At 71.8% G+C, this 115,343-nt stretch carries 98 protein-coding genes, 2 tRNA genes, 1 pseudogene and 1 riboswitch (1 of these 102 cut by a window edge); of the genes and pseudogenes, 62 read left to right on the top strand and 39 right to left on the bottom strand.

Translation table 11 applies throughout. The annotated features are described in order from the left end of the window. From ddaH to AB0F88_RS04435, 4 genes are all read right to left on the bottom strand, one after another. Positions 1-296, bottom strand: the beginning of a protein-coding gene (ddaH, locus tag AB0F88_RS04450) for a dimethylargininase (RefSeq protein WP_362677259.1). It extends 511 nt beyond the left edge of the window; only the first 296 of its 807 coding nucleotides appear in the window; it begins with the start codon at positions 294-296; the stop codon falls past the left edge of the window. A 133-nt stretch (positions 297-429) separates the two neighbouring features. Then, the gene (locus AB0F88_RS04445) at positions 430-927 is read right to left on the bottom strand and encodes an Lrp/AsnC family transcriptional regulator (RefSeq protein ID WP_362677257.1); all 498 of its coding nucleotides are present in this window, start codon (positions 925-927) and stop codon (positions 430-432) included. A gap of 145 nt (positions 928-1,072) precedes the next feature. After that, positions 1,073-1,783, bottom strand: coding sequence for a DUF5941 domain-containing protein (locus tag AB0F88_RS04440; RefSeq protein ID WP_362677255.1), 711 nt, complete (start codon positions 1,781-1,783; stop codon positions 1,073-1,075). Then, on the bottom strand, positions 1,780-3,354 hold the full coding sequence (locus AB0F88_RS04435; RefSeq protein ID WP_362677253.1) for a CDP-alcohol phosphatidyltransferase family protein: 1,575 nt from the start codon (positions 3,352-3,354) through the stop codon (positions 1,780-1,782). The genes AB0F88_RS04440 and AB0F88_RS04435 overlap by 4 nt, the downstream gene beginning before the upstream one ends. Positions 3,355-3,525: 171 nt before the next feature. Here AB0F88_RS04435 and recO point away from each other — a divergent pair, with 171 nt between their 5' ends. The 3 genes from recO to AB0F88_RS04420 are packed head-to-tail and all read left to right on the top strand — an operon-like array spanning position 3,526 to position 5,887. Next, positions 3,526-4,263: a DNA repair protein RecO gene (recO, locus tag AB0F88_RS04430; protein ID WP_362677251.1), complete on the top strand. Its 738-nt coding sequence runs from the start codon at positions 3,526-3,528 to the stop codon at positions 4,261-4,263. Next, on the top strand, positions 4,260-5,078 hold the full coding sequence (locus tag AB0F88_RS04425; protein WP_362677249.1) for an isoprenyl transferase: 819 nt from the start codon (positions 4,260-4,262) through the stop codon (positions 5,076-5,078). The genes recO and AB0F88_RS04425 overlap by 4 nt, the downstream gene beginning before the upstream one ends. 44 nt (positions 5,079-5,122) lie before the next feature. After that, positions 5,123-5,887, top strand: coding sequence for a crotonase/enoyl-CoA hydratase family protein (locus AB0F88_RS04420; protein WP_362677247.1), 765 nt, complete (start codon positions 5,123-5,125; stop codon positions 5,885-5,887). Between the two features lie 52 nt (positions 5,888-5,939). Here AB0F88_RS04420 and AB0F88_RS04415 read toward each other — a convergent pair whose 3' ends face one another. From AB0F88_RS04415 to AB0F88_RS04365, 11 genes and pseudogenes are all read right to left on the bottom strand, one after another. Next, positions 5,940-6,434, bottom strand: a complete 495-nt coding sequence (locus AB0F88_RS04415; protein ID WP_362677245.1) for a carbonic anhydrase — start codon at positions 6,432-6,434, stop codon at positions 5,940-5,942. An 84-nt stretch (positions 6,435-6,518) separates the two neighbouring features. Next, positions 6,519-7,067 (bottom strand): CGNR zinc finger domain-containing protein, encoded by a 549-nt coding sequence (locus tag AB0F88_RS04410; protein ID WP_362677243.1) that lies wholly within the window; start codon positions 7,065-7,067, stop codon positions 6,519-6,521. Between the two features lie 255 nt (positions 7,068-7,322). Next, complete coding sequence (locus AB0F88_RS04405) at positions 7,323-7,730, bottom strand: transcriptional repressor (protein WP_362677241.1); 408 nt, start codon at positions 7,728-7,730, stop codon at positions 7,323-7,325. Further along, the gene (locus tag AB0F88_RS04400; RefSeq protein WP_362677239.1) at positions 7,727-8,560 is read right to left on the bottom strand and encodes a metal ABC transporter permease; all 834 of its coding nucleotides are present in this window, start codon (positions 8,558-8,560) and stop codon (positions 7,727-7,729) included. The genes AB0F88_RS04405 and AB0F88_RS04400 overlap by 4 nt, the downstream gene beginning before the upstream one ends. Next, positions 8,557-9,309, bottom strand: a complete 753-nt coding sequence (locus tag AB0F88_RS04395; protein ID WP_362677946.1) for a metal ABC transporter ATP-binding protein — start codon at positions 9,307-9,309, stop codon at positions 8,557-8,559. Before AB0F88_RS04395 ends, AB0F88_RS04400 begins: the two co-directional genes overlap by 4 nt. A gap of 36 nt (positions 9,310-9,345) precedes the next feature. Next, the gene (locus AB0F88_RS04390) at positions 9,346-10,272 is read right to left on the bottom strand and encodes a metal ABC transporter substrate-binding protein (RefSeq protein WP_362677237.1); all 927 of its coding nucleotides are present in this window, start codon (positions 10,270-10,272) and stop codon (positions 9,346-9,348) included. A 442-nt stretch (positions 10,273-10,714) separates the two neighbouring features. Next, positions 10,715-11,548, bottom strand: coding sequence for a formate dehydrogenase accessory sulfurtransferase FdhD (gene fdhD / locus AB0F88_RS04385; protein WP_362677235.1), 834 nt, complete (start codon positions 11,546-11,548; stop codon positions 10,715-10,717). 166 nt (positions 11,549-11,714) lie between these two features. Continuing rightward, positions 11,715-12,560 (bottom strand): annotated as a pseudogene (locus AB0F88_RS04380) (2Fe-2S iron-sulfur cluster-binding protein); the annotation flags it as partial. Further along, positions 12,557-14,500, bottom strand: coding sequence for an NAD(P)H-dependent oxidoreductase subunit E (locus AB0F88_RS04375; RefSeq protein ID WP_362677233.1), 1,944 nt, complete (start codon positions 14,498-14,500; stop codon positions 12,557-12,559). The pseudogene AB0F88_RS04380 and the gene AB0F88_RS04375, both read right to left, overlap by 4 nt. A 7-nt stretch (positions 14,501-14,507) precedes the next feature. After that, a complete protein-coding gene (locus AB0F88_RS04370; RefSeq protein WP_362677231.1) occupies positions 14,508-16,442 on the bottom strand; it encodes a molybdopterin-dependent oxidoreductase in 1,935 nt (644 codons plus the stop codon). 46 nt (positions 16,443-16,488) lie between these two features. Continuing rightward, complete coding sequence (locus tag AB0F88_RS04365; RefSeq protein ID WP_362677229.1) at positions 16,489-17,478, bottom strand: 2-dehydropantoate 2-reductase; 990 nt, start codon at positions 17,476-17,478, stop codon at positions 16,489-16,491. A gap of 72 nt (positions 17,479-17,550) precedes the next feature. On the opposite strand from AB0F88_RS04365, the gene AB0F88_RS04360 reads away from it, so the two are divergent. The 7 genes from AB0F88_RS04360 to AB0F88_RS04330 all read left to right on the top strand — a co-directional run bounded on the left by AB0F88_RS04360 (position 17,551) and on the right by AB0F88_RS04330 (position 27,327). Next, a complete protein-coding gene (locus AB0F88_RS04360; RefSeq protein WP_362677227.1) occupies positions 17,551-19,002 on the top strand; it encodes a molybdopterin molybdotransferase MoeA in 1,452 nt (483 codons plus the stop codon). Positions 19,003-19,079: 77 nt separating this feature from the next. Continuing rightward, a complete protein-coding gene (locus tag AB0F88_RS04355) occupies positions 19,080-20,771 on the top strand; it encodes a thiamine pyrophosphate-binding protein (RefSeq protein WP_362677225.1) in 1,692 nt (563 codons plus the stop codon). Between the two features lie 10 nt (positions 20,772-20,781). Then, the gene (gene frc, locus AB0F88_RS04350) at positions 20,782-22,005 is read left to right on the top strand and encodes a formyl-CoA transferase (RefSeq protein WP_362677223.1); all 1,224 of its coding nucleotides are present in this window, start codon (positions 20,782-20,784) and stop codon (positions 22,003-22,005) included. Further along, positions 22,005-24,140, top strand: coding sequence for an acetate--CoA ligase family protein (locus tag AB0F88_RS04345; RefSeq protein ID WP_362677221.1), 2,136 nt, complete (start codon positions 22,005-22,007; stop codon positions 24,138-24,140). The genes frc and AB0F88_RS04345 overlap by 1 nt, the downstream gene beginning before the upstream one ends. Positions 24,141-24,310: 170 nt before the next feature. Further along, positions 24,311-25,714: an Nramp family divalent metal transporter gene (locus AB0F88_RS04340; RefSeq protein WP_362677219.1), complete on the top strand. Its 1,404-nt coding sequence runs from the start codon at positions 24,311-24,313 to the stop codon at positions 25,712-25,714. Positions 25,715-25,729: 15 nt separating this feature from the next. Next, positions 25,730-26,245, top strand: a complete 516-nt coding sequence (locus AB0F88_RS04335; RefSeq protein ID WP_362677217.1) for a hypothetical protein — start codon at positions 25,730-25,732, stop codon at positions 26,243-26,245. Continuing rightward, a complete protein-coding gene (locus AB0F88_RS04330; protein ID WP_362677215.1) occupies positions 26,242-27,327 on the top strand; it encodes a TerC family protein in 1,086 nt (361 codons plus the stop codon). The genes AB0F88_RS04335 and AB0F88_RS04330 overlap by 4 nt, the downstream gene beginning before the upstream one ends. 55 nt (positions 27,328-27,382) lie before the next feature. On the opposite strand, the gene AB0F88_RS04325 is transcribed toward AB0F88_RS04330, so the two are convergent. The 3 genes from AB0F88_RS04325 to AB0F88_RS04315 all read right to left on the bottom strand — a co-directional run bounded on the left by AB0F88_RS04325 (position 27,383) and on the right by AB0F88_RS04315 (position 30,479). Beyond that, positions 27,383-27,571: a hypothetical protein gene (locus tag AB0F88_RS04325; protein ID WP_362677213.1), complete on the bottom strand. Its 189-nt coding sequence runs from the start codon at positions 27,569-27,571 to the stop codon at positions 27,383-27,385. 708 nt (positions 27,572-28,279) lie between these two features. Beyond that, positions 28,280-29,029 carry a GntR family transcriptional regulator gene (locus AB0F88_RS04320; RefSeq protein WP_362677211.1) on the bottom strand — a complete coding sequence of 250 codons (750 nt, stop codon included), beginning with the start codon at positions 29,027-29,029 and terminating at the stop codon, positions 28,280-28,282. Positions 29,030-29,156: 127 nt separating this feature from the next. Continuing rightward, positions 29,157-30,479: an MFS transporter gene (locus tag AB0F88_RS04315; protein WP_362677209.1), complete on the bottom strand. Its 1,323-nt coding sequence runs from the start codon at positions 30,477-30,479 to the stop codon at positions 29,157-29,159. 99 nt (positions 30,480-30,578) lie between these two features. On the opposite strand from AB0F88_RS04315, the gene sucC reads away from it, so the two are divergent. The 6 genes from sucC (at position 30,579) to AB0F88_RS04285 (ending at position 37,974) form a co-directional block, all read left to right on the top strand. Further along, on the top strand, positions 30,579-31,742 hold the full coding sequence (gene sucC, locus AB0F88_RS04310) for an ADP-forming succinate--CoA ligase subunit beta (RefSeq protein WP_362677207.1): 1,164 nt from the start codon (positions 30,579-30,581) through the stop codon (positions 31,740-31,742). Positions 31,743-31,911: 169 nt separating this feature from the next. Then, positions 31,912-32,880 carry a succinate--CoA ligase subunit alpha gene (gene sucD, locus AB0F88_RS04305; RefSeq protein ID WP_362677205.1) on the top strand — a complete coding sequence of 323 codons (969 nt, stop codon included), beginning with the start codon at positions 31,912-31,914 and terminating at the stop codon, positions 32,878-32,880. Beyond that, positions 32,877-33,662, top strand: coding sequence for a TIM barrel protein (locus tag AB0F88_RS04300; protein WP_362677203.1), 786 nt, complete (start codon positions 32,877-32,879; stop codon positions 33,660-33,662). Before sucD ends, AB0F88_RS04300 begins: the two co-directional genes overlap by 4 nt. A gap of 141 nt (positions 33,663-33,803) precedes the next feature. Continuing rightward, a complete protein-coding gene (locus AB0F88_RS04295; protein ID WP_362677201.1) occupies positions 33,804-34,673 on the top strand; it encodes a 2-hydroxy-3-oxopropionate reductase in 870 nt (289 codons plus the stop codon). Further along, positions 34,670-36,400, top strand: coding sequence for a glyoxylate carboligase (gcl, locus tag AB0F88_RS04290; protein WP_362677199.1), 1,731 nt, complete (start codon positions 34,670-34,672; stop codon positions 36,398-36,400). The genes AB0F88_RS04295 and gcl overlap by 4 nt, the downstream gene beginning before the upstream one ends. A gap of 29 nt (positions 36,401-36,429) precedes the next feature. After that, positions 36,430-37,974 (top strand): aldehyde dehydrogenase family protein, encoded by a 1,545-nt coding sequence (locus tag AB0F88_RS04285; RefSeq protein WP_362677197.1) that lies wholly within the window; start codon positions 36,430-36,432, stop codon positions 37,972-37,974. A gap of 63 nt (positions 37,975-38,037) precedes the next feature. Here the strand turns inward: AB0F88_RS04285 and AB0F88_RS04280 are convergent, their stop codons facing one another. Continuing rightward, positions 38,038-38,427 (bottom strand): DUF6703 family protein, encoded by a 390-nt coding sequence (locus tag AB0F88_RS04280; protein ID WP_362677195.1) that lies wholly within the window; start codon positions 38,425-38,427, stop codon positions 38,038-38,040. Between the two features lie 246 nt (positions 38,428-38,673). Between AB0F88_RS04280 and AB0F88_RS04275 the strand changes: the two genes are divergently transcribed. The 11 genes from AB0F88_RS04275 (at position 38,674) to AB0F88_RS04225 (ending at position 51,381) form a co-directional block, all read left to right on the top strand. Then, entirely contained in the window at positions 38,674-38,952 is a 279-nt protein-coding gene (locus AB0F88_RS04275; protein ID WP_344748919.1) for an antibiotic biosynthesis monooxygenase family protein, read from the top strand. Positions 38,953-39,129: 177 nt separating this feature from the next. Continuing rightward, on the top strand, positions 39,130-40,515 hold the full coding sequence (locus AB0F88_RS04270; protein ID WP_362677192.1) for a glycine--tRNA ligase: 1,386 nt from the start codon (positions 39,130-39,132) through the stop codon (positions 40,513-40,515). Between the two features lie 337 nt (positions 40,516-40,852). After that, positions 40,853-41,026: a hypothetical protein gene (locus AB0F88_RS04265; RefSeq protein WP_362677190.1), complete on the top strand. Its 174-nt coding sequence runs from the start codon at positions 40,853-40,855 to the stop codon at positions 41,024-41,026. Positions 41,027-41,061: 35 nt separating this feature from the next. Beyond that, on the top strand, positions 41,062-42,084 hold the full coding sequence (locus AB0F88_RS04260) for an AAA family ATPase (RefSeq protein ID WP_362677944.1): 1,023 nt from the start codon (positions 41,062-41,064) through the stop codon (positions 42,082-42,084). Then, on the top strand, positions 42,084-43,013 hold the full coding sequence (locus AB0F88_RS04255; protein ID WP_362677188.1) for a DUF58 domain-containing protein: 930 nt from the start codon (positions 42,084-42,086) through the stop codon (positions 43,011-43,013). The genes AB0F88_RS04260 and AB0F88_RS04255 overlap by 1 nt, the downstream gene beginning before the upstream one ends. After that, on the top strand, positions 43,010-43,957 hold the full coding sequence (locus tag AB0F88_RS04250) for a VWA domain-containing protein (protein ID WP_362677186.1): 948 nt from the start codon (positions 43,010-43,012) through the stop codon (positions 43,955-43,957). Before AB0F88_RS04255 ends, AB0F88_RS04250 begins: the two co-directional genes overlap by 4 nt. Positions 43,958-43,967: 10 nt before the next feature. Further along, the gene (locus AB0F88_RS04245) at positions 43,968-44,858 is read left to right on the top strand and encodes a trypsin-like peptidase domain-containing protein (RefSeq protein WP_362677184.1); all 891 of its coding nucleotides are present in this window, start codon (positions 43,968-43,970) and stop codon (positions 44,856-44,858) included. A gap of 267 nt (positions 44,859-45,125) precedes the next feature. Continuing rightward, the gene (locus tag AB0F88_RS04240) at positions 45,126-45,797 is read left to right on the top strand and encodes a response regulator transcription factor (protein ID WP_362677182.1); all 672 of its coding nucleotides are present in this window, start codon (positions 45,126-45,128) and stop codon (positions 45,795-45,797) included. Next, the gene (locus AB0F88_RS04235) at positions 45,794-47,005 is read left to right on the top strand and encodes a HAMP domain-containing sensor histidine kinase (protein WP_362677180.1); all 1,212 of its coding nucleotides are present in this window, start codon (positions 45,794-45,796) and stop codon (positions 47,003-47,005) included. Before AB0F88_RS04240 ends, AB0F88_RS04235 begins: the two co-directional genes overlap by 4 nt. A gap of 245 nt (positions 47,006-47,250) precedes the next feature. Continuing rightward, on the top strand, positions 47,251-49,893 hold the full coding sequence (gene ppdK / locus AB0F88_RS04230; protein ID WP_362677178.1) for a pyruvate, phosphate dikinase: 2,643 nt from the start codon (positions 47,251-47,253) through the stop codon (positions 49,891-49,893). 255 nt (positions 49,894-50,148) lie between these two features. After that, positions 50,149-51,381, top strand: a complete 1,233-nt coding sequence (locus tag AB0F88_RS04225; RefSeq protein ID WP_362677176.1) for a deoxyguanosinetriphosphate triphosphohydrolase — start codon at positions 50,149-50,151, stop codon at positions 51,379-51,381. Positions 51,382-51,510: 129 nt separating this feature from the next. On the opposite strand, the gene AB0F88_RS04220 is transcribed toward AB0F88_RS04225, so the two are convergent. Further along, on the bottom strand, positions 51,511-52,359 hold the full coding sequence (locus tag AB0F88_RS04220; RefSeq protein WP_362677174.1) for a M23 family metallopeptidase: 849 nt from the start codon (positions 52,357-52,359) through the stop codon (positions 51,511-51,513). A gap of 235 nt (positions 52,360-52,594) precedes the next feature. On the opposite strand from AB0F88_RS04220, the gene dnaG reads away from it, so the two are divergent. The 4 genes from dnaG to AB0F88_RS04200 all read left to right on the top strand — a co-directional run bounded on the left by dnaG (position 52,595) and on the right by AB0F88_RS04200 (position 57,743). Beyond that, on the top strand, positions 52,595-54,448 hold the full coding sequence (dnaG, locus tag AB0F88_RS04215) for a DNA primase (protein ID WP_362677173.1): 1,854 nt from the start codon (positions 52,595-52,597) through the stop codon (positions 54,446-54,448). 152 nt (positions 54,449-54,600) lie between these two features. Continuing rightward, positions 54,601-55,737 carry an RNA polymerase sigma factor RpoD gene (rpoD, locus tag AB0F88_RS04210; protein ID WP_362677942.1) on the top strand — a complete coding sequence of 379 codons (1,137 nt, stop codon included), beginning with the start codon at positions 54,601-54,603 and terminating at the stop codon, positions 55,735-55,737. Between the two features lie 246 nt (positions 55,738-55,983). After that, positions 55,984-57,285 carry a hypothetical protein gene (locus AB0F88_RS04205; RefSeq protein ID WP_362677171.1) on the top strand — a complete coding sequence of 434 codons (1,302 nt, stop codon included), beginning with the start codon at positions 55,984-55,986 and terminating at the stop codon, positions 57,283-57,285. Next, positions 57,282-57,743 carry a hypothetical protein gene (locus AB0F88_RS04200; protein ID WP_362677169.1) on the top strand — a complete coding sequence of 154 codons (462 nt, stop codon included), beginning with the start codon at positions 57,282-57,284 and terminating at the stop codon, positions 57,741-57,743. The genes AB0F88_RS04205 and AB0F88_RS04200 overlap by 4 nt, the downstream gene beginning before the upstream one ends. A 213-nt stretch (positions 57,744-57,956) precedes the next feature. On the opposite strand, the gene AB0F88_RS04195 is transcribed toward AB0F88_RS04200, so the two are convergent. Beyond that, on the bottom strand, positions 57,957-58,268 hold the full coding sequence (locus AB0F88_RS04195) for a YtxH domain-containing protein (RefSeq protein WP_362677167.1): 312 nt from the start codon (positions 58,266-58,268) through the stop codon (positions 57,957-57,959). A gap of 170 nt (positions 58,269-58,438) precedes the next feature. Here AB0F88_RS04195 and AB0F88_RS04190 point away from each other — a divergent pair. The 7 genes from AB0F88_RS04190 to AB0F88_RS04160 all read left to right on the top strand — a co-directional run bounded on the left by AB0F88_RS04190 (position 58,439) and on the right by AB0F88_RS04160 (position 65,287). After that, positions 58,439-58,514 (top strand) — tRNA-Asn (locus tag AB0F88_RS04190). Positions 58,515-58,873: 359 nt separating this feature from the next. Continuing rightward, the gene (locus AB0F88_RS04185) at positions 58,874-60,034 is read left to right on the top strand and encodes a nitric oxide synthase oxygenase (protein ID WP_362677165.1); all 1,161 of its coding nucleotides are present in this window, start codon (positions 58,874-58,876) and stop codon (positions 60,032-60,034) included. 235 nt (positions 60,035-60,269) lie between these two features. Next, entirely contained in the window at positions 60,270-61,445 is a 1,176-nt protein-coding gene (locus AB0F88_RS04180) for an agmatinase family protein (RefSeq protein ID WP_362677163.1), read from the top strand. Beyond that, positions 61,445-62,539 carry an ABC transporter substrate-binding protein gene (locus tag AB0F88_RS04175; protein WP_362677161.1) on the top strand — a complete coding sequence of 365 codons (1,095 nt, stop codon included), beginning with the start codon at positions 61,445-61,447 and terminating at the stop codon, positions 62,537-62,539. The genes AB0F88_RS04180 and AB0F88_RS04175 overlap by 1 nt, the downstream gene beginning before the upstream one ends. A gap of 49 nt (positions 62,540-62,588) precedes the next feature. Beyond that, positions 62,589-63,638, top strand: coding sequence for an ABC transporter permease (locus AB0F88_RS04170; protein WP_362677159.1), 1,050 nt, complete (start codon positions 62,589-62,591; stop codon positions 63,636-63,638). Positions 63,639-63,684: 46 nt separating this feature from the next. Further along, positions 63,685-64,452: an ABC transporter ATP-binding protein gene (locus tag AB0F88_RS04165; protein WP_362677157.1), complete on the top strand. Its 768-nt coding sequence runs from the start codon at positions 63,685-63,687 to the stop codon at positions 64,450-64,452. Between the two features lie 61 nt (positions 64,453-64,513). Further along, entirely contained in the window at positions 64,514-65,287 is a 774-nt protein-coding gene (locus AB0F88_RS04160) for an enoyl-CoA hydratase-related protein (protein WP_362677155.1), read from the top strand. Positions 65,288-65,429: 142 nt separating this feature from the next. Here the strand turns inward: AB0F88_RS04160 and AB0F88_RS04155 are convergent, their stop codons facing one another. Next, the gene (locus tag AB0F88_RS04155) at positions 65,430-66,167 is read right to left on the bottom strand and encodes a TetR/AcrR family transcriptional regulator (RefSeq protein ID WP_362677153.1); all 738 of its coding nucleotides are present in this window, start codon (positions 66,165-66,167) and stop codon (positions 65,430-65,432) included. Positions 66,168-66,267: 100 nt separating this feature from the next. Here AB0F88_RS04155 and AB0F88_RS04150 point away from each other — a divergent pair, with 100 nt between their 5' ends. Together AB0F88_RS04150 and AB0F88_RS04145 are read left to right on the top strand one after the other, a co-directional pair. Next, positions 66,268-67,206, top strand: a complete 939-nt coding sequence (locus AB0F88_RS04150; protein WP_362677151.1) for an ATP-binding cassette domain-containing protein — start codon at positions 66,268-66,270, stop codon at positions 67,204-67,206. Further along, a complete protein-coding gene (locus AB0F88_RS04145) occupies positions 67,199-67,951 on the top strand; it encodes an ABC transporter permease (RefSeq protein ID WP_362677149.1) in 753 nt (250 codons plus the stop codon). The genes AB0F88_RS04150 and AB0F88_RS04145 overlap by 8 nt, the downstream gene beginning before the upstream one ends. 91 nt (positions 67,952-68,042) lie before the next feature. Here AB0F88_RS04145 and AB0F88_RS04140 read toward each other — a convergent pair whose 3' ends face one another. Further along, complete coding sequence (locus AB0F88_RS04140; RefSeq protein WP_362677147.1) at positions 68,043-68,564, bottom strand: DUF402 domain-containing protein; 522 nt, start codon at positions 68,562-68,564, stop codon at positions 68,043-68,045. 52 nt (positions 68,565-68,616) lie between these two features. Continuing rightward, a riboswitch (SAM riboswitch) is annotated at positions 68,617-68,729 on the top strand. Between the two features lie 39 nt (positions 68,730-68,768). Here AB0F88_RS04140 and AB0F88_RS04135 point away from each other — a divergent pair. The 6 genes from AB0F88_RS04135 to AB0F88_RS04110 all read left to right on the top strand — a co-directional run bounded on the left by AB0F88_RS04135 (position 68,769) and on the right by AB0F88_RS04110 (position 76,997). Then, a complete protein-coding gene (locus tag AB0F88_RS04135; protein WP_362677145.1) occupies positions 68,769-69,704 on the top strand; it encodes a glutathione S-transferase C-terminal domain-containing protein in 936 nt (311 codons plus the stop codon). Continuing rightward, positions 69,701-71,458: an FAD/NAD(P)-binding protein gene (locus AB0F88_RS04130; protein WP_362677143.1), complete on the top strand. Its 1,758-nt coding sequence runs from the start codon at positions 69,701-69,703 to the stop codon at positions 71,456-71,458. Before AB0F88_RS04135 ends, AB0F88_RS04130 begins: the two co-directional genes overlap by 4 nt. Positions 71,459-71,655: 197 nt before the next feature. Beyond that, positions 71,656-73,296 (top strand): ABC transporter substrate-binding protein, encoded by a 1,641-nt coding sequence (locus AB0F88_RS04125; protein WP_362677141.1) that lies wholly within the window; start codon positions 71,656-71,658, stop codon positions 73,294-73,296. Continuing rightward, on the top strand, positions 73,293-74,264 hold the full coding sequence (locus AB0F88_RS04120) for an ABC transporter permease (protein ID WP_362677139.1): 972 nt from the start codon (positions 73,293-73,295) through the stop codon (positions 74,262-74,264). The genes AB0F88_RS04125 and AB0F88_RS04120 overlap by 4 nt, the downstream gene beginning before the upstream one ends. Positions 74,265-74,340: 76 nt before the next feature. After that, positions 74,341-75,210, top strand: coding sequence for an ABC transporter permease (locus tag AB0F88_RS04115; protein ID WP_362677137.1), 870 nt, complete (start codon positions 74,341-74,343; stop codon positions 75,208-75,210). Further along, positions 75,207-76,997 carry an ABC transporter ATP-binding protein gene (locus AB0F88_RS04110; protein ID WP_362677135.1) on the top strand — a complete coding sequence of 597 codons (1,791 nt, stop codon included), beginning with the start codon at positions 75,207-75,209 and terminating at the stop codon, positions 76,995-76,997. Before AB0F88_RS04115 ends, AB0F88_RS04110 begins: the two co-directional genes overlap by 4 nt. Here AB0F88_RS04110 and AB0F88_RS04105 read toward each other — a convergent pair. Then, positions 76,943-78,199 (bottom strand): MFS transporter, encoded by a 1,257-nt coding sequence (locus tag AB0F88_RS04105; RefSeq protein WP_362677133.1) that lies wholly within the window; start codon positions 78,197-78,199, stop codon positions 76,943-76,945. The two genes, AB0F88_RS04110 and AB0F88_RS04105, sit on opposite strands and share 55 nt — an antisense overlap. A gap of 98 nt (positions 78,200-78,297) precedes the next feature. On the opposite strand from AB0F88_RS04105, the gene AB0F88_RS04100 reads away from it, so the two are divergent. Then, positions 78,298-78,900 (top strand): MarR family winged helix-turn-helix transcriptional regulator, encoded by a 603-nt coding sequence (locus AB0F88_RS04100; protein ID WP_362677131.1) that lies wholly within the window; start codon positions 78,298-78,300, stop codon positions 78,898-78,900. Between the two features lie 99 nt (positions 78,901-78,999). Here AB0F88_RS04100 and galK read toward each other — a convergent pair whose 3' ends face one another. Then, positions 79,000-80,118, bottom strand: a complete 1,119-nt coding sequence (gene galK, locus AB0F88_RS04095) for a galactokinase (protein WP_362677129.1) — start codon at positions 80,116-80,118, stop codon at positions 79,000-79,002. Between the two features lie 162 nt (positions 80,119-80,280). Between galK and AB0F88_RS04090 the strand changes: the two genes are divergently transcribed. Further along, positions 80,281-80,354 (top strand) — tRNA-Ile (locus AB0F88_RS04090). A gap of 177 nt (positions 80,355-80,531) precedes the next feature. On the opposite strand, the gene AB0F88_RS04085 is transcribed toward AB0F88_RS04090, so the two are convergent. Continuing rightward, positions 80,532-81,299, bottom strand: a complete 768-nt coding sequence (locus AB0F88_RS04085; protein WP_362677127.1) for a sulfite exporter TauE/SafE family protein — start codon at positions 81,297-81,299, stop codon at positions 80,532-80,534. 156 nt (positions 81,300-81,455) lie between these two features. Continuing rightward, entirely contained in the window at positions 81,456-82,028 is a 573-nt protein-coding gene (locus tag AB0F88_RS04080; protein WP_362677125.1) for an NADAR family protein, read from the bottom strand. A gap of 203 nt (positions 82,029-82,231) precedes the next feature. Between AB0F88_RS04080 and AB0F88_RS04075 the strand changes: the two genes are divergently transcribed. The 5 genes from AB0F88_RS04075 to AB0F88_RS04055 all read left to right on the top strand — a co-directional run bounded on the left by AB0F88_RS04075 (position 82,232) and on the right by AB0F88_RS04055 (position 86,435). Continuing rightward, positions 82,232-83,008, top strand: coding sequence for a DUF4184 family protein (locus AB0F88_RS04075; RefSeq protein ID WP_362677123.1), 777 nt, complete (start codon positions 82,232-82,234; stop codon positions 83,006-83,008). Positions 83,009-83,262: 254 nt separating this feature from the next. Continuing rightward, the gene (locus AB0F88_RS04070; protein WP_362677121.1) at positions 83,263-84,693 is read left to right on the top strand and encodes a glutamate decarboxylase; all 1,431 of its coding nucleotides are present in this window, start codon (positions 83,263-83,265) and stop codon (positions 84,691-84,693) included. A gap of 85 nt (positions 84,694-84,778) precedes the next feature. Further along, positions 84,779-85,645 (top strand): class II glutamine amidotransferase, encoded by an 867-nt coding sequence (locus AB0F88_RS04065; protein WP_362677119.1) that lies wholly within the window; start codon positions 84,779-84,781, stop codon positions 85,643-85,645. 64 nt (positions 85,646-85,709) lie between these two features. Next, the gene (locus AB0F88_RS04060) at positions 85,710-86,027 is read left to right on the top strand and encodes a calcium-binding protein (protein ID WP_362677117.1); all 318 of its coding nucleotides are present in this window, start codon (positions 85,710-85,712) and stop codon (positions 86,025-86,027) included. A 36-nt stretch (positions 86,028-86,063) separates the two neighbouring features. After that, positions 86,064-86,435 (top strand): hypothetical protein, encoded by a 372-nt coding sequence (locus AB0F88_RS04055; protein WP_362677115.1) that lies wholly within the window; start codon positions 86,064-86,066, stop codon positions 86,433-86,435. A gap of 86 nt (positions 86,436-86,521) precedes the next feature. Here AB0F88_RS04055 and AB0F88_RS04050 read toward each other — a convergent pair whose 3' ends face one another. The 5 genes from AB0F88_RS04050 to AB0F88_RS04030 all read right to left on the bottom strand — a co-directional run bounded on the left by AB0F88_RS04050 (position 86,522) and on the right by AB0F88_RS04030 (position 95,085). After that, a complete protein-coding gene (locus AB0F88_RS04050; protein WP_362677113.1) occupies positions 86,522-87,763 on the bottom strand; it encodes a TIGR02679 family protein in 1,242 nt (413 codons plus the stop codon). A 103-nt stretch (positions 87,764-87,866) separates the two neighbouring features. After that, positions 87,867-91,946: a TIGR02680 family protein gene (locus tag AB0F88_RS04045; protein ID WP_362677111.1), complete on the bottom strand. Its 4,080-nt coding sequence runs from the start codon at positions 91,944-91,946 to the stop codon at positions 87,867-87,869. After that, complete coding sequence (locus AB0F88_RS04040) at positions 91,943-93,109, bottom strand: TIGR02678 family protein (RefSeq protein WP_362677109.1); 1,167 nt, start codon at positions 93,107-93,109, stop codon at positions 91,943-91,945. The genes AB0F88_RS04045 and AB0F88_RS04040 overlap by 4 nt, the downstream gene beginning before the upstream one ends. Next, positions 93,106-94,656: a TIGR02677 family protein gene (locus AB0F88_RS04035; protein ID WP_362677107.1), complete on the bottom strand. Its 1,551-nt coding sequence runs from the start codon at positions 94,654-94,656 to the stop codon at positions 93,106-93,108. Before AB0F88_RS04035 ends, AB0F88_RS04040 begins: the two co-directional genes overlap by 4 nt. A 168-nt stretch (positions 94,657-94,824) precedes the next feature. Continuing rightward, positions 94,825-95,085, bottom strand: a complete 261-nt coding sequence (locus tag AB0F88_RS04030) for an SAV_915 family protein (protein ID WP_362677105.1) — start codon at positions 95,083-95,085, stop codon at positions 94,825-94,827. Positions 95,086-95,770: 685 nt separating this feature from the next. Here AB0F88_RS04030 and AB0F88_RS04025 point away from each other — a divergent pair. The 4 genes from AB0F88_RS04025 to AB0F88_RS04010 are packed head-to-tail and all read left to right on the top strand — an operon-like array spanning position 95,771 to position 101,715. Continuing rightward, entirely contained in the window at positions 95,771-96,538 is a 768-nt protein-coding gene (locus tag AB0F88_RS04025) for a class I SAM-dependent methyltransferase (protein WP_362677103.1), read from the top strand. A 1-nt stretch (position 96,539) separates the two neighbouring features. Next, positions 96,540-97,424, top strand: a complete 885-nt coding sequence (locus AB0F88_RS04020) for an NAD(P)-binding domain-containing protein (protein ID WP_362677101.1) — start codon at positions 96,540-96,542, stop codon at positions 97,422-97,424. A gap of 8 nt (positions 97,425-97,432) precedes the next feature. After that, complete coding sequence (locus tag AB0F88_RS04015) at positions 97,433-100,912, top strand: SDR family NAD(P)-dependent oxidoreductase (protein ID WP_362677099.1); 3,480 nt, start codon at positions 97,433-97,435, stop codon at positions 100,910-100,912. Beyond that, on the top strand, positions 100,909-101,715 hold the full coding sequence (locus tag AB0F88_RS04010) for an alpha/beta fold hydrolase (protein WP_362677097.1): 807 nt from the start codon (positions 100,909-100,911) through the stop codon (positions 101,713-101,715). Before AB0F88_RS04015 ends, AB0F88_RS04010 begins: the two co-directional genes overlap by 4 nt. Positions 101,716-101,981: 266 nt before the next feature. On the opposite strand, the gene AB0F88_RS04005 is transcribed toward AB0F88_RS04010, so the two are convergent. Next, a complete protein-coding gene (locus AB0F88_RS04005) occupies positions 101,982-102,980 on the bottom strand; it encodes an SDR family NAD(P)-dependent oxidoreductase (RefSeq protein WP_362677095.1) in 999 nt (332 codons plus the stop codon). 83 nt (positions 102,981-103,063) lie between these two features. Here AB0F88_RS04005 and AB0F88_RS04000 point away from each other — a divergent pair, with 83 nt between their 5' ends. Both AB0F88_RS04000 and AB0F88_RS03995 read left to right on the top strand, forming a co-directional pair. Continuing rightward, positions 103,064-103,675: a helix-turn-helix domain-containing protein gene (locus AB0F88_RS04000; RefSeq protein ID WP_362677093.1), complete on the top strand. Its 612-nt coding sequence runs from the start codon at positions 103,064-103,066 to the stop codon at positions 103,673-103,675. Positions 103,676-103,918: 243 nt separating this feature from the next. Beyond that, a complete protein-coding gene (locus AB0F88_RS03995; protein ID WP_362677091.1) occupies positions 103,919-104,566 on the top strand; it encodes a restriction endonuclease in 648 nt (215 codons plus the stop codon). A 146-nt stretch (positions 104,567-104,712) separates the two neighbouring features. On the opposite strand, the gene AB0F88_RS03990 is transcribed toward AB0F88_RS03995, so the two are convergent. The 5 genes from AB0F88_RS03990 to AB0F88_RS03970 all read right to left on the bottom strand — a co-directional run bounded on the left by AB0F88_RS03990 (position 104,713) and on the right by AB0F88_RS03970 (position 110,966). Then, the gene (locus AB0F88_RS03990) at positions 104,713-105,231 is read right to left on the bottom strand and encodes an O-acetyl-ADP-ribose deacetylase (protein WP_362677089.1); all 519 of its coding nucleotides are present in this window, start codon (positions 105,229-105,231) and stop codon (positions 104,713-104,715) included. A gap of 355 nt (positions 105,232-105,586) precedes the next feature. After that, positions 105,587-106,369, bottom strand: a complete 783-nt coding sequence (locus AB0F88_RS03985) for a class I SAM-dependent methyltransferase (protein WP_362677088.1) — start codon at positions 106,367-106,369, stop codon at positions 105,587-105,589. 427 nt (positions 106,370-106,796) lie between these two features. Then, positions 106,797-109,367, bottom strand: a complete 2,571-nt coding sequence (locus AB0F88_RS03980) for a PEP/pyruvate-binding domain-containing protein (protein ID WP_362677086.1) — start codon at positions 109,365-109,367, stop codon at positions 106,797-106,799. Next, entirely contained in the window at positions 109,364-110,182 is an 819-nt protein-coding gene (locus tag AB0F88_RS03975) for a TetR/AcrR family transcriptional regulator (RefSeq protein ID WP_362677084.1), read from the bottom strand. The genes AB0F88_RS03980 and AB0F88_RS03975 overlap by 4 nt, the downstream gene beginning before the upstream one ends. 205 nt (positions 110,183-110,387) lie before the next feature. Further along, positions 110,388-110,966, bottom strand: a complete 579-nt coding sequence (locus tag AB0F88_RS03970) for an ATP-binding protein (RefSeq protein ID WP_362677082.1) — start codon at positions 110,964-110,966, stop codon at positions 110,388-110,390. 198 nt (positions 110,967-111,164) lie between these two features. Here AB0F88_RS03970 and AB0F88_RS03965 point away from each other — a divergent pair, with 198 nt between their 5' ends. The 3 genes from AB0F88_RS03965 (at position 111,165) to AB0F88_RS03955 (ending at position 114,103) form a co-directional block, all read left to right on the top strand. Next, positions 111,165-112,535, top strand: a complete 1,371-nt coding sequence (locus AB0F88_RS03965) for a helix-turn-helix transcriptional regulator (protein WP_362677080.1) — start codon at positions 111,165-111,167, stop codon at positions 112,533-112,535. After that, a complete protein-coding gene (locus AB0F88_RS03960) occupies positions 112,532-113,440 on the top strand; it encodes an aminoglycoside phosphotransferase family protein (protein WP_362677078.1) in 909 nt (302 codons plus the stop codon). Before AB0F88_RS03965 ends, AB0F88_RS03960 begins: the two co-directional genes overlap by 4 nt. A 228-nt stretch (positions 113,441-113,668) precedes the next feature. After that, the gene (locus AB0F88_RS03955; RefSeq protein ID WP_362677076.1) at positions 113,669-114,103 is read left to right on the top strand and encodes a GNAT family N-acetyltransferase; all 435 of its coding nucleotides are present in this window, start codon (positions 113,669-113,671) and stop codon (positions 114,101-114,103) included. 237 nt (positions 114,104-114,340) lie between these two features. On the opposite strand, the gene AB0F88_RS03950 is transcribed toward AB0F88_RS03955, so the two are convergent. Next, positions 114,341-114,634 (bottom strand): MerR family transcriptional regulator, encoded by a 294-nt coding sequence (locus AB0F88_RS03950; protein WP_362677940.1) that lies wholly within the window; start codon positions 114,632-114,634, stop codon positions 114,341-114,343. Positions 114,635-115,343 lie beyond the last annotated feature (709 nt).

The following is a 115,343-nucleotide window of genomic DNA, read 5'->3' as shown; positions in this document are numbered from 1 at the left end:
AACCACCTCAGGTACGCGGGTCCCTCGGCCGCGCGCTGCGGGTGGGTGAACCGCGCGCCGTACACGCGGCCGTCCACGACCAGCGCGCCGTTGGCGGCGAAGACCATGTCCGGCAGGCCCTCCACCGGGTCGATGAGGCTGACGCGGTGCCCGAGCTCCTCGTAGGCGCTCCTGAGGGTCTCCCACTGCCTGATCGCCACCTCGCGGTCGGCGCCGGACTCGGGATGCATCCACGGGTTGATCGCGTACTCGACCGCGAAGTGGTCGGGCCGACACATCAGGTAGTGCCTCGTCATGGATAACCCCGCAGGTAAAGGTCGTGGTGACAGCCGCCGTCACGGTCTCGACGGCGGTGCCATCAGCCTAGGAACAGCGTTCTCGCAGGCCAAGGGGCTGTGTTTGCGTGCTGACGCGGGTTTCTTGCGTGTTTCACGTCAGAAACGTCGATTCGTTGTGCGGGGCGATGAACGGCTCGCTGCGCGAGGTGACCAGGGGGGCCTCGATCAGGCGGGAGAGCACGATGGAGCTCTTGGTCCGCACCACGAACGGCTCCGCGGCGATGCGCTCGATCACCCTCTCCACGTGCCGCACGTCGGTGGCCCTGATGTGCAGCAGGGCGTCGGCCTCGCCGGTGATGGTGCACGCCGAGACGACCTCGGGATGGCGGCCGACGGCCACCCCGATCTCCGACGGCGAGGTCTTGCCCGCGCAGAACAGCTCCACGTAGGCCTCGGTGGTCCAGCCGAGCGCCGCGGGCTCCACCCGGGCGGTGAACCCGGTGATGGCGCCGGTCTCGCGCAGCCGGTCCACCCGGCGTTTCACCGCCGACGCCGACAGGCCCACCCGCTGCCCGATCTCCGCGTACGTGGCGCGGGCGTCCTCGACGAGCGCCTCGATGATGTCGCGATCCAGCCTGTCCAGTTCCACGCAGACCTGTATACCGCCTGGATCGGCGCGGGTTCGCGGTGGGCGGCGGTGGCGTGGCCCGGATACCCCGGATACACGGCCCGGACACACGAATGCCGCCGGGCAGATCATCTGCCCGGCGGCATTCGCCGTTCGCGAGGTTCGGTCAGGTCTGGTCGGCTTCGCCGGTGGCCTGTTCCTGGGCCTCCTCGGGGGAGGTCTCCAGGTCGTCGCTCGCCTGGGCGGCGTTCGCCGTCTGCTTGTCCAGGCCGACCCAGCTCGTCACGCTCTCGACCGCGAACAGCACGCCGAGGTAGAGCGTGAGGGCGGCCAGCACCCACGTCAGCACGCCCAGCGCGGCACCGGCGCCGACCAGCAGCAGCCGGAGCTCCCAGCCCAGCCCGGCCTGGAACACCCAGGGAGCCGGCCAGATGCTCTGCCGCGTCCGGTACACCGTGTCGTAGGTGTGGTAGCCGATCACGTAGATCAGCACGTACAGCAGCCACTTGGGCGCGTCGGCCGCCAGGCCGATCAGGATGATCGTGAGGAACTCGGCCGCCCGGATCAGCGGCGGCGCCAGCCAGTCGAGCTTGCCGAGGTGGTCGCGGGCCGCGGTGGGCAGCACCAGGACGATCATGACCAGCACCGGGACGAGCAGGATCGGCCCGTCCGTCAGCATCCCGGTCACGGCCATCGCGATGATCGCCAGCAGCGCGGCGAGCGAGGCGGGCACCGGGGGCAGGCCCGGTCCGACCTTGCCGCGCAGCAGCGTGACCAGCGGGCCGTCGTCGCGGTAGGCGAGCAGCCGGGCGGTCTGCACGCGCAGCCGCTCCTCGTACGGGTCCGGAGCGGGGACGGTCTGCGGCTGGGTGATCATGCGAGAGACCTCATCAGGCGTCCGGTGAGCGAGTAGGCGGCCCCGATGCCGCCCCAGATGATCAGTGTCAGGAAGGTGATCCTGGCGTCGAACAGGGCGCTGACGATCGCGATGGCGGCGAAACGCTCGCCGATGGGGAACACGATCATCTTGCGGGCCCAGTGCACGGCCCGGTACCTGCCGGCCCTGCCCCACATCTTCAGCAGGCTGCGGATCCCGCTGGTCGTGGCGTTCTTGCGCTGCTCGAGCGCCTGGCGCAGGCCGGTGTCGGCGCTGACCGACAGCGGCACCGAGGGCAGCGGCGACGGGGGCTTGCGCCGGTTCGCCGCGCCGTAGGAGAAGTCGAGGAGGTGCTTGATGGACTGCACGCCGAGTGCGATCAGCGCCAGCGTCCAGACGTCGCCGACGCCGGAGACCGCCGCGCCGACCGCCAGGCCCGCGAAGACCACGTACTCCTTGAACCGGTCGAACGTGGCGTCCAGCCACGCCCCCAGCACGCCGAACTTGCGGGCGTACCGCGCGACCTGGCCGTCCACGCAGTCGAAGACGAACGCGAAGTAGATCAGCACGCCGCCCGCGACCATCCCGGCCCGCTCGCCGGTGGCGAAGCACAGCGCCGCCGCCACGCCCAGCGCGATCGAGATCAGCGTGACCTGGTTGGGGGTGAGCCCCCGCCTGGCCGCCCAGCGGGCGATGAAGCGGGAGTAGGTGCTGACGAAGTACGTGGTGAAGAAGCCGTCGGCGCCCTTCACCGCGTTGTTCAGCCGAGCCTTGTCCTCGTTGAACGTGGACATCTCGGCGAGCGCCTCGGCGGCCTGCTCGGGAGAGGACACCCGGCGGAAGAACAGGTCGCGGCGGCCGCGGATGCCGACGGAGACGCCCTTGCGCACCAGGCCCAGGACCAGCAGCTGGACCAGGTCGTCGTCAGGACCCAGCAGGTGGGCCATGTCGGCCAGCTCGCGGGCGGCCTCGGCGAGGACGGGCGCGTGCTTGTGGTGCAGGTGCAGCGGGCCGAGCAGGACCGAGTTGGGCCTGGTCACCCCGTGGAAGGCCGAGCCCACCGAGATGACCCGGGACTTGCGGGCGCGCACCCGGACGGGCAGGCCCTCCAGTCTCCGGTCGCCGATCTCCGGCAGAGCCTCGTCGATCGGGACGTCGGGGACGATGACGTCGCCGTTCTCGTCCTCCTCCCGCGGCTCCTTGGTGATCAGCGCGAGGGCTCCGCGCTTCGACTTGGTGATCTGGTAGATCAGCTCGTCGTGGATCAGCGAGTTGGTCGGCAGGAAGAGCAGGTTCTCGGTGGCGCCCTCGACCGCGTCGGCCACGGCGCGCAGGTCGCCGGCCAGGTCGGAGGTCTCGACCAGGCTCCCGGGGAAGCCCCGGTGGGCGGCGGCGTCGCCCGAGCGGACGATCGTCACCGGCTGGGGGTCGAGTGAGGCGAGCTGGCCGTGCAGCTTGCCGATCACCGTGGGGCAGCCGGGAAGCGCGGGCAGGGTCAACGCGGCGGGCGTCGCCTGGCCGGGAGCGGCATCGGGGCCGGGCGATGAGCCCAGCAGGACCACGCGGGGCATGGCACCCTTTCGTGCGGAGACGGGTGTTGAGGCGGTGTAACCGGGGGCGGCATTTCGCCAGAGGCCAAAGTTTAGTGAGTTTTGGGTGAACAACACGCACCGGTGATCTATCCGTGTCGTTTGATCATGGTTCCACCTCTGCCAAGTGAACGGTCCCACTACACTGTGCGGGTGAGTCTGTACCGTGACGACGGCATCGTGCTGCGCACCCACAAGCTGGGCGAGGCCGATCGCATCGTCACCGTCCTGACCCGGCGGATGGGCAAGATCCGGGCCGTCGCCAAGGGGGTCCGGCGGACAACATCACGATTTGGGGGCAGGCTCGAGCCGTTCACCCACGTCGACCTCCAGCTCCACACCGGCCGCACGCTCGACATGATCACCCAGGCCGAGACCATCCGGCCGTACGGCGAGCCGCTCGTCTCCGACTACCCGCGCTACACGGCGGGCACCGCGATGCTGGAGACCGCCGACCGCCTGGTCATGGGGGAGAAGGAGCCCGCGCTGCGCCAGTTCCTGCTTCTCGTCGGCGGCCTGCGCACGCTCGGTGCGGGTGAGCACGAGGCGAGGCTCGTCCTGGACGCCTACTTCCTGCGCTCCCTCGCCGTCGCCGGGTACGCCCCGGCCCTGGAGGCCTGCGCCCGGTGCAAGGCCGTCTCGGTGCGGGCCTTCGCCATCGTGGCCGGGGGCGTGGTGTGCGGGAGCTGCCGTCCCGCGGGCGCCGCGGTGCCCGAGGGGGAGACCCTCGCCCTGATGGTGGCGCTGCTCAAGGGCGACTGGCTCACCGCGGACGCCTCCGTCGCCCGGCACCGCGCCGAGTGCAGCGGCCTGGTCGCGGCCTACCTCCAGTGGCACCTGGAACACGGCATACGCTCTCTTCGACACGTAGAAAGGGAGCTCGCCACGTGAACGTCCGCCCACCCGTCCCGCATCCCTCCGGCGCCACCCCGCCCCCGATCCCGCGTGACCTCGTGCCCCGGCACGTGGCGATCGTGATGGACGGCAACGGGAGGTGGGCCAAGCAGCGCGGCCTGCCCCGCACCGAGGGGCACAAGGCGGGCGAGGCGTCGCTCTTCGACGTGATCGAGGGCGCGATCGAGCTCGGCATCCCCTACCTGTCGGCCTACGCCTTCTCCACGGAGAACTGGAAGCGCTCCCCCGACGAGGTCCGCTTCCTGATGGGTTTCAACCGCGACGTCATCCGCCGCCGCAGGGACCAGCTCCACGCGATGGGCGTGCGGGTCCGCTGGGCGGGCCGCCCCGGCCGGCTGTGGCGGAGCGTCATCCAGGAGCTGCGCGACGCCGAGGAGATGACCGAGGGCAACTCCACGCTCACCCTGCAGTTCTGCGTCAACTACGGCGGCCGCGCCGAGATCGTGGACGCCGCCCTGCGCCTGGCGCAGGACATCGCCGACGGGCGGGTGAAGCCGGGCCGGGTGAAGGAGGAGACCTTCGCCCGATACCTGGACGAGCCGCAGATCCCCGACGTCGACCTGTTCGTACGGTCCTCCGGCGAGCAGCGCATCTCCAACTTCCTGATCTGGCAGACGGCGTACGCCGAGATGGTCTTCCTCAACCGTCTCTGGCCCGACTTCGACCGCCGCGATCTGTGGGAGGCCTGCGAGACGTACGCCAAGCGCGACCGGAGATACGGGGGAGCGGTGCCGAACGCGGTCCCCTCCGCGCGGGACGCCTCGGGTGTCCCGGGTGCCGCAGCGGAATGATGTTATGTTCCGGGTGACGCCGGCTCGCTGAGAGGTGCCCCCGGATGACTGTCAGGATCGAACGCGACGGGCCCGTCACCACCGTCGTGCTCTCCAGGCCCGAGGTCCGCAACGCCGTCGACGGCCCCACGGCCCGGGCGCTCGCCGACGCCTTCCGCGACTTCGACGCCGACCCCGGCGCGGCGGTGGCCGTGCTGTGGGGCGAGGGGGGCACGTTCTGCGCGGGAGCCGATCTCAAGGCCGTCGCCGAGGGCCGCGCCAACCGGGTGGATCCCGAAGGCGACGGGCCGATGGGGCCCACCCGGATGCGGCTCGGCAAGCCCGTGATCGCGGCCGTCGCCGGGCACGCGGTCGCCGGAGGGCTGGAGCTGGCTCTCTGGTGTGACCTGCGGGTGGCCGAGGAGGACGCGGTGTTCGGGGTCTTCTGCCGCCGCTGGGGCGTCCCGCTGATCGACGGCGGCACCGTCCGGCTGCCGCGGCTGGTCGGGACGGGACGGGCGATGGACATGATCCTCACCGGCCGTCCGGTGGCCGCCGCGGAGGCCCTCGGCATGGGGCTGGTCAACCGGGTGGTGCCGGCCGGCACCTCGCGCGCCGCCGCCGAGAACCTGGCCGCCTCCATCGCGCGCTTTCCCCAGGAGTGCATGCGCGGCGACCGCATGTCGGTGCTGGAGCAGGAGGGGCTTCCCGAGCCGGAGGCCATGGCGGGGGAGCTGCGCCACGGCCTGAACGCCCTGCCCGGCGCGGTGGCCGGGGCGTCCCGCTTCGCCGCGGGGGCCGGCCGCCACGGCGACTTCGGCGCTCCGTGACCCGCGGTTCCCGGCCGGGTGCCGGGGTCGCGCCCCTCCGCGTCGCCCCGGCTCAGGCCTTGACCTCACGCAGGCGGCCGGTCTCCACCTCGTAGACGAAGCCGCGCACCGAGTCGGTGTACGGGATGAAGGGGTCGTTCCTGATCCGGTAGAGGGACTGGACGACGTCCTCGTCGAGGTCGGTGAAGGCCTCGGCCGCCCAGTCGGGCTTGATCCCGACCTCGGCCTGGATCTGCCGCTTGAAGTCGTCGTCGGTGAAGGTGAGCATGCCGCAGTCGGTGTGGTGGATGAGGATGATCTCCCTGGTGCCGAGCAGGCGCTGGCTGATGGCCAGGCTGCGGCGCTCGTCGGCGGTCACCACGCCGCCCGCGTTGCGGATGACGTGCGCGTCGCCCTCCGAGAGCCCGAGCAGGCCGTACGGATTGAGGCGGGCGTCCATGCAGGCCAGCACGGCCACCCCGCGCGCGGGCGGCAGGGGCAGGTGGCCCTTGACGAAGGTCTCCGCGTAACGCTCGGCGTTGGCGAGCAGCTCGTCGGTGACGCTCATGGGTTCTCCTCGGGGGTAGGCGACGTCACGTCACAACCTACCCGCATTACCTACTCAGTCAATAGGTATTAGCGGAGAGTGACGTCAGGCCCGGCGCCGGGCGCGGTAGGCGGCGACGTGCATCCGGTTCCCGCAGGTGCGGCTGTCGCAGTAGACCCGCGAGCGGTTGCGCGACTCGTCCACGAAGACGTGGTCGCAGTCGGGCGCCGAGCAGGTGCGCAGGCGCTCCCACTCGCCCTCGACGAGCAGGTGGGCCAGGGCGACCCCGATGTCGGCCGCGAGGTGCTCGTGGAGCGAGGCGTCCGGCGCGAAGTAGTGGACGTGCAGGGGGTGGCCGTCGTGCTCCGCCAGGCGCGGGGTGATGCGGGTCCCGCTCAGGAGGGTGTTCAGCCGGATGACCGCGGTGGGCTGGTCCGGGGCGGTGAAGACCCTGTGGAAGGCCTCGCGCAGCGCGCGCACCTGGGTCAGGTCGGCGGCGTCCAGCTCGCCGATCCCGCTGACCTCCCAGCGCGCCACGAAGTCGCCGAGTTTCCGCAGGTCGGTCAGGGTGTCCTCGCCTCCGGTGGAAGGGGAGGTGTTGACCAGGTCGACCGCGGTGGCGAGTGAGTGCACCATGTCATGTCCGAATGGCATGTTGACTCCTGTAGGAGGCGATTGCAACGTGGAGGCGCGTACGGCGGCTCGCCGTGTCGGAAGCGTATCTCTCCCGTGGACCTCCGGCGCCCCCTCCCGGGCGCCCGTCACAGTGGCGCGCCCCGTGCGGCGAGGCTTTCCGCGAAGCATGCCCTGGTGGGCCGTGATGCGCGGGCCGCGTCCTGAGAACAGTCTTCTCGTACCTGTGCCCCGTCGCCTTCTCGTACGTGTGCCCCGTCGCGCCGGGACGTCCGCTCAGGCGCGGCTCGGCGTGCGGAGCGGCTTGGCGGCGGTGGCGCAGGAGCCGCAGGTTCCGAAGATCTCCACCGTGTGGGTGATCTCGGTGAAGCCGTGCTCGGAACCGATGGTCTCGGCCCAGCGCTCCACCGCGGGCCCGGCCACCTCCACCGTACGGCCGCACCTGCGGCAGACCAGGTGGTGGTGGTGGTCGCCGCTGGCGCACGCCCGGTAGACCGACTCGCCGTCGTCGGTGCGCAGCACGTCGACGTGGCCGGTGTCGGCGAGCGCCTGGAGCGCCCGGTAGACGGTGGTCAGTCCGATCTTGGCGCCTTCCGCGCGCATCTCCGCGTAGACGTCCTGCGCGCTGCGGAACCCCTCGCTCTGGCGGAGGATCGCGTGGACGGCGTCACGCCTGTTGCTCATGGGCTGGACTCCTGAGGTCGGCTTCGACGTACGAATCTACCGAGCCCGAGGGCGAGGACGAACCCCGCGAGAGCGACGATGACGATGATCGCGCCCGGCGGGACCTCGATGTAGAAGGAGGAGGCCAGGCCGCCGACCGTGGAGATCATCCCGAACAGCATGGAAAGGAACATCGTGCTCACGAACCCCCGGGTGAGCTGCTGGCTGGTCGCCACCGGTACCACCATCAAAGCGCTCACCAGAAGCAATCCTACGACGCGCATGGCGATGACCACGGTCAGCGCGGCGGTCACGGCGATCAGCAGGCTGAGGAAGCGGACCGGCAGGCCGCTGGCCTTGGCGACCTCCTCGTCCTGGCACAGTACATAGAGTTCCCGCCCGAAGACGGTCACCACGCCGAGCACCGCCACCGCCAGCAGGCCGATCACCCACACGTCCTCGACGGCGACGCTGCTGATCGAGCCGAACAGGTAGGACATCAGCGTGGCGTTGCTCCCCCCGGGAGCCAGCGAGATGAGCAGCACACCTCCGGCGATGCCGCCGTAGAACAGCAGGGCGAGCGCCACGTCCCCGCTGGTCCTGCCGCGCTCGCGGACCAGCTCGATGGCCACGGCGCCCAGTATCGAGACCACCACGGCCGTCAGCACCGGGGCCGTTCCGGTCAGGAAGCCCAGGGCCACGCCGGTCAGCGCGACGTGCCCGATGCCGTCGCCCAGCAGGGCCAGGCGGCGCTGGACCATGAACGTGCCGATGGCGGGGGCGGCCAGGCCGACCAGGAGGGCGGCGATCAGCGCCCGCTGCATGAAGTCGAACTGCAGAAGCTCGATCACGAGGCGGGCCTCCAGTCGAGCGGGCTCACGGGCTCCTCCTCGGCGTGCGGGTGCACGTGGTCGTGGCCGGGCAGCGCGTGCGTGCCGACCGCCTGGGGTGGCGGGCCGTCGTGGCACACGTACCCGTCCCGCAGGACCACCGCCCGGGTGATCAGGGGCTCCAGCGGGCCGAGCTCGTGCGCGACCAGCAGGACCGTCTTGCCCTGCGCGACGAGCGTGGACAGGGTCTCCGCGAGAAGCAGCTGGCTCCCGGAGTCGACGCCCGCCGTGGGCTCGTCCATGACGAAGGTGTCGGGCTCCCCGGCGAGTGCGCGGGCGATCAGCACTCGCTGCTGCTGCCCGCCGGACAGCGCCTGCACCGGGTCGGAGGCGCGGTGGGCCAGGCCGACGGCCGCCAGGGCCCTGCCGGTCGCCTCACGGTCGGCCGCGCCGGTCGGGCGCAGCCGGCGCTGCCTCGCGATCCTGCCGGAGGCGACGACCTCGCGGATCGTGGTCGGCACACCCCCGCCCACCGAGAGCCGCTGGGGTACGTAGCCGATCCGCCACCATTCGCGGAACCGGGCGGGTGGCCTGCCGTACAGGAGGGTCTCGCCGCCGGAGAGGGGGATGAGGCCGAGCAGGGCGCGGATGAGGGTGGACTTTCCCGATCCGTTCGCGCCGAGCACCGCCACCGCCTCACCGGGTTCGACGGACAGGTCGATCCCGCGAAGCACCGGACGGCGGTCCAGGTTGACCTGGCCGCCGTTCATGGTGAAAACCGTTTTGCTGGATGTCACGTGTGGCCTTTACGAGCAGCCGAGCGCTGCCTGGAGTGTGGAGAGGTTCTGGCGCATGGCGGACAGGTAGTCGCCGTTCGACGGCTGGCTTTCCACCGGATCGAGGACCGCGGTCTTCGCACCGACCTCCTGGGCGAGGATCTCGCCGACCTTCGGGCTGACGAGGGTTTCGGTGAAAATCGTAGTTACTTTCTCCTGCTTGGCCACTTTTGTTACTTCGGCGAGGCGGGCGGGAGAGGGCTCGGCGTCGGGGTCGAGGCCGCTGATACCGATCTGGTGCAGCTTGTAGCGGTCGGCGAGATAGCCGAACGCGGCGTGGCTGGTGACGATCGCGTCCGAGGAACAGGTGGCCAGGCCCTTGGCCAGCTCCCGGTCCAGGGTGGTGAGGTCGGCGGCGGTGGCGGCGGCGCGGTCCCGGTAACCCTGCGCGTGCGCCGGGTCGGCGGTGGCCAGCCTCTCGCCGAGCTTGGTGGCGACCGTCGCGAAGCGGGCCGGGTCGAGCCAGAGGTGGGGGTCGTGGCCGGTCTCCTCGTGGTCGTGTCCCTCCTCACCGTGGTCCTCCTCCTCCGCGACCGCGGGAAGGGGGGTGACCGAGGTGGCCGCGTCGAAGGCCCGGTCGGCGGCGTGCTGCTCGACGGCCTCGTCCACCGCGGGCTGGACGCCCTTGATGTAGACGACGAGTCCGGTCTTCTCCAGCCCGGCCACCTGGAGCGGGGACAGTTCCAGGTCGTGCGGCTCGACGCCGGGCTTGGTCAGGCCGGTGACGGTCGCGTCGGGACCGCCCACCCGCCCGGCGAGCCACTGCAGGGGATACATGGCCGCGGTGACGGCGGGCTTCCCGTCCGCGGAAACGCCCGAGGCCCCCCCGGATGAGCCGGTGGCCGAGCCGGCCTCGGTGCCGCAGGCGGTGACGGCGGCGAGAAGGGCGGCGGACACGGCCAGGCTGGCATTACGTATACGGATACGTCGGGAGGACTCGGACATCATGCTAGCTAGTATGCGCGTAAATGAAAATGGTTGTCAAAACCGGGCCTCGCGCGATGCCCGCGGCCGGGGACGGGGGGCGATGCCCGCGGCCGGGAACGGGAGCGATGCCTGCGGCCGGGAACGGGGGCGATGCCCGCGGCCGGGAACCGGGGGCCTCCGGACGGTGGGCATCAGAGAGCCCGGCCGGCGAAGGGGGCGAGTATCGCGGGCCGGGCTCTCGTCGCCGGGCAGGGAGCCGCCGCTCTCCGGCCTCGGCGGTCGGTGGGGGTGAACGCGGTAATTCCGGCCCGGCCGAGAGGATCCGGGCCGCACCTCCCGGCTCCCGGTGGGCCGCGGCGTCCGAGGGTGCGGGCGCCCGGCCCCGCTGGTGGCCGGGAGGTGCGGCCCGGCCTCAGCCGGGGACCAGGCCGACGCGTCCTTCCCCGGTGTAGACGTTCATCGAGCTGCCCCTGACGAACCCGATGAGTGTCAGCCCCGTCTCGGCGGCCAGCTCCACGGCCAGCGAGGAGGGGGCCGAGACGGCGGCGAGGATCGGGATGCCGGCCATCACCGCCTTCTGGACCAGCTCGAAGGAGGCGCGTCCCGACACCATGAGCACGGTCGAGGCCAGCGGCAGGCGCCCGTCGCGCAGCGCCCAGCCCACCAGCTTGTCCACCGCGTTGTGCCGGCCCACGTCCTCGCGCACGCAGAGCGCGTCGCCGCCGAGCGTGAACAGGCCCGCGGCGTGCAGCCCGCCGGTCCGGTCGAACACCCGCTGGGCCGCGCGGAGCCGGTCGGGCAACGCCGCGATCACCTCGGCCGTCACCGGTGCGGGATCGCCGTCCACCCGCCATTTCGCGACCGTGCGTACCGCGTCGAGCGAGGCCTTGCCGCACACCCCGCACGAGGAGGTGGTGTAGAAGTTGCGCTCCAGGGAGGTCGCCGGCGGGGAGGTGCCCGCGGCCAGCCTGACGTCGAGCACGTTGTAGGTGTTGGCGCCGTCGGCGGTGGCGCCCGCGCAGTAGCGGATCGCGGTGACCTCCTCGGCGGAGGTGACCACCCCCTCGCTCACCAGGAAGCCCGCCGCCAGGTCGAAGTCGTCGCCCGGCGTGCGCATGGTGATCGTGAGCGGCCGCCCGTCGAGCCGGATCTCCAGGGGTTCCTCGGCCGCCAGCACGTCGACCCGGTGGGCGGCCGCGGCCTCCCGCAGCCGCAGGACCCGGCGCTTGACGGTGACCCTACCCATCGGCGGAGGCCGTCCGCGTGCCGGGGGCGGGCCCGGAAAGGGGTGCGGAGGCAGGGCTGGAGGCGGGCCCGGAAAGGGGTGCGGAGGCAGGGCCGGAGGCGGACGCGGAAACGGGTACGGAGGCAGGGCCGGAAAGGGGGAGCGTGTCCTCCGAGGTGGCCACGTTCTGGACGTGCTGGAAGCCGAAGCGGCCCTTGATGCACAGGTTGCCGTGGGTGACCGGGTTGTCGTGCGGCGAGCTCACCTTGACGATCCGGTTGTCCTGCACGTGCAGGGTCAGGTTGCAGCCGACCCCGCAGTAGCTGCAGATCGTCGTCGTCTCGGTCTGCCGGGACTCGTCCCAGCTGCCCGCGGCGCGCATGTCGAACTCGCTCTTGAACGACAGCGCCCCGGTGGGGCAGACCTCCACGCAGTTGCCGCAGTAGACGCAGGCGGAGTCGGTGAGCGGGGCGTCGTGCTCGGTCGAGATCATCGCGTCGAAGCCCCGCCCGGCGACCGAGATGGCGAAGCTGTTCTGCCACTGGTCGCCGCAGGCGTCGACACACTTGTAGCAGAGGATGCACTTGGAGTAGTCGCGCACGTAGAGGTCGTTGTCGACCTTCGCGGGCTGCGCGACCGTGGCGGCCTCCTCGCCGAAGCGGTCGGGCCGCGCGCCGTACTCCTCGATCCACTCGGCCGCGCGCGGTGTGGTGGACAGGTCGGCCGTCGAGGCCAGCAGCTCCAGGACGATCTTGCGGCTGTGCCGGGCGCGCTCGGTCGCGGTGCCGACGGCCATGCCGGGCTCGGCCCTGCGCGAGCAGGCGGGGGCGAGCGTACGGGCGCCCTCGACCTCGACCACGCAGACCCGGCAGGCGTTCTTCGGGGTGAGGGTGTCGCCGTAGCAGAGGGTCGGGATGTCCTTGCCCGCCGCCGAGCAGGCGTCCAGCACGGTCGAGCCCTCCGGCACCCGGACCGGGTCGCCGTCGACGGTTATCTCGATCAGCCGCCGGGGCGGCTGCAGGGGAACACTCATGATGCCTCCGAGGGGGAGAAGACGCCCAACCTGTCGATGGCCGACTCGACGGCGTTCCAGGCGGTCTGGCCGAGCCCGCAGATCGAGGCGTCGCGCATGGCCTGGCCGACCTCCCGCAGCAGCGCGATGTCGCCGGAGGTGGGTTTGCGGCGCAGCCGGTGCAGTGCCTCCTCCTGCCGCACGGTGCCCACCCGGCAGGGCACGCACTGCCCGCACGACTCGTCGCGGAAGAACTCCGCGATGCGCACGAGGATGTGCGCCAGGTCGACGCTCTCGTCGAGCACCAGGACCACGCCCGAACCCAGTGTCGTGCCGGCCGCCCGGGTGCCCTCGAAGGTCAGCGGGACGTCGAGCTCGTCCGGGCGGACGAACCCGCCGGCCGCGCCGCCCAGCAGCACCGCCCGGAGTTCTCCGGTCGCGCCCCCGGACAGATCGAGGAGCTCGCGCAGGGTGGCGCCGAACGGCAGCTCGTAGACGCCCGGCCTGGCGACCGTGCCCGAGACGCAGAACAGCTTGGTGCCCGTCGAGCCCTCCGTGCCGGTCGCCGCGTAGGCGGCGGCCCCGCCGGCCAGGATGGGCAGCACGTTGACGAGGGTCTCGACGTTGTTGACCACGGTGGGCTTGCCGAACAGGCCCTTCTCCACGGGGAAGGGCGGTTTGCTGCGCGGCTCGCCGCGGAAGCCCTCGATCGAGTTGAAGATCGCGGTTTCCTCGCCGCAGATGTAGGCGCCCGCGCCGCGCCTGATCTCGATGTCGAACGCGAAACCCTGCCCCATGACGTCGGCCCCGAGCAGGCCGCGCGCACGGGCGACCTCGATGGCGTGGGCCATCCGGCTGATCGCCCGGGGATACTCCCCGCGGATGTAGAGGTAGCCCTTGGGGCAGCCGGTGGCATACGCGGCGATGGTCATCGCCTCCACCAGCGCGTACGGGTCGCCCTCCATGACCACACGATCCTTGAAGGTGCCCGGTTCGCTCTCGTCCGCGTTGCAGACCAGGTAATGGGGGTGGTCGAGCTGGCGGGCCGCGGCCTCCCACTTGCGCCCGGTGGGGAACGCCGCCCCGCCCCGCCCGACGAGACCGGATTCGAGCACCTCGCGGATGACGCCGGCGGGGCCGATCCTGACGGCCTCGCGCAGCGCGGCGTAGCCGCCCTCGGCCCGGTAGTCGTCCAGGCTCGCCGGGTCGACGACGCCCACCCGGCGCAGCAGCACGAGGGAGGGGTCGCCCGCCTGCGGGACGGCGTGCTCGGCGGGTGGCTCCGCGCGCTCGGCCAGGGCGGGGCCGCCGGTGGCGTCCATGCCGCTGAGGCCGCCGAGCCTGCTGAGGTCCTTCACCTTGCTCGCGTCGCCCGCGCCGCCGGGGCCGCCGTTTCCGTTCGGGTCGCCGTTTCCGTTCGCGCCGCCGGTGGAGGCCGGTACCGGTTCGGCCGGGCCGTACACGGTCGCCCCCGGGAACTCGCCGGCCTGCAGGGCCAGCGCGGCGGGTGCCCGCTCGCACAGGCCGAGACAGGGGCTCGGCTGCCAGGACATGCCGGGCGGGCCGAGCCGCTCCTCGGTGCTCCGCCGCACCGCGTCGGCGCCGCGCGCCTGGCAGGCCAGGTCGGTGCAGACGTGCAGCACCCGCGCCGGTCGCGGCTTCATGGAGAACAGCGAGTAGAAGGTCGCCACCCCGTACGCCTCGGCGGGCGGCACGGTCAGGCGGCGGCAGATGTAGTCGAGGGCTCCTTCGCTGATCCACCCGATCCTGTCGTTGACCGCGTGCAGCGCGGGGAGCAGGAGGTCACGCCGGCCGCGGGCCTCGTGTCCGCCGACGGCGATCCGCAGGTCGTCGTCCGAGCGGGCGCCGCCCTCCCAGCCCGTCGCCGGGGCGCCGAGGAAGGCGTCGACTGCGGCGCGTTCCTCGGCAGAAGGCTGGGCGTCACTGAACCGGAGATCCACGCCCCCTTCACCCGGCCTTCGCGGGTACGAGCTTGTCGACGCGCACGGCGGCGGCCTTGAACTCCGCGGTGCCCGCGATCGGGCAGGTGGCCTCGATGGTGAGGGAGTTGGTGTCGACCTCGTCGGGGAAGTGCATCGTCATGAAGACCAGGCCGGGACGCAGGGCCGGGTCGATGTGGACGGGGGCGACGACCGAGCCGCGCCGGGAGCTGATCCTGACCTCCTCGCCGGGACTCACCCCCAGCCGCGCGGCGTCCTCGGGGGACAACTCGATGTTCTCGCCCCTGCGCAGCGGCGAGGCGAACCCGGACGACTGCACGCCGGTGTTGTAGGAGTCGAGACGACGGCCGGTGGTGAGCCGCAGGGGATACTCGTCGTCGAGCAGGTCGACCGGCGGGGAGTGTTCGAGCACCGCGAACGGCGCGGCCCTGCCCCGCCGGGCCGGGTCGCTCTCCCAGAGCCGCCCGTGAAGGAAGGGCGGTTCGAGGGAGTCCTCCGACGGGCAGGGCCACTGGATGCCCTGCAGCTTGTCGAGCCTGTCGTAGGTCATGCCGGTGTGGGCGGGGGAGAGGGCGCGGAGCTCGTCCCAGACCTCCTCGGCGCCGGTGTAGTTCCAGTCGTGGCCCAGGCGGCGGGCCAGCTCGCAGAGGATCCAGATGTCGTCGCGGGCCTCGCCCGGCGCCTGGAGCGCCTTGCGGACCCGCTGCACCCGCCGCTCGCTGTTGGTGAAGGTGCCCTCGCTCTCGCACCAGGCCGCGCCCGCCGGCAGCACCACGTCGGCCATCTGGGCGGTCTTGGTCAGGAAGATGTCCTGCACGACCAGGTGGTCGAGCATGCTGAGCCGCTTGACGCAGTTCAGTGAGTCGGCCTCGGACTGCACCGGGTTCTCCCCGATGAGGTAGCAGGTGGTGATCTCGCCCTCGGCCATCCCCTCCAGCATCTCGGTGAGGTTGCGGCCGTAGCGCGGCTGGATCGGCGTGTCCCACGCCTGCTCGAACTTGGCGCGGATCCCCGGGTCGAGGATGTCCTGGAAGCCGGGCAGCCGGTTGGGGATGGCGCCCATGTCGCCGCCGCCCTGCACGTTGTTCTGGCCGCGCAGCGGGGACAGACCCGAACCGTAGCGCCCGACGTGGCCGGTGAGCAGCGCCAGGTTGATGAGGGCGCGCACGTTGTCGGTGGCGTTGTGGTGCTCGGTGATGCCGAGCGTCCAGCACAGCTGGGCGCGGTCGGCCCTGGCGTAGGCGTGCGCGAGCTCCCGGATGGCGGCCGCGGGGACGCCGGTGACCTGCTCGGCCACCGGGAGCGTCCACGGCTCGACCGAGGCGGCGAACTCCTCGAAGCCCTCGGTGGCGCGCTCGATGAACGAGGTGTTGTGCAGCCCCGCGTGGATGATCTCCCGGGCCACCGCGTGCGCGAGCGGGATGTCGGTGCCCACGTTGAGGCCCAGCCAGAGGTCGGCCCACTCGGCGGTGCCCGTGCGGCGGGGGTCGACCGCGAACATGCGGGCGCCCTTTCTTATGCCCTTGAGCACGTGGTGGAAGAAGATCGGGTGCGCGTTGCGCGCCGCCGAACCCCACATCAGGATCACGTCGGCGTCCTCCACCTCCTGGTAGGAGGAGGTGCCGCCGCCGCTGCCGAAGGCCGCGGACAGGCCCGCCACGCTCGGGGCGTGGCAGGTGCGGTTGCAGGAGTCGACGTTGTTGGTGCCGATCACGACCCGGGTGAACTTCTGGCCCACGTAGTTCATCTCGTTGGTGGAACGGGCGCACGACAGCATCGCGAAGGAGTCGGGCCCGTGTTGCTCGACATTGCGCCGGAAGCCCTCCGCGGCCCGTTGCAGCGCCTCGTCCCAGGTGGCGCGGCGTAGCACGCCGTTTTCACGGACAAGGGGATGGGTGAGCCGGTCGTAGTGCTCGGCGCGGTCCCCGCGATCCCTCTTCATACCCCATCCTTTCGACAGTCCTGTATACAGTCTACGGTATGTCGCATCAACTGGCGGCGGCAAGATTTTCCCGGACTTGCTCGTCCAGGAGGTCGGCGACCGCGTGGATCGCCCGGAGCGTGGGCACCTCGGCGCCGGTCAGGTCGGCCAGTTCCACGACGGCGGCGAGGAGCACGTCGAGCTCCAGGGGCTTGCCCTTCTCCAGGTCCTGGAGCGTGGAGGTCTTGTGCTCTCCCGCCCGCTCGGCGCCCGCGATCCGGCGCTCGATCGAGATGTCCGGCTCGCAGCCCACCCGGCGGGCCACGTCGACGGTCTCGCGCATCATGGTGACGACGAGATCGCGCGTCCCGCGGTGGCGGCAGATGCCCGCCATGGTCGCCCGGGTGAGCGCGCTGATCGGGTTGAAGGCGATGTTGCCCATGAGCTTGATCCAGATGTCGCGCCGCAGATCCGTCTCGACGGGACATTTCAGCCCGCCCTCGATCATGGCGGTGCTGAAGTCGACGCAGCGTGAGGAGAGGGAGCCGTCGGGCTCGCCGATGGAGAAGCGGGTGCCCTCCAGGTGGCGGATCACGCCGGGCGCCTCGATCTCCGTCGCCGCGTAGACGACGCATCCGATGGCGCGCTCCAGCGGCAGGGCGGCGGTGACCGCCCCGCCGGGGTCGACGCTCTCGATCACGTGGCCCTGGTAGGGGCCGGGCAGCCGGTGGAAATACCACCACGGGATGCCGTTCTGGGCCGCGATGAGGCCGGTGGTCTCGTGGAGCAGCGGCTGGATCATGGGTCCGGCCGCCGCGTAGGAGTTGGCCTTGAGGCCGAGGAAGACGTGGTCCACCGGGCCGATCTCGCGGGGGTCGTCGGTGGTGTGGGGGTGGGCGGTGAAGTCTCCGCGCGGGCTCAGCACGCGCACTCCCGATTCGCGCATCGCCGCGAGGTGCTCTCCGCGGGCGATCAGATGCACCTCGGCGCCCGCCCTGCACAGGGCGGCGCCGACGTAGGCGCCGATGGCGCCGGCGCCAAGAACAGCGACTTTCACAAGAGGCTCCGTCCTCGCGTCCATAGTGCATTCGGTATACAGTATGGAAAAAATCCGGTCAAGGAGCCGCCGATGGCCGTCCCCCGATCCACCGTCCACGAAGCCCCGTCCCGCGACCCGGACACCGTGCCCCCGTCGCCCCCGTCGGCCCCGTCGCCCCCGTCCTCGCCGGGGCCGCCGCCCCCGGGGGCGGCGCACCGCGGCGCCCCCGGGGAGGCGCTCCCGTGGGAGTCGGCCCGCGAGGTCGCGGCGTCCGCCGCGGGGCCGCTCCCCCCGGTCGACCTCCCCCTCCACCTGGCGTACGGCTGCCGCCTGGCCGCGCCGCTGCACGCCCTCGTCCCGGTGCCCGGCGCCGACGTGGCCGCGATGGACGGCTACGCGGTCGCGGGCGATCCGCCCTGGCGGATCACGGGCCTCGTGCTCGCCGGGGGCGCGCCCTTCGGGGCCGCGCTCGCGCCCGGCACGGCGGTGGAGATCGCCACCGGCGCCCCGGTGCCCGAGGGCGCCGAGGCGGTGCTGCCCTACGAGCTGGCCGTGCGGACCGGCGGGGCGCCGTGGGCCGGACCGGCCCCCGGAGGCGGGGTGCCCGGCCGATCCGTGCCGCCGGGCCGGTTCGCGCCGCCGCTCGGCCGGTTCGCGCCGCGGGGCGGGGAGCCGTGGCCGGCGGGCGAGCCGGTCGGCGAATGGGTGTCGGCCCCCGCGGGGGCGGTCGAGCCGGGCAGGCACATCCGGCGGCGCGGTGAGGACTGCCCGCTGGGGACCGTGGTGCTCACTGCCGGTTCGGCCGTCACGCCCGCGGTGCTCGGCCTCGCGGCCGGGCTCGGGCACGACGTGCTCCGCGTACGGCCCAGACCCCTGGTGTCCGTGCTGGTCACGGGCGACGAGGTGGTGACGCTCGGGCTGCCGGGCCCGGGGCGGGTGCGCGACGCGATCGGTCCCATGCTGCCTGGGCTCGTCGAGTGGGCGGGCGGCCGCACCGAGGCGCCGCGGTGGCTGCCCGACGGGGCGCGGGCGCTGGCCGCCGCGCTCGCGGGGACCGCGGACGGCCCGCCGGGCCAGGTGATCGTGGTCTGCGGGGCCTCGTCGAAGGGGCCCGCCGACCACCTGAGGGCGGTGCTCGCCGGGCTCGGGGCGGAGATCCTCGTCGACGGCGTCGCGGTGCGTCCCGGCCATCCGCAACTCCTCGCCAGGCTCCCCGGCGGGCGCCTGGTGGCCGGGCTGCCGGGCAATCCCTACGCCGCCCTGGTCGCCGCGCTGACGTTGCTCGCCCCGGCGGTCCGGGCGCTCGCGGGCGGGCCCGAGGCCCCGCGCGAGCGGTCCGCGCTGGCAGGTCACGTACGGCCCCACCACGCCGACACCCGCATGGTCGCGGTGCGGCGCGGCGGACGTGGCGCGGTGCCCGTCGGGCACGACCGGCCGGGATCGCTGTGGGGGGCCGCGCTCGCCGAGGCGCTCGCGGTCGTCCCGCCCGGCTGGAGGGGCGAGCCGGTCGAGCTCGTCCCACTGCCCGCACAAAGGGTCTAGACATCCCTGGACCCCGGGGGTAACCATTGCCCTCATACGGTATGCAGTATGGAGAACACAATCGAGAGGACCTCAGAATGACCCAGCCAGCGGACACGGCGCCGGAAACCATCTCCGGAGGCCACCTGGTGGCGAAGGCGCTCAAGGCGGAGGGGATCGATGTGATCTTCACGCTCTGCGGCGGCCACATCATCGATATCTACGACGGTTGCATCGACGAGGGCATCGAGGTCATCGACGTCCGTCACGAGCAGGTGGCGGCGCACGCGGCCGACGGTTACGCCCGGATCACCGGCAAGCCGGGTTGTGCGGTCGTGACGGCGGGACCGGGCACCACCGACGCGGTGACCGGCGTGGCCAACGCCTTCAGGGCGGAGAGCCCCATGCTGCTCATCGGGGGGCAGGGGGCTCTGAGCCAGCACAAGATGGGCTCGCTGCAGGACCTGCCCCACGTCGACATGATGACTCCGATCACCAAGTTCGCGGCCACGGTCCCCTCGACCGAGCGGGTGGCCGACATCGTCTCGATGGCCTTCAGGGAGTGCTACCACGGCGCTCCCGGGCCGTCCTTCCTGGAGATCCCGCGCGACGTCCTCGACGCCAGCGTCCCGATCTCCAAGGCCCGCATCCCCGAGGCGGGCCGTTATCGCGCCTCGGTACGCCAGGCCGGAGACCCCGAGGCCGTCGAGCGCCTCGCCGACCTGCTCGCCCACGCGGAGAAGCCCTGCGTCCTGCTGGGCAGCCAGGTCTGGACCACCCGGGGCACCGACGACGCGATCAACTTCGTCCGCGCGCTCAACATCCCCGCCTACATGAACGGCTCGGCCCGCGGCACGCTGCCCCCCGGCGACCCGCACCACTTCCAGCTCTCCCGGCGCTACGCCTTCACCAACGCCGACCTGATCATCATCGTCGGCACCCCGTTCGACTTCCGGATGGGCTACGGCAAGCGCCTGTCGCCTACGGCGACGGTGGTCCAGATCGACCTCGACTACCGCACCGTCGGCAAGAACCGCGACGTCGACCTGGGCATCGTCGGTGACGCCGGGCTGATCCTGGCCGCGGCCACCCAGGCCGCCTCGGGCCGCGTCGAGAACGGCGCGACCCGGCGCAAGGAGTGGCTGGAGGAGCTGCGCGCGGTGGAGACCGCGGCCTACGAGAAGCGGCTGCCCCGCCAGCTCTCCGGCGCGCAGCCGATCGACCCCTACCGCCTGGTCCACGAGATCAACGAGTTCATGACCGAGGACACCATCTACATCGGCGACGGCGGCGACATCGTCACCTTCTCCGGCCAGGTCGTCCAGCCCAAGTCCCCCGGGCACTGGATGGACCCCGGACCGCTCGGCACCCTCGGCGTCGGCGTCGCCTTCGCCATGGCGGCCAAGTACGCCAGGCCCGACAAGGAGGTGCTCTGCCTCTTCGGAGACGGGGCGTTCAGCCTCACCGGCTGGGACTTCGAGACGATGGTCCGCTTCGACCTGCCGTTCATCGGCGTCATCGGCAACAACTCGTCGATGAACCAGATCCGCTACGGCCAGGCCGCCAAGTACGGCGAGAACCGCGGCCGGGTCGGCAACACCCTCGGCGACGTCAGATACGACGAGTTCGCCCGGATGCTGGGCGGCCACGGCGAGGAGGTCAGGGACCCCGCCGACATCAGGCCCGCGCTGGAGAGGGCCCGCGAGTCGGGCAAGCCCGCCCTGATCAACGTGTGGGTCGATCCGGACGTCTACGCGCCCGGAACCATGAACCAGACCATGTACAAGTGAGGGGGACCCCATGAAGGCACTGGAAGGTGTCCGCGTCCTCGACATGACCCACGTGCAGTCGGGTCCGTCCTGTACGCAGCTCCTGGCCTGGCTCGGCGCCGATGTGATCAAGCTGGAGGCGCCCTCCGGAGACATCACCCGCAAGCAGCTGCGCGACGTCCCCGACGTCGACAGCCTCTACTTCACGATGCTGAACTGCAACAAGCGCAGCATCACCCTCAACATGAAGAGCGAGCGCGGCAAGCAGCTGTTCACCGAGCTGGTGCGCGACTCCGACATCCTGGTGGAGAACTTCGGGCCCGGCGCGGTCGACCGGATGGGGTTCTCCTGGGACCGGCTCCAGGAGCTCAACCCGCGGCTGGTCTACGCCTCGATCAAGGGTTTCGGCCCGGGACGCTACGCCAAGTTCAAGGCGTACGAGGTGATCGCCCAGGCGATGGGCGGCTCGATGAGCACCACCGGCTTCGAGGACGGCCCGCCGCTGGCCACCGGCGCCCAGATCGGCGACTCGGGCACCGGCATCCACGCCGTCGCCGGCATCCTGGCCGCCCTCTACCAGCGCGAGCAGACCGGGCGCGGCCAGCGCGTGCAGGTGGCGATGCAGCACGCGGTGCTCAACCTGTGCCGGGTGAAGCTCCGCGACCAGCAGCGGCTCGGTCACGGGCCCCTGTCGGAATACCCCAACAAGACCTTCGGCGACGAGGTGCCGCGCTCGGGCAACGCCTCGGGCGGCGGCCAGCCCGGCTGGGCCGTGCGGTGCGCCCCCGGCGGGCCCAACGACTACATCTACGTCATCGTGCAGCCGGTCGGCTGGGCGCCGCTCGCCGGGATCATCGGCCGCCCCGAGCTGGCCGACGATCCCGAGTGGGCCACCCCGGAGGCGCGCCTTCCCAACCTCGACAAGATGTTCCAGCTCATCGAGGAGTGGAGCATCACCCGCGACAAGTGGGAGGTCCTCGACCTGCTCAACGCCGCCAACATCCCCTGCGGCCCGATCCTGTCCACCAAGGAGCTGCTGGAGGACGAGAGCCTGCGGCAGGAGGGCGCGCTGGTCGAGGTCGACCACCCCCAGCGCGGCTCCTTCGTGACGGTCGGCAGCCCGCTGCACCTGTCGGACTCGCCGGTGGACGTCACCGCACCGCCCCTGCTCGGCGAGCACAACACCGAGATCTACGCCGGCCTCGGCCTGTCCGCCGACGAGCTGGCCGAGCTGAAGACGAACGGAGTCATCTGATGGCGCATGACCAGGTCGCCGTACGCGAGGTGCTGGACAAGGCCCGTGCCGAGGGCCGCACCGCGCTGACCGCCCCCGAGGGCAGGAGGATCTGCCAGGCGTACGGCATCTCGACCCCCGGTGAGGGGGTGGCGACCTCGGCCGAGGAGGCGGTGTCGCTCGCCGGGGAGATCGGCCTGCCCGTGGTGCTCAAGATCGTGTCGCCCGACATCCTGCACAAGACCGAGGCGGGCGGGGTGCTCGTCGGCCTGGCCGACCTCGACGCGGTGCGTGCCGGCTACGACCGGATCCTGGCCTCCGCGCGCTCGTACGACCCGGAGGCGTCGATCGACGGCGTCCAGGTGCAGGCCATGGTCGGTGCCGGGCACGAGGTGATCATCGGCGCGGTCACCGACCAGACCTTCGGCAAGGTCGTCGCCTTCGGGCTCGGCGGGGTGCTCGTCGAAGTCCTCAAGGACGTGACCTTCCGGCTGGCCCCCCTCTCGGGTGATGATGCACTCGGGATGCTGGACGACATCAGGGCGGCGGAGGTGCTCCGTGGTGTCCGTGGTGCGGAGGCGGCCGACAGGGGGGCGCTGGCGAACATGATCGAGCGGGTCGGCGCGCTCGTCGGGGACTTCCCCGAGATCGCGGAGGTGGACCTGAACCCCGTCTTCGCCACCGCCGACGGGGCGACGGCCGCCGACGTGCGCATCCTCCTCGACGCCGACCCCGTCGCCGCGCCCGCCCGGCTCTCGCGGGAGGAGATCCTCGCCGGGATGAACCGGATCTTCAAGCCGCGCGCCGTCGCGGTGATCGGTGCCTCCGGCGAGACCGGCAAGATCGGCAACTCGGTCATGCGCAACCTGATCAACGGCGGCTACCGGGGCCACATCTACCCGATCAACCCGAAGGCCCCGGAGATCCTCGGGCTGCCCGCCTACCCCAGCATCGCCGACGTGCCGGGCGAGGTCGACGTGGCGGTCTTCGCCATCCCGGCCAAGTTCGTGCCCGCGGCGCTGGAGGAGGCCGGGCGCAAGGGGGTGGCGGGAGCCATCATGATCCCCTCAGGGTTCGCCGAGACGGGCAACGTCGAGGGCCAGCAGGAGATCGTCGAGATCGCCCGCAAGCACGGCGTGCGGATGCTCGGCCCTAACATCTACGGCTACTACTACACGCCGGAAAACCTGTGCGCCACGTTCTGCACGCCGTACGACGTGAAGGGCGGGGTCGCGCTGACCTCGCAGAGCGGCGGCATCGGCATGGCCATCCTCGGCTTCAGCCGCACCACCGGGATGGGCGTCTCGGCGATCGTCGGGGTCGGCAACAAGGCCGACGTCGACGAGGACGACCTGCTCACCTTCTTCGAGCAGGACGACAACACCAACTGCGTGGCCATGCATCTGGAAGACCTCAAGGACGGGCGCGGGTTCGTCGAGGCCGCCCAGCGGATGGTCGCCAAGAAGCCGGTGATCGTGCTCAAGGCCGGGCGCACCGCGATGGGCGCGCGGGCCGCGGGCTCGCACACCGGGGCGCTGGCCGGCGACGACAAGGTCTACGACGACATCCTCCGCCAGGCGGGCGTCGTGCGGGCCCCGGGCCTCAACGACATGCTCGAGTACGCCAGAGCGCTGCCGCTGATGCCCACGCCCAAGGGGGAGAACGTCGTCATCATCACCGGGGCGGGCGGCTCGGGAGTGCTGCTCTCCGACGCCTGCGTCGACAACGGACTGACCCTCATGGAGATCCCGCCGGATCTCGACGAGGCCTTCCGCGCCTACATCCCGCCCTTCGGGGCGGCGGGCAACCCCGTCGACATCACCGGTGGCGAACCGCCCAGCACCTACGAGAACACCATCAGGCTGGGCCTCACCGACCCCCGCGTGCACGCGCTGGTGATCGGCTACTGGCACACGATCGTCACCCCGCCGATGGTCTTCGCCGAGCTGGTCGCGCGGGTCGTGGCCGAGGAGCGGGCCAAGGGCAACGACAAGCCCGTGGTCGCCTCGCTGGCCGGTGACACCGAGGTCGAGCAGGCCTGTGACCATCTCTTCGCGAACGGGGTGATCGCCTACCCGTACACCACGGAGAAGCCCGTGGCCGTGCTCGGTGCCAAGTATCGCTGGGCGAGGGCCGCAGGGTTGCTGCGCGGCTGAGCCGCGCCTCATGAGCGAGGGGGCGAATCGGGGCACTCGCAGGATCAACCAACCCCCCAGGAGGTCCGCAGGTGGACACATCGAGAACACCGGCTGCAGCGGAGCCCGGCGAAGCCGCCGCCGCATCCGGCCAGGAAGAAAAAGTATGGCGGGCGGGCGGGCTGGAGCCGATGCCCATACGCACCCTGCCCGACGCTCCCCCGTCGATCCACATCCTCGGGCCGACGGTGTTCCTCGTCGCGCTCGGCGTGGGCATGGGCGAGTCGTACATGTGGCCTCGGCTGGTCCTGCTGTTCGGACCGGAGATCCGGTGGCTGTTCCTCATCGGCGTCACTCTCCAGGCCGTGGTCATGCTGGAGATGGCCCGCTACGCCATGGCGACGGGGGAGAGCATCTTCTTCGGCGCCGCCCGGGTCTTCAAGCCCCTGATGTGGTTCTTCTTCGTCGTCGCGATCCTCGTCTACATCTGGCCGGGTCATCTGTCCGCGGGGGCCGCCGCCTTCGAGCAGATCACCGGCATTCCATGGGTGATCACGGCCGTCGCGGGCCTGATACTCGTCGGCGTCGTCTTCAGCCTGGCGAAGGTGATCTACAACCTGCTGGAGAACGTGCTGTCGATCCTGATCGGCACGCTCGTCGTCGGGACCGCCGTGGTGGCGGCCATGGTCGGCACCTGGGGCGACGTGGTGAGCACGGTCACCGGGATGTTCGCCTTCGGCTACCTGCCGGAGCAGGCGATGTCGCCGGCCTGGTTCCCGGTGATCGTGGGAGCGATCGCCTTCGCCGGGCCGTCCGGAATGCAGCAGATGTGGTACACCCTGCACCTGCGTGACTCCGGCGCCGGAATGGGTGCCCACATCCCGGCCGTCCGCGGTCTCCGGCACGCCGGCGAGGAAGAGGCCATGCCCTCGCGCGGCTTCATGTTCGACACGAACAACCCCGAGGAGATGCGCAAGTGGAAGGGGTGGCGGCGCTGGGTCACCTTCGACGCGCTCCTGCTCTTCTGGGGCATCACGATGCTGGTCACCATCTCCTTCACCGTGATCGCCCAGGCGGCGACGAGGAACACCCCCAACGTCCGTACCGTGATCGAGTCCGGGGAGCGGGAGGCGGCGCTGTACGCGATGGCCGACTCCTTCGCCTCGGCCGGCAGCTCGGTGCTGGGCGTCGTCTTCCTCGGATTCATCGCGCTGATCGGGCTCAACGCCACGCTGGGCCTGTTCGACTCCTTCTCCAGGGGCCAGGCGGACATGAGCTTCCACTTCGTGCGCGGTGCGAAGAAGTTCGGCATGTCCCGCCTGTACGCCGGCTTCCTGTGGGGCGTCATCGCGTTCGGTATCCTGATCCTGCTGTTCGGCCCGGCCGACGGCCCGAGCGGGATCCTCGACACGCTGGCGTTCCTGTCCACGTTCGCCATGGGCGCCTACTGCGTGACGCTCCTGCTGGTGAACAACCGCATGTTGCCCAAACCGATCCGGCCGAAGATCTGGACCAACCTGATCATCGGCTTCGGGGCGGTCTTCTACCTGGGGATGCTGCTCTACAGTCTGTTCGCCTACGGCGTGGTCCTGTGAGCTGACACCGTGCCTATGCGACAAGCTGAACTCGCCCTCCCCGGGGCGCTGATCGGAGCCGTCGCCGGCGCCATGGCCGGGGGGCTGACCCTGCTCGCAGGGCAGCCCGCCGGCTGGGCCGCGATCTCCGCGGTGACGCTGGCCCTCCCCTTGGGCCTCCTCGGGGCCGGATACTCCATCCTGCTCGGCCAGAACCTGTTCAGACCGGGGCTGTTCGCCCCCGCGGGTCTGTACTGGCTGGCGGGCTTCCCCCTGGCCCGGCTGTTCCAGGAGACGGTCACCGGCCTGGCCGTCTTCGGCCAGGTCAGCCTGGCCGGCGGGGTGGCGGGATTCCTGGCCTACCAGGCCATGGTGAGCCTCGGCTTCGCGATCGGCTTCGTCTGGTTGCACGAGAGGCTCATGCCCCACTGGTTGATGCGCCTGAGAGAGCGCAATCCGCGGGCGCGCGAGCTGTTCGCCGCCTACGTCGAGCACGCTGAGGCGCTGTGGCTCGCCAAGGAACGCCGCCGCGCACGGAAAGGAGCGCGTTGAACATTCCCACCTGGGTGTGGCTGGTCACGATCGCCGGGTTCGGCCTCGTGCTCGCCATCGACTTCTACCTCGTGGCGCGCAATCCGCGAAAGCCCACGTTCCGCGAGTGCACGTTCTGGGTGATCTTCTACGTGTCGCTCGCCATCGCCTTCGGCGTGGGATTGCTGGTGGTCACGGGGCCGTCGTACGGCGGCGAGTTCTTCGCCGGCTGGATCACCGAGTACTCCCTCAGCGTCGACAACCTGTTCGTCTTCCTGCTGATCATGAGCCGCTTCTCGGTGCCGGACCGCTACCGGCAGAAGGTGCTCCTGATCGGCATCGTCCTGGCACTCGTCATGCGCGGCATCTTCATCGCCGCCGGGGCGGAGGCCGTGACCCGCTTCGACTGGCTCTTCTACATCTTCGGCGCCTTCCTCATCTACACCGCGTGGAAGCTCATCGGTCATGAGGAGGAGGAGGCGGAGTTCTCCGAGAACATCGCGCTGCGCACGGTCAGGCGGGTCGTTCCCACCACGGAGAAATACCACGGCTCGTCGCTCTCCGTGATGGTCGACGGCCGCCGTGCCGTCACCCCGATGCTGATCGTGATGGTGGCGATCGGGACCACGGACCTGTTGTTCGCCCTCGACTCCATCCCGGCCATCTTCGGGCTGACCAAGGAGCCCTACCTGGTGTTCACCGCCAACGCCTTCGCGCTGATGGGGCTGCGGCAGCTGTTCTTCCTGATCGGCGGGTTGCTCGACCGCCTGGTCTATCTCAGCAAGGGCCTGTCGATCGTCCTGGCCTTCATCGGCGTCAAGCTCATCTTCGAGGCACTCCACCACGACGGCGTCTCCTGGGCCCCGGAGATCCCCATCCTGGTCTCCCTCGGAGTCATCGTCGGCACGCTGGCCGTCACCACCGTGGCCAGCCTCCTCAAGTCGAGAAGCGACCGCGGCCGCACCCCGGCGGACCAGAACGGCTCCGCGGAGAATCCGGCCGCCGGTTCCGCGGACCCGGTGGCCGACCCTCCCGGTTCCTCCGACGCCCTCGACCCCGCCGACCCCGCCGCGAGGCGGAGCGAGGCGCACGCGGACGGCTGAGGCGCGGCCGGCCGTCGCGAGCGGGTGGTCTCCCCGGTGGGGACCTCCCGCTCGCTCATTTGGGAACGTCGATCCCGTCGGTCCGCTGCTCGGTCGCCCAGCGACGCAGATGGCGCTCGGCGTTCTCCGCCGAACCGTACTTCCGCATGGCCGTCGCGAGGCCGATTCCCATCATCCTGCCGTCGGCGGAATAGCCCGCCGGTGCGGAGGTGAGAAAGCGGAACCTGTTGAGAAACGCTCTCATCGATCATCACCACCAATTCTTTCGTCAAGTATCTGCCCTGGGTGTTTCACTCAAACGGGCGAACCGTGAATTCTGTGTCAACTGGCCCGTGAGCTGCTCGGACCGCGCGGGAACAGCCCGGGAGAGGCTGGGGCCCGTGCCGGTCCGCGCGGGGTGACCGCGCTTTTCCGCACCCGTCGGCACGGACCGGCGGGTGCCGGCCGGCATGGGAAAACGGGTGCCGATCCGCGCGGATTAGCGGGTGCCGATCCGCTGGATTATCCGGTGCGGGCTTATTCGATCTTCGATACCGGTACGCAAGGGGTTCAAGTGCCGGTTCGCACGGGTTCTTCCGCGCTTCCCCGGACGCGCTTCCTCGGATGTTCTTCTCAGGACGCGCCTTTTCTGACGTGCTTTCCCCGTGTGTGCCGCTCCGCGTGTGCTTTTCCGGACCGGGACACGTGTGTGCTTTCCCGGACCGGGACAGGTGTGTGCCTCCCCGGACCGGGACACGCGAGCTTGTCTCGTGCCGGAGCGGGGCGCGAGCGGGTTGCCGGTGATCGGCCCGCACCGGACCGAGCCGGCGCCGGACCCGCACGGGAGGGGAGGGCTCGCGCCGGATCGATCCGGCGCGAGCGGGAGGGGAAGGAGCCGTGATCGGCTCGCGCCGGCCCGGGAGGGCCGGCGCGCGCCGAGGGGACGGCGAGGGGACAGTGAGGGGACGGAGGGTCAGCTCGCGCTGAGTGAGCGCGGGCGCCGGCGGCGGGCGGCGGGTGCGGGCTCCTCCGGCTCGACGGGCTCCGAGGCTCGCTGCTCCAGGTAGGAGGAGCGGGTGTGCTCGGTGTGGTCGCGCATGATCTCCGCGGCCCTGATCTCGTCACGCGCCTCGATGGCGTTGATCAGCTGGTCGTGCTCCTCCCAGGAGTCCCGGCCGCGCTGGCGGGCCACCGGCGTGTGATACCACCGCACGCGGCGGGAGACCTGCGAGGCCAGCTCGGCCAGCACCGCGTTGCCGGACAGCTCGGTGACCAGCGCGTGCAACTCGGAGTTGGCCGCCACCGAGGTGTCGATGTCGTCCGCCTCCAGGGCCCGGAGCCCGCGCGCGCACACCTCGCGCAGCCGGGCCACGCCCGCGGCGTCCGAGTTGAGCGCGGCCAGCCGCGCCGACTCGGTCTCCAGCAGGGCGCGTACGGCGAGCAGCTGGTCGGCCTCCTGCACGGTCGGCGCGTGGACGAAAGCCCCGTGGCCGGGACGGAGATCGACCCAGCCCTCGCCGCTGAGCATCTGCAGCGCCTCGCGGACCGGCTGGCGTGACACGCCGAGCAGCTCGGCGAGCTCGCTTTCCGCGAGGTGCTGGCCGGGGCTGAGGCTCCCGTTCACGATGAGTTCCAGGATCGCCTCGAAAACGCTCTCCCGGAGAGTGGTCGGGCGCGGGATCTTGGGCGCCGCTCCCGAGTTCGCCAGTTCCGACCGCACCATGTCTCTTCAGCTCCAGGATGAGAAAATATGGCGGCCCCGCGTCCGGCCAGCCCATTGTCTGTTGTCGACTGCCTACAGTATACAGTTTCGGGCAGGGTGTCCGTGGTGAGCCTGATCACATCATCGCTCATCCGGGAAGCGTGACCGGATGGCCGGGCTGGCGCAGTGTGGCGCTGAGGGCGGTGGCGGCCAGCACCAGGCCCGCGGCCAGGAAGAACGCCGCGGCGTGGCCGGAAGAGGTCAGGGCCAGAGCGGCGAGGCCGACCCCGACGAGCCCGGCGACCGCCTTCGCGCTGTAGACCACGCCGTGGATCGAGGCGGTGTGCCTCTCGCCGAAGTACTCGCGGACCAGGCTGGCGATGAGCGGGTAGAACGCGCCCCCGCCCAGGCCTGCGGGCACCGTCGCCACCAGGATCATGACGGCCGATCCGGTCACCGTCCCCCAGGCCAGCAGCAGCTGCCCCAGGCAGAGCAGGGCCAGCACGGCGCTGAGCGTGCGCCCCCGCCCGGTCACCTCGGCGGCGAGCATGGCGCAGGCGCGCCCCACGCCGTTGAGCACCAGGAGCAGGGCCACCGCCGCCCAGGGGAAGAGGCCGCCGAAGGTCGCCAGCGCGACCACGTCGAAGATGGAGACCGCCCCCGCGCAGACCAGGATCGTCACCAGGGTGGGGAGCGAGCCCGTCCGCAGCGCCTGGCTCAGGGAGAACTGGCGTACGGCCCGAGGCTCCCTGCGCAGCGCGATCCGGTCGTCGGCCCAGGCGCGCGGGTCGATGTGGGCGGGCCACCAGTGCGGCGGCGGCAGGCGGACGAAGGTCGCCGCCAGGCCCACCGCGACCAGGGCGACGGCCGCCGCCACGGCGAACAGCGGCTGGAGCGCGCTCCCCGTGTTCCCCGTGCCCCCCGCGGCCCCGTAGAGGCCGGCCGCCACCGCGAGCGGGGCCGTGCCGTAGGCGAAGGCGCCGGTGATGAAGCCCACCTTCGCGGCCGGGCGCTCGGGGTACCAGCGGGCGACCGCCTCGGTGCACGCGCCGTACACCAGGCCGGCTCCCACGCCGCCGAGCAGGGCGTAACCGGCGAGGACCGCGGGGAGGTCGCGGGCGAAGGCCGTGGTGAGCAGCGCCGCGGCGCTGAGCGGCGCGCCGGCCCACAGCGCGACGCGGATCCCGAGCGCTCCGCGCCGCAGCAGCAGGACGGTGGGCAGGGCGACGGCGGCCTGGCAGATGATCCAGACGGCCAGCGGTGCCAGGGCCGAGGCGAGCGGCCAGCCGCGCGCCTGCGCCAGGGCGGGCACCGCCGCCGCGTAGCCGTACTGCATGGCGCCGATGGAGGCCATGGCGGCCCAGGGGAGCCAGAACATCCACGACCGGGGACGGTTGATCAGATCCTGCGGGGTGTCGCCGACGAGGTAATCGCGTCCCCGCCAGTCTCGTACGAGCTGCGTCTTCTCCATACCGTATGGAATATCCGTCGCCGGAGTCCCTGTCGAGGCCTGGACGGCTAGATTTCCATACGGTATACCGTCTACAAGAACCGTATCCAGGGAGGTCGCGTGGACCTGTTCGAATACGAGGCGAAGAAGCTCTTCGCGCGGCACGGGGTCCCCGTCCCCACCGGCGAGGTCGTGGCCACTCCCGAGGACGCCCGCGCGATCGCGGCCGGCCTCGGCGGCCCGGTGGTCATCAAGGCTCAGGTGAAGACCGGCGGCCGGGGCAAGGCCGGGGGCGTGCGGCCCGCCCCCGGCCCCGACTCCGCCGAGCAGGAGGCCCGGCACATCCTCGGCATGGACATCAAGGGCCACATCGCCGAGACCGTGCTCGTGGAGACGGCCACGGTCCCGGTCGAGGAGTATTACGTGGCCTACCTCGTCGACCGGGCCAACAGGTGCTTCCTCGCCATGGCGTCCGTCCACGGCGGCATGGACATCGAGGAGGTGGCCGCGACCAGGCCCGAGGCACTGGTCAAGATGCCGATCGACCCCCTGACCGGGATCGACGAGAGCGCCGCGCGCGAGCTGGTGACCCGGGCGGGCTTCCCCCCCGACCTCCAGGGCGCGGTGGCAGAGGTGCTGGTCCGCCTCTGGCAGGTCATGGTGGAGGAGGACGCCCTGCTGGTCGAGGTCAACCCCCTGGTGTGGACGGCGGGGAGCACGATCCTCGCCCTCGACGGCAAGGTCAGCCTCGACGAGGGCGCGGCCTTCCGCCACGAGCACGCGGCCCTGACCGCCGGGCCCGGCGACGGCGGCCTCGAGGCGAGGGCCAGGGCCAAGGGCCTCAACTACGTCAAGCTCGACGGCCGCGTCGGGGTCGTCGGCAACGGCGCGGGGCTGGTGATGAGCACCCTCGACGTCGTCGCCCAGGCCGGGGAGCGCTTCGGCGGGGTCCGCCCGGCCAACTTCCTCGACATCGGCGGCGGGGCGTCCGCGCAGGTCATGGCGAACAGCCTGGAGATCATCCTCTCCGACCCCGACGTCAGGTCGGTCCTCGTCAACGTCTTCGGCGGCATCACCGCCTGCGACGCGGTGGCCGACGGCATCGTCTCCGCGCTCGGGCTGCTCGGCGACCGCGGCCTGAGCCGCCCCATCGTCGTGAGGCTCGACGGCAACAACGCCGAGGAGGGCCGCCGGATCCTCACCGAGGCCGGACACCCCGCGATCCGCCAGGTCACCACCATGGACGGCGCCGCCGAAGAGGCGGCCAGGCTCGCCGCGGCATGAGCGGGCCCACCACCGGACCCACCGGACTCATCGAACGCACCGGTCCCACCGGACCAATCGGACCCAATGGACCCACCGGACCCACCGGACCCACCGGACCCACCGGACACGGCGAGCCCGCCGGTCCCGCCCACGGAGGGCACGCGAGCACGGAGAGGGAGCGGCAAGCATGGCGATCTTCTTGACAGGCCACAGCAAGGTGGTCGTGCAGGGCATGACCGGCGCGGAGGGGAGACGGCACACCGCCAGGATGCTCGCGTCGGGCACCGACGTGGTCGCCGGTGTCACGCCCGGCAAGGGCGGCGGCACGGTCGACTTCGCCGAGCGGAGCGTGCCGGTGTTCGGCACGGTCACCGAGGCGATCACCCGGACGGGGGCGGACGTCTCGGTGGTCTTCGTGCCGCCGAGGTTCGCCAAGGCCGCGGTCATCGAGGCCGTCGACGCGGGGATCGGCCTCTGCGTGGTCATCACCGAGGGCATCCCCGTCCACGACACGCTGGCCTTCTGGGCGCACGCCCGGGCGGTGGGCGGCAGGACCCGGATCATCGGGCCCAACTGCCCGGGGCTGATCAGCCCCGGCGCCTCCAACGCGGGGATCATCCCGGCCGACATCACCAGCGCGGGCCGCATCGGCCTGGTCTCGAAGTCGGGCACGCTGACCTACCAGCTCATGTACGAGCTGCGCGACATCGGGTTCTCCACCGCGGTCGGCATCGGCGGCGACCCGGTGATCGGCACCACCCACATCGACGCGCTGCAGGCCTTCCAGGACGACCCGGGCACCGACGCGATCGTGATGATCGGCGAGATCGGCGGCGACGCCGAGGAGCGCGCGGCCGCCTACATCGAGCAGCACGTCACCAAGCCGGTCGTCGCCTACGTGGCGGGCTTCACCGCTCCGGAGGGCAAGACCATGGGCCACGCGGGCGCGATCGTGTCCGGCTCGGCCGGCACCGCCCAGGCCAAGAAGGACGCCCTGGAGAAGGTCGGCGTCCGCGTCGGCAGGACCCCGAGCGAGACCGCCCGCCTGATGCGGTCGGCACTGGCCGCGCTGGGCACGACGGCCGCGCCGTCCGGGCCGGCGGTGCCGTCGGCGCCGCCCGCGAAGGTCTCCCTGGGAGTGGGGGAGGCGTCGTGAAGTTCGACGTCAACCTCTCCATCCTCTTCACCGAGCTGCCGCTGCTGGAGCGCCCCGCCGCGGCGGCCAAGGCGGGCTTCGACGCGGTCGAGCTCTGGTGGCCCTTCGCCGTCCCCTGCCCGGCCGACCGCGAGATCGACGCCCTGCGACGGGCGATCGAGGAGGCCGGGGTGCGCCTGGTCGGCCTCAACTTCGACGCCGGGGACATGGCGGCGGGGGAGCGGGGCCTGCTGTCGCGGCCCGACGGCTCGGCCAGGTTCCAGGCCAACGTCGAGGTCGCGGCGGGCCTGGCCGGAACGCTCGGCTGCCGGGTGCTCAACGCCCTCTACGGCAACAGCGTGGCGGGGCTGCCCCCGCAGGCCCAGCGCGAGCTGGCGCTGTCCAACCTGTCCCTGGCGGCGAGGGCGGCGGCCGGGGTCGGCGCCACGGTCGTGGTCGAGGCGCTCAACTCCTACGAGAGCCCCGACTACCCGATCACCTCCTCGGACGCGGCCTTCGAGGTGATCGACCAGGTGGACGCGGGCAACGTGGCCTTCCTCGCCGACCTCTACCACCTGCACCGGATGGGCGAGGACGTGCTCACCCTCATCGACACGAGCGTCCACCGGTTCGGCCACGTCCAGATCGCCGACGCCCCCGGCCGGGGGCAGCCGGGCTCCGGCGCCATGCCGTACGACCGGATCCTCGAGCGCCTGGAGACCTCGGGATACCGGGGCCACGTCGGGCTCGAGTACCGCCCCACCGGCCCCAGCGCCGAGAGCTTCGGCTGGAGGGACGCTTGACCTCCCGCACGGGCCGCACACGGCACACCACCGGATCGCGCGCGGTGACCGGCCGCGCCCCCACCCCCGGGCCGAGGCCCGGGATCTCCACCTTGGAGGTATTCGATGAACGCTGAGCGAGGGAGGAGCGGTGAGCCGCTCATGAACATCGGATTCATCGGCCTGGGGATCATGGGCAGTCCGATGGCGGCGAACCTGGTCAGGGCCGGGCACACCGTCGTCGGCTACGACATGAGCGCCGAGCGGATGGACGCCCTCGCCGTGGCCGGCGGCAAGTCCGCGGGCAGCGTGGCGGAGGCCGTCGCGCAGGCTGAGGTCGTGATCACCATGTTGCCCGACTCGCCCCAGGTGGAGGAGGTGACCTTCGGCGACGACGGGCTGCTCCAGCAGGGCAGGCGGGGTCTGATCCACATCGACATGAGCACCGTGCGGCCCGAGACCTCCCGCAGGGTCGCGCAGGCCGCGGCCGTCAAGGGCATCAGGGCACTGGACGCCCCGGTGAGCGGCGGCGAGCGCGGCGCGGTCGACGGCACCCTCTCGATCATGGTCGGTGGCGCCGCCGCCGACTTCGCGGCCGTACGCCCGCTCCTGGCGGTCGTCGGCACGACGATCGTGCACGTGGGTCCCGCCGGGGCGGGACAGACCGTGAAGGCCGCCAACCAGCTCGTCGTCGGGGGCATCTACGGCCTGGTCGCCGAGGCGATCGTGCTGCTCGAAGCCTCGGGGGTCGACCCCGCCGGCGGGCTCGACGTCCTGGCCGGCGGGCTGGCGGGCTCCCGCATCCTCGACCTCAAGCGGCACTCCATGATCAGGCGCGAGTTCACGCCGGGGTTCCGGATCGACCTGCACCACAAGGACATGGGCATCGCCGTCGCCGCGGCGCGGGAGGCGGGCGTCTCGCTCCCGCTCACCGGGCTGGTCGCCCAGCTCGTCGCCGCGGCCCGTGCCCAGGGGCACGGCTCCCTCGACCACTCCGCCCTGCTCAAGGTGATCGAAAGGATCAACCAGTGAAGCGGATTCCCTGCATGGAGGCCGTGGTGGCCGTCCTGGAGTCCGAAGGCGTCGACACCGTCTTCGGCATCCCGGGCGCGGCGATCCTCCCGCTCTACGCGGCGCTCCAGCACAGCGACATACGCAACGTCACCGTCCGCCACGAGGAGGGCGGCACGCACGCCGCCGACGGCTGGGCCCGGGTCACCGGCAACGTCGGCGTCTGCATCGGCACCTCGGGCCCGGCCGGCACCAACATGATCACTGGCCTCTACACCGCCCTCGCCGACTCCATCCCCATGATCTGCATCACCGGGCAGGCGGCGCGCGACAAACTCCACCAGGAGGCGTTCCAGGCGGTCGACATCGTGGAGATCGCCAAGCCCGTCACCAAGTGGGCGGTCCAGCTGAAAGAGCCGGCCCAGGCCCCGTGGGTGTTCAGGGAGGCCTTCAGGATCGCCAGGTCCGGCCGGCCGGGCCCCGTCCTGATCGACCTGCCGATCGACGTGCAGCGCGGCACCTGCCTGTACGACGCGGAGATCGACACCCCGCTTCCCGTCGATGTCCCGCAGCCCACGGCCCCGGCGGTCCGGGCGGCGATCGACATGCTCATGGGCGCCCGGCGGCCCCTCATCCTGGCCGGCGGCGGGGTGGTCATCGCCGACGCCGCCGCCGAGCTGCGCGCGCTCGCCGAGCACCTGCAGGTTCCCGTCCAGGTGACGCTGATGGGCAAGGGGGCCTTCCCCGAGGACCACCCCCTGTTCGCCGGCATGGCGGGCATCCAGACCCAGACGCGCTGGGGCAACGCGGCGCTGCTGGAGAGCGACCTGGTGCTGGCGGTGGGCGCCAGGTTCGGCGACCGGCACACCGGCGACCTCGACACCTACCGCCGGGGACGCAAGTTCATCCACGTCGACATCGAGCCCACCCAGATCGGCAAGGTCTTCGAGCCCGACCTGGGCGTGGTCGGCCACGCCCGGCCCACGCTGGCGGCTCTGGCGAAGGAGGCGGGCCACCGTACCGAGGCCCGCCGTCCCGGACGGTGGCCCGCGCGGGTCACCGAGCTGCGCGGCACGCTGCTGCGGCGCGACGACTTCGACGACGTGCCGATCAAGCCGCCGCGGGTCTTCCGGGAGCTGAACGACTTCTACGGGCCCGACACGACGTTCGTCACCGCGATCGGCCTCTACCAGATCTGGTCGGGGCAGTTCCAGAAGACCTACCTCCCGCGCCGCTACCTCGTCTGCGGGCAGGCCGGGCCACTGGGCTGGGAGGTGCCCGCCGCGATGGGCGTCAAGTGCGCCTACCCGGAGCGGCAGGTGGTGGCCGTGGCGGGCGACTACTCCTTCCAGTTCCTGATGGAGGAGATCGCGGTCGCCGCCCAGTACCGCATCCCGTTCGTCATCGTGATGATCAACAACGAGTATCTCGGGCTGATCCGCCAGGCCGAGATCCCCTACGACATGAACTACGCCGTCGACCTCCACTACGGCGAGGGCGGTGTCGATCACGTGAAGCTCATGGAGGCGTTCGGCTGCCCGGCCCGGCGCGTCGAGCTGCCCGGCGAGATCGGCGACGCGCTGGCCTGGGCGAGCGCGGAGTCGGACCGCCTGCAGCTCCCGGTGCTGGTCGAGGTCATGGTCGAGAGAGAGGCCAACGCGGCCATGGGCCCCGCACTCGACGCGATCAAGGAGTTCGAGCCGCTGCCCGAGCAGGAGCTCGCCCTGGCCATCGACTGGTCCGACTGAATCGGCCGGTCCAACCGAGGAGACCACCCATGTCACTCATACTCAAGCCGGGGTCGGCCTGGTCCGACGCCTACGACCGGTGCGTGGCGGCGGCGCCCCAGGCCTTCCACGACGACCGGGTGCTCAACCACTGGGGCGGCTTCTGGCAGCGCGACGGACGTCCGGAGCCGGCCGCCTCGCCGGTGGACGGCACCGCCATCGCCGGGCCGCCCCGCCTCGACAGGGCCACCGCCCTGCGCGCGGTACGGGCCGGTCTCGACGAGCACCGCCTCTGGCGCCACGTGCCGCTCGCCGAGCGCAAGGCCCGCGTCACGGCGGCACTGGAGGCGATGACCGCCCACCGCGACCTGCTGACCCTGCTGCTGGTCTGGGAGATCGGCAAGCCCTGGAAGCTCGCCGCGGCCGACGTCGACCGGTGCATCGAGGGGGTGCACTGGTACGTCGGCGAGATCGACCGGATGGTCGCCGGCCGCGTCCCCCTGGCCGGCCCGGTCAGCAACATCGCCAGCTGGAACTACCCGATGAGCGTGCTGATGCACGCCATGCTCGTGCAGGCCCTCGCGGGCAACGCGGTCATCGCCAAGGCGCCCACCGACGGCGGGCTCGCCTGCCTCACCCTCGCGACCGCGCTCGCCGCCCAGGAGGGGCTGCCGTTCACCCTCGTCAGCGGAGGAGGCGCCGAGCTCTCCCCGGCGCTGGTGCGCGGCAAGGAACTGGGCTGCGTCTCCTTCGTCGGCGGGCGCGACGCGGGCGGGCAGGTGGCCACCTCGCTCGCCGACCTCGGCCACCGGCACGTCCTGGAGCAGGAAGGGCTCAACTGCTGGGGGGTGTGGGAGTACGGCAACTGGGAGCTGCTGACCGGGCAGATCCGCAAGAGCTTCGACTACGCCAAGCAGCGCTGCACGGCCTACCCGCGCTTCGTGGTGCAGCGCTCGCTGTTCCACGACTTCCTGGCCGCCTACCTGCCGGCGGTCCGGTCGGTGCGCTTCGGCCACCCGCTGGCCGTGCAGGGGCCCGACGACCCGCCGCCCGACCTCGACTTCGGCCCGCTGATCACCAACGCCAAGGTCAAGGAGCTCGCCGACCAGGTGGACGAGGCGGTGGCCAAGGGCGGGGTCCCCCTCTACCGGGGCTCCCTCGACGACGGGCTGTTCCTGCCAGGCCAGGACACCTCGGGCTACCTGGCGCCCGTCGCCATCCTCGGCCCGCCGCGATCGTCCCCGCTCTTCCACGCCGAACCCTTCGGGCCGGTCGACACCGTCGTGCTGGTCGACACCGAGGCCGAGCTGCTGGCCGCGATGAACGCCAGCAACGGCGCGCTGGTCGCCACGGTCTCCTGCGACGACGAGGAGACCGTCAGGCGGCTGGCCCCGGAGGTGCGGGCGTTCAAGGTGGGGATCAACGCGCCCCGCTCGCGCGGCGACAGGGAGGAGCTGTTCGGCGGACTCGGCGCCTCCTGGCGGGGTGCCTTCGTCGGCGGCGAACTGCTCGTCCGGGCCGTCACCCAGGGGCCCGACACCGAGCGCCTGCCGGGAAACTTCCCCGGTTACACCCTCCTGCCCACGTCCCGCTGAGAAGGCGTCCCTGAGAAGGCGTCCCGCCCGCCCACATGACACCGGGAGGGTGTCGAAGCGGTGTCAGAAGGCGCCGAAGCGGTCGGCGGCGAGCAAGATCAGGAAGGTGAGCAGCGCGACGCGCAGGAGACGCCCCCCGTTTCCCAGGGACGGCCACGACATGTAGGCGAGCCAGCTCACGAACCCGATCACCGGAAGCACGGCGACGCCGCCCCAGAAGGACGGCACCGCGAATCCGGCCAGGAGGAGGACCACCAGCGCCACCGGGGCGATCCACCGGGGGAGCTGGAACAGGAAGACGAGCGGGGCCGCACTGCGCCGCTCGACCTTCCGCCGCAGCCCGGTCGCCCCCGGCGTGAAGAACTGCTCACCCGGGGGCAGCGGGCGCTTGCCCTGCCTGGGGCGGGGCTGTGCCAGCGGGTGTGCGGGGCGTTCCTGACGCTTGTCGGCCACAGGCCGAGCCTAACGCCACCGCGCCCGCCGCGACATGCCCGGAGCCCGGGACCGCCCGCCGCCCGCCGCCCGCTGTCCGCTGTCCGCTGTCCGCCGTCCGCCGCCCGCCGCCCGCTGTCCGGGAACGGGCGGCGCGGCGCGGCGCGGCGCGGCAGGTCAAGCCCTCCGGGACACGGTCCTTCGGGACACGGCCTCTCAGGGCACGGCGTGGCGGGGACCGGGAGCGGGCTCTGTCATGCTGGGCGGATGCTTGCTCTCATCCGCTACTCGGTGCCGCCGGGCCAGACCGAGGAGTTCACGCTCCGGGCCCACGAGATCGTCGACACCCTGGCCGGGCAGCCGGGCTACGTGCGCGGCCGGGTGTCGAGGTCGGTGGACGAGCCGGAGTTGTGGGCGCTGGTCAGCGAGTGGGAGGGTGCGGGGTTCTACCGCAGGGCACTGGGCGCGGCGCGGATGGCGATGTATCCGCTGATGACCCTCATGATCAACGAACCGAGCGCGTTCGAGGACGTCGAGCGCCCCTGACGTCCCGCCCGTCGCCCCGCCGTCGTCCTGCCCGTCGTCTCGCCGTCGTCCCTGGGAAGCTTTGCCCGGACGAGGAGGGCGGCATGGTTTATCCGCACGTCCCGAGGGTTCGTCTCCCCTAAGCTGGAGGCTCAATCAATTCCTCGCCGACCTCCAGCCGGATGGAGATTCTCCCTTATGGCACGCCGTACGGACATCATGGACACCATCGTCAGCCTCGCCAAGCGGCGCGGTCTTGTGTATCCCTCCAGCGAGATCTACGGCGGCCTGCGCGCGTCGTGGGACTACGGTCCGCTGGGCGTGGAGCTCAAGAACAACGTGAAGCGGCAGTGGTGGAAGACCGTGGTGCAGGGGCGTGACGACGTGGTCGGCCTCGACTCCTCGGTGATCCTGGCCCGCGAGGTGTGGCAGGCCAGCGGCCACGTGGAGACCTTCACGGACCCGTTGACCGAGTGCCAGTCGTGCCACAAGCGCTACCGGGCCGACCACCTCGAAGAGGCCTATCAGGAAAAGCACGGCAAGCCCGCCGCGGGCGGCCTGGCCGACATCACCTGTCCCAACTGCGGCACCAAGGGCGCCTTCACCTCGCCGAAGCAGTTCAGCGGCCTGCTGAAGACCTACCTCGGCGCGGTCGAGGACGAGTCGGGCCTCGCCTACCTGCGTCCCGAGACCGCCCAGGGCATCTTCATCAACTACCTCAACGTGCAGCAGTCGGCGCGCAGGAAGATCCCGTTCGGCATCGGCCAGATCGGCAAGTCGTTCCGCAACGAGATCACCCCGGGCAACTTCATCTTCCGCACCCGCGAGTTCGAGCAGATGGAGATGGAGTTCTTCGTCAAGCCGGGCAGCGACGAGGAGTGGCACCAGTACTGGATCGACGAGCGGTTCCGCTGGTACACCGACCTGGGCATCAACAAGGACAACCTGCGCATCTACGAGCACCCGAAGGACAAGCTCTCCCACTACTCCAAGCGGACCGTCGACATCGAGTACCGCTTCAACTTCACCGGCACCGAGTGGGGTGAGCTCGAGGGCGTCGCCAACCGCACCGACTTCGACCTGACCGCGCACGGCAAGGCCTCCGGCACCGACCTGAGCTTCTTCGAGCAGGACACCGGCGAGCGCTATGTCCCGTACGTCATCGAGCCGGCCGCCGGTGTCGACCGGGCCACGCTCACCTTCCTGATCGACGCCTACACCGAGGACGAGGCACCCAACGCCAAGGGCGTCATGGAGAAGCGCACGGTCATGCGCCTCGACCACCGGCTCGCACCGGTCAAGGTCGCGGTGCTCCCGCTGTCGCGCAACGCCGACCTGTCGCCCAAGGCCAAGGACCTGGCGGCCCAGCTCCGCCGTCGCTGGAACGTGGAGTTCGACGACGCGGGGGCGATCGGCCGCCGCTACCGCCGCCAGGACGAGATCGGCACGCCGTTCTGCATCACCGTCGACTTCGACACGCTCGACGACCAGGCGGTGACCATTCGCGAGCGCGACTCGATGGCCCAGGAGCGCGTGGCTCTCGACCAGGTCGACTCCTACCTTCGCCAGCACCTCAACGACTGAGGCCCGCCCCGCCCGACCGGTCACGGCCGGCGCCCCCCGCACTCCGGGGGTCGCCGGCCGTCGCTGTTTCCCGGCCCCGGCCTCTCCCGACTCCCGATTCCGCCGGTCCCGGCTTCTCCCCGGCCTCGGCTTCTCCCCGCCACGGCTTCCCACGGCTTCCCGCCAGGGTTCTCCTCCGGCCGTTCCGGCTCCCCGCCCAGCTCCGGTCCGGTGGCCACCGGCGGTCCCCCCACCGGGTGGCCCGGGGCGAAAGACGAGATAAAAAGCAGGCTTACGGCGGTTTTCGGAGGCTTTTGATGACATCAGGGTGATCGTTCGTTCGACGAAGGGAAGAACGATGGCGCGCGTATCACCTTGGAAGGCCGTTCCGGGGGTCGTGGCCCTCGGCGGGGTCGTCTTCCTGCTCACGGGAAGTGCGGCTCACGCCGATCCGCGACCCGCCCACGACGCGATCGAGCTGCGGCTGCTCGTCGACGACTGCCCGGCCTCGACCTCCCCGATCGCCCCGTGAACGAGTACACCGAGCACGCCGAGCACACCGACCACGTGAGGGAGATCCCGTACGGCACGGACGGCGGGGCGGAGAGAGCGCCGGAGAGCGCCGTGCTCGGGCGGGCGCTGTTCGAGGTCAAGCGGGTGATCGTCGGTCAGGACCGCATGGTCGAGCGCCTGCTCGTCGCGGTCCTCGCCCGGGGGCACTGCCTGCTGGAGGGGGTCCCCGGCATCGCCAAGACGCTGGCGGCCGAGACGCTCGCGGGTGTCGTGGGCGGCTCGTTCGCCCGGATCCAGTTCACTCCCGACCTGGTGCCCGCCGACATCGTCGGCACCCGCATCTACCGGCCGTCCACGGAGAGCTTCGACATCGAGCTGGGACCGGTGATGGCCAACTTCGTGCTCGCCGACGAGATCAACAGGGCTCCGGCCAAGGTCCAGTCGGCGCTGCTGGAGGTGATGGCCGAGCGCCAGGTGAGCATCGGCGGGCGCACCCATCCGGTGCCCGCCCCGTTCCTGGTCCTGGCGACCCAGAACCCGATCGAGTCCGAGGGCGTCTACCACCTGCCCGAGGCCCAGCGGGACCGCTTCCTGATGAAGATCGACGTGGGGTACCCGAGTGAGTCGGAGGAACTCGCGATCCTCTACCGGATGAGCACCGGCCGGCCGGTCTCCCGGCGGGTGCTCGACTCCCAGCGGCTGCTGGCGCTCCAGACGGCCGTGGACGACGTCTTCGTCCACCACGCCGTCGCCGAGTACGCGGTCCGGCTGGTGTACGCGACCCGGGAGCCCGCACGGTTCGGGCTGGCGGACGTCGCCCCGCTGCTGGCCTTCGGCGCGAGCCCCCGCGCGACGCTCGGCCTGGTCGCCGCGGCCCGCGCGCTGGCGTTGCTGCGCGGGCGTGACTACGTGCTGCCCGAGGACGTCGCGGACCTGGCCGGTGACGTGATCGCGCACCGGCTGGTGCCGTCGTTCGACGCGCTGGCCGACGACGTCTCCCCCCGGCACATCGTGGACCTGGTGGCCGCGGCGATCCCGATGCCCAGGATCGCCCCCGGGCAGGGAGAGGCGGCCTGATGCGGCACCTGCTGTCCGAGCGGGTGCTCCGGCGGCTGGAGCTGACGGTGGTCAGGCGCCTGGACGGGCTGCTGCAGGGCGACCACCGGGGGCTCACCCCCGGGCCCGGTGGCGAACTCGCCGAGGCGAGGCCGTACGCGCCGGGTGACGACGTGCGCCGGATGGACTGGAACGTCACCGCCCGCACGACGGAGCCGCACGTGCGGGACATGGTCGCCGATCGGGAGCTGGAGACCTGGGTGCTGCTCGACGCCAGCGCCAGCATGGACTTCGGCACCGCGCTGATGGAGAAGAGGGAGCTCGCGCTCGCCGCCGTCGCGGCGGTCGGCTTCCTCACCGAGCGGACCGGCAACCGCGTCGGGGCGCACCTCCTGCACGGCGGCGAGGTCCGGCGGTTCCCCGCCAGGAGCGGGCGCCCGCATCTCATGGCGCTGCTGGGCGCCGTGTTCTCGCTGCCGCGTACCGAGCCGGGCGTCGCGGCGCCGCGCGTCGGACCGGCCGCCGACGACCTGCGCCGCGTCGTGCGCCGCCGCGGGCTCGTGGTCGTCGTCTCGGACTTCCTCGATCCCCCGGAGAGCTGGGAGCGGCCGTTGCGCCATCTCGCGCTCCGCCACCAGCTCCTCGCGGTGGAGGTCGTCGACCCCAGGGAGCTCACCCTGCCCGACGTGGGGGTGCTCACCCTCGTCGACCCGGAGACCGGCCGCCGCAGGGAGGTCTCCACGGCCGGCACCCGCCTTCGCGAGCGCTACGCCGAGGCCGCCGCGGGCCAGAGGGCGGCCATCGCGACCGCCCTGCGCCGGTGTGGGGCCGCGCACCTGCGCCTGGACACCGACCGCGACTGGGTCCGCGACCTGGTCCGTCACGTCGTGCTGCAACGCCGCCTGGCGCGGGCCCGTGGCGCGCAGGGTACGAGAGGCGGTGTGGCATGACGTTCCTTTCCCCCGTCTGGCTGTGGCTGCTGGTGCCCGCCCTGACGCTCGCGGTTCTCTACGTCGTCATGTATCTGCGGCGCAGCCGGTACGCCCTGCGGTTCACCAATCTGGACCTGCTGGACAAGCTGGCGCCCAAGGGGCCCGGGTGGCGCAGGCACGTGCCCGCCGCGGCGTTCATGGGGATGCTGGTGCTCCTCGTCGTCGGGTTCGCGCGGCCGACGGCCGAGGTGCGGGTCCCGAGAGAGCGGGCGACGATCGTCGTGGCGTTCGACGTCTCCGCGTCGATGCAGGCCACGGATGTGGCGCCCAACCGGTTCGCGGCGGCGCGGGAGGCCGCGCGGCGGTTCGTCGCGGACCTGCCCTCCCGGTTCAACCTGGGCCTGGTCACGTTCTCGTCCTCGGCCTCGGTGAGCGTGCCGCCCACCGCCGACAGGGCGGCGGTGCTGTCCGCGATCGACCGGCTCACCACGGACTCCGGTACGGCCATCGGCGAGGCGGTGTTCTCGTCCCTGGACGCGATCGACGCCCTGGAGGGCGGCGAGGGCGGAGACCGGCCGCCCGCCCACATCGTGCTGATGTCCGACGGGTCGAGCACCATGGGCCGGACGCCGGAGCTGGCGGCGCGGGAGGCGGCCTCCCGGCGCGTGCCGGTCTCGACCATCGCGTACGGCACCTCCGACGGCACGATCCAGATGGGCGGCCGGGAGACGCGGGTGCCGGTGGACGGCCCGGCGCTGCGCGAGCTGGCGGAGAGCACCGGCGGAGGGTTCTACGAGGCGGCCTCCGGCGGCGAGCTGCGGGCGGTCTACGACGACATCGGCAGCTCGGTGGGCTACCGGACCGAGCGGCAGGAGGTCTGGCCGTGGTTCGTCGGGGTGGCCCTGCTCGGCGCGGTCGTGGCGGCCGGGACCTCCCTGTTCTGGTTCTCGAGGATCCTGTGAGGAGTCGGCCATGGTGACGTCACACGATCGGCCCCCGGGGCTCGGGCGGCCCCGCGGGCCGGGTTTCACGCCGGGGGACCCGCCTGCGGCCGCGCCACCGGAGGAGACCGGCCCGCTGCCGGGCCCGGTGACCGGCGCGCGGAAGGCGGGGGCGGGACGCGTCCTGGTCGCCGCGGCGCTCGTCGCCGTGGTCACCGGTGGAGCCGCGGGCGTCGCGACGGCCCGGCTGGCGGGAGAGGAGCGGGCCGCCCCCGTGGCACTGCCCCGATCCACCGCGGGCCCGGCCGGCCCGTCCGGGCCGGCCGGGGTCGCGGGCGGCCTGCGCGGTACGGCGGCCAGGGTGCTGCCGAGCGTCGTGTCGGTCGAGTCGGGCCGGGGCTCGGGCTCCGGCTTCGTGATCGACGGTGCCGGGCACCTGCTCACCAACGCGCACGTCCTGGCCGGTGGTACGGGCGTCACCGTCGTGCTCGGCGACGGGCGACGGCTGCCCGCCACCGTCGTGGGCACCGACGAGGCGTACGACCTCGCGGTGCTCAGGGTGGACGACGCCCGCGGGCTGGTCCCCGCGGAGCTGGGCAGGTCCGCGGACCTCGCGGTGGGGGACCAGGTGCTGGCCGTCGGCTCCCCGCTGGGACTGGCGGGTACGGTCACCGGCGGCATCGTCAGCGCCCTCGACCGTCAGGTGAGGCTGGGCGGGCGCGGGCAGACCGCGTTGCAGACCGACGCCTCCATCAATCCCGGCAACTCCGGAGGTCCGCTGGTCAACGCCCGGGGCGAGGTGATCGGGGTCAACACCGCGATCGCGACGCTCTCGCGGCGCGGGGCCGGGTCGATCGGCATCGGTTTCGCCATTCCGATCGACAGGGCGGCGCCCGTCGCCGAACGGATCATCCGGGAGTGAACGAAGGCTGACGGACCTTCCGGGAGCGCGCGGAGGTGCACGGAGGCGCACGGAGACGCGCGGAGGGCACGGAGGGCACGGAGGCGCGCGGAGGCGCATGGAGACGCACGGAGAGCACGGAGGCGCATGGAGACGCACGGAGAGCACGGAGGCGCATGGAGACGCACGGAGGCGGACGGAAGTGGAGGGAAGGGAATGCAGGGGAACAGGGGCGCGGTATGGCGGTGGCATCCGCGTTTCCGGCCGCGCACGACCTAGGTTCGTACCATGCGACTGCTCGTTGTCGAAGATGAGGAAGACCTGGTCGACGCCCTGCGCGTGGGGCTCGTCCGGGCCGGATACGCGGTCGACGTCGCCTACGACGTGGCCCAGGCGCGGGAGAAGCTCCAGGTCAACTCGTATGACCTGGTCCTTCTCGACCTCAACCTGCCCGGAGGGGACGGCTTCGAGGTCTGCCGGGCGCTGCGCGGGACCGACCAGGGCCAGGCCGTGCGGATCATCATGGTCACCGCGCGGGACCGGCTGGACGACCGGGTCAGAGGGCTGGACGAGGGCGCCGACGACTACCTGGTCAAACCGTTCGCCTTCCCCGAGCTCCTGGCCCGGGTCCGCGCGCTGCTCCGCAGGGAGCCGGGCGGCGGCACCGCGATCCTGCAGGTGGGGGCGCTGCGGCTGGACACCTCCCGGGTGGAGGCCCACTCGACCGGGCGCGAGCTGGGGCTGACCCCCAAGGAGTTCGGTGTCCTGCACTACCTGATGACCCGCCCCGGGCACGTCGTCTCCGCCGAGGAGCTCCTGGAGCACGTCTGGGACGAGCACACCGACCCGTTCACCAACACCGTGCGGGTGACGGTGGGAAACCTGCGGCGCAAGCTCGGCGCCGACGCCGTGATCGAGACCGTGGTCAGCAAGGGCTACCGGCTGCGGGAGGACGTGTGAGGTTCTCCTTCGTGCAGACGATCCGCTTCCGGCTGACCGTGCTCTACTCCAGCCTGCTGTTCCTGCTCTCCGCGCTGGTCATCGGCCTGCTGTACGTCGCGGTGGCCAGGAGCGCCGAGGAGCGGCCCTACACCGTCCAGCAGGCCAAGCTCTACAGCGTCGACACCGAGCGCTACGTCGGCAAGGCCCCCGTCGTCGAGCTCGCCGAGGTCGAGAACGCGGTCAACCTGCTCACCCTGCGGACCTTGCGCGACTACTCGTTCCTGACCCTGGGCGGGCTGTTCCTGGCGAGCTTCGGCATCGGCTGGGTCCTCTCGGGGCGGGTGCTGCGTCCGGTGCGCTCGATCACCAGGGCCGCCGCCGAGATCCAGGGCACCGATCTGTCGCGGCGGATCCTGCTCACCGGCCCGAAGGACGAGCTGCGCGACCTCGCCGACACCGTCGACACCATGCTCGGCCGCCTGGAGGGAGCCTTCCTGGCGCAGCGGCAGCTGATCGACGACGCCTCCCACGAGCTGCGCAGCCCGCTGGCCATCATCCGGGCCAACGTCGACGCGGTCCTCGCCTCGCCCGACAGCACCGAGGAGGAGCGGATGCGCGCGGTGGCCATCGTGGACCGGGCCACCACCCGGATGACCCGCCTGGTCGAGGACCTGCTGGCGACCGCGCGCCGGTCCGCGCCCGCGCTGGCCGACGCCGAGGTGGACGTGGGGGCGCTGGCCGCCGAGGCGGCCGAGGAGTTCACCGCGCTCGCGGCCGGGCGCGGGCTGTCGATCCGCAGGGCGCTGCCCGCCGGGCTGCGCGGGGTGGGGGACCACGACGCGCTGCGCCGGGCCGTGGGCAACCTGCTCTCCAACGCGGTGCGGCTCGCGCCCGGCGGGAGCGAGGTCGTCGTGGCGGCGGGCCGTACCGGGGACTGGATCTGGGTGGCGGTGCGCGACGCCGGGCCCGGGGTGCCCGAGGACGACCACGCGCGGGTGTTCGACCGGTTCTGGCGCGGCCAGACCAGCCGCCGCGACCGGCACAGCGGGCTGGGCCTGGCGATCGTCCGCCAGATCGTGGAGTCGCACGGCGGGCACGTGCGCCTGTTCTCCCGGCTGGGCGAGGGAAGCGTGTTCGTGCTGTGGCTGCCGTCCGGCGAGGGCCCGGCGGAAGGGGAGGTTCCCGACCTGAACCCTCTCGCCGGAGCCGGTCTGGCGGGTCGCTGAACCGCCCGTGAACGGGTTTGAATGGGTGGGAAATTGGTTTATACCAATTGGTGTAAACCAATTTCCGAGATGATCGATATCCTCGCGTATTTGATCTGGATTTGAATTGGATTAGACCGGTTCGCCCGCTTTGAGCTGCGATGATGCTGTTCCGTGTAGTGAGTGCCGTTTCATCGTCTTGTTCGTCGGTAGAGTCCGGAGAGAGGCGGAACCAGACGCCGTTTGAAGTCGCAGAAGGAGCAACCGTGCCGAAGTACGTTTACGACTTCACCGAGGGCAACAAAGATCTCAGGGACCTGCTCGGTGGTAAGGGAGCGAACCTCGCCGAGATGACCAACCTCGGGCTGCCGGTGCCCCCCGGCTTCACCATCACCACCGAGGCGTGCCGGAGCTTCCTCGCGGACGGGGTCCTTCCCGAGGGGATGCAGGAGGAGGTCTCCGAGCACCTGGCCGCCCTGGAGACCGCGATGGGCCGCCGGCTGGGCCAGGCCGACGACCCGCTCCTGGTGAGCGTGCGCTCCGGAGCCGCGTTCTCCATGCCCGGCATGATGGAGACCGTCCTCAACATCGGGCTCAACGACGACTCGGTCCACGGCCTGGCCAAGCAGGCGGGCGGCAACGAGCGCTTCGCCTGGGACTCCTACCGGCGCCTCATCCAGATGTTCGGCAAGACCGTCCAGGACATCGACGGCGAGCTCTTCGACGACGCCCTGGAGGAGCTCAAGGACGGCCGCGACGACCTGGAACTGGAGGCGGCCGACTTCAGGCGCCTGGTCGCGACGTACAAGGAGATCGTGCGCGCCAGGACGGGCGAGGACTTCCCCGCCGACCCGTACCTGCAGATGCGCATGGCGGTGGAGGCCGTGTTCGCGTCGTGGAACGCCCCGCGCGCGGTCCTGTACCGCCGCCAGGAGCGCATCCCGGCCGACCTGGGCACCGCGGTCAGCGTCTGCTCGATGGTCTTCGGCAACTGCGGCATGGACTCCGGCACCGGGGTGGCCTTCACCCGCGACCCCGGCACCGGCCAGCAGGGCGTGTACGGCGACTACCTGCAGAACGCCCAGGGCGAGGACGTGGTCGCGGGCATCCGCAACACCATGCGGCTGCAGGAGCTGGAGGGCATCGACAAGCCCGTCTACGACGAGCTCATGCGGACCATGAAGACGCTGGAGGACCACTACCGCGACCTGTGCGACATCGAGTTCACGGTCGAGCGCGGCAAGCTCTGGATGCTCCAGACCCGGGTGGGCAAGCGGACCCCGGGCGCCGCGTTCCGCATCGCCGTGCAGCTCGTCGACCAGGGCGTGATCGACCTCGACGAGGCCGTGACCCGGGTGACCGGCGACCAGCTCGCCCAGCTCATGTTCCCCCGGTTCGCCGAGGACGCCGGCGGCAAGGTGATCGCCAAGGGGATGAACGCCTCGCCGGGCGCGGCCGTCGGCAAGGCCGTCTTCTCCACGCCCAGGGCCGTCGAACTCGCCGAGAGCGGAGAGGCCGTCATCCTGGTCCGCCGCGAGACCAACCCCGACGACCTGGCCGGGATGATCGCCGCCCAGGGCGTGCTGACGAGCCGCGGGGGCAAGACCTCGCACGCCGCCGTGGTCGCCAGGGGCATGGGCAAGACCTGTGTCTGCGGCGCCGAGGAGCTGGAGGTCTCCGCCGCGGACCGCGCGTTCACCACGGCCTCCGGCCTCGTGGTCTCCGAGGGCGACGTCATCTCCATCGACGGCACCAGCGGAGCCGTCTACCTCGGCGAGGTGCCCGTGGTCCCCTCCCCGGTCGTGGAGTACTTCGAGGGCTCGGGCGACCGGGACGACGAACTCGTCCGCGCCGTGCACCGGATCATGTCCCACGCCGACGGGGTACGCCGGATGGCCGTGCGCGCCAACGCCGACACCGGCGAGGACTCCGCCAGGGCGCGCAGGTTCGGCGCCCAGGGCATCGGGCTGTGCCGCACCGAGCACATGTTCCTCGGCGACCGCCGCAGCCTGGTGGAGGACCTGGTGCTGGCCACCTCCGCCGAGGAGCGCGAGCGGGCACTGGCCGCGCTGGAGCCGCTGCAGCGGGCGGACTTCACGAAGATCTTCCAGGCGATGGACGGCATGCCCGTCACGATCCGCCTGATCGACCCGCCGCTGCACGAGTTCCTGCCCGACTACACCGAACTGTCGGTGAAGGTCGCCCTCGCCGGTGACGCGGCGGAGGAGAAGGACCGCAGGCTCCTGGTCGCGCTCAAGCGGCTCCACGAGGAGAACCCGATGCTGGGCCTGCGCGGCGTCCGGCTCGGCCTGGTCATCCCCGGCGTGTTCGCCATGCAGGTCCGGGCGATCGCGGCGGCGGCCAAGGCGGTGCCCGGCAGCCGTCCGGAGATCATGATTCCGCTGGTGGCCGCCGTCCAGGAGCTGGAGCACGTCAAGGACGAGGCGCGGCGGATCCTGGAGGAGACCGGCGTCGACGCGCTGATCGGCACGATGATCGAGGTGCCCCGCGCGGCGCTGACCGCCGGGCAGATCGCCGAGGCCGCCCAGTTCTTCTCCTTCGGCACCAACGACCTGACCCAGATGACCTGGGGCTTCTCCCGCGACGACGTCGAGGCCGCCTTCTTCGCCAAGTATCTGGAGCTCGGCGTCTTCGGCGTCTCCCCGTTCGAGACCCTGGACCGCGACGGCGTCGGCAGGCTCGTCGAGATCGCCGTCGAGCAGGGCCGCGCGACCCGTCCCGACCTGAAGCTGGGCATCTGCGGCGAGCACGGCGGCGACCCGGACTCGATCCACTTCTGTCACCAGGCCGGTCTCGACTACGTGTCCTGCTCGCCGTTCCGTGTCCCGGTCGCCCGGCTGGAGGCCGCCCGCGCCACCCTGGTGTGCGGCGGTTCCGACACCCGCTGACCCCGCCCACTTCGCGGGGGCGCTCCGGCACCACCGGAGACGACGCCCCGCGGAGCCGGTCCCCGCGGCCCGCCCCACCCTCACCGGGGCGGCCGCGGGCCCGGTACGCGCCACGCCCGCGCGGTCGCGCTCGTGGCGGGCCTCCCCTGACGGGCCGCTCGTACGGGTGGGAAGCGGCGGCACATGCCCGGTGACCAGGTGTTTTCTCGTCGTTCGGCATGGCAGGGCCCTTTCGCGGATAAAATCAGTGCACTTATGCATGGCTATGACGAACACGATCAGGCCAGGTGGGTGCCGGAACCGCCCGGCAACCCCGGCCGAAGCCCGTTCGAGCGCGATCGGGCACGGGTGCTGCACAGCGCGGGGCTCCGCCGGCTCGCCGCCAAGACCCAGGTCGTCGGCCCGGGGGAGACCTTCGGCAGTGGCCAGCACATCCCCCGCACCCGCCTGACCCACTCCCTGGAGTGCGCGCAGATCGGCCGGGAGATGGGGGAGACCCTCGGACGCAACCCCGATCTGGTGGAGACCGCCTGCCTGGCCCACGACCTCGGCCACCCGCCGTTCGGCCACAACGGGGAGACGGCGCTCAACGAGCTCGCCGCCGGGTGCGGCGGCTTCGAGGGCAACGCGCAGAGCCTGCGCCTGCTGACCCGGCTGGAGGCCAAGGTCGTCACCGAGGACGGCCGCAGCGCCGGGCTCAACCTCACCCGCGCCTCCCTGGACGCCGCCGTCAAATACCCGTGGACCCGCGAGAGAGGCGCCAAGTACTGCGTCTACGACGACGACATGACGGTCTTCGAGTGGATCAGGGAGGGCGCGCCGGAGGGGCAGGTCAGCTTCGAGGCCCAGATCATGGACTGGGCCGACGACGTCGCCTACTCCGTACACGACCTGGAGGACGCCCTGCACTCCGGCGGCGTGGTCCTGGAGACGATGCGCGACCCCGCCGAGCGCCGCGAGGTCTGCGCGACCACCCGCGAGTGGTACGCCCCCGACGCCGAGCCCGGCGAGCTGGAGGACCTCTTCGGACGCCTGATCACCCAGCCGCTCTGGCCCCGCCACTTCGACCGCTCACTCGCCGACCTCGCCGCGATCAAGGGGCTGACCAGCTCGCTCATCGGCCACTTCTGCAAGTCCGCGGAGGTCGCCACCCGAGAGGTGTACGGACCGGCGGCCGGGCGCTACAGCGCCGACCTGATCGTGCCCAGGGCCACCCGGCTGGAGTGCGCGCTGCTCAAGGGGGTCACGGCCCACTACGTGATGGCCAGCGACGCGCACAACGCCAACCAGGCCAGGCAGCGCGAGCTGATCCACGACCTGGCCCACCACATCATGCTGGGCGCCCCCGGCACCCTGGAGCCCGCGTTCAGGCCCGCCTTCGTCAGGGCCGGCGGCGACGCCGGCCGGCTCCGCGTGGTCGTCGACCAGATCGCCTCGCTCACCGACACCTCCGCCGTCGCCTGGCACCGCGCCCTGGCGGCCCGCTGACCGGGCCGTGTCACGTTCCCGGCGCCTCCGCCCCCGGGGCCGGTGCTCTGTTCCTGAGGTCCCTGAGGTCCCTGAGGTCCCCGGGCGGCGTCGTGGACGAGCCCGTCGCGGGCCGCCGTGTCACGTTCCCTAGGCCGGCGCGCCGGTGCCGCCCAACAGGCTCTGCTTCGGCTCCGGCTCCGGCTCCGGCTTCCTGGTCGGCTTCTTCGTCGGCTCCGGTTTCGACGCGCACAGGGTGAAGCACCGGGGAGCCGCGCCGGTCTGGTTCATCACGGCCTGCATCTCCTCCCTGGGGGAGAGCGTGGGGTTGCCCTTCAGCCAGGCGTCCAGATAGTTCCAGGGCTTGACCATGCCCCGGCGCACCCACCACATCGAGGGGGAGGTCTTCCAGGAGATCGCGAAGTAGAGGTTGCTGGCGGTCGAGCGGGCGTTGCCCGAGTTGCCGACCTGGCCCAGGACCTGACCGGCGCTGACGCGCAGTCCCGGCCTGATCCCCAGGGCGACCTTGTCCAGGTGGCCGCCGAGGTAGCGCACGCCGTCGTCGCCGATGACCGTGACGAACCGGCCCTCCCGGTCGGCGCCGCGGTCGGTGGAGGGCTTCCACCGGTTCTTGGTGTTGACCTCGTCGACCACGCCGTTCACCGGCGAGACGAACGAGCAGCCCTTGCCGGCCCAGATCGTGGTCTTGGGCAGCACTAGGAGCCTGCTCTCGTAGGTGACCGAGCAGCCCTTCACCGGGAAGGCGTAGGTGTGCTTGGAGACCTTGGGCGGCGGGACCCGCACCGGGGGGTCGGCCTTGGGGCGGTCGACCGCGGTCCGGGGGGCGGGGGTCGGGGTCGCCTCGGGCATGGTCGCGGTGACCGACGAGGCCGGTGAACCGGCCGCGGACTCCGTCCCGGGGGTCGGAATCGCCGTGCCGATGCCCGCCACCCCGCCGGGCGACGCGCAGGCTCCGGTGACGAGCACCGCACCGGTCACAGCGGCCAATCGTGCTATATGCCCCGATCGCATGATCTCCACCCGCGTACATTATCGAGAATCCGCCTTTACCTTTGTAACCGACGTCCTGGTTGGTCACGACCACTTCGGGAAAGTCATCGTTCCTCCTGTCCCTCCCGTCCCGGCAGTAGCGTCCCGGCCTGCCGGAAGATCGCGGCGAGGGCGGGCGCACTCGTCGCCCCGACCTGTCGGGGGGCCGGACTAGACTCGCGGCGTGGCAGGCCGGATCAGTGATGAGGACATCGCGCTCGTACGGGAGCGCTCACCGATCGCCGACATCGTGGGCGAGCACATCCAGCTCCGCAACGCGGGCGGCGGCAACCTGAAAGGGCTCTGTCCCTTCCATGAGGAGAAGAGCCCGTCCTTCAACGTGACCCCCACCCGGGGTTACTGGTACTGCTTCGGCTGCGCCGAGGGCGGCGACGTCATCACCTTCGTCCGGCGCCTGGAGCACCTGTCGTTCGGCGAGGCGGTCGAGCGGCTGGCCGGCCGGGCGGGCGTCCAGCTCCGCTACGAGCAGGGCGGCTACGTCCCCGGGCGCGAGCAGGGCGAGCGCATCCGCCTGATCGAGGCCCACCGGGCGGCGGCGGAGTTCTACGTCTCGAAGCTGTCCGCCCCCGACGCCGCGATCGGGCGCAGGTTCCTGTCGGAGCGCGGGTTCGAGCGGGTCGACGCCGAGCGTTTCGGCGTCGGATACGCCCCGGCCGAGTGGGAGGCCCTCTCGCGGCACCTGATGGCGCGGGGCTTCACCACCGCGGAGCTGATCAAGGGCGGGCTGGCCAAGGAGGGGCGGCGCGGCCCCATCGACCGCTTCAGGGGACGGCTGGTCTGGCCCATCCGCGACATAACCGGCGACGTCATCGGTTTCGGCGCACGGAAATTGAACGATGCCGAAGACGGGCCGAAATACCTGAACACCCCGGAAAGCCCGCTCTACAAGAAGAGCGAGGTCCTCTACGGCGTCGACCTGGCCAAGCGCGAGATCTCCAAGCGCTCCCAGGCCGTGATCGTCGAGGGCTACACCGACGTGATGGCCTGCCACCTGTCGGGCGTGCCGACGGCGGTGGCCACCTGCGGCACCGCGTTCGGCGAGGAGCACATCAAGGTGCTCCGAAGGCTGCTGCTCGACCAGTCGGGGTCGCGCGGCGAGGTGATCTTCACCTTCGACGGCGACGCGGCGGGCCAGAAGGCGGCCCTGCGCGCCTTCGCCGACGAGCAGAAGTTCGTCACCCAGACCTTCGTCGCCGTGCAGGCCGACGGCCTCGACCCGTGCGACCTGCGCATCAGGCACGGCGAGGCGGCCGTGCGCGACCTGATCGCCGGGCGGGAGCCGCTGTTCGCGTTCGCCATCCGCAGCGTGATCTCCCGCTACGACGCGAGCACCAACGAGGGGCGGCTCTCCGCCCTCGACGCCGCCGCCCCGATCGTGGCCGGCATCAAGGACACCTCCCTGCGCCGGCTGTACGCCGTCGACCTCGACCGGTGGCTGGGCTTCAACAATGAGCAGTTCGTCCTCGACCGGATCGCCGAGGTCTCCGCGGCGGCCCAGCCGCGCGCCCAGCAGCGCCCCGCCGGCCCGCGCAAGGTCGCCGACCTCACCGACCCCGGCGTACGGACCGAGGCGGAGGTGCTGCGGCTGGCCGTGCAGCGTCCCGCGCTGCTCGGCCCGGCCTTCGAGGCGCTGGGAGCGGAGGCGTTCACGCTCGCCGAGCACGCGGCCCTCTACCGGCTGATCGTCGGCTCCGGCGGCACCGCCGCGGCAGGGCAGGGCGGGCGCGAGTGGGTCGACCTGCTGCTCGGCGGGGCCGAGGACTCCCTGCGCGGGGTCGTCACCCGGTTCGCCGTGGAGGAGCTGCGCGCCGACCTGGCGAGCGAGGAGCGCTACGCCTCGGCCATGCTGGCGGCCCTGGAGCTCGTCTCGGTGGCGCGGGCCATCGAGCGGCTCAAATCGAGGATGGAGCGGACGAACCCGGTCGACGAGCAGCAGGAGTACAACCGGCTGTTCGGAGAGCTGGTCGCGCTGGAACAGCAGCGGCGGGTGCTCAAGGATCGTGCCGCCGGGAGCTGACGGCGTAATTTGCATTAATATCCGCGGGATGATTCCACCAAACCCGAATAAGGTCTCGATCCGATAATGATCGCGGCCTTACCTCCGGTGACAAAAATAGGTCTGCCATTTAGGGGACCCAATACAGCAGACTGTCTCCCGTGGGTGCATCGGTGCTGCCAAGTGGGCCGCCATCGGTAGACCAGGTGGCCGACCTCGTTACGAAGGGAAGGGAGCGCGGAAGCGTCACGGTCGATGACGTGGCCGCCGCTCTCGACAAGTCCGAGCTGCCGTCCGACGCGCTCGAACGCGTCGTCCGCATGCTCGCCGAGCACGGAGTGGAGGTCCTCGAGCCCCAGGGCGACGAGGAACCCGTCCGGCCCGATGAGGAGGATGTCGGGAAAAGGGCCCCGACCAGCGATCTGGTCCGCATCTACCTGCGGGAGATCGGTCGCGTGCCCCTGCTCACGGCCGAGGAGGAGGTGGAGCTCGCCAAGTCCATCGAGGCGGGCCTGTTCGCCGAGGACAAGCTGACCAGCGTCGTCTCGCGTCTGGTCTTCCCGGAGTTCAAGGAGCTCGCCTGGCAGGGCACGCGGGCCAAGCAGCGGCTGATCGAGGCCAATCTGCGGCTGGTCGTGTCAATCGCCAAAAGATATGTGGGACGCGGGATGCTGTTCCTGGATCTCATCCAGGAGGGCAACCTCGGCCTCATCCGGGCGGTCGAGAAATTCGACTACACCAAGGGCTACAAGTTCTCCACATATGCCACCTGGTGGATTCGCCAGGCGATCACCAGGGCCATCGCGGACCAGGCGCGCACCATTCGGATTCCGGTGCACATGGTCGAGACGATCAACAAGCTGGTACGGGTCCAGCGCCAGCTCCACCAGGATCTCGGCCGCGAGCCCGCGCCCGAGGAGATCGCGATGGAGATGGACCTGCCGATCGACCGGGTGATCGAGATCCAGCGGATCGCCCAGGAGCCGGTGTCGTTGCAGTCGCCGATCGGCGAGGAGGACTCCGACCTCGGAGACTTCATCGAGGACGCGGACGCGGTGGTGCCGATGGAGGCGGCGGCCTTCATCATGCTGCAGGACCAGCTCGACGACATCCTCGCGACCCTCTCCGATCGAGAGCAGCGCATCATCCAGCTGCGCTTCGGGCTCGCGGACGGACATCCCCGGACCCTGGAGGAGGTCGGCCGGGAGTTCGGCGTGACGCGCGAACGCATCCGGCAGATCGAGTCGAAGACCCTCGCCAAGCTCAGGCACCCGACGCGGGCGCAGATGCTTCGCGACTACCTCGACTGAGGAGCCACACGGCGCGGGCCCCGGGCACCTCCGGTCCCGGGGCCCGCCCCGTTGCGCGGGGCCTGTTGTGATCGTCGTGGCACCTCCGGTCCCGGGGCTCGCGCCGTTGCGCGGGGCTTGTTGTGATCGTCGTGGCACCTCCGTTCCCGGGGCCCGCGCCGTTCCGGGGGCCGCGCCGCCCCCTCTTCGGCGCATTGGAGGCGGGCCGGACTGTTCTCCCGGCCGATACAGGCGCAGACTGGGCGAATGGAGTCGCGAGCGGCGGTCGACGACGCCGCGCTCGGGCGCGAGGCGTGGTCCGTGCTCGACGCGAACTGGACGGGGTCCGCGACCGTCCCCGCGCCCGGCCTCTACCCCCACCAGTGGAACTGGGACTCCACCTTCGTCGCGATGGGCCTGGCCCGCTGGGACACCCGCAGGGCCGGGACCGAGCTGATCAGCCTGCTGGCGGGGCAGTGGGGCACCGGGATGGTGCCGCACATCGTCTTCCGCCCCGTCCGCGCGGAGGGCTACTTCCCCGGCCCCTCGGTCTGGCGCTCCCCGGACCATCCGGCCTCTCCCAACGCCGTGTGCACCTCCGGGCTGACGCAGCCGCCACTGCACGCGCTCGCCCTGTGGTGGATATGGCGGCACGCGGCCGACCGGGACACGGCCGTCGCCCTCGTACGGCGGATCTACCCCATGCTGGCCGCCCAGCACGACTACCTGGCCACGTCCAGGGACCTCGGCGGGGGAGGACTGGCCGCGATCGTGCACCCGTGGGAGTCCGGGATGGACGACAGCCCCGCCTGGGACGCGCCGCTGGAGGCGCTGCCCTCGGTACGCCACGCCTACCACCGGCGGGAGGAGCCCACCGAGCGGCATCCCGACAGCCGTCACGACCGCTACATGGCCCTCGTCCTGGGCTACCGGGACTCCGGCTACGATCCGGCCTACCTGCGGGACGAGCACCCGTTCGCGGTCGAGGACCCGATGTTCAACGGGATCTGGCTCGCCTCCTGCCAGGCCCTCGCCGAGCTGGCCCCGGTGGCGGGCGCGGACGCGGGCCCGTACCGGGAGGCGGCGGAGCGGATCCGTGCGGCGCTGCTGGAACGCCTCTGGGACGACGGCGTCTTCCGCGCCCGCGACCTGCGCGGCGGGCGGCTCAGCCCCGTCTGCACGGTCGGCTGCTTCGGGCCGATGCTCGACCAGGAGATGCCCGCCGACCGGGTCGCGGAGCTGGTGAGGGTGCTGGAGTCGGCCCGCTTCATGGGAGCCGCCGGATACCCGGTGCCGAGCTGCGAGATCCGCGCCCAGCAGTTCGACAGGTCCTGCTACTGGCGCGGGCCGTCCTGGGTGAACACCAACTGGCTGTTGCGGCGGGCGGCGGGCGCGCACGACCTGGCGGGACTGGTGCGGCTGCTCGGCTCGGGCACCCTGCGCCTCGTGCGGCAGGCGGGTTTCCGCGAGTGTTTCGACCCCTTTGACGGCAGCGGGCGGGGCAGCCGGGACTTCTCCTGGTCGGCCGCGCTCACCCTCGACCTGCTGGCGGATACCGTGGAACGGTGAAGCTCTTCAATCGCATGCCCTCCGAGGTCCGCGCGGCCCTCGCTCCGGGCGACCGGGTGCTCGCCTACGCCGAGGGGCCCGACGGCTACGTGATCGCCGCGGACAAGGCCCTCTACCTGGGCGGTGAACGCCTGCCCTGGTTCCAGGTGGATCGCGGGGTGTGGGACGAGGAGGGGCTGACGGTCGGCACCACCGACGGGCGGTCGCACCGGGCGCTGCTGCCCGAGCCCGGCCGGATCCCCGAGGCCGTACGGGAGCGGGTGACCGCCTCGATCGTGGTCAACCAATACGTCCCGCTGGACGCGCGAGGGGGAGTGCGGCTGGTGGCGAGGAAGGCCGACGCCGACCGGCTGATCTGGGAGTTCGTCTTCGACTCCGGTCTCGATCCGGAAGATCCCGGCCTGCGCGCCCTCGCGGAACAGGCGCTCGAGGAGACACGCCGGAGCTTCGGCGTCTGAGATCCCGGAGCGGGACCGCCCTGGCCGGCCGAACCTTTCCGTTCCGGTACGAGCCGGGTCTCCGCGTGGGTCCGTTTCTGCGCGAGCCGGGTTTTCGCGTAGGCCCGAGGGCGGGCGAAGATCGGCCTCAGACACGCGAAAGGCCCCTGGAGGGGCCTTTCGCACCGGCGGGCCGTCCCCGGCCCGTGGGTGCCGACGGAGCGGCGGGAAAGATCAGTAGGGCGCGTTGGTCCTCTGGTTGTCCGGCCAGCCGGTGCCCGTGTCGTCGTGCTCGTCGCCGTGCCAGCCGTTGGCGGAGCGCAGGAACGGCAGCCGGTTCCTGGCCACGTCGCTCACCTTGGTCCTGGCCACACCCGTCGCCTTGGAGACCTTGGCGCCCATCAGGCCGGCCGTCTCCTGCACGGTGGGGTTGTCGGAGATCCGCTGGGCCAGTCCCTTGATCTGTTCGTAACGTTCCCGGCCGGCGCGACTCCCCAGGATGTAGCCGACCGCGAATCCCACTCCGAGCATCAGTCGATAACGCATGTCCACCTCCACAAGCATGTTCCGCGGACCCTGTCCTGTGATCACTCGCGGATCGCCTCGTCTCGCACCTACCCCGGAGTATCGATGCGACACACACCCATGGAGTGCGCTAATCTATTCCTGCGCCGCAAGGAACGGGGAACACCCGGTCCGACCAGCGCAAAGCGCAATCCCGTGTAGCTCAATCGGCAGAGCAGCCGGCTGTTAACCGGCAGGTTATAGGTTCGAGTCCTATCGCGGGAGCCAGTTGAAAGGCCCCGGAAGCCCCGCTTCCGGGGCCTTCGTCGTCTCCCGTTCCGATTCGGGGGGCCTCTCGCCTCGCGATTCGCCGGACAAACCACGGTGAATCACAGAAAATGAGGAACGCCGCGCCCGGTGCCGCCCTGATCGCGGCGAGTGAGCCGATGCGCGGTTGCCGCGGACAACAGCGATCGCAGCGGGGAAGGGCCGCCGCGTTCAGGGCACCGCGCCGCCCGGAACGGTCGTCGTGCCCGTGAGCCACAATTGGTGGTTTTTCTGTGCTGACCTGGCGAAGGTCCCGGCGGCGTGCGCCGGATTCGATCTACGGCGTCCCCGGCGTCCCCGGTGTCCCTGATGTTTCTGATGTGCTTGGTGTCCCCGGGGTCCTCGGTGGTGTCCCCGAGGTGTCCCCGGTCGACGTGGCGGCGGCCGAGGACTACCTCGGGCTGTTCTACACGGAGAATCCCGGGGCGGGAGTCCTGCGGGAGCGCCTGCGCGAGGTCCGGCAGGAGATCGCCAGGACCGGGACGTACACGCACACTCCCGGCGAGCTGATCTTCGGTGCCAGGGTGGCCTGGCGCAACAGCGGCAGGTGCATCGGACGCCTGTACTGGCGCTCGCTGCGGGTGCGCGACCGGCGGCACGTCACCACGGCCGAGGGGGTCGCCGTCGAGTGCGTGAACCACCTGCGGGACGCGGCGCCGAACCGCCGGATCCGCCCGACGATCACAGTTTTCCCTCAGGACCGGCCGGGGGCCCCCGGGCCGCGGATCTGGAACGAGCAGCTCATCCGCTACGCCGGATACGCGATGGAGGACGGCTCGGTCGTCGGCGACCCCCGCTACACCGATTTCACCGCGATGCTGCGCGAGTTCGGCTGGCCCGGCGGCCCCGGCAGTCCCTTCGATGTTCTCCCGCTGGCGGTCTCGATGGGTGACGGGCCGCCGCTGCTGTCCACGATCCCCGGCGACGCCGTGCTGGAGGTCGCGCTCTCGCACCCCGCCCACCCGTGGTTCGAGGAGCTGGGACTGCGCTGGCACGCGGTGCCGGTCATCTCGAACATGTGCCTGGAGATCGGCGGGATCTGCTACCGGGCGGCCCCGTTCAACGGCTGGTACATGGGTACCGAGATCGGCGCCCGCAACCTGGCCGACACCGACCGCTACGACCTGATGCCGCTGATCGCCCGGCGCATGGGACTGGACACCGAAAGTGACCGCTCGCTCTGGCGGGACTACGCGCTGGTGGAACTGAACGTGGCCGTCCTGCACTCCTTCGAGAGGGCGGGGGTGACGATGACGGACCACCACACCGAGTCCAGGCACTTCCTGATGCATCTCGAACGCGAGGAGAAGGAGGGGCGCGTCTGCCCGGCCGACTGGAGCTGGATCGTTCCCCCCATGTCCTCCTCGGCCACGCCGGTCTTCCACCGCTACTACGAGGACCGGCTGCTGTCGCCGAACTTCGTCCACCATCCGGACTCCCTGGAGCGTGCACTCGGTCACCGGACTGCAACGGGGGGTTAATCCGGAGGAAACGTACCGGCGATGCACTTGCAGTGACCCACCTCATGGTGGGGCGCACCTAGGGTTCCGCCGCCGCCGACGCCGCGCGTCACGATCGTGAGGTCGTACGGCGTCGGCGCGGGACTGGTCCGAGAGGTGCAGGCGGCCACGCGGCCGTTCCACGGCGGGACAAAAGCCCGGGAGGCCGGCCGATCCCGGCTGCCCTCCGGCCGGGTTCCGAGCTGATCGGAGCTCCATGCACTGGCACCCGTCCGCTTCCGACCCCGCCCGCCAGGGCCCTTCCGGCGCGGCCCCCTCGGGGGCCGGCCGGTACGGCCCCGAGGCCCGCTTCGCCGTCGAGCGCGAGGCCGAACTGCCCACCACCAACTGGGAACGCGAGGTCGCCTGGGCCCTGGAGGTGGGTCTGCAGGGCGCCGACTCCATCGTCGACCGGCGCATCCCGACCTTCTCCCGGGGCGAGCTGCCGCACTTCGCGGGGATCAACACCTTCCTCAAGGCTCCGTACGTCGAGGACGTGCGGCGCTGCGGGGAGTACGACGTGGCGATCCTGGGCGCGCCGTTCGACGGTGGCACGACCTACCGCTCGGGCACCCGCTTCGGCCCGCAGGGAATCAGGAAGATCTCCGCCCTGTACGGGCCCTACAGCTTCGAGCTGGGGGTGGACCTGCGCGAGTCGATCACGATGGCCGATCTCGGGGACGTGTTCACCATCCCCGGCAACATCGAGAAGACCTTCGACCAGATCTCCAAGGCCGTCTCGCACGTCTACTCCAGCGGGGCCTTCCCGGTCGTGCTGGGCGGCGACCACTCCATCGGGTACCCGACCGTGCGCGGCGTGGCCGAGCATCTGTCGGGCAACCTCGGGATCATCCACTTCGACCGGCACGTGGACACCCAGGAGACCGACCTCGACGAGCGCATGCACACCACGCCGTGGTTCCACGCGACCGACATTTCCAACGTGCCGCCGCAGAACCTGGTGCAGATCGGCATCGGCGGCTGGCAGGCGCCCCGGCCGGGGGTGAAGGTCGGCCGCGAACGCGGCACCACGATCATGACGGTCACCGACTGCGTGGAGATGGGCATCGAGGCGGCGGCCGAGCGCGCGCTTGAGGTCGCCTGGAAGGACGCCGAGGCCGTGTGGCTCTCCTTCGACGTCGACTGCCTGGACGCCGCGTTCGTCCCCGGCACCGGCTGGCCGGAACCCGGCGGTTTCCTGCCGCGCGAGGTCCTGAAGTTCATCCAGATCATCGCCGACGCGGCGCCGCTGGCCGGGATCGAGGTCGTGGAGTGCTCGCCGCCCTACGACAACGCGGAGATCACCTCGTTGATCGCCACCCGCGTCATCTGCGACACCCTCGGCTGCCTGGTCCGTTCCGGGCACCTGCCCGCGAGGAAGGGAGCCTCCTGATGCTCCGCCGCCCGCCTGTCTCGTTCCGCCCGCTCCGTTGGCTCCGTTCGCTCCGCCTGATCGGCCCGCCGCGGTTGTCCCGGTCGCCGCTCTCACTTCGCCTGCTCGTCCCGCTCTGCCTGCTCGCGGCCTGCGCCGCGTGCGCGTCCACCCCGGGAGGGGCCGCCGAGCCCGCCGCCTCCGGCGGGAAGAAGACCCTCACGCTGGGCTTCTCCGCCTGGCCCGGCTGGTTTCCCTGGCAGGTCGCCCAGGAGAAGGGGCTGTTCGCCAAGAACGGCCTCGAGGTCGAGCTGAAGTACTTCGACAGCTACACCGACAGCCTGACCGCGCTGGCCACCGGCAACCTCGACGCCAACAGCCAGACGCTCAACGACACCATCGCCTCGGTGTCCGGCGGGGCGAAGCAGACGATCGTGCTGGTCAACGACAACTCCACCGGCAACGACCAGATCATCGCCAGGTCCGGCGTCTCCACGGTGGCCGACCTGAAGGGGAAGACCGTCGCGGCCGAACAGGGGACGGTCGACCACTACCTGCTGCTGCTCGCGTTGCGGAAGGCGGGGCTGACCGAGAAGGACGTCACCTTCAAGCCGCTGCCGACCGACGCCGCCGCCGCGGCCTTCAAGGCGGGCCAGGTGGACGCGGTCGGCGTGTTCGCGCCCTTCACCACCACCGCCCTGGAACTGCCCGGTTCGACGGCGATCGCCACCTCCAAGGACTTCCCCGGGGCCATCCCCGACCACCTGGTGGTGGCCACCTCGCTGGTCGCCGAGCGGCCGCAGGAGGTGCAGGCGCTGGTGAAGACCTGGTTCGAGACCCTGGAGTGGATCGCCGCCAACAAGGCCGACGCCACCGCGATCATGGCCAGGCGGGCGGGGGTGAGCGAGGCCGACTACGCGAGCTACGACGCGGGGACCACGATCTTCTCCCTGGAGGACAACCTCGCCGCCTTCGAACCGGGTGACACCGGCGATCACCTCGACCACCAGGCCGCCCTGATCGCGAAGTTCCTCGTCGACTCGGGCCTGGCCGACACCGAGCCCTCGCTGGACGGCCTGTTCGAGCCGAAGTTCGTCAGGAGTCTCAAGCCGTGATCCGTCAAGAGCCGCAAGCCGTGAGAGCTGCGAGAGCGGGAGCGCCGACATGGGGACGACGCCGGGCGACGACCGGTTGTTGCCGGGGCGGGTCCGGCTCGCCCTGCTCGCCACCCGGAAGGTCGAGGCCCTCATGAGCGCGCGGACCGCGGAGCCCGTCGCGTCTCCCGGCGCGGGGCGGCAGGACTGGGAGCCGCTGCCCCGGCGCCCGGACCGGCCGGGACGCCTCCGGGGACGGCGCCCCGGCTCTGGTTCCGGCCCGCCCGGCGCGAACCCGTCCGGGGGGAAAGACCGGTTCGCCGCGGAAGGCCGATCCGGTGGGAAAGGCCGATCCGGCGGGCAGGGCCCGTCCGCCCGGGCCCGCTGGGGCCTGCGGGCGGCCTCGGTGCTGTTCCCGCTCGCCCTCTGGGCCGCCGTCAGCACGGCGGAAGTGGTGGATCCCACTTTCCTGCCCTCCCCGCTGGCCGTCCTGGAGGCGTTCGCGGAGATGCTGGGCACCGGGCAGCTGGTCGACGACACCCTCGCCAGCCTCGGCAGGGTCGGTGCCGGGTTCGGGCTGGCGGTGCTGATCTCGGTGCCGCTGGGCGTCGCCATGGGCACCTCGGCCGTGGCGCTGGCGCTGCTGGAACCGGTCGTCGGCCTGCTCCGCTACATGCCTGCCGCCGCCTTCATCCCCCTGCTGATCATCTGGCTGGGCCTCGGCGAGCCCTCCAAGATCGCGATCCTCGTGCTGGGCGTGGTGTTCTTCAACACGCTGATGGTCGCCGACGCCGTGCGGCGGGTGCCCGGCGAGCTGGGACAGGCCGCGGCCACCCTCGGCGCCCGGCGCGGTGAGATCCTCAGGAAGGTGACCTGGCCGTACGCGCTCCCGGCGGTCGTGGACGCGGCGCGGATCAACGCCGCCGCCGCGTGGAACTTCGTGGTGGTGGCCGAGCTCGTCGCGGCCGAGTCGGGGCTCGGCTACCGGATCGTCCGGGCCCAGCGGTTCCTGCAGACCGACAAGATCTTCGCGGTGCTCATCGTGATCGGGGTCGTCGGCCTGCTGATCGACGTCGCGCTGCGCGTCCTGCGCGACCGTCTCGGGAGGTGGGTGGTGTGAGGTCCACGTCACGAGTGCCGGGTGACCGTTCCGGGAGGTGGGCGACATGACCCTCGTGCTGAGCGGCGTGGCCAAGGACTACGGCACCACGCGCGTCCTGGACGGCATCGACCTGTCGATGGAGCCGGGCGAGTTCGTGTGCGTGGTCGGGGCGAGCGGCTCCGGCAAGTCGACGCTGCTGTCGTTGATCGCCGGGCTCACCCCGGCGAGCGCGGGATCCATCTCGCTCGACGGGGCACCCGTCACGGGCCCGGGGCCCGAGCGCGGGCTGGTCTTCCAGTCGGGCGCGCTGTTCCCCTTCCTCACCGTCGCCGAGAACGTGGCCTTCGGGCTGCGACTGCTGCCGATCTCCCGGGCGGACCGGGAGCGGCGGGTCCGCTGGTATCTCGGCGAGGTCGGGCTGTCGTCCCTGGCGGGCGCGCTGCCCCGGCAGCTGTCCGGCGGGCAGCGCCAGCGGGTGGCGATCGCCAGGGCGCTGGCGTGCGAGCCGGCCGTGCTGCTGCTGGACGAGCCCTTCGGGGCGCTGGACGTACAGACCAAGGAGGACATGCAGCTCTTCCTGCGCGAGGTGTGGCGCGACACGGGCACGACGGTGCTGATGGTCACCCACGACGTGGAGGAGGCCGTCCTGCTCGCCCAGCGGGTGCTCGTCTTCGCCTGCGGTCCCGGCAGGGTCGCCGCCGAGGTCCCGATCGGCCTGCCCGCCTACCGGGCCCTCACGGTCAAGCGCACCTCCTCCTTCCTCGGCCTGCGTGCCACGGTCGAGGATCTGGTCCGCTCGCACATGCAGACGCCGGAGGGAGAAAAGGTGTAGAACGATATTCTGTGGCTCTCCGGGCGGGGAGTCCCGGCGGGCTTCCGGAGGGGGATGCGGGATGGTCGATCTGGTGCTGTCGTCGATCGAGCGGGGCGTGCTGACGCTGACGTTCAACCGCCCGGACCGGCTCAACGCCTGGACCGACGAGATGGGCCGCCGCTACTTCGACCAGCTGGCCGAGGCCGAGAAGAACCCCGAGGTCCGGGTGATCGTGGTCACCGGCGCGGGGCGGGGTTTCTGCGCCGGCGCGGACTTCCAGACGCTCACCTCCCTGCAGGACGGCTCCTACGCGGGGCGGCCCGACCCGCGCCCCACCACCTTCCCGACCACGGTCCGCAAGCCGATCATCGCCGCCGTCAACGGCGCCTGCGCCGGGCTCGGCATGGTCCACGCCCTGCTCTGCGACCTGGTCTTCACCGCCGCCGAGGCCAAGTGGACCACCGCCTTCGCCCGGCGCGGCCTGATCGCCGAGTACGGCATGTCGTGGGTCCTGCCCCGTCTGGCCGGTCAGGCCAGGGCCATGGACCTGCTGCTGTCGGGCCGCACCTTCACCGGTGCCGAGGCGTACGAGCTGGGCCTGGCCGGCCGGTCGGTGCCGGGGGAGAGCCTGATGGAGGAGACGCTGGCCTACGCCCGCGAGCTGGCGGCGTACAGTTCCCCGGCCTCGATGGCCGTGATCAAGCGTCAGGTCTGGGGCGACTGGCAGCAGAGCCTGGAGGCGTCGGAGTCGGCCGCGACGCGTCTGATGGCCGAGTCCTTCGGCCGGTCGGACTTCGTCGAGGGCGTCGCCAGCTTCGTCGAGCGCCGCGCCCCGGGCTTCCCGCCCCTGTAGTCCCCGAGGTCTCCGCGGTCCTCGCGGGTTCCTTCGCGGGCGGGTCCTGCGGCCTTCCGTTTCGTCGAGTTCGTCGAGCGCGGGACACCGGGCCGCCGGGCCGGGGCGGTTTCCGGCGTGAGGGGCGCGAGGCCGTCCCGGATCAGGCGGGCGGCTCTCCGGTCACGAGCACCGCGATGCCGTCGAGGATGCGGTCCATGCCGAAGGCGAACTCGTCGTCGGGACCGCCCGACATGTCGAAGACCCGGGCTTCGAGAAGCTCGTGGATCTCGGGGAAGCGCTCGGCGTCGGTGAGCCTGGCGAGTGACCGGGCGTAGCCGGACAGCGCCTCCTCGTCGGTGACCTGGGAGGCGTCGAAGGCGTCCTGGAGGTCGGCCAGGAGCGCCACCTCGGTCCTGACGAAGCCGTTGACCAGCAGCAGCGCCGCCAGCTTCGTGTCCGGGTCGAGCCCGGTGCCGCGCAGGCAGCGCAGCCCGGCCTCCAGCCAGGCGACGTGGTTGGGCATGATCCCCGGGCCCGTGATGGGGATGCGCAACGACCAGGGGTGCCTCTGCAGGGAGGCGCGCATGGCGGCGGCCCACCGGTGGGCGCCCCGGCGCCAGTCGTCGCCCGGCTCCGGGAGCGGGGGAGGCGGGCCGAGCACCGCGTCCGTGATGAGCATGAGCAGGTCGCCCTTGGAGGTGACGTAGCGGTAGAGCGCCATCGTGGAGACGCCGAGCTCAGCGGCGATCTTGCTCATCGAGACCGCGGGGAGTCCCTCCGCGGAGCCCACCCGCAGGGCCGCCTCCACGATGTGCTCCAGGCTCAGGGTGCGTTTGGGTCCCTTGCCGGGCCGCTCGCGCAGCCCCCAGGCGATCTCCACGCTTTCCGGCACTTCCATCGCGCTCCCGGGCTTGACCGTCCTTTCCTGCGAGTGTATACCTTACGCAATACCGCGTATGCCATAAACAGTAGAGCGTACGCCATACGCAGGAGGGGTAGTGGAACCAGCGATAGAGGTCGTCGGCCTCACCAAGTCCTACGGCCGGGTCGCCGTCCTGGCCGGTGTCGACCTGCGCGTCGCCAGGGGCAGCGTGTACGCGCTGCTCGGTTCGAACGGCGCGGGCAAGACCACGACCGTGCGCACCCTGGCGACGCTGGTCAGGCCGGACGCGGGACGGGCGACGGTGGCCGGGTTCGACGTCGTGCGCGACCGCCGCCGGGTCCGCCGCGCCATCAGCCTGACCGGCCAGCACGCGGCGGTCGACGAGCTGCTGACCGGTGAGGAGAACCTGCGGATGATGGGACGCCTGTCCGGCCTGTCGCGCGCGGCGGCCCGCCGCAGGGCGGCCGAGCTGCTGGAGCGGTTCGACCTGGTCGAGGCGGGGAGGCGGCGGGTCGGCACGTACTCGGGCGGCATGTGGCGCCGGCTGGACCTGGCCGCGGGGCTGGTCGGCGCGCCGTCGGTGATCTTTCTCGACGAGCCGACCACCGGTCTCGACGTGCGGAGCAGGCAGGCGATGTGGGAGGTGATCACGCAGCTCGCCGGCTCGGGCACCACGGTCTTCCTGACCACCCAGTATCTGGAGGAGGCCGACAGCCTGGCCGACAGGATCGCGCTGCTCGACGGCGGGAGGGTGGTGGCGGAGGGCACCGCCGACGAGCTCAAGGCGAGGGTCGCCGCCTGGCGGCTGGACCTCGTCCTGTCCGACGCGCGGTCGTTCGCCGAGGTGACGCGCCTTCTCGGGGCGCGTGCCGTCCACGCGGATCTCGCCACGCTGACCGTCGGGGCGGCGGTCGACGGGAGCGCCACGGGGATCCGCGCCCTGCTGGACGAGGTGGACCCGGGGCGTTCGGCGGTCGAGAGGTTCACCGTGCGCGGCGCCACGCTCGACGACGCGTTCCTCGCGCTGACGGACAGGGAGCGGGCCGGTGTCTGACCTCGCCGCCTTGCCGGTGATGACCGGCCGTGCCGTCCGCCTGTCGCTGCGCAACCTCGACGCGCTGCTCACCTCGTTCCTGATGCCCGTCCTGGTCATGCTGCTGTTCGTCTACCTGTTCGGCGGCGCGATCCAGACCGGCGTCGACTACGTCACCTACGCCGTCCCCGGCATCCTCGTCATGTGCGCCTCCTACGGCGCCTCCCTGACGGCGGTCGCCGTCAGCCACGACATGAGCCGGGGGATCGTCGACAGGTTCAGGTCGATGGACGTCGGCGGCGGTGCGTTCCTGGGCGGGCACGTGGCCGCCGGCACCGTGCGCAACCTCAGCTCGCTCGCCATCGTGTTCGCCGTCGCGTTCCTGCTCGGCTTCCGGGCGGACGCGGGCCTGTCCGGCTGGGCGGCCGCGGTGGGCGTCCTGGTGGTGTTCGTGCTGGCCATGTCCGCGGTCTCGGCCCTGGTCGGCCTGCTGGCCAAGACGCCGGAGGTCGCGGGCGGTTTCACCTTCCTGGTGATGTTCCTGCCCTACCCGAGCAGCGCCTTCGTCCCGGTGCACACCATGCCCGCGTGGCTGCACGGGTTCGCGGAGAACCAGCCGGCCACACCGATCATCGAGTCCGTACGCGGCCTGCTGCTCGACCGGCCCGTGGGGAGCGACCCGTGGAAGGCGCTGGCCTGGTGCGGCGGCCTCCTGCTGATCTCGGCGATCTTCTCCGGCAGGATGTTCCGCCACCGCGCCCGCTGAGGTCACCCCGCCAGCTGAGGTCACCGCGCCCGCTGAGGTCGCGGGAGTGCCGGGGGCGCCTGGGGCCGCCCCCGGCACCACTGGCCGGGGCTCAGGTGACCAGGGCGAGCCAGCGCGGCGCGTCCCCGAAGGGGGAGGTGCGGGAGGTGACGGCCTCCATCAGCCAGGCGGCCGAGGCGCGGGCGTTCTCGACCACGCCGGGCGGGTAGGCGTACTTGACCCGGTGCTCCTCGAACTCGTCCTCGTCGTCCAGGAAGACCCGGCTCGGGCGGCCCTTCAGCAGGTTCCGGCGGGTCCGGATCACGTCGAGGTCCAGGTCGACCATGGTGACCTCGCCGTCTTTCCACTCCGGCACCGTGGAGACGTCGCAGTAGATCTCGTGCTTGTGCGGGGCGGCGTTGAAGGCGGCCGTCCACCACGCGTCGCGGGGGAAGAGCATCACGGACGGGTGCGGCCAGGGGACCGCGGGACCGTCGCCCTTGTAGCCGCTGGAGTCGGCCACGCAGCCCGTCCACACCCCGTGCTCGTCCTCGCCGAGCAGCAGGCCGCGGTGATGCCAGTGCAGTGACCCGTCGTACTTGCGGTAGACCACGTTCACACTCTCATAGGACATTCCCCGACACTAAGGCTTGACAGAGATCTATGTATTTCCTACCTTCTAAATAGGTTAAGAGTGTCAGTGAGAAGCCCCGGCTGGCTGACCGGCAACCCTCGCACCGCGGCGGGGTGCCCCCGGGGGAGACCTGGCGGCACGGTGGGCGTGCCGCAAGCGCGGACCCCCTCACCAGGGTCACCGAGACATGCCCGGGAGCGCCACATGTCGAAGACCAGCACACTGAACCACGCGAGCCCCGTCGACCTCGACACCCACGGCCACTACCGGCCCGGTGGCAGGCCCGGCCCGCGCTACCCCTTCCAGGGGCGGATCGGCACACCCACCTTCCCCGCCGAGCCCGGGCGCTACCACCTCTACGTCGCGGCCGTCTGTCCGTACGCGCAGCGCGCGGCCATCGTGCGCTCCCTCAAGGGACTCCAGGACGTGGTCTCGCTCTCCTACGTCGACGACGAGCGCGACGGGCGCGGGTGGGCGTTCCGCGAGCGGCGCGGGGCCGACCCGGTCAACGGGTTCACCCTCCTGCGGCAGGCGTACGAGGCGACCGAGCCGGGCTTCGACGGGCACGTCTCGGTGCCGGTCCTGTGGGACAGGGCGACCGGCCGCATCGTCAGCAACGACTTCCCCGACATCACGATCGACCTGGCCACCCGGTTCGGCGGCGACCCCGAGGCCGACCTCTACCCCGAGGAGCTCAGGCCGGAGATCGACGAGCTCAACACGAGGATCTACGAGATCGTCAACACGGCGGCGGGCCGGGTGGCGGCGGCCACCACCGAGGCCGCGTACACCGAGGCGCGCGGGGCCGTGGTCGCCTTCCTGGACGAGCTGGACGCACGCCTGGCCGACCGCAGGTTCCTGTTCGGCTCGGGGATCACCGAGGCGGACGTGCGGCTCTGGCCGACCCTGCTGCGCTTCGACCTGAGCGACAACCCGGCGGCCAGGATCAGCGAGCGCCCGCTGACCGCCTTCCCCAACCTGTGGGCCTACGCCAGGGACCTGTACGCCCGCCCCGCCTTCCGCGAGAACACCGACTTCACCGTCATCGCCCGCCCGTCGGGCGAGACCGACGCCTGGCGGATCCCGGTCGAGCCGCTGCACGCGGACTGGGACCAGCCGCACCGCAGAGCCGCCGTATGAGCGCCTCGATCGCCGTCGTCGGCGCCGGGCCGACGGGCACCTGCCTGGTGGAGCGCATCTGCGCCAACGCCGCCGACCTGCTCGGCTGGCCGTCGCTGGACGTCCACGTGATCGACCCCCACCCGCCGGGCGGCGGGCGCGTGTGGCGCCACGACCAGCCGGACCTGCTCTGGATGAACTCCACCGCCGCCGACGTGACGCTCTTCACCGACGAGTCGGTGCGCTGCGAGGGACCGATCCGCCCCGGGCCCACGCTGGCCGAGTGGCTCGGCGGCGACCCCGGCAGGTTCGCCTCCCGCCCGGCGCAGAACGGCTACCTCTCCCACGTCTTCCGGCAGGCGGTGGCGACCGCCCCTCGCGGCGTCCGGGTGCACGTGCACGCCGCCCGCGCCGTCGACCTCGCCGACGTCCCCGGCGGGCAGGCGGTGACGCTGGACGACGGCCGGACGATCGAGGTCGACGCGGTGATCCTGGCCCAGGGACACGGCGACGTGACGCCGACGAGGGAGGAGAGCGCGCTGGCCGATCTGGCCGCGCGCGCGGGGCTGCGCTACCTGCCCACCGGCTACACGGCGGACCTCGACCTCGACGGCGTTCCCGCGGGGGAGCCGGCGATCGTGCGGGGGATGGGGCTGGCCTTCGTCGATTTGATGGTGCTGCTCACCTCGGGCCGGGGCGGCCGGTTCGTCCGCGAGTACGACGGGGAGCTGGTCTACCTGCCCAGCGGGCGCGAGCCCCTCCTGCACGTGGGGTCGCGGCGCGGCGTGCCGTACCACTCCAAGACCGGTTACCCCTTCAAGGGCGCCCGCCCGCCGGTGCCGCGCTTCCTCACCCGCGAGGCGCTGGGCGAGGGACCGTGGAACTTCCGCCGGGACGTGTGGCCGCTGGTCGCCAAGGAGCTGGCCTTCGCGTACTACCACGAGCTCATCACCGCCCACCCCAAGCGCGCCAAGCTGGGCTGGGCGGAGTTCGAGGAGGGCTTCGCCGCCGAGGAGTGGCGCAGTCTCGGGATGCGCAAGCTGATCCGCGAGGCCGTGCCCCGGCACCTGGACCGGCTCGACCTCGACCGGCTCGACCGGCCGCTGGACGGCATCCGGTTCGGCGACCAGGCCGGCCTGCAGAAGTGGATGCACGGCTATCTCGCCGTCGACCTGCAACGACGCTCCGACCCCGCGCACAGCGCCGACCACGCGATGATCCTCGGCCTGCTCTCCGTCTACGGTGTCCTCGCCGAGCTGGGCATCTCCGACCCGTGGTTCGCCGGGTTCTTCAGCTACGTCGCCAGCGGCCCGCCGGGACCCCGGCTGGAGGAGCTGCGCGCCCTGGCCAGGGCGGGGATCGTCACCTTCCTCGGCGCGGACCTCAAGGTCGACCATCACGACGGGCACTGGCGGGCACAGAGCCCCACCGTGCCCGGCGGCGTGACGGCCACCACCCTCGTCGAGGCCAGGCTGCCCGCGCCCAGCGTGAGCCGGGCCGTCGACCCGCTCATCGCCGCGCTCCGCGACCGGGGCGAGCTCGACGAGGAGTCGGGTCTGGTGAACGTACGGCCCGCCGACCGCCGCCTGCTCGACAGGTCGGGGACCCCGCACCCCCGCAGGTTCGCCTTCGGCCCCTGGGTCGTCGGCGGCCGGGCCACCGGCGGCTTCGCCAGGCCCCGCCTCAACGCCCCGCTCCTCCGCCACGCCGACGCCCTCGCCCGGATCGTGCTGTCCGAGGCCGCCGGAACCCAGATACGACGGCACGTCGCATGAACCGCCCCGATCACCCCGATCATGCCGGTCGTCCCGGCCGGCGCCTCACCGGGCCGTCCGAACCCGCCGCACAGAAGCACGTCGCGCAGGAGCACGTCGCGCAGGAGCACGTCGCGCAGAGGCGCGCCGTGGAAGAGCACGCCGTACACAGGCATGTCGTACACAGGCATGTCGTACCGAAGCACGAGGAGAAGAACGTGAAGTTGCGATGGGGCGCCCTGGCGCTCGCCGGGGTGCTGGCGCTCACGGCGTGCGGAGCCGAGAGCGGGGCCCCGAGCGCGGCGGCCGGCGGTGAGGGCGGCGGTGGTGACGGCGGGTCGCTCGTGTGGGCGGTGGAGACGCAGCCGATCACCTTCAACCCGCACCAGTGGGGCCAGAACAAGGCCCGCCTGCTGGTCCACAACCAGTTCGACAACCTGATCGCCCGGGGGAGGAACGGCGAGTTCCTGCCCTGGCTGGCCAAGTCCTGGAAGGTGTCCGAGGACGAGCTCACCTACACCTTCGAACTCCGCGACGACGTCACCTTCCACGACGGCGAGAAGTTCGACGCCGCCTCGGTGAAGGCCAACCTCGACCAGCTCGTCTCGCCCGGCTACAACGCCGCGGTCAGCGCCATCCAGCTGCGCAACTTCGACAGGGCCGAGGCGACCGCGCCGCACACCCTGAAGGTCACGCTGAAGGCCCCCGACGGACTGTTCCTCGACTTCCTCTCCGCCCCGTACGCCGGCCAGGTCTCCCCGAAGTCGCTGAAGAACGCCAAGGACCTCAAGGCGGGCGGCGTCGACGTGGTCGGCACCGGGCCGTTCATCCTCGACCGGTTCACCCCCGGCCAGGAGGTCCGCTACAGGCGCAACCCGAACTACGACTGGCCGCCCACCGGCTCCGCCCACCAGGGCCCCGCGCATCTGGCCGAGATCACCTACCGCTTCCTGCCCGAGGCGGCGGTCCGGGTCGGCGCGCTCACCTCCGGGCAAGTGCAGGTGATCGAGGGCGTGCCCGCCACCGAGATCGGCCTCATCAAGAGCGACCCCGAGCTGAAGCTGGAGACCAGCCTCAACTCCGGCAGCGCGTTCTCCTACTACTTCAACGTCTCCCGTCCCCCGTTCGACGACAAGCGGGTCCGCGAGGCCTTCCGCGACGCCGTCGACGTGGACGCGGTGCTCAACTCCGTCTACCAGGGCACCGCCAAGCGGGCCTGGAGCGTCATCGGCCAGGGCAGCCCGCAGTTCTACGACCCCTCGCTGGAGAAGACCTTCGGCAACGACCCGGCGCGGGCCAACCGGCTGCTCGACGAGGCGGGCTGGAAGGAGCGCGACGCCGAGGGTTTCCGGGTCAAGGACGGCAAGAGGCTGACCGTGCGTACCGTCAACGCCGCGCCGTTCGTCCGCGACCGCCGCGACATCCTCGCCCAGGCGGTCCAGGCGGCCGTCAAGCAGAGCGCGGGGATCGACTTCCAGGTCAAGATCGTGGACCAGGGCACCGCGCAGAAGGCCGTCGACGAGAACGAGTACGAGATCTTCGAGAACTCGCGCGGCGACACCGACGCCGGGGCGGCGCTCAACCTGATCCTGGCGAAGGGCGCCGCGATCAACCGCACGAAGTTCGAGAGCGCCGAGCTGGACAGGCTGCTCGCCGACGCGTCGGCCGCCGCCGACCTCGCCGAGCGCAAGAAGCTCTACGCGAAGGTGCAGAAGATCGTCGTCACCGACGAGGCGATCCTGCTCCCGGTCTACGTGCCCGCCGACCAGATCGCCTACGGCGCCGGGGTCACCGGGATCACCTTCGAACCGGTCTCCGGCACTCCCAACAGTGCTTACGACGTCCGGACAGGGACGTGAGCACTCTCACACTCACCCGGCGGCGGGGGCTGGCCGCCGCCGGGTGGCTCGGCCCGGTGGCCCGGCGGCTCGGGGCGGGCGTCGCCGTGCTCTGGGCCGCCGCCACCGCGGCCTACCTCGCCCTGATGTTCGCCCCCGGCGACACGGTCGACGTGCTCGTCGGCGACGGCCTCGACACCCCCGAGCGGCGGGCGCAGATCATCGCCGAGTGGGGGCTGGACCGCTCCCCGCTCCAGCAGTACGGCGACTATCTGCTCCGCCTGCTCCAGGGAGACCTGGGCCGCTCCTACATCCTGCAGCGCGGCGTCGGCGACATCCTGGCCTCGCAGATCCGGCCGACGATCCAGCTCGCCCTCACCGCCGCGCTCTTCGGGGTCGTCCTGGCCCTGGTGCTCGCCCTGACCACCGCCGGCCGCCGCCCCTGGCTCGGCGGCCTGGTCGGGCTGTCGGAGCTGGTCGTCGTCTCGGTCCCGCCGTTCCTCATCGGCATCCTGCTGCTCGCCGTCTTCTCCTTCACCCTCGGCTGGTTCCCCGTCGCCGGGGACAGGGGACCCGTCTCCCTCGTACTGCCGGGGCTCGCGCTCGGGCTGCCGATCGCGGGGGTGCTCGGCCAGGTGCTCCGCGAGGGCCTGGAACGGGCGCTGGAGGAGCCGTTCGCGGTGACCGCCCGCTCGCGCGGCATCACCGAGTGGCGGCTCGTCGCCCGGCACGCGCTGCGTCACGCGCTGCTCCCCGCCGTCACCCTCACCGGCTGGTTCGTCGGCTTCCTGCTCGGCGGCGCGATCATCGTGGAGGCCGTGTTCGGCCGCCCGGGGCTCGGCCAGGTCACCGTCGGCGCGGTGAACAGCAAGGACATGCCCCTGGTGATGGCGGTCGTGCTGATCTCCGCCCTCGCCTACGTGACGGTCAGCACGATCGTCGACCTCGCCTATCTCGCGATCGACCCCCGCCTCAGGAGGAGCCGATGACGGTCCCGTCGCGCAAGGAGCCTGCGGTGGTCCTGCCGGGAGGGGCGCCCTCGCCGTACGACCCGAGGAGAATCCGATGACGACGATCACGGAGGTCCCCGGTGTCGCGGCCGTCGCCCCCGCTCCGGCCGGGCGCGGGTACGGCTTCAGCGCGCCGCTGGTCGCGCCGCTGCTGTTCCTGGCGGTCGCCGCCGTCGCCGCCGTGGCGCCCGGCCTGCTGACCGGTGTCGACCCGCTGGCCGCCGACCCGCTGCGCGCGCTCGCCGGGCCGAGTGCCGAGCACTGGTTCGGCACCGACCACCTCGGCCGTGACGTGCTGTCGCGCGTCGTCCACGGTGCCGGGCACTCGCTGAGCATCGGCGCCGCCGCCGTCCTGCTCGCCGCCGGGGCCGGTGCCCTGCTGGGCGTGCTGGCCGGGCTGTCCCCCCGCTACGTCGACGAGTTGCTCAGCCGCCTGTTCGACGTCGTGGCGACCTTCCCCGAACTGCTGCTCGCCCTGCTGGTCATCGCCATCACCGGTCCCGGCACCGGCAACGTGATCCTCGCGATCGGCATCGCGCAGATCCCCAACTACGCCCGGGTGATCCGCGCCCAGACGTTCGTGGTGCGCCGCTCCGGCTACGTCGAACAGGCGGTCACCTTCGGACTGACCAGGCCGATCCTGGTCGCCCGCCACGTGCTGCCCAACGTGCTGGGCCCGCTGCCGGTGCTCGCCACGATCGGGATGGGCACCGCCATCATCGCCACCTCCGGGCTCAGCTTCCTCGGCATGGGCCCGCAGCCGCCCAGCCCGGAGTGGGGCTCGATGCTGTCGGAGGCCCGCAACTACCTGCGCGTCGCCTGGTGGACCGTGCTCTTCCCCGGTCTCTCCGTCACCCTGACCGTCATCAGCCTGACGCTCGTCGGGCGCCGCCTGCAGCGCCGTTTCGAGGGGAGAAACCGTTGAGCCTCATCGACGTCGAGGACCTGCGGGTCGGCTTCCCCCGGGCGGGGGTGCGGGCCGTACGGGGAGTGAGCCTGTCGATCGAGGCGGGCGAGTGCGTGGCGATCGTCGGGGAGTCCGGCTCCGGCAAGAGCGTCACGGCCAGGACGCTGGTCGGGCTGGCCGGTTCCGGTGCCGAGGTCGCCGAGGTCACAGCTTCCCGGTTCGAGGTGAACGGCCGGGACGCGCTCCGGTTCGGCGCCCGCGACTGGCGACGGCTGCGCGGCCGGTTCGCGGGGCTGGTGTTCCAGGACGCGCTGACGTCGCTCGACCCGCTCCGTACCGTCGGCGACGAGATCGCCGAGGTGCTCGCCACCCACGATGTCGTACCCCGCGCCGCCCGCAGGGAAAGGGTGATCGAGCTGCTGGAGGCGGTCGGGGTGCCGGAACCGGAGGTGCGGGCCCGGCAGTACGCCCACCAGCTGTCCGGGGGACTGCGCCAGCGCGCCCTGATCGCCTCCGCCATCGCCGCGGACCCGCCCCTGATCATCGCCGACGAGCCGACGACCGCGCTCGACGTCACCGTGCAGGCCCAGATCCTGCGGCTGCTCGCCGCCCGCAAGGCCGAGGGCACCGCGCTGCTCATGATCAGTCACGACCTCGCCGTGGTCTCCGCGGTCGCCGACCGCGTACTGGTCATGAAGGACGGGGTGATCGTCGAGGAGGGGCCGACGGGACGCGTGCTGTCCGCGCCCCGGCACGACTACACCAGGCTGCTGCTCGCCGCCGTCCCCTCCGCCGTCTCGCGCGGCACCCGCCTTTCCGCCATCGCCGCCGGGGGGATCGCGCTGCGCACCCCGCTGCCGGAGCGGACCGTGGACCACACCGCGCCGGTCCTGGAGGTCTCGGGGCTGTCGGCCGCGTACGGTTCGCGCACGGTGGTCGACGACGTGTCCTTCGAGGTCTACCCCGGAGAGACGCTCGGCATCGTGGGAGAGTCGGGTTCGGGGAAGACCACGGTCGCCCGGCTCGTCCTCGGACTGCTCGAACCGGCCTCGGGGGAGGTCCGGCTGGGCGGCGAGCCCTGGTCGGGGATCCGCGAGCGCGGGCGGCGTTCCCGCAGGTCCCGCATCCAGGTGATCTCCCAGAATCCGCTCGACTCCTTCGACCCCCGCTACATGGTGGGCCGCCTGGTGGCCGAACCCCTGCGCGGCGCCTCCTTCGAGCGCGGCTCCCCGCGCGGCGTCTCCTTCGGAAGCGGTTCCCCGCGCGGCTTCTCCTCCGGGGACGGTTCCTCGCGCGGCGTCTCCTCCGGGAGAGCGTCTTCGGGCGGCGCTCCTTTCAGGCGCGGATCCTCGCGCGGCATCCCTGCGGAGCACGGTTCATCGCGCGGCGTTCTCCTCGACCGGGTGGCCGGGCTGCTGGAGCGGGTCGGACTCCCGGCGGACGTCGCCGGCCGGCACCCCCGGCGCCTGTCCGGCGGCCAGCGCCAGCGGGTGGCCATCGCCAGGGCCCTCGCCACCCGCCCCGACGTGCTCGTCTGCGACGAGCCGGTCTCCGCGCTGGACGTGTCGATCCAGGCCCAGGTGCTCGACCTGCTCGCGGAGATCCAGGCCGCCGACGGGACCGCGCTGATCTTCATCTCCCACGACCTCGGGGTGCTCCACCACGTCGCCGACCGGGTGCTGGTCATGCGCGGGGGACGGGTCGTGGAGGAGGGGCACGTGGATGAGGTGTTCTTCCTGCCCCGGCACGACTACACCCGCGAGCTGCTCGGCGCGGTGCCCAAACTGGTGCCGGCCGAGCCCTGACGGAGACCGCGGATGTCGGGCAGGGCCAGCACCCCCAGGCAGGAGACCGCCAGCAGCGCCGCCGCCCCGTACAGGGCGGGGGCCGTGCCCACCGCCCCGGCCAGCGGCCCGGCCAGGGCCATGCCGAGAGGGGTGAGCCCGAGGGAGAGCAGCCAGTCGTACGCGGACACCCGTGAGATCGCCTCGGCCGGGATGTGCTCCTGCACGGCGGTCTCCCACATGGGGGACATGAAGGCCAGGCCCCCGGTCATCAGCCCGTAGGCCGCCGCGACGGTCAGCGCGGGCGCCTCGGCGGCGAGCAGGACCAGGGGCAGGGCGCCGAGCGCGAGCGCGAGGTTGGCCACGACCAGGGGCCGTCGTGGCCTCGCCCGCAGTGCCAGCAGCGCGCCGCACAGGGCGCCGACCGTGCCACCCTGCACGATCGTGCCCCAGGCGAGCTCGCCACCGAGACTCGTGACGGCGATCACGGGCCCGATCGTGATCAGGGCGCAGCGGCTGAGGTTCCACAGGGAGTGGCCGACGAGGTTCGTCCAGTACCACCGGTGGCGGCGCAGCTGCGCCCAGCCTTCGGCCAGCTGCCTGACGAACCGCTCGCGCGGCGCGGGCGGGATCGGCGCGAGCCGGAGCCGGCCCAGCAGCACCGCGCTGACCGTGAACGTCGCGGCGTCCAGGAGCAGCGCCCAGCCGGGCCCGGCGGTCAGCGCGAGGGCGGTGGCGATCCCCGGGCCGAGCAGCATGGACCCGCGCTGGGCGATCGCCATGAGCGCGTTGGCCCGGGGAAGGTGCTCCGGCGCCACGGTGGCGGGCACCAGGCCGGTCGTGGCGGGCAGGAAGAACGCGGAACCGGCCCCCGAGACGGCGGCCAGCACCGCCAGGTGGACGATGTCGACCGTACCGGTGATCAGCTCGAAGCCCATGGCGGCGTGGGCGAGCCCGCGCACCACGTCCGCGCCCATCATCACGCGACGGCGCAGGAGCCGGTCGGCCCACACGCCGCCGGGCAGCATCAGCGCCACCGTGGCGATCGACTGGGCGGCCAGGACCACCCCGAGGTCGGTGGCCGAGCCCGTCGCGGTGACGATCGCCAGCGCGAGGGCCACGACGGTGATGGAGTCGCCGATGTGCGAGAGGGTCTGGCCGGTCCACAGCAGGCGGAAGCGAGGATCTCGCAAGGGGGCCCAGGAGCCGTGCGAAGGGGTCATGGATGGAAAATTACTACGAAAACATAATATATGCATCCGTATTAAAGGTGATGTGACGTCGACGGCGATCCGGCGGAGGGCGGCGTTACCCTTTGGGCATGCCAGAGCCTGACTCCATCGACCGGCACATCGCGCACTGGTCCCGCGAGCTGTCCGACCTCGATCCGCAGGTCGAGGGGATCGTCACGCGCATGCAGGCGCTCGTGCGGCTGCTCAGCCGGAACAAGCACGCCTGGCTGACCGCCGGAGGGCTCAAGCCCTGGGAGTTCGACGTCCTTCACCACCTGGTCGCGGCCGGTCCGCCCTACCGGGCGACCCCTTCGCTGCTGGCCGGGTGGCTCGACACCCATCCGGCCACGCTGACCAACCGGCTCGACCGGCTGGAGCAGGCCGGATACGTCGACCGCGTGCACGATCCGGGCGACCGCCGCCGCCTGCTCGTCGCGCTTACCCCCGCCGGGCGCGCTGTCTGGCAGGAGCGCATGGACCAGGGCGACCTCTCGGAGCGGGAACTGCTCGGCCCGCTCGACCCCGGGGAGCGCGAGGTCCTCGACGATCTCCTGCGCCGGATGGTCCGGAACGCGGAGCGGGACGGCTCGCCGCTGATGCCTGATTGGCCGTCCGGGCCGGGTCCGGTGGCGGATTCGGTGGCGGGGCCGGGTTCCGGTACGGATACGGGGTCGAGCCGGCCGGGCGGGTGATCTCGGGAGTGGAGACGGCCGGCCCGGTGATCGCGGAACCGGTTCCGCGATCACCATGCCGGCCGTCGGACGATCCCCTGCGAGGGAGGGGCGGGGCGGTCAGAGCAACCGGCGGGCTCCCGCGGCCGGGGTCGCCGGGTAGATCTCCGGCGCGGCCCAGCCGCGCTCGGCGTAGGCCTCGGTCACCGACTCCCGTACGGACTCCACCCGGTCGTCGGCGACCAGCGCGATCGCCGACCCGCCGAACCCGCCCCCGGTCATCCGCGCCCCTCGCGCCCCGCCCCTGACCGCCGACTCCACGGCCACGTCCAGCTCGGCGCAGGACACCTCGAACTGGTCGCGCAGCGACAGGTGGGAGGCATTCAGCAGCGACCCGATCTCCCGTACCGCACCGGCCCGCAGCATCCCGATCACCGCCTCGACCCGGTGGTTCTCCGTCACCACGTGCTGGGTGCGCCTGCGCTCGTCGCCGCTCAGCTGCGCGAGGGCGCCCGCCAGGTCCGTGACGTCGCGCAGCGCGTCGACGCCCAGGTGCTTGGCGGCGTTCTCGCAGTCCTTGCGACGGCGGGCGTACTGCCCGTCGGCGAGCTCGTGGTGCACCCCGGTGTTGATGATCAGCAGCTGCAGGCCGTGACTCGCCAGGTCGAACGGGATGTTCCTGGTCCCGAGGCTCCGGCAGTCCATGAACAGCGCCTTCCCCTCCTCGCCGAGGGCGGAGGCCGCCTGGTCCATGATCCCGCACGGCATGCCCACGAAGTCGTTCTCGGCCTTCTGCGCGGCGAGGGCGATCTCCATCTTGGTCAGGCCGAGCCCGTACAGCTCGTTCAGCGCGGTGCCGACGGCCACCTCCAGTGCCGCGCTCGACGACAGTCCCGCCCCCCGGGGCACGTCCCCGTCGATCACCACATCCGCACCGCCGACCTGCTGTCCTCCCTGGCGGAAGACCCAGAACACCCCGACCACGTAGCGTGCCCAGCCCTCGGCCTCGTCGAGCGTCGCCAGCGTCACCGGCTCGCCCGCCTGCAGCGACCGCAGCCTGATCACCCCGTCCTCGCGCGGCGACACCGCCGCGGTCACCCCCCACGGCAGCGCGAACGGCAGAACGAACCCGTCGTTGTAGTCGGTGTGCTCCCCGATCAGGTTGACCCGCCCCGGAGCGTGCCACACCCCGGCCGGTTCCGTGCCGTACGAGTCCCTGAAAGCTTCAACAACGCGCATGATCCAACACTCCTCAACAAGGTTCACCAGTAGGGTAGCGAGTCGGCCGGAGCCCAGGTCCCGCGCTTGATCCTCCCGAAGGTCACATCTTGAACCCGTCCCGCCCGGCAGGTGTGCGAACAGCGTCTACGTTTGGTTGAATGCCGCGTACGGCGTGCGCGAGGGGCGGTAGCTCAGCCGGTTAGAGCAGGGGACTCATAATCCCTGGGTCGCGGGTTCGAGTCCCGCCCGCCCTACCCTCCGTGACCACCTGAAAAGCGCCCCTGACCTGTGTGTTCGCGGTCGAGGGCGCTTTCGTCGCGTCCGGTTGTCACCGATCGCCGCCGGTCTTCGGTGGTTGACCGTGCCGAATACGTGCTGAGATTCCGGCAGCGGCGCTTGGGGCGGGGACCGTGCGGTACGAAGTTCCCAGGTCAGGGGCGCAGCAACTGGACGACGGCGACGGTGCCGACCGCCACGATGAGGCCGCGCAGCACCGCGGGGCTGAGCCGGCGGCCCACCCTGGCCCCGATCGAGCCGCCGAGGGCGGAACCGATCGCGATGAGCGCGACGGCCGTCCAGTCGAAATCCGCGGAGAAGAGGAAGAAGATCGCGGCGGCGGTGTTGACGACGGCGACGAGGACGTTCCTGGCGGCGTTGAGGCGTTGCACGGTCTCGTCGAGGAGCACGCCCATCAGGGACATGTAGATGATCCCCTGGGCGGCGGAGAAGTAGCCGCCGTAGACGCCGGCGAGTGTCAGCCCGGTGAGAAGCAGTGGGCCGCCGTCGGGATGGGCGGTGCCGCTGACGCGTTCGCGGCGTCGCCGCACGCTCCTGCCGATCCAGGGCTGGAAGATGACCAGGACGAGGGCGAGGCCCACCAGGGCCGGCACGATCCTCTCGAACGCCGTGGCGGGCAGGGTCAGCAGCAGCGCGGCCCCCGTGAGGCCGCCGAGCAGGGCGCCGACGCTCATCTTCAGGATGCGCCGGCCCTGGCCGCCGAGCTCCGCGCGATAACCGATCGCCCCGCTGATGGAGCCGGGGATCAAGCCGAGGGTGTTGGAGACCGCGGCGGTGACGGGCGGCATCCCGGTGGCGAGCAGAACGGGAAAGGTGATCAGTGACCCGGAGCCGACGACGGTGTTGACGGCGCCGGCGCAGGCGCCCGCCGCGAGGACGGCGAGCATCTCCCACGGCGTCACCCTGTCTCCTCCCTCGCGGAGTCGGCGTTCATGTCCGGCCAGGCGACATACGACGGCGATGCCGCGTGGCGCGTGGCGCACCAGCTTAAGCGCCCCGGATCCCTCGACCGGTGGCCTGGCCGGACTCCGCCTCGATCAAGGAAGGTCCCGGCCCTCTCACGAGGAGGCGTCGAGGGCGTCGCGGGCGTCCATGAGGGCGAAGCCGAGCAGGTTCAGGCCCCGCCACGTGGCGGGGGAGGCGGCGCGTTCGTCGTCGGCGGTGAGTCCGATGCCCCAGACCCGGTCGACGGGGCTGGCCTCGACCAGGACCCGGGAGCGGGTGCCGAGCAGGAAGTCCCTCAGCTCGGGGTGCTCGCCGAACTTGGCGATGTTGCCGCGCACCACGATCCCGTAGCGGTGCTCGTCCCACACGGCCTCGTCGAAGCCTCGGACCTCGCGGCCGAGTTTCTTGGCCTCGCCGGGGTGCTCGGCGGCGAGGATCCGCGCGGCGGTCTCGCCGTCGCCGAACAGCCATGCCTTGTGCGCCATCATGTAGTGCTCGGCCGACCGGAAGTCGTGCCCCTCCGAGGTGAAGACGGCCTCCCACCACTGGCTGAGGCATCCGGCGCCGATCCCGCCGTCACGCGGCGGCCGGTGGCCCCAGAAGAACAGGTAACGCAACCGCTCCCCGTCTCGCTCGGCTGCGACGGCCTCGGCGACCGAGCGGGGCGCTCTGATGAGATCGGACACCGGTACACCGTGCCACGGGTGGCCGCCGGACGGCCACCGGGTTACCGGCGCGGACGGGACGACCTCGGCGCCGCCCGCGGATGACCGGCCGTCCGGCGTGATCACCGTCCGCGGATGACCGGCCGTCCGGCGTGATCACCGTCCGCGGACGACCGGCCGTCCGGCATGATCACCGCCCGCGCCGACGATGTCGATAATGGGGTATGCCCTTCACCCTGAGCCACACCGTCGCGATCCTGCCGCTGCGGCGGTGGTTGCCTCCTTCGGCGCTGGCGATCGGCGCGATGGTGCCCGACCTGCCGTACTACCTGCCGTTGCCCTTCTCCTCGAGGATCACTCACGGCTGGCCGGGCGCGTTGCTGGTGGATCTGCCCGTGGGAGTGGTGGTGCTCGTCGTCTTCAACCTGCTACTGCGCGCGCCGTTGACGGCGCTCGCCCCGGACGGGTTGCGCGCGCGGCTGCCCGACCCGGCGCCGTCCGGGCGCGGGATCGCGGTGGTGGCCGCGCTGCTGGCAGGCGTCGCCACGCACCTGGTCTGGGACGGGTTCACCCAGGTGGGAGGCTTCGCCGTGGTGCACTGGCCGGCGATGCGCGTCTCGGTCGTCGGGGCGCACCGGGTGTTCAATGTGGTGATGTACGTCAGTTCGCTGGGCGGGCTCGTGGTCCTGGCCTGCTGGTTCGCCCTGTGGTACCGGCGCGCCGCCGTACGGCCGGGACGCCCGCCCGGCGTGACGGGGCGGTCGCGCGGGTGGGTCCTGGCCGCCGGGGCGGGCGCCGCGACCGTCGGCGCGGCCGTGCTGGGGAGCGGCGACCGTGCCGCGGTGAGCCTGTACGACCTGGTGCGGTGCGTGATCCTGGGCGCGATGATCGGGGGAGGCGTCGTCCTGGCCGGTTACGTGGCCGCGTGGCACGTGTGGTCGGCGGCGCGCTCCCGGCGGGGCACGCCGCGGCCGGATCGAATCGAGGACCACGTTCGTTGACGGGCCCGAGCCGCCCGCCCGCGGCGACCGGGATGATCCGGGGGCCGGGGTGATCCGGGGGGCGAACATCGGTGAGCCGGCCGCCGCGCCCGGACGGTCCCGGGTCCCACGCGTCTCAAGTCCCGGGTCCCACGCGTCTCAAGTCCCGGGTCCCACGCGTCTCAAGGTGGTGTCGCGCGGCGGTGGCGGGGTACCTCGTCCAGGGGGAAAACTCCAGCTCACGGTGCTTGATCAGCTCGGGAAGGACACGGACTATGCCTCTGAGGCGGCCCGGTCGCACCGGGCGCGGAAGCCGGGATCTGGAGATCAACCCGATCTTCAGCCGGGAGCCCCGCCGGGTCCCGCGCCACGCCATGCCGGACGGGGAGATGGAGCCGGACACGGCCTACCAGCTGGTGCACGACGAGTTGATGCTGGACGGCAACGCGCGGCTGAACCTCGCGACGTTCGTCACCACCTGGGCGGAGCCGCAGGCGCTGAGGCTGATGGCCGAGTGCGTCGAGAAGAACATGATCGACAAGGACGAGTATCCACAGACCGCGGAGCTGGAGATGCGATGCGTGGACATCCTCGCCCGGCTCTGGCACGCCGAGGACCCCCACCGCGCGACAGGCTGCTCGACGACCGGGTCGAGCGAGGCGGCGATGCTGGGCGGTCTGGCGCTCAAGCGGCGCTGGCGGCACCGGCGCCGCGCGAAGGGCCGCCCCGCCGACCGGCCCAACCTGGTGATGGGCGTCAACGTGCAGATCTGCTGGGAGAAGTTCGCCGACTACTTCGACGTCGAACCCAGGTACGTGCCCATGGAGGGCGATCGATACCACCTGAGCCCCGAGACGGCGGTCGAGGCGTGCGACGAGAACACCATCGGTGTCGTCGCCATTCTCGGCTCCACGTTCGACGGCAGCTACGAGCCCGTCGCCGGCATCGCGGCGGCCCTGGACGAGTTGCAGGCCCGCACCGGCCTCGACGTGCCGATCCACGTGGACGGCGCCTCCGGTGCCATGATCGCGCCTTTCCTCGACCCGGGCCTGCACTGGGACTTCCGGGTGCCGCGGGTGGCGTCGATCAACACCTCCGGGCACAAGTACGGCCTGGTGATGCCCGGAGTGGGCTGGGTGCTGTGGCGCGACTCCCCGGCGCTCCCCGACGACCTGGTCTTCCACGTCAACTACCTCGGCGGGGACATGCCGACCTTCGCGCTGAACTTCTCCCGGCCGGGTGCCCAGGTGGTCGCGCAGTACTACAACTTCCTGAGGCTGGGCTTCGACGGTTACCGCCGGGTGCAGCGGACGTGCCGGGACGTGGCGACCCGCCTGGCCGGGGAGATCGCCGACCTGGGCCCGTTCGAGCTGATCACCGACGGCGGCGAGACTCCGGTGTTCGCCTTCCGGGTACGGAAGGGGGTCGACGGCTTCACGGTCTTCGACGTCTCCGCCGCGCTGCGTGAGCGCGGCTGGCTGGTACCCGCCTACACCTTCCCCGCGAACCGTACGGACCTGGCGGTACTGCGCGTCGTCGTCCGCAACGGCTTCAGCCACGACCTGGCCGATCTGTTACTGGAGGACCTGCGCAGGGTGCTGCCCCGGCTGGAGGCTCAGGGCGGACCGCGCCGCACCGCCGACGACGCCGGAGGCTTCGCGCACGGCACCGAGAGCAAGAGCCCCCGCCGTCACGGCCACGGCTGAAGGCGCGCGGCGGCGATCGAAGACGTCCGCGCCGGACGGGGGAGAACCGGCGCGGGCGGAGGACGAGGGAGAAGGAGAGATCGGGATGTGCCGTCTGTTTGGCATGAGCAGCGCGCCGCAGCGTACGTGTGCCACCTTCTGGCTTCTGGACGCGCCGGTCAGCATGAGCGAGCAGAGCCACCGCTACCCCGACGGGACCGGTCTGGGCTACTTCGACGCCGACGGCACCCCGGAGGTGCACAAGACGCCCGTCGCCGCCTACCGGGACCAGTGCTTCGCCGAGGAGGCCAAGGAGACGGAATCCGCCACCTTCGTGGCCCACGTGCGTTTCGCCTCCACCGGTGGCCTGGAGAAACGCAACACGCATCCCTTCCTGCAGGAGGGGCGGCTCTTCGCCCACAACGGGGTGATCGAGGGCCTGGACGAACTCGACGCGGAGCTGGGCGAGTACCGGGATCTGGTCGAGGGGGAGACCGACTCCGAGCGTTTCTTCGCGCTGATCACCCGTGAGACCAGGGCGCACGGCGGCGACGTCGCCGCCGGTATCGAGGCCGCCGCCCGCTGGGTGGCCGAGAACCTGCCCGTCTACGCCCTCAACCTGGTCCTCAGCACCCCGCGGGATCTGTGGGCGCTGCGTTACCCCGACACCCACGAGCTGTACGTGCTCCAGCGTGCCGCGGGCGGGTGCCGCGGCGGACGGCACCTCGACCAGAGCGGTACCGACGGCCGCATCCGCGTCCGTTCCCGCGATCTGATGGATGTCCCCGCCTTCGTGGTCGCCAGCGAGCACATGGACGACCATCCCGACTGGTGCCCGATGGAGCCCGGCGAGCTGCTCCACATCGGGCCGGGCCTCGACCCCACCCGCCGGATCGTGCTGCCCGACGAGCCCGCGCACCGGCTGAGTCTCGCCGACATGCGCCCCGAGGCCGCCGCCTCGCAGGTCGTGTGATCTCCGTACGGCCTGCGCCGGGACCGGGTTTCCCGGCGCAGGCACGTGAGAAGCCCTAACCTTGGTGATCGTGGCAGAGTTGAGCAAGGCGGAGCTGGAGGCGCCGGCCGAGGAAGCCACCGTCGACGCCTACGATGAGCACGAACAGCTCTCGGGCTTCCACGTCATGCTCGAGGAGCATCTGGCGATACCGTTCCGGACGAACGTGCTGGGTGTCGAGGTGACGGTCAAGAAGATCGATCTGCTCGCGGGGAGCGGCATCGTCGCGATCTGCGTCCGAGGGAAGCACCGGCAGACGATCGGCATCCTTGACCTCCCGCTGCCGGCTCCGCCACCTGAGGGTTCGAAGTGGATCGACACCTACCGGCATTGGGCGCGCTGACGATGAGCGAATACCACTGACCTTCCCCGGCGTAGCGTGGCCGAGCTGCTGGACGCCGCGGCGGAGCGCCGCCAGGAACGCGAACGCGAGGAAGCGGCCAGGCACGCGGCGCAGGAAGCCCGTCGCGAACGGGAGCGTGCCCTGGCCAGGGAGAGGAAGTTGGAAAAGCTGGTCGCGGACGAGGAGGGGGCCTGGCTGCGCGTCAACGAGATGATCGGCGTCAAGAAGGCCGGTGAGTACGACACGGCCGTCGAACTCCTGAGGGATCTGCGGACCCTGGCCGAGCGCGCCGACCGGCTCGGCGACTTCACGCGGCGTTTCGCGCTCCTGCGGCAGGAGCATCTGCGCAAGCCCAGCCTCATCGAGCGCTTCGACCGCGCGGGGCTCGATCGTCCGCTCACCGCCTGAGCGGTCCCGGCCTTGTCGTCACCGCCGGTCGGACGTCACAGCCGGCTGGATGTCATCGCCGGTCGGACGTCACAGCCCGCTGGATGTCATCGCCGGTCGGAGGCCAGGTCGGCGAGCAGGCCCTCCAACACCAGCTCCTCCTCCACCCGTACCGCCCGCCGTGCCATCGCGGCCGAGAGCGCGGGATCCCAGGGGGTCGGGCAGGGGCGTCCGGCCAGGGGGGCGCGGGAGGCGGCGGCCTCGTAGGAGGCGGCGTCGTAGCGCCACGGCCGCCATCCGACTCGCTCGTGGACGGCCGCGGCGATGCCGACGCCGCCCCAGTCGAAGTCGCCGTGGTAGGCGAAGGAGGTGCCTCCGGCGGCGAGCAGGTCGAGCAGGCGCCAGACGGCCGCGGAAGGTCTGCCGTTGACGCAGACCAGCCCCGGGCAGAGCGGCCCGAGAGCGTCCGCCGCGGCGGCGACCACGATCGGGTTCTCGCACATCCGTACCAGCCCTCCGGCGATGGGCGTCTCGTGGCGGCGTAGCTGGCGCAGGGTGAGTACGCAGGGCTCACCCGCCTCGCGGGCGAGCGCGAGCATGCGCCCGGTCGGGGTGCGGTCGTCTCCGGGCAACCCCAGGCAGAGGACGGTCGACGAGAGATCGTCGAGGTGGACCCCGACAGCTGCCCATGCCTTCCTGCGGGCGTCGGCCGTTCCCTCACCGGCGTAGGGAAGTCCGGCCAGGGCGCGGGCGGCCGAGATCGCCAGCGTGGCCAGCGGCCGGCCCTCGTCGAGGGCGTGCGCGTCCTCGCAGCTTTCCGCCGCCAGAAGGCCGAGGGGAATCCCCGGGTGCGGCAGCCGGCGCAGCACCTCGGCCAGCCTGTCCAGCAGGACGCGGGCCTCACCGGGATCGGGCGCGCTCCGCCGCAGCTGGCCGGTGGTGTCCAGCCACGAGCGCCAGCCGTGCAGTTCCGGGCGACCGGTCACGACGGCGTCGAGTCCCGCGCAGGCGTCGCGCCAGGCCGCCTCCCGCCCGGCGTTCTCTCGCGCGAGGTCGCGGACCGGGCCGCGCAGCAGGACGACCGCGGCGGCCAGACCGTCACGGCAGGCGCCGCTGGAGCGCAGGACGCGGTCGACCTCGTCGAGGGAGACCGACAGGGAGGTGCCGTTACCCGCGCGGCGCCCCAGGAGGAGTTCGATCGCGCGGCGCTGCTCCAGCGATGCCCTGCCCAGGGTGACCGTACCGGTCAGCGGTCTGCCCTGTTCGAGGCGACGGCGGGCCCGTTCGACCAGCCACGCGGTCTCCCGGGCGCCGAGCAGCCGCTCCAGCCGCCCCGGCTCACCGCTCATGCGAATAATCCGTCCGCAAATAATCCGTCGCTCGCAGGACCCGTCGCTCGCGCGAACGCTTCATCGCTCATGCGAACGGCCTGCCGTTCACGCGGCCCACCGGTCATGTGAACAGCCCTTCGGGCTCCTGCTCGGGGACGATCGCGGCGGGGCGTGGAGCGGGCCGTTCCATCCTGCGGCGCTCGTGGCCGTCCCAGCGCCACGTGGTGACCAGAACGGCGTCGATGCCGTCGTGCCTGGACAGCTGGCAGATCGCCAGTCCCGGCACCTGCGGGTAACAGCCCCATTCCCGCTCGCTGGTCATCACCACGTCCATGTCGAACGTCGCCAGCAGCCCGAGGCATTTGGCGCGCGAGTCGTCGTCCACGCCCGCGAACGCCTCGTCGAGCGCCACCAGCCGGGGAGCGTGCGGGTTGCCCGCCGACTTGTAGTGGGCCGACGCCGCGGCGAACAGCGGCATGGACGCGGCGAGCACCCGCTCGCCACCCGAGGCCGGTCCCGTGGCGCTGCGCCACTGGCCGTCCTGCAGTCGCTGGATCGCGAACTCGTGCCAGGTCCGGTAGTCCAGCGCCCTGGTCAGCTGCTCGGTCCGTCCGGCGGCCGGATTGCCGGCGTACTCCCGGGCGATCTGCTCCTGCAGGAAGGCGCCCACCGTGGCGCGGTCCTCCGCCGACCAGGCGTCCACGGTCTGGCGGAGCTTCTCGCGGATCCTGCCGAGCCCGTCGGGGGCGTTCCTGGCGGCGTTCCAGACGAGGCGCAGCCGCATGCCGGTGGAGGTCGGGCGGGACTCCAGCTCGGCGTTCATCTCCCGCACCTCGGTCTCGGCCGTGGTGATCAGCTCGTGGAGGGTTCCGGCGACCTCGTTGAGGAGGTGGTTCTCCAGGATCTCTCGTTCCTTGGCCGACAGCAGCTGCGCCCGGTGCGTGGTCTCCTCCGACAGCGCCTCCGCCAGGCCGGGGATGTCCCTGGTGCGCCCGTGGAACAGCACGTCGACGACCATGATCCCGTCCTGCAGGGTCAGGCCCACCGAATGCCCGTGCCTGGACATGGCGTCGGAGAGCAGCTTGTGCTCCTCGGTGACCCGCTTCTGGATCCTGTCCCACGGGCCCTCGGCGTCGTCGACGCCGTCGAGTTCGGCGTTGGCCGCGCGGGCCAGGAGAACCGCGGGAGTCGCCGCCCACTCCGCGCCGGCGTCGGGAACCTCCAGCGAGGGTACGGCGACGCGCAGCAGGCCGGTGGCGGCGAACGTACGGAATTCCGCGACCGCCGCGTCGCGGTCCTTCCCGGCCTGCTCGATCTCGTCGCGCAGGGTGTCGCGCCTGCCCTCGGCCCTGCCCCGCTCGCCCAGGGAGGCCTGCTCCGCCTCCCTGGCGGCGCGTTCGGCGACGTCCCGCTCCCGCAGGGCCAGCCGCACCTCCTCAAGGCGGCGGTAGAGCTCCTCGACGGCGGCTCCGGCGGTCTCCACCAGCACCCGGTATCTCTCCGCCGCGGCGTCCGCGCCCTCCCGCGCCTCCGCCGCCCGCCGGACGGCCTCACCGTGCCGTTCGAGAGTGAGGGAGAGTTCCTCGGCCGTCTCCGTCGCGGCCTCGCGCGCCGCGAGTGTCGCCTCGGCGGCCGGCCAGAGCCCGGCCAGGGCGAGACGGTAGCCGGCCACCCCGCTCCTGACCGCCGCGAGCTCCCCGGCCTCCGTGGGCAGGCCGACGTCCTCGGCGAACTCGGCCGCCAGCGACCTGGCGGTGTCCGTCTCCGCCTGCCGCGCGGTCATCGCGTCGAGCGCCGCGCGGTGTGCGCCGTTCAGCTCGCGCCGCCGTTCGTGCTCGGTGGCCAGCTTGACGTGCGCCTCGCGCAGCGGCGCGTCCGGCGGTAGCGCGCGGTGCTCCTCGGCGAGTACCCGCTGCCGTGCGGCGAGCGCCGCCAGCGCCCGCAGCAGCTCCTCCATCCGCTCGCGCGCCCGGTCCAGCTCCTCCCGCAGCAGGGCGAGACGGGCGCGCCTGGCCGTTTCCCGCGCGCCCTCGCCGATGTATCCGGCGCTCTCCTTGCGCCAGGACCCGGCGAGCACGCCGTTGGCCCAGCGGCCGTCCGGCGCGACCCAGGTGGCCGCGCCGGGGCCGAGACCGATGGCGCCGAGCACCGCGTGGACGGCGGTGTCCGGGAGCGCGGCCGCCCGTGGGTCGGCGCGGTCGACCGCAGGGCGGAGCACCGCCCGGCAGGAAGGCCCCTCGACGGCCACGCCCGCGAGCAGGACGGTGTCGTCCTCCGCCACGAGCGTGCCCGACGGGGTCACCCAGGCGTCGAGGATTCCGGCCGCCTCCAGCGCCGCCTCCAGCCCGGCCCGGTGGCCGGCCGGGATCGCGTCGGCGAAGTCGACCGCTCTCCAGAACGGCGCGCCCGGCCGGTCCGTGCGCGAGTCCGGTGCCCGGGTGTGCGGGACGGGCGGCGCGTTGTGACCGCCCGCCTCCAGCCGGGCGATCTCCTCCGTCAGGTCCGACGCGGCCTGCCGCCGGAGGCGCAGCTCGGCGTCGCGGCCCGCCTGCTCGCGGGCCAGCCCGGTGGTGGCCGTCCTGACGGCGTCGTCGACGACGGCCGCGGCCGGGTTGGGGCCCTCGGCGGTGGTGGTCCAGGATTCCAGGATGGCGAGCACCGCGTCCGGGTCGTCGACCCGCAGCTCGACCATCCCGGCGAGGTAGCCGACATAGGCGCCGACCAGCTCCCCGGCCTGCCCGCCGACGGCCCGCTCGGCGACGGAGACGCGCTCGGCGGCGGCCTGGAGCTCGGCGGTCAGCCGGTCCGCCTCGGCGCGGGTGGCGTCGAGGCGGACCTGGGCGCGGGCGACGGCCTCGGACAGCCGGTCGAGCTCGGTCACCGCCTCGGACCGCCGGTCGGCCAGCGTTTCTGCGGCACGGCGGGCCCCGGCCGGATCCTCCTCCCACCGGGCCACGATGTCGAGATGCGCCGGCTCGCACAGGGCCTGGCGGGCGCCCGACGCGGCCGAGTCCCGCGCGGCGGACAGCTCGCGGGCCGCCTGGGCGGCCCTGGCCGCGGAGGCGTCCGCCCGCTCCCGGCGGCGCGCCGCCTCCGCGGCCAGGGCGTCCCTGTCCTTCTCGCGGGTACGGGCGTGCTCGGCCTGCCGCCCGGCCTCCTCGCCGATCCGTTCGAGCTGCTTGGCGTCGCGCATCTCGGGACTCGTCTCGAGGGTTTCTCTGCGGGCCTCCAGGAGAGTCCGCGCCGCCGCCAGCTCGGCCAGCGACTTTCGCGCCGCCTCCAGGTCCGCCTGGGCCCTGGAGTGGCGGTTCTCGGCCTCGTTGAGATCGCGGCCGAGATGCTCGTAGCGGCTCTGGGCCGTGCGGGGCACCGCGGCCTTGCGCTTCGCGGCGATCCGGGCGTACCTGCGGTAATGGCCAAGGAAGTCGGTGGCGGCCCCGCGGGCTTCCTCCAGGGCCTTCAACGCGTCGCGCTCCTCGTCGAGCCCCCGGAACGCCTCGGCCACCGTGCCGACCAGGGAGGGGCTCAGCGGGGGCAGCGCCTCGGTGAGGGCGCGGGAGAGCAGCCTCTCGTCCGGCTTCTTGGACAGCTGCGGCTGACGGAGCTGGATGAGGAGGTTGACCAGGGCCTCGTAGCGCTGCTCACCGAGGCCGAACAACGCCTCGTCCACGGCCCTGCGGTAGTCGGAGGCCCGGTCGTAGACCAGGCCGTGCCCGTCGACGGCCTCACGCAGTTTCTCCCTGGTGAGCGAGACGCCGGTGGGGGAGACGAGGTCCAGCCCGGCGCCGATCCGCTGCGGGGTGACGAAGAACCAGTGCCTGACGATGCCCCGGTCCTTCACCGCCTTCAACCCGCAGCCGACGGTGCGGAACTCGGCGGTGCCGTCGGCCGCGCGCCGGCCGAACTCCAGCCACGTGTAACCGAGCCGCTCGGGGTGCGGGTGCTTGCCCCCCAGGAGCAGGTTCCACTCCATCCGCTTCTGGCGGTCGCCGTCGGGCTCCACACGGTGCGGTGCGAGCTCCCCGTCGAGAAGGAACGGCAGGGTCAGGGCGAGGACCTTGGACTTTCCCGTGCCGTTGTTGCCACGCAGCAGCAGCCGCCCGTCGTGGAAGCGGAACTCCTCGACGTCGTAGTGGAACATGTCGACGAGTCCGGCTCGCAGGGGCTTCCAACGCTCGGAGTCCGGGATGGGGTGCGTCACCGCCGGGCCTTTCCTGGTTCGCGGATGGTCGGTTCCTCAAGGGCGTAGCGGTTGATCGCCGGGAGACCACGCACGCGACCGGGGCGGATCTCGATCAGCCGTAGTGCCGCCAGCCGATCCAGCGCGTCGGCCAGCAGCTCCACCTCGGCGCCGGGATCGGTCACGCCCTTGCGCCAGAAGGCGGAGTGGGCGACGGCGGCCTGGCGTACGAAGGCGTGCAGCTCGTCCGTGCCCGCCTCACCGTGGGCGGCGAGGTGCTCGGCCACCAGCAGCGTCACGTGCCCGTCGGTTCGCTGCTCGGGCATGCGTACGTCGGTCAGCTCGTCGTCGGGGTCGACCATCGCGACGCCCTCGGCGCGGATCTCGGGCAGCAGACCGGTCGCCTCCTCGATCCTGCGGGTGATCGCCTGGCGCTGGGAGACGAGGTAGGCGCGCTCGGCCTCGTCGAGGTCGTCGTAGTAGACGACGGGGTCTTCCAGCAGCCTGCGGGTGAGCCTTCTGCGCATCGCCTGGTTGCGCAGGTCGTCGGTGTCGGCGACAGGTTCGGCGGTCAGCTCGGCCAGCCGTTCCTCGAAGGCGGTGGCGCCGACCGTGGAGGGGCCGCGCGCCCCGGTGAGAAGAGTGGCGAGCACGGGTCTGCGCACGTCGTACAGGACATCGCCGGTGGCCGAGAGGTAGGCGTCCTCGTCGCCGGAGACCCTGCGCAGCACGCCCCAGCCGAGCAACATGCGCACGACGGCCACGAGGTCGGCTCTCTCCGCCCGGCTCTCCAGGGTGAACGCGAAGCCGAGCTCCGGTTCGGCGGCGGCGTTGAGCACCTCCTCCGCGAGCCGGCCGAGCGTGGTCTGGGCGTCCGCCCTCTCCAGGACGGCGAGGGACAGGCAGAGCACGACGTAGCGGCGGCGGCCGAAGGGCTCACCGGCCCGTCCGCGAGCCGGATGGGTGGCGTCGGAGAGGGACGGGGCGGTCTTGAACAGGCGGGCCGTCTCCGAGTCGGCCAGCAGCCGCCAGCCGGTCTCGCGGCTCAGCCAGTCGCGCAGCTCGGTCAGGTGGCGGCGGACGAGCACGAGCCTGTCGGCGTCGGCCTCCGCGGTGAGCAGCGGCTTAGACAGCAGGGCGCGCAGCGCGGCCCGTCGCTGCGCCAGCTCCTCGTCGCGGATCACGGGGCCGCCATCAGGTCGATGATCTCGATGAGATGCTCGGGACCGGTGAGCACCCCGCCCTCGGTGTGGATCTCGACGCTGCCCCCGTCAGGGACGAGCGAGAGGCGAACCTCCATCGAACCGTCGCCGGTCACGGTCTTCACCTCGGTGTCTCCGGGCAGGCGCGCGGCCAGGGCGTCGCCGAGCAACGCGAGGAAGAGCCGGAACGCCCGCGGATCGAGGACGTTCAGCTCCGACAGGAGAACCGGTCCTTCGGTGTGGAGCACGGCGCGGGCCCTGGCGGTCTCCGCGGCCTCGCGCTCCATCCGTTCGAGCAGGAAGGCGCGGGCCTCGGAGCGGTCCCGCACCCGGTTGGGCTTTCCGCGCCGCTCGTAGGAGCCGGTCCTGCGTAATTGCGGGGAGATCCGGACCGGCGGGGCGACGTTCCACGGAGTGCTGGGCGGTGGCTCCTCCTCCTGCCAGGTGGTCACGGTCTCGGCGGTGACGGTGAGGTGGCGTGCGGGCGAAAGACCGAAGGCCGCGCGCCACAGCCGGTGCGTCGCCGCCTCGTCGGGAGCCTCGGCGAACCAGCGGGCCAGCGTACGGAAGTCGGCCGAGCGGTCGGAACGGCCCGAGCGGCGCTCGTTGATCAGGCCGACCGCGTCGATGAGCTGTTTGATCGCCGTCACGGCCGCCTGCCTCAGCAGCCGGGCCTGTGAGGGGTGGCCGGTGTCGCGGGAGACGAACCAGTCCTTCAGGCCGCGCCAGCGGTTCTGCCACGCGCCGAGCGCCGCCGCCTCGGCCCTGGCGTACGCGTCGGCCGCGTCCGCTCCCTCGGGTACGGCGTCGGCGGCCTCCCGCCGCGCGGCCAGCCGCAGCAGCTTCTCGTGATCACCCGACTCCAGCTCGGTGAGGAGCGCGGCGATGCGGGCGCCGGAGTTGGCGAGATCGGCGATGAAGCGGTTGATGTAGTCGATCAGCCGCTCCTTGTAGGCGATGAACCCTTCGACATCGCCGTCGGAGAAGTCGATCGCGCGGCGCAGCGACGCCATGAACGCCTGGGCGTTGTCGGCGAGGGAGGCGAACCGCTCGGCCAGGGAGAGGAGCAGCAGATGCGTCTTGGCGGGATCGGGATCGGCTTGGCCCGCCAGCGCGGACAGGTATCCGAGCTGCTCCGCGATGTCGCCCAGGGCCACCGACTGCAGCGTGCCCCGCCGGCCGATCGCCTCCTCGTAGAAGGCGATGGCCTGCTCGGCCGCCTGCCCGGCCGTGGTGAGCTGGAACAGGAACCGCTTGCGGTGGAAGTCCTCGACGGAGGTCACCCTGCCGGTGTCGGCGTCGGCGCGCAGATTTCCCCATTCGGTCAGCTTCTCCAGCGCCTGCGCGAGCTGGTCGTCGCTGTCGCGTCCCAGCTCGGCAGCGACGTCCTCGGGGCGCAGATGCACGATGAAGCGCTCTTTCGCCCGGGCGAACGTGCTCAGCACCCGGCGGTAGAGCTCCGCGTTCGGCGCGCTGAGGTGGGCGAAGGGGTGGGGATCCTGACGGGCCGCCTGGGACAGGTCGATCACCGTGTCATTTTGCCTGATGAATGCGACCTGGTGTGCGGGCACGATCGATGTCGGTGACTTTCGCCGGCGGGCGGGCGAACGCGTCGGCGGATCCGGTCGGCCGGTGTTTCCGTACGCTTCCCGTCGCGGAGGCCGTCCGGCGTTCCAGGTCCTGTGTGAGAACGCACATCACGCGGCCTGCGGGGACGTCCGGCGAGTCGTTCCGGCGGGGTCGATCACGATGCCGGTGACTTCCAGATCTTCGATCATGTGCCGGAGCGCCGGCTCGGTGAGCCGGATCCAGCGCTGGCCGGCGCCGAGCACCTTGGTCAGGCGCATCTGCGAGGAGAAGGCGACCGCCGTCCTCCTGCCCGAATCGGTCCTGAACAGCCGCAGCGACATGCTGAAGGCACCTTCACGGACAGGCACGTATAACGGTACTTCCGACATTGCTTCCTCCTGGTGAGAAGTAGTACGAAAGTGACGTTATATCCTCCTCGGTGCTTTTCGGTGAGATCTCTACGGAAATCAGACGGGAGTGGCGGGAGTGCTGACGTCACGTTGACGCCCGCCCTTCGCCGGCTTTGGGGCTCGTGCGGACCGCATCGCCTCCGGCCAAGGTCCGTGCGGCCCGGCAGGGGTGGAGCGTGTGACATCCATCAACCCAACCGATTTATGGATGCAAATGCTTACTTGTGGGAAATGTCGATAGTCATCGATCTCCTATTCGCGAAACGGCTGGTTCTCATGGCCGGAATTCAGATGGATCAGAAAAAAAGAAGTCGGGAAAGGTGGATGATTTTAGATATGATTTGCCTTGGAGTGGTTTTATGGGGAAAGTATGGGATGTAGACACCGATATTTATGAAAATGTTGACCGTGTCCGACGAGAAACCAATATGCGAGTTCATCGATGGTGTCGTCGCCTACTGATAATGTTTCGCTCGGCCGGCGGATTGGCTCGACCGGCGATTTATGTCCATTGGTATAAATCGCTTTTCTCTGGTTAGGGAGGTCTCTCATTTCTGGTCTGGATGGTGACGACTCCGAATCCCGGACGGACGCGGGAAACGTCAGGACCGGCCCCTCGTCGTCCTCGAAGATCGAGTCGACCTACAACGAGCTCACGGCACTGGTGAGCGGGATCGCGGGGCCCGACCGGCACTACGGCTTCTGGGCGGGGCCCCAGGACGTCGCGCCGATCCTGGAGGCCGCCGAGCGGATGACCGACTTCGTGGTGGCCAGGCTGGGGGTGGGGCAGGGTTCCCGGGTGCTGGACGTGGGCTGTGGTGACGGTCGCCCGGCCGTACGCCTGGCCCGGACCCTGGGCGCGCGGGTCGTGGCGATCGACGTCGACCGGGAGGCACTGCGCGACGGAGCCGAGCACGCCGCGGCACAGGGTGTGGCGGAGATGGTGCGGTTCCGGCACGTCGACGTGATGGACCTGCCGTTCGCCGACGCCTCGTTCGACGCGGTGCTGGCCTTCGAGGTCACCCCGAACCTCGACGTCGAGGCCCTCTACAGGAGCGTCGCCAGGGTGCTGCGCCCGGGGGGCCGCCTGGTGGTCGAGACGCCTTACCTGCGGGTTCCGATGACGGAGAAGGTCCGCGAGCGCGTCGGCCCCCACCTGGCCATGCTGAACACCGTGTCGCTCGACGCGCCGGAAGACCACCTGGCGGCGGCGCGGCGGGCCGGGATGGCCGCCACGGAGCTCGTCGACATCACCGAGGATGTGCGTGACTCCTTCTCCAGGCTCGCGCGCGGGCCGCGCGAGCGCAGGGCACGGCTGGAGGCCGGCCGCGGGACGCCCGGCACCGCGCGGCCGCCCGCGGCCTTCGCCGCGTGGGCGGACGCCGCCGAGATCGGCGGGGTGGTCATGACCTTCACCAGGACGGAGCACTGACATGACGGATGTGACGGTCATCGGGGCCGGAGTGGTCGGTTCCGCGATCGTCCGGGCCTGCGTCGACTCGGGCCTGGAGGTCTCGGTCTGGAACCGTACGCCGGAACGCTCGGAGAGGCTCGCGGGACGTGACGTCCACCTCCACGCGACGGCCGCCGAGGCGATCGAGGCCTCCCCGATCGTGCTGCTGTGCCTTCTCGACTACGAGATCACCCACGCGGTCCTCGACGAGACCGCGGCCGACCTCTCCGGCAGGCTCGTCGTCCAGCACGCCAGCGGCATCCCCGACGACGTCGCCCCCCTGCGGAAGCGGGTGGAGGCCGCGGGAGGCAGATACCTGGAGGCCGCGATCCTCAACTACCCGGACGCCATCGGCACCGAAGACTGCTTCACCGTCTACGGCGGGGCGGCCGAGGACTTCAAGGAACTGGCGGGCGTGACCGAGGCGCTGTCCGGCAAGCAGGTGCGCCTGGGCCCCGACCCCGGCTACGCCAAGGCCTACCACGTCGTCTCCAGCGCCTTCTACTACGCCTTCGTCAGCGGTTTCCTCGAATGCTCGGCCATCGCGGAGAGCATGAGAGTCCCCCTCAACGACTTCGCGGAGTCCGTGCCGCTCTACGACCCCGGTTTCCAGAACACGATCGGTGTCGGTCTCGGCCTCATCGCGCGCCGTGACTACACCTTCGAGCAGGCTCCGCTCACCTCGCACCTGGCCGTCCTCAACAACCTGGCGGGCATCGCGGAGCGGGCGGGGATCGACCAGTCCTACCTCGGCGTGATGCGCGAGCGCGTGCTGAGGGCGATGGAGCAGGGCTACCGGCGCGAGCACGTGGCGGTGCTCACCGAACAGTTCCGCAGCCGCCGAGCGGCCGTCCATGACCGCTGAGGGGAAGCATGCACGGGTTTGAACCGGCCGACGGCGAGCCACCTGACGGTCCTGACGGCCTCCGCGACTTCGACGGCCCCGACGGCTTCGGCGGCTCCGACGGCCGCGACGATCTTGACGGCCCCGATGGCTTCGGCGGCCTTGACGGTCCTGACCGCTTCGGCGGCCCCGATGGCTTCGACGGCCACGACGGCCACGACGGCCACGACGGCTCCGACGGCCTTGACGGCCCCGATGGCTTCGGCGGCCTCGACGGCTCCGGCGAGGACGGTGGGACCGGCGGCGTCGCGAGACCCGGTTCCCCGAGGCCGGGCACTCCCGGTCCCGGCCTTCCCGACCCGGCCGTCCCCGGCCCCGGAATTCCCGGCCCCGGAATTCCCGGCCCCGGGAGTCCCGGCCCTGGAATCCCCGGTCCGGGCATCCCCGGCCCCGGGAGTCCCGACCCCGGTCCCCGGGGTCCCGGCATGCCCGATCCCGGCGCTCCCGACCTCGGGATTCCGGGTGCCGGCACCGCCTGCCGCCTTCCCCGCGCACCCGTCCCCGCCGTTCGTACGGGTGGCGACGTGGTGTTCATGTTCCCCGGCGGGGGGACGTGGTATCCCGGGATGGGCCGCGAGCTCTACCGCGACGAACCGGTCTTCCGCGCGGCCGTGGACGAGTGCCTGGGCCTGCTGCCCGGCCGCTCCGCCGAGCGGCTGCACGCCCTGTGGGCGGACGCGGCACCGGCCCTCCAGGGCGTGGCACCGGCCCTCCATAGCGCGGCACCGGCCCTCCATAGCGCGGCATCGATCCTCCAGGGCGCGGCACCGGCCTTCCCGGACGAGGCCGGCGAGATCGGTGTGCCCCCGAACGGGGCGGCGGGGGAGGAGACCGGGAAGGCCGATCCCTCGCAGGCGCTGCCGGCCGTGTTCGTCATGGAGATGGCACTCGCCCGGCTCCTCATGGCGCGGGGAGTGAGCCCTTCCCTGCTGATGGGGAGCGGCCTCGGCGAGTACGCCGCGGCCTGTGTCGCGGACGTCATGTCGCTGCGCGACGCCCTCGCCGTCGTGGCCAGGCGCGGAGAGCTCCTGGCCACCCTGCGCGACGGGGCGACGCTTGCGGTTCCGGCCTCCGAGCGGGAGGTCGAGCCCTTCCTCGGGGAGGGGGTGTGCCTGTCGGCGGTCAACGGGCCGGCGTCCTGCGTGCTCGCCGGTCCCGCCGCCCACGTCGCCGAGGTCAGGGAACTCCTGGACCGGCGCGGGATCGCCTGCCGCCTCCTGCCGCTCGGCACCGCCGCGCACTCGGCCCTGGTCGACCCCGTGATCGACGAATTCCGCGACTTCCTCGGCGGTGTCCCGCTACGCCGCCCCTCGCTGCGCCTCGTGTCCGGCGTGACGGGGACCGGCGACGCCGACTTCGCCGATCCCGAGTACTGGGTCACCCACCTGCGGGCGACGGTCCGCTTCGACGCCGGACTCGGCCACGTCCTGGCCGGTGGTCCGAAGATCCTCGTCGAGGTGGGACCGGGCACGACCCTGACCACGATGGCCCGGGCGCGAGCGGGTACGGACTCCGTCGTCGTCAACGTGACCCGCCATCCGGCGGAGGAGCGAACCGACGGGGAGGTGCTGCTCGGCGCGCTGGCCCGGCTGCGGGAGGCGGGCGTCGAGGCCGACCTGCCCTCCCCGCGGCCGGAGCTGCGGCTCAGGCCGCCCGTGCCGCCCCACCCCTTCGCGCCGACCGTCGTCGACCCGCCGATCCGGCAGACCGTCGTTCCCCCGCCGGACCGGCCGCGTGTCACGGATCCCGTCGTCACCGGGCGGGAACGCTCGTCCGGCGGTCTGTACGGGATCACCTGGAAACGGGCCGTGGAGGTGCCCCCGGCCGATCCCGGCCCCACCGCGCGGGGACGCCGCTGGATCCTGCTCTCCGACTCGTCGCCCCTCGCCGAGGCGATCGCCGCGAGGCTGGAGGAGTACGGGGCCCCGGCCGTCGTCGTCACCCCGGGGCGCGCGTTCCACCACGCGGCCCGGGACCGGATCACGATCGACCCCCGGTGCGGGGAGGACTACGAGCAGCTCCTGAAGACGGTGGAGGGTGACGCGGACGGGCCGTCGCGGATCGTCTGCCTCTGGGGAGCGTCACTGCCCGCACAGGTATGCCCGCCGCTGGGCCACGTCACCGGCCTGGCCCGTGCCCTGAGCGGCCGGCCGGAGAGCGATCTCTGCCTTGTCACCCGGGGAGCCCTGGAGATCACCGGAGGCGAGCGGCTCGACCCGCGGGCGGCTCTCACGCTCGGAGCCGCCGGGCCGCTTCGCCACGAGCTGACCGGCACACGCGTCCGGCTCGTGGATCTGGATCCCGGCGACGACGGAGACCACGGGATCCGGGCCGGGGAGCTCCTGGCCGAGCTCTGCCGCCCGCCGTGCGGGGACCCGGTCGGTTTGAGGGCGGGACACCGCTGGCTGCGCGGGTTCGAGCCGCTGGACGTGGCGCCCGGCACGTACGGGAGTCCCTCGGTGCGCCGGGGCGGGACCTACGTGATCACCGGGGGGACGGGCGGGATCGGGCTGCGGCTGGCCGGACACCTCGCGGCCGTCCACTCGGCGCGGCTCGTCCTGATCGGGCACGAGGCGCCCGGGACGTTCCCGCCGTACGGTCCCGGCAGGCAGGGGGGTCATCCCGACGGTTCGGACGGTCCCGGAGGGACCGGCGCCTTCGAGGGGTCCGAGAGGTCCGAGAAGTCCGAGGGGGCCGAGGGTTTCCGGGGGGAGAACGGCCCGGGAGGGTTCGACGGCTCCGGCTCCGGCTCCGGCTCCGGCTCCGGTGGCGGGGAGGGGGCGGCGCTGAGGGCCTTTCTCGTGGAGCGGGGAGGCGACGTGCTGGTGCGCGGTGCCGATGTCGCCGACGCCCGGCGCCTCAGGGAGGTCCTCGAAGAGGCGCGGTCGCGGTTCGGCGAGATCCACGGGGTGATCCACGCCGCGGGCGTGCCGGGGGAGGGCATGGCGGAGTTCCTGACCGAGGAGGGCGTCGCGGCCGCCCTGCGGGCCAAGACCGAGGGGACCGCCATCCTGGTCTCGGTCCTGCGGGAGGTGGGCGCGCTTCCCGATTTCGTGGTGCTGTTCTCCTCGCTGGCGTCGTTCTCCGGGGGACCGGGGCTCACCTGCCACGGGGCCGCCGGCGCCTTCCTCGACACGTTCGCCCTCGGCGCGCGGCGCGACGGCGGAGGCGTACCGGTGCTGTCGATCGACTGGGACCGGTGGAACGGCGTGGGAACGGCCCGTGACACGGAACGCCGCCACCGTGAGCTCCCCGGAGAGAGCCTCCCCGGAGGGCTGAGCCCCGAGGAGGGGCCGGCGTTCTTCGAGATGTGCCTGGCCGCCCTTTCGCTGGGTCAGGTCGTCGTCTCCTCCCGCCCGCCGGGGGACGCGGACCCCGCCCGCGGGGGCGAGGGAGAACCGGAGGCGGCCGGCCCGTACGCGGCACCAGGAAGGAACGACCTCCCGTGACCGAGACGGTCCCGGCCGACTCCCGCGTGTGGCTGCGCAGGCAGTGCCCGCTCGCCGAGCCTCGCGCGCGCCTCGTCTGCTTCCCCCACGCCGGGGATGCCCCGATGTCCTACCGCGGGTGGCAGGACCGGTTGCCCGCCGACGTCGAGCTCTCCGCCGTGTGCTATCCCGGCAGGCAGAACCGCGTCAACGAGCGGCCGATCGACCGGATGGAAACCCTCGTCGACCACGTCTGCCGGGCACTGGTGACTCTGGCGGACCGGCCGCTCGCCCTGTTCGGGCACGGCATGGGCGCCGTGGTCGCGTACGAGGTCGCGGTCAGGCTCGCCGGACGGTACCGGATCTCCCCGGCGGCGCTGCTGGTGTCCGCGCACGCGGCGCCGCACCTGTGCGCGGACGACGCGAGAAGGATCCCTGTCGGCGACCGCCAGCTCGCCGAGCAGGCCGCCGCCGCGAATCCGATGCTCCTGCGCTTCCCGGAACTGATGGACCTGGCGATGATCGCGCTGCGGGCCGACCACGATCTCCTGCACGCCTACCGGCCCGCGTTCACCCCGCTGGTCACCGCTCCGGTCACCGCCTACCTGGGGACGGACGATCCGCGCGTGAGCCACGGGGAGATGCGTGCCTGGAGCCGCGTCGCGGGCTCCGGGTTCGAGCTGCGGACCTTTCCCGGGGGCCGCCTCTGCCCGACGGACGCGGAGGCGGACCTCGTCGCCGACATCGCGGAGCGCCTCGCGGGCGTCGGGGACGTCGACCAGGCGTTCCGCGAGGACTCGCCCGCTCCTTCACGGCACGCGTGAGGTTCCCGGCACGCGCGGAAGAGATGTCACGATCGTGGTCGGCGACAGCCCGGCCGGCCCGCTCCTCGCCGGCCGTTCGAGACCTGTGCCTTCGACCCGGCCGACGAGTTCGCGCGGTTCCGGGCCGACGGGCCGACGGGCCGAGGGTCCGTGGGTCCGTGGGTCCGTGTCACCCTCTCGACCGGGGTGAGCGCGTGGACGGTCATGCCGGGGCGAGGAGAGGGCGGCAGCGGGCGGTGGGACCGGAGACGGGTCCCCCGACGCGGTCATCCGGGTGTGCCGCCGGAACGGGCTCCCTGATCGAGGAGGGCGTTGACCATCTGCTGGAGCTGCGTACGCCCGGTGGGACCGAGGGCGCCGCCGAGGGCGTCGGCGAGTTTCTCGAAGGGGTCGTCCACCGGCAGCTCCCTCATCCGCTCGGCGAGTTCGTCGACCGTCCACAGGCCGTCCTTGTGGATGTGCGCGCCACGCGACCATCCGTGGTCGACCGTGACCGATCCGCCCCGGATGGAGAGCACCTGACCGGTGAGCGGACACGCCGCGGTGGCCAGGTAGGCGGCGACGGGCGCGCTGGTGGAGGGGTGCAGCGGGTCGAACCGTCCTGCCGGCGGCTCCTCGCGCATGCCGGGAACCTGGATGGTGAGCCGGGTGCGTGCCATGGAGGGTGAGACGCAGTTGACCCGCACGCCGTACCGGCCGAGTTCGAGAGCTCCGACGATGGTCATGGCCGCGACTCCGGCGTTCCCGGCGGCGTAGGAGGCCTGCGTGGGCAGCGGGTTGAACAGGCCCGAGCCCGAGGAGGTGTTGACGACGGCGCGGTCGACGCGGTCGCCGGCCTCGAACCGTTCGCGCCAGTGACGGGCCGCCCAGCGAGCGACCGCGAACGTGCCTTTCAGCTTCACGGCGATGACGTCGTCGAACTCCTCCTCGGTCAGGTCGGCCATTCCGCGGTTTCGTTCGATGGTCGCGTTGTTGACGACGACGTGCAGGTCGCCGAAGGCCCGCAGGGCCGCGTCCACCATGCGTCGGGCGCCGTGCCAGTCGGCGACGCTGTCGGTGTTGGCGACCGCCTGCCCGCCGCGGGCGATGATCTCCTCGACCACCGCGGCGGCCACGTCGGCGTCGCCACCCGTGCCGTCGACGGCGACGCCGGGGTCGTTGACGACGACCCTGGCGCCCTCGGCCGCGAAGAACAACGCCTCTTCCCGCCCGATGCCGCGCCCGCCGCCGGTGATGAGGACGACGCGTCCGTCCAGACTTCCCACGCGCACCACTCCCTCTCAATCAATACACTCGATGCATTAATACATTGCATGAAGCGATGCATGGAATGCAATAGGCTGGGATCATGACGGAGAGCCCGGGGTTGCGGGAGCGCAAGAAGCGGCGCACACGGCAGGCACTGATCGAGGCGGCGGTCCGCCTGTTCGAGCGGAAGGGGTTCGAACACGTCACGGTGGCCGAGATCGCCGAGGCCGCGGAGGTGTCCACCCGTACGTTCTTCCTCCACTTCCAGACGAAGGAGGACGTGCTCTTCGCCAACGCCGACGTGCGGATCGACCTGGCGCTGCAGGCGGTCGCCGAGCGCCGCGCCGGGGAGCGATTTCCCGAGGTCCTCGTACGGGCGATGGAACAGATGATCGCCAATAGCTGGGACAGCGATCTGACCAGCGGGCTCGCGGCACTCCGGGTCCGCCTGGCCGAGTCGGCGCCGGTGTTGCAGGCGCGGTTGTCGCAGCGGTACGTCACCGCGCAGACCGAGCTGGCCCGGGCGCTGCACCAGGCGTATCCGGACGAGCTGGACCCGGTCGCCGCCGCTGCCCTGGTGGGCGCGATGGTCGGCGCGGTGAGCGCGGCGACGCTGGCCAGCCTTCGGCGCGGCGACTCGCCCGAAGGGGTGCGGAACGCGATGCGGCAGGCCGTGGACCTGGTCGTGTGCTGCCGTCACCGGGCGAACTGAGGCGCCGTCGCCCGGCTCCTCTCCGCGTTCGCCGGCCGCCCCGAAGCACGTCGCCCTGGAAACTGTCGGTGCCCGTTGTCAGAGTGGCAGGGTCAGCGGCAACGTTCCACCCTCGTCCCCCGGAGGTGCGCGACGGCACGGCGACGAAACCCCGCCAAGGCGGTACGACGGCGGGCGTCCGGCGGACGAAGACCGCGCCGGCGCGACGGCGACGGCGACCGGTCGCTGTGGGCGATCGCGGCCGTGGCCTTCTTCGTGGCCGCCGTGTGGCTCGCCGACGTCGTCGTCGCCAACTGGCCGCTGGTGATCGGCGGTACGGTCGTGCTGATCGTGGGTCTGGCGGGGGCGCTCCTGCTCCGCCATCGGGCGATCGAGGCCCGTGAGCGGGAATGGCTGGAGGGCAACGCGCGCCTCGAACGCGTCGACCGCATGACCGGTGACCGGTTCGAAGCCCTCGTCGAGGCCCTGCTGCGGCGCGAGGGCTTCCGCGAGGTGCGCAGGATCGGCGGCAGCGGTGACGGCGGTGTCGACGTCGTCGCGACCGCGCCCGGCGGCGAACACTTCGTCATCCAGTGCAAGCGCTGGGGCGCCTCGGTGGGCTCACCCCAGATCCGCGACCTTCTCGGCGCGCTCCATGCCTATCCCGGTCACCGCGGCGTGCTCGTCACCTCGTCGACCTTCACGGCTCCGGCCAGGGAGTGCGCGGCGGGCACCGACCTGACGCTGATCGACCGCGCGCTGCTCGCCGCCTGGTTCACCGGGTCCTTCGCCCTCGCTCCGCGGGCACGCCGCGGGGCCGGTCGGCGGCTCCTGCCGGGACGCCGTCCCGCGATGCCCCGTCCGGACGGCGATGCGGGCCTGGAAGGAGCGCTCGGCGACGAACCGGCCTGACGACCGGGCCGTCCGCCGGTGCGCGCCGGCGTACTGCATCGGGATATGTCGGGATGCTGCAGGACCGGTGCGCGCCGGGAGGCGGCGACCGGCGAGCCTTCCGGCGGGCCGGTGTCGCATCCCGGGTCCGTTCGGCCGGGGGCGGCTCACGATCCCGCGGTGTCGAGGGCCTTCTCGAAGGCCGCGTAGGCCTCCGGGGTGAACAGGACGAACCGCAGATCCTCCACCTGTGTCGGAGTGGCCCGCACGGTATCGACGGCGGTACGGGCGGCGTCGTCCATCGGCCAGCCGTAGACTCCCGCCGACACGGCGGGAAAGGCGACGCTGGTGGCGCCGAGTTCATCGGCGACGCCGAGGGATTCGCGGTAGCAGGAGGCCAGCAGGTGCGTGCGGTCCTCGGTGAGGGAGTGGACGGGGCCGACGGTGTGGATGACCCAGCGGGCCGGGAGGTCTCCCGCGGTGGTGGCCACGGCCTGCCCGGTGGGAAGTCCCCTGCCGTACCGGGAGGCGCGCAGGTCTCGGCATTCGGCGAGGACGGCGGGGCCGCCGCGCCGGTGGATGGCCCCGTCGACCCCGCCGCCGCCCAGAAGTGAGGAGTTGGCGGCGTTGACGACGGCGTCGACGTCCTGCGTGGTGATGTCCCCCTGGAACAGCGTGATCCTCATGAGCCATGGCCTTCCTCGGCGGTTCGTCTTCTCGTACCGGGTCCTTCCCCGGTTTCCCGCGCTCTGACGTGTTCCCCGGCGTTCCGCCCCGCACCTGCGGCGGTTCCGTCCCTCGCCGTTCCGGGACGCCGCCGCCGCGCCACGTGACGGGCCGCTTCGCCGGTCTGGGCGTCGTACGCCGGAGAGCGCGTCACCCGCGCCTGAGCCGCGATCGCCCCCACCGCCCGCCGCCGGAAGACCGGGAAACCCGGAAAGGAACCGATTTCCGGAGGCGGGTGGTGGGGGCTGTCTCAGGCGCGGGTCAGGACACGGTGCCCGGGATCCGGCTCGTGCCGGGAGCCCGCGTGGCCGGTGCTCACGTTCCCGCCGGGGGCGGACCTTCCGCCCGGCGCGCGGTGAGCAGCAACCGTCCGGCGCCGATCTCGAAGGGCGAGCCGTCAGGCCCGCCGAACCGTTCGACGCCGGTGAACCCGCCGTCGGTGAGGATCTGGCCCAGGTGGGCGCTGGTGTAGACGTGGTGGATCGCGGTGACCTCGAGCTCCTCCGCGCCCCGGGTGAAGCGGTATCCACTGATCAGGCGGCTGCGGGCGACGTCGTACCCTGTCGTCGCCGTGACGGTGATGTCGCCCGTCCGCATCTGGCGTGGTTCGCCCTGGTAGCCGGGCAGGACGGACTCGGCCGTCGCGTTGAAGTCGACCACCAGCCCCCCGCCCGGCCGGACCGCGTCCGCCAGCGCGGCGACGAACTCGCGGGTCTCCTCGGGTTCGAGGTAACCGAAGCTGTTGCCCATGCAGACGGCGGCGTCGAACGAGCCGTCACGCGGGATGTCCCGCATGTCGGCGATGCCGAGATCGACGTCGAGCCTGGCGTCGGCGGCGGCCCGCCGGGCGTGCCCGATGGCCTCGGCCGAGATGTCCACCCCGGTCAGGCGGTGGCCACGCGCGGCGAGGGCCAGCGTGTGCCTGCCGCTGCCGCAGGGCACGTCGAGGATGCGTGCCCGGGGGCGCAGGCCGAGGTGACGTTCGACGAAGTCGACGTCCGCCTCGGTGGATTCCGGCGTCGCCGCGCGCCGCCAGAACTCGTTGGGAAGTTCGGTGAAGAAGTTTGCGTACCAGGTGGATGAGATGTCGTGTGACAAGGGAAAGCTCCAACGGTGTCGTGCGTCAACATGATCGCGACATCACCGGGGCACCACGGGAGAAGGCCGATCGCCACTCGGGCACCACTGGGGCGTCTCAGGCGTCGGTCTCGATCGTCACCGCGCCGGAACGGCCGGTGCGATGCGGTGGCCCGGTGTCAGATCCCGGGCAGCCATGGCTTCCTCCACATTCGTCGCCGGACCTCGCCCGGCGGATTTCCGTCAACGCTAACAGAGCGAGCCGTCTCGCACCGCTGATTTTTCCGCCGAGCCGGGGGCCGACCCGCGGCCCCGCGACCGCCGGCGGGGGCGCCGGGGGTGGCCGGGGTGTCGGGGGTGTCCCGCACGTTGTTCGCCATCGTCGATGTACCGCGAGGGCCGGCCCGCGCGGCCTCAGCGCCCGTGACCCGGTGCGCGGGCCGGGGGATCACCGCTCCAGCAGCTCGACCGTGCCGCGCTCGCCGTCGACCCTGATCCGGTCGCCGTCGCGCAGGCGCATGGTCGCGTTGCCGGTACCGACCACGGCCGGGATGCCGAGCTCGCGGGCGACGATCGAGGCGTGTGACAGGGGGGCGCCCATGTCGGTCACCACGGCGGCGGCGCGGGGGAACATCGGCGTCCAGCCGATGTTGGTCAGCGTCGTCACGAGGATCTCGCCGGGGGCGAGCCTGTCGCCGTCCTCGGGACCCGCGATGACGCGGACCACGCCCTCGACGACGCCCGGCGCTCCGGGGAAGCCGGTCACGGTGTCGCTCACCGGGGCGCCGCCGCCCCTGGCGTCGAAGATGTCCCCGCGCCGTCCGGGATCGGCGGCCCAGCGCTCCGGGTCGAACCGGCCGACGATCAGCGTGGGATAGGCGGGCAGGGCCGCGTACCGCTCGTACGTCGCCCGCCGGACCGCGACCTTCGCCGTGGGGGCGTCGTCGCCGCGCAGGACGGCGAGGATCTCCCGGATCGACAGGAAGAACAGGTCCTCACCGTGGCCGGTGAGGTCCCCGGCCCGCAGGACGAAGGAGCGCAACGCCCAGAAGGCGCGGATCACCTCCGAGCGGGCCGACTCCCGGTCACGGACGATCGCGTTCCACCGCGCCACCCGCAGGCGTGTCCCGGCCACCTTGCGGGGGTAACGCTCCCCGAAGTGCCTCCAGGCCGCCTCGCGCGCCTCCCGCTGGCGGTCGAGCAGCGCACCGGTGTGCCCGCGGCTCTCGGCGACGGCCGCGAGCTGCGCGTCGATCCACCGCGGGTCCTCACCCGGCCGGGGGATGGAGACCTCGAACTCGTGCGCGCCCCGGTGCCCGTAGAGGCGGGCGAACGTCTCCCTGTCGATCTCCTTAGCGGCGAGCCTCTCCAGGCCGACGATCGTCCCGAGGCTGGCGAGCTCCCCGTCGGCGTTGGCGCCGGTGAGGATGGCCTCGGCGTCCCTCTCGCCGACCATCTCGCGCAGCCTGGCGCGGGTCATGACCAGGGTGTTGCCGCCCTGCCGCCCGGCGGCCTCCAGGGTCTGGCAGGCCTCGACGAAGTACGGGAGCAGCTCTGCCTCCCACAGCCCGGCCAGCTCGCCCGGGGTCGCGGTGACGGCGATCCGCCCGCGCAGCTCCTCGCATCGCCGTCGCGCCGTGGCGAGGAAACCGGGCATCCTCCGGGTGTTGGCCGCGATCCGCCTGCGCAGGGTGAAGGCGAGCGGCAGCACGCTTTTGATGATCCGCCATCGTGAGGCGGGCAGCAGCGGCACGTCCAGGTCGCGCGGCAACCTGCCGAAGACCTGCTCGACCGCGCCGAGCCGCCTGCTCATGCCCAGGGCGCGCGCCACCGAGAACACGACGCTCAGGTTCATGTAGAAGCGGCCGCCGATGTTGCCGACCATGTTGAAGCCCGGCAGTGCCGACGTCGACATCGCCTCCCGGATGAAGATCTGGACGAGTGACCACGTGCACGGCGTCATCACGTCGGGGATGGCCTCGCCGAGGTTGGCGCCGGTCCACAGGTAGTCGCCGGTCAGGCTGTCGTTCCACTCCTCGACCTGCTGCCTGAGGCGGGTGATCGGGCGGGCCTGCACGATGAGGAACGTCCCCTCGCGCCTGACCCACTCCACGTCCATGGGCGTCCCGTACAGTTCCTCGATCTCCGTCGCGAGCCGCGCGAGCCGGATGACCTGGGCAGGGTCGAGCACGGCCCGGTGGCGCATGTCCTCGGGCACGGGTTCCTCGCGCGTGCCGCCGGGGGTGCGCACCGTCATCACGGTCTTGTCGCCGACGTGTTCCTCGACGATGCCGCCGATGTCGCCGATGCCGCTGTTCCCGGTGCTCCCGCTGTTCCCGCCTTTTCCGCCGCCGGTTCTGGCGACGGTGACGGTGTCGGGTGTCACCTGCCCGCCGACGACGGCCTCGCCCAGGCCCCACGAGGCGTTGATCACTATCTGGTCGCGCGCGCCGGTGACCGGGTTCGCGGTGAACAGGATGCCCGCGGCGTCGGCGGCCACCAGTTCCTGGACCACCACGGCCAGCGTCACGTCGTCCTGCGGCACGCCGTTCGCGGCCCGGTAGGCGATGGCGCGCGCGGTCCACAGCGAGGCCCAGCAGCGCCGGACCGCGTCCAGCAGGCCGTCGCCCCGGATGTTGAGGTAGGTGTCCTGCTGCCCGGCGAACGACATGTCGGGGAGGTCCTCCGCGGTGGCCGACGAGCGTACGGCGACCGGCACGTCCTCGCCGAGCCTCGCGTGGGCCGCGCGGATCTCGGCGGCGGTCTCCGCCGGTATCTCCCGGCCGGAGAACAGCGCCGCGATCCGCGGCGACGCCTGCTCCGGGGGCATGCCGGAGACGGCCTCCATGATCTGGTCGTGCAGGCCGTCGCGCGAGACGAAGTCGCGGTAGGCGTCCGTGGTGATGTGGAAACCGCCGGGAACCGGCAGGCCCGCGCGGGCCAGCCGGGCCAGCGAGGCTCCCTTGCCGCCCGCCAGCGCGAGGTCGGCCGCTTCGTCGTCCAGGGGGAGGGTCTTCACCGCGTGTTCTCCTCGAACTTCTCTGACTTCTCTGACTCTCCGGACTCCCCGGACTTCTCCGGCTCCCCGTCTTCCTCTTCCTCGAGGCCGAGGGAGACGCGCAGTTTTCGCTGCGCGGCCTCCACGGTGGCGTCGACGTACTCCAGGGTGGCCCGCGTCACCACCCGGGTGACGCCGGCGGGGAGCGGGCCCGAGGTCTCCGTCGCGCTGCCGCCGGCGTCGGCGATCAGCTCCGCCAGCCGCTCGTCGGACGGTCTGTACCCGCCAGGCATCATCGGCGAGACGAGCAGGAACCCGTACAGGACGGAGACGAGCATGGTCACGTGCTCGGCGGGCGACAGGTCGTCCCGCAGCGCGCCGTGTTCCCGCAGCGTGCCGAGGTAGGCCTGGAAGTCGCCGCCCAGTTCGGCGCCGGCCGTGCCGTCCCGCTTCTGGCGCGTGAGCCTGCCCAGCACCTCCGAGTCGCCCAGGATGCTCGCCCGCATCAGGGGCCTGCCGAGAACCTCCGAGGCGAGCGACCTGAGCAGGTCGCGGAGGGTGGCCGGGCCGTCCCCGAGCCGCCGCCGCACCTCGGTGATCATCTCGACCCGCTCGCGGCGCACCAGCGCGGCGAACAACTCCTCGCGCGTCTTCCAGTGCAGGTAGATCGTGCCCTTGGCGACCTCGGTCCGCCGGGCGATGTCCTCGACGGTCGTCTTGTCGTATCCCCAGCGCAGGACGAGGCCGGCTGCGGTGTCGAGGATGCGGTGCGCCCGCGCGAGCCGGTGCGAGGCGTCCTGTGGCGGTCGGCCCGCCTTCCTGCTTTCCCGCTTCACGGTCCCCACCGTTTCCCGTAAATTTGACCAAATGTCCTCATCTGGTCATTTAATTAATAGCACACCGCAGGGGAGGTGGCGGTGCGGGGACGGTGTGTGGGACGGGGGCGCGAAGGCGGTGCCGGTGGGCGGTGGCCGCGGGTATGTCCAGGGGGCGCGGAGGCGGTGCCCGGTAGGTATGTCCAGGGGTGCGGAAGCGTGAGGGTCACGTCCGGGGGCGGTGCGCGGGCAGGTCGAACCAGACGCCGGTCCCGATCTGCCCGGTGCCGCACAGCCGTGTCCAGCGCGCCCCGCAGCGGCCCGCGGTGAACTCGTCGACGATCCGCAGGCCCCGCCCGCCGAGCTCCAGATCGTCCACGCGGCAGGGGGCGGTGAACGGGCGGCGCAGCAGGCGTTCGATCAGCGGGACCCCGCCACCGGCGTCGGCCACCTCGGCCCTGATCGGCAGGTCGCCGTCGTGCAGGATGCGAAGCTCGTACGGGCCCGGGGCGTAGCTGCCGGCGTTGGTGGCCAGCTCGGTGACCACGACCTCCAGCTCGGCCACCTCGTGGGCGGCGAAAGGCGGTCGGGACAGCAGGCCGCGAAGCAGCTTGCGGGCGCGGCGGGCGGCGTCGCCCTGCGGAAGGCACCAGGCGGTCATCCGGAAGCGGCCGTGGATCCTGCCGTGCACGCCGAAGTCCAGAGCCTGAGCGCGCTCGGTGAGCATCGTCGCTCCTATCGCGTAGGGCACCAGGGGCACGGTGTCGCCGGGGTTCCCGGCCGCTCGCTGGTCTGAATTACCCATGGTGCGGGACAAGACCGATATACGGAGAGTCGCAGGACCAATACTTTCCGCAGATCGGTTCGGCGATAGGCGAGGCCGATCACCTTGCATGATCGGTCATACCGATACGGCTTCGGCGGTGCCGGGTCGCCGGTTACCTTGGCGTCAAGGGAACCCGTCAAGGCAACCCGTCAGGGGAATTCGGCCGGGAAGGTCGGCATGAACGTCAGCAGTGGGAACGCGCAGGAAATCGACCCCGCGCTCTGGGAACGCCCGCAGATGCGCCAGGCTCTGGCCGCCCGCGACATGGCCACCGTATACCGGTTACTCCAGCGGATCGGGGTCTCCCAGCGTCACATCGCCGCCCTCACCGCCCAGTCCCAGTCGGAGATCTCCGAGATCCTCAAGGGCCGCCAGGTGATGGCGTACGAGGTGCTCGGCCGGATCGCCGACGGTCTGGGGATCCCGCGCGGCTACATGGGGCTGGCCTACGACGCCTCCTCCACGGCGCTGGCCGGGGCGGCGGCGGCCGACCACCGCGACGACCCCGGCGAGGACGAGCAGGTGCGCCGCCTCCTCGCGCACGCCGCGCAGGTGACCATCGGCGCGACGGTCGGGGACGCCGAGGAGTGGGCCGAGCCGCTGACGCCCACGGAGACTCCCGTCCCGTACCGCATCGGCATGGCCGACGTCGAGCAGATCGAGGCGGTGACCCGCACGCTGCGCGCCCTTGACTACCGGCACGGGGGCGGTGTCTGCCGCGACGCGGTGGTGGCGCAGCTGACCTGGTCGCAGCGGCTGCTGCGGGCCACGTGCCCGGAGTCGGTCACCCTGCGGCTGCACCAGGCGCTGGCCGACCAGCACAACCTCGCGGGCTGGACCTCCTTCGACGTCGGCCTGTACGGGGCGGCCAGAGGTCACCTGGCCCGCGCGCTGGAGCAGGCCAAGTACGCGAGGAACTCCTCGCTCGCGGCCAACGTCCTGTACCGGATGGGACGCGTCCACCTCCACTGCGACCGCATCCTGGACGCGCTGCGGTTCTTCCAGCTCGGGCAGATCTGCGCGCAGGACGCCAGCTGCGAGCGGACCGTGGCGATGCTCTTCGCCAACGAGGCGTGGGCCTACGCGCTGCTGGGCGACAACGACCTCGCCCTCAAGTCGATCAACAGGGCGAGCGACGAGCTGGCTCGCGCCCGCGACCGCGAGTCGCCCGCCTGGGTGAGCTTCTTCGGCACCGCCGACCTCGACGCCACGAGCGGCATGGTCCACGCCGACCTCGCCGTGACCCACCTCGACAGCCACCTCGGCATCGCCGAGCGGTTCCTCACCGACGCGCTCGGGCAGCGCGACCCGAGCATGGCCAGGAGCAGGGCCTTCGAGCTGACGGCCCTCGCGACGGTGCAGCTCAGAGCCGGCGACATGACCTCGGGGCTCGCCAACGGCGACGAGGCCGTCACCCTGGCGACCGAGATCCGTTCGGCGAGGATCATCGACCGCCTCGCGCCGCTGCAGGCCGTCGCCATGATGCGGGCGCACAGCGGCGACGCGCAGGACCTCGCCCGGCGGATCTCGGCGGTGCGCGCCGCATGACGATGACCACCGACCACGCCGGCGGGCTCACTCGCGACCGGCTCCACTCGCTGCTGGCGTCGGTCTGCGCCCGGGCGGGGCTCGTACCCGGTGACGCCGAGCTGATCAAGTTCACCAACAACGCCGTCTTCCGCCTGCGGCGGGCGCCCGTCGTGGTGCGGGTCGCCGGCTCCTCGGCCGCCCGCTCCCGCGTGCCGACGGTGGTGCGGGTCGCCCGCTGGCTGGCCGACCACGACTTCCCCGCGGTGCGGCTGCTGCCCGGCTGCGAGCAGCCGCTCCAGGTGGACGGCCACCTGGTCACCCTGTGGGAGGAGACCCCCGAGGTGGGGCCGCGCCCCGGCGGCGGCGACCTGGCCGCCATGCTCAGGCGGTTCCACACGCTCGCGGACCCGCCGGTGGACCTGCCGGAGTGGGCCCCGATGACCGAGGTCCGCCAGCGGCTCGACGAGCCGGAGGACCTGTCCCCGGGCGAGCACGCCTTCCTGCTCGACGAGTGCGACGAGATCGAGGAGCGGCTCGCCGCACTCGACTACGTGCTCCCCGCCGGGGTCATCCACGGCGACGTGTTCATGGGCAACGTCATCGCCGGTCCCGGCGGGCCGGTGCTGTGCGACTTCGACAGCGCCGCGATCGGCCCGCGCGAGTGGGACCTGGCCCCCGTCGCGGTCGGGCGCCTGCGGATGGACTATCCCTGGGACGAGCACACGCCGCTCGCCGAGGGCTACGGCTTCGACGTCACCCGCTGGCCGGGCTTCCCCGTGCTGCGCCGCCTCCGCGAGCTGAAGCTGGTCACCAGCGTGGTGCCCGTCCTGCGCAGCAACCCGGGCATCCGGCCGCAGTGGGAACACCGGATGCGCAGTTTCCGGTCCCGCGACCAGACGGTCAGGTGGCAGCCGTACCGGTGAACGGTGACCGGGCCCGGCGGAAACCGCGAACGGCCCCGGGGACGCCGGGGCCGTCGCTGGCCAGGAGATCTCGGGGATGCGGTCCGGAGGGACGGAGAGTGCCGGCGACCGTCAGGGGGACGGCAAGCGGTGGCAGCTTGTCGGGAAGCGACACCCGGTCAACGTTCGGGGTGGTTCCCACGGGGGACATAGGGGCTGAACTCCCGACCGTCGCTCGGAGGACATCGCATGCTCAGGATCGGCAAGCTCACCTCTTCGGACCGTGCCCAATGGGAAACCCTGTTCCGCGGCTACAACGACTTCTACGAGCGCACGCTCACGCCCCAGCTGTACGACCGCGCCTGGGACGAGTTCCGGGAGGACGTCCGGATGCACGCCCTCGGCGCGAAGCTCAACGGTGAGCTGGTCGGCATCGCGCACTTCCTCATCCACTCAAGCACCACGGCGCTGGACGTGTGCTACCTGCAGGATCTGTTCACCGCGCCGCAGGCCCGGGGCAGGGGGGCGGGGCGGGCGCTGATCGAGGAGGTGACCGAGTGGGCGCGCGCCCGCGACTGCAGCAGGGTCTACTGGTCCACCCAGGAGACGAACGCCGCCGCCCGGCGGCTCTACGACAAGGTCGGCGTGAACAGGGGATTCATCCTCTACCAGATCGACCTCTAGCCGTTGGGCGGAACAGCCGGGGATCGTCCCCCGGCCGGGTCGCCCGATGATCCGGTCCGGCCTCGTCCCGGCGTCACGGGTTCCGTCAGGCGACCTGGGTCACCGGCCGGGCTCGGCTCGACCGGACCGGGCTCGGCTCGACCGGACCGGGCTCGGCTCGACCGGACCGGGCTCGGCTCGACCGGATCTGGACCGGCCGGACCCGGACCGGTGCCGCTGGGGCACCGGTCACCGGTCTCACGCGGAGATGCGGTCGGTGCTGTCCGATCGTTGGCGGTCGTGGATTTGCTGAAGTTCGGTGTTGATGCGCAGGGCCTCGGCGAGCTGGTCTTCCAGGATGATGATGCGGCAGGCCGCCTCCAGGGCGGTGCCCTGGTCGACCAGCTCGCGGGCGCGGGCGGCCAGGCGGAGCTGGTAGCGCGAGTAGCGGCGGTGGCCGCCCTCGGAGCGCTGCGGCTCGATCAGCTTGGCGGTGCCCAGGTTGCGCAGGAACGCCGGGGTGACGCCGAGCATCTCGGCGGCCCGGCCCATGCTGTAGGCGGGGTAGTCCTCGTCGTCGAACCGGTGACCGGAGACGTCACCCGGTGTGGTGGGGAGCCTGTCGGCCCTGCCCGCGGTATCGGCCTCACCGGCCGGTTCGGCCTTGTCGGCGGTGTCGCGGAGCCTGGGCTCCGAGCGGACGGCCGACGCCATCTGTGTTCGATCCATACAACCTTCCCAGAATGCCGACAGGGGCCCCGGCGCCTTTATGCGCCGGGGCCCACGAGGTTCAACACCATCTACCGGCCCTGGGGCCGATCTGTTTCTTCCGCACCGGCCGCCCGATGGGGGCGGGGATGCGGGGATCGCGTATGCGTGACCGTAGACCACCTTCCAATCCGTGGGACTGCGGCACCCGCGCGGCGGAGAATCAGCCGTCGACGGGCGATCCTGATGGCGTTCAACACTCCCTTCGCTATCTCTGCTTCTTCGACCTCATGCATCACTGTTCGCCGCGGCTGCGCGTCCACGGCCGGGACCCTTCAACCGCTCGGCCCTGGCACGTCCGACGTCGTACTTCGTTACCGCTGTGGCAGCGCGTCCACGGCCGGGACCCTTTCACCTGCTGCCGGTCCTGGCACGTCCGACCTTCTGCCCGTTCGCTGTTCGCCGCGGCTGCGCGTCCACGGCCGGGACCCTTCAACCGCTCGGCCCTGGCACGTCCGACGTCGTACTTCGTTACCGCTGTGGCAGCGCGACC

The organism is Streptosporangium sp. NPDC023963, from assembly GCF_040639135.1.
Classification (GTDB): Bacteria; Actinomycetota; Actinomycetes; order Streptosporangiales; family Streptosporangiaceae; genus Streptosporangium.
Note: the sequence above shows the minus strand (reverse complement) of the source record. Positions and strands in the feature narration are given on the sequence as shown.

Coding starts and splice junctions, on each gene's coding strand:
- AB0F88_RS04440 (WP_362677255.1), bottom strand. CDS start 1,783: ATGATCACCCAGCCGCAGACCGTCCCCGCTCCGGACCCGTACGAGGAG.
- AB0F88_RS04435 (WP_362677253.1), bottom strand. CDS start 3,354: ATGCCCCGCGTGGTCCTGCTGGGCTCATCGCCCGGCCCCGATGCCGCT.
- AB0F88_RS04420 (WP_362677247.1), top strand. CDS start 5,123: ATGACTGTCAGGATCGAACGCGACGGGCCCGTCACCACCGTCGTGCTC.
- AB0F88_RS04415 (WP_362677245.1), bottom strand. CDS start 6,434: ATGAGCGTCACCGACGAGCTGCTCGCCAACGCCGAGCGTTACGCGGAG.
- AB0F88_RS04410 (WP_362677243.1), bottom strand. CDS start 7,067: ATGCCATTCGGACATGACATGGTGCACTCACTCGCCACCGCGGTCGAC.
- AB0F88_RS04405 (WP_362677241.1), bottom strand. CDS start 7,730: ATGAGCAACAGGCGTGACGCCGTCCACGCGATCCTCCGCCAGAGCGAG.
- AB0F88_RS04395 (WP_362677946.1), bottom strand. CDS start 9,309: ATGAACGGCGGCCAGGTCAACCTGGACCGCCGTCCGGTGCTTCGCGGG.
- fdhD (WP_362677235.1), bottom strand. CDS start 11,548: ATGGGTAGGGTCACCGTCAAGCGCCGGGTCCTGCGGCTGCGGGAGGCC.
- AB0F88_RS04370 (WP_362677231.1), bottom strand. CDS start 16,442: ATGAAGAGGGATCGCGGGGACCGCGCCGAGCACTACGACCGGCTCACC.
- AB0F88_RS04360 (WP_362677227.1), top strand. CDS start 17,551: ATGGCCGTCCCCCGATCCACCGTCCACGAAGCCCCGTCCCGCGACCCG.
- AB0F88_RS04355 (WP_362677225.1), top strand. CDS start 19,080: ATGACCCAGCCAGCGGACACGGCGCCGGAAACCATCTCCGGAGGCCAC.
- frc (WP_362677223.1), top strand. CDS start 20,782: ATGAAGGCACTGGAAGGTGTCCGCGTCCTCGACATGACCCACGTGCAG.
- AB0F88_RS04345 (WP_362677221.1), top strand. CDS start 22,005: ATGGCGCATGACCAGGTCGCCGTACGCGAGGTGCTGGACAAGGCCCGT.
- AB0F88_RS04340 (WP_362677219.1), top strand. CDS start 24,311: ATGCCCATACGCACCCTGCCCGACGCTCCCCCGTCGATCCACATCCTC.
- AB0F88_RS04335 (WP_362677217.1), top strand. CDS start 25,730: ATGCGACAAGCTGAACTCGCCCTCCCCGGGGCGCTGATCGGAGCCGTC.
- AB0F88_RS04325 (WP_362677213.1), bottom strand. CDS start 27,571: ATGAGAGCGTTTCTCAACAGGTTCCGCTTTCTCACCTCCGCACCGGCG.
- AB0F88_RS04320 (WP_362677211.1), bottom strand. CDS start 29,029: ATGGTGCGGTCGGAACTGGCGAACTCGGGAGCGGCGCCCAAGATCCCG.
- AB0F88_RS04315 (WP_362677209.1), bottom strand. CDS start 30,479: ATGGAGAAGACGCAGCTCGTACGAGACTGGCGGGGACGCGATTACCTC.
- sucD (WP_362677205.1), top strand. CDS start 31,912: ATGGCGATCTTCTTGACAGGCCACAGCAAGGTGGTCGTGCAGGGCATG.
- AB0F88_RS04295 (WP_362677201.1), top strand. CDS start 33,804: ATGAACATCGGATTCATCGGCCTGGGGATCATGGGCAGTCCGATGGCG.
- AB0F88_RS04285 (WP_362677197.1), top strand. CDS start 36,430: ATGTCACTCATACTCAAGCCGGGGTCGGCCTGGTCCGACGCCTACGAC.
- AB0F88_RS04275 (WP_344748919.1), top strand. CDS start 38,674: ATGCTTGCTCTCATCCGCTACTCGGTGCCGCCGGGCCAGACCGAGGAG.
- AB0F88_RS04270 (WP_362677192.1), top strand. CDS start 39,130: ATGGCACGCCGTACGGACATCATGGACACCATCGTCAGCCTCGCCAAG.
- AB0F88_RS04265 (WP_362677190.1), top strand. CDS start 40,853: ATGGCGCGCGTATCACCTTGGAAGGCCGTTCCGGGGGTCGTGGCCCTC.
- AB0F88_RS04255 (WP_362677188.1), top strand. CDS start 42,084: ATGCGGCACCTGCTGTCCGAGCGGGTGCTCCGGCGGCTGGAGCTGACG.
- AB0F88_RS04250 (WP_362677186.1), top strand. CDS start 43,010: ATGACGTTCCTTTCCCCCGTCTGGCTGTGGCTGCTGGTGCCCGCCCTG.
- AB0F88_RS04245 (WP_362677184.1), top strand. CDS start 43,968: ATGGTGACGTCACACGATCGGCCCCCGGGGCTCGGGCGGCCCCGCGGG.
- AB0F88_RS04240 (WP_362677182.1), top strand. CDS start 45,126: ATGCGACTGCTCGTTGTCGAAGATGAGGAAGACCTGGTCGACGCCCTG.
- AB0F88_RS04225 (WP_362677176.1), top strand. CDS start 50,149: ATGCATGGCTATGACGAACACGATCAGGCCAGGTGGGTGCCGGAACCG.
- AB0F88_RS04205 (WP_362677171.1), top strand. CDS start 55,984: ATGGAGTCGCGAGCGGCGGTCGACGACGCCGCGCTCGGGCGCGAGGCG.
- AB0F88_RS04195 (WP_362677167.1), bottom strand. CDS start 58,268: ATGCGTTATCGACTGATGCTCGGAGTGGGATTCGCGGTCGGCTACATC.
- AB0F88_RS04180 (WP_362677163.1), top strand. CDS start 60,270: ATGCACTGGCACCCGTCCGCTTCCGACCCCGCCCGCCAGGGCCCTTCC.
- AB0F88_RS04175 (WP_362677161.1), top strand. CDS start 61,445: ATGCTCCGCCGCCCGCCTGTCTCGTTCCGCCCGCTCCGTTGGCTCCGT.
- AB0F88_RS04170 (WP_362677159.1), top strand. CDS start 62,589: ATGGGGACGACGCCGGGCGACGACCGGTTGTTGCCGGGGCGGGTCCGG.
- AB0F88_RS04165 (WP_362677157.1), top strand. CDS start 63,685: ATGACCCTCGTGCTGAGCGGCGTGGCCAAGGACTACGGCACCACGCGC.
- AB0F88_RS04160 (WP_362677155.1), top strand. CDS start 64,514: ATGGTCGATCTGGTGCTGTCGTCGATCGAGCGGGGCGTGCTGACGCTG.
- AB0F88_RS04155 (WP_362677153.1), bottom strand. CDS start 66,167: ATGGAAGTGCCGGAAAGCGTGGAGATCGCCTGGGGGCTGCGCGAGCGG.
- AB0F88_RS04140 (WP_362677147.1), bottom strand. CDS start 68,564: ATGTCCTATGAGAGTGTGAACGTGGTCTACCGCAAGTACGACGGGTCA.
- AB0F88_RS04135 (WP_362677145.1), top strand. CDS start 68,769: ATGTCGAAGACCAGCACACTGAACCACGCGAGCCCCGTCGACCTCGAC.
- AB0F88_RS04130 (WP_362677143.1), top strand. CDS start 69,701: ATGAGCGCCTCGATCGCCGTCGTCGGCGCCGGGCCGACGGGCACCTGC.
- AB0F88_RS04115 (WP_362677137.1), top strand. CDS start 74,341: ATGACGACGATCACGGAGGTCCCCGGTGTCGCGGCCGTCGCCCCCGCT.
- AB0F88_RS04105 (WP_362677133.1), bottom strand. CDS start 78,199: ATGACCCCTTCGCACGGCTCCTGGGCCCCCTTGCGAGATCCTCGCTTC.
- AB0F88_RS04100 (WP_362677131.1), top strand. CDS start 78,298: ATGCCAGAGCCTGACTCCATCGACCGGCACATCGCGCACTGGTCCCGC.
- galK (WP_362677129.1), bottom strand. CDS start 80,118: ATGCGCGTTGTTGAAGCTTTCAGGGACTCGTACGGCACGGAACCGGCC.
- AB0F88_RS04075 (WP_362677123.1), top strand. CDS start 82,232: ATGCCCTTCACCCTGAGCCACACCGTCGCGATCCTGCCGCTGCGGCGG.
- AB0F88_RS04070 (WP_362677121.1), top strand. CDS start 83,263: ATGCCTCTGAGGCGGCCCGGTCGCACCGGGCGCGGAAGCCGGGATCTG.
- AB0F88_RS04065 (WP_362677119.1), top strand. CDS start 84,779: ATGTGCCGTCTGTTTGGCATGAGCAGCGCGCCGCAGCGTACGTGTGCC.
- AB0F88_RS04050 (WP_362677113.1), bottom strand. CDS start 87,763: ATGAGCGGTGAGCCGGGGCGGCTGGAGCGGCTGCTCGGCGCCCGGGAG.
- AB0F88_RS04030 (WP_362677105.1), bottom strand. CDS start 95,085: ATGTCGGAAGTACCGTTATACGTGCCTGTCCGTGAAGGTGCCTTCAGC.
- AB0F88_RS04020 (WP_362677101.1), top strand. CDS start 96,540: ATGACGGATGTGACGGTCATCGGGGCCGGAGTGGTCGGTTCCGCGATC.
- AB0F88_RS04015 (WP_362677099.1), top strand. CDS start 97,433: ATGCACGGGTTTGAACCGGCCGACGGCGAGCCACCTGACGGTCCTGAC.
- AB0F88_RS04000 (WP_362677093.1), top strand. CDS start 103,064: ATGACGGAGAGCCCGGGGTTGCGGGAGCGCAAGAAGCGGCGCACACGG.
- AB0F88_RS03990 (WP_362677089.1), bottom strand. CDS start 105,231: ATGAGGATCACGCTGTTCCAGGGGGACATCACCACGCAGGACGTCGAC.
- AB0F88_RS03970 (WP_362677082.1), bottom strand. CDS start 110,966: ATGGGTAATTCAGACCAGCGAGCGGCCGGGAACCCCGGCGACACCGTG.
- AB0F88_RS03965 (WP_362677080.1), top strand. CDS start 111,165: ATGAACGTCAGCAGTGGGAACGCGCAGGAAATCGACCCCGCGCTCTGG.
- AB0F88_RS03960 (WP_362677078.1), top strand. CDS start 112,532: ATGACGATGACCACCGACCACGCCGGCGGGCTCACTCGCGACCGGCTC.
- AB0F88_RS03955 (WP_362677076.1), top strand. CDS start 113,669: ATGCTCAGGATCGGCAAGCTCACCTCTTCGGACCGTGCCCAATGGGAA.
- AB0F88_RS03950 (WP_362677940.1), bottom strand. CDS start 114,634: ATGGGCCGGGCCGCCGAGATGCTCGGCGTCACCCCGGCGTTCCTGCGC.